The sequence below is a fragment of the Shinella sp. JR1-6 genome (genome assembly GCF_004284735.1).
In the GTDB taxonomy this organism is placed as follows: Bacteria; Pseudomonadota; Alphaproteobacteria; order Rhizobiales; family Rhizobiaceae; genus Shinella.
This window is the reverse complement of sequence record NZ_SHMI01000009.1, coordinates 113363-223471: the sequence shown is the minus strand read 5'-3', so window position 1 is coordinate 223471 and position 110109 is coordinate 113363. Positions and strand designations below refer to the sequence as shown.

Genomic DNA, 110109 nt, shown 5'->3' with positions numbered 1-110109 from the left:
CCAGCGATCCCGCAACCAGCCGCACTGTTCGACCGAACCACCCTCGCGCAGCGCATCCCACAGCCGGTCGAGATCGCCCTGCGTCTCGCATTCGACCATGATGGAAAAGCTGTGGTTGAACGGATCGAGCGGGCCGGCCTCGATCGCCATGTAGCGCTGGTCGCCGAGCGTGAAGCTCGCGATCTTCACGCTGCCCGGCGGGCCGCTCGGCGTCTCGGCCGGAAGCGACGACACCCAATGGACCGAGGAACCGGGAACAAGCGACGTGTAGAAGCCGATGGCGGCCTCCATGTCCGCCGCGAACCAGAGATGCTGGGTAACCTTCATCGGACAGTCCTCCTTGTTTGAACACGCTCAAGGACGAAGGAGACCGGAACGTTCCGACATCGACTTCAAAAAAAGTCAGCCGCTGAAGTCATCGATCACGGCGAGGAAGGCATCGCCGAAGCGGTCGCGCTTGGAAACGCCGATGCCGGGGATGTCGAGCAGCTCCTCCCGGTCACGCGGTCGTTCCTTGGCAAGCGCGATCAGCGTCGTGTCCGGGAAGACGACATAGGGCGGCACGTCGAGGTCCTTGGCGATGGACAACCGCTCGGCGCGCAGCAGCTCGAAGAGCTCGCGATCGGAGCCGGCAAGGTTGGAGCGCTCGCGGGCGGCGGGCGAGCCGCCGGCCTTGCCCTTGCGTCCTCCCGCCTGCGGACGATCCTTGCGCAACAGCACCTGCCGCTCGTGGCGGAAGACCGCACGCGCCTCGGGCTCCAGCTTCAGCGCGCCGAAGGCGGCATGATCGACGCTGATGAGGCCTGCGGCCAGAAGCTGCCGGAAGATCGACTGCCAGACACGCCCGGCAATGTCCTTGCCCGCACCGAAGACCGGCATCTCCGTATGCCCGAAGCGCTCGGTCTTCTCGTTGACAGAGCCCAGCAGGACGTCGATGACATGGGCCGCGCCGAAGCGTTCGCCGGTGCGGTAGACCGCAGCGAGCGCCTTGATCGCCGCTTCCGTGCCGTCCCAGGTCTCGACCGGGTTGCGGCAGGTATCGCAATTGCCGCAATGGCCGGAATATGCCTCGCCGAAATGCGCCAGGATGGCCTTGCGCCGGCAACCGGCCGTCTCGCAGATGGCAAGCAGCGCCATCAGCTTGGCGCGCTCGATGCGCTTGATCTCGTCGGCCGCCCCGCCCTCGTCGATCATCTTGCGGCGCTGCACGACGTCGGCCATGCCGTAGGCCATCCAGACCTCGGAGGGCAGGCCGTCGCGGCCCGCGCGACCCGTCTCCTGATAATAGGCCTCCACCGAGCCCGGCAGGTCGAGATGGGCGACATAGCGCACATCCGGCTTGTCGATGCCCATGCCGAAGGCGACCGTCGCGACCAGGCAGAGGTTTTCTTCCTTCAGGAAGGCATCCTGGTTGGCATCGCGCACCGCACGCTCAAAGCCGGCATGGTAGGGCAGCGCGCGAACGCCTTGCGCGTTCAGCCAGTCGGCCGTGTCCTCCACCTTGGCGCGCGACAGGCAGTAGACGATGCCGCTCTCGCCCTGATGGCGCGACAGGAAGCGCAGCAATTGCTGGCGCGCCTGGTCGCGTTCGGCAATTTCGTAGGAAATGTTCGGCCGGTCGAAGCTGGTGGTGAAGACCGCCGCATCCTGAAGGCCGAGGCGCTCGATGATATCACCACGGGTGTGCGGGTCCGCTGTCGCCGTCAGCGCAATGCGCGGCACGCCGGGATACCGCTCACCGAGAACGCCGAGCGCCCGGTATTCCGGCCGGAAATCATGGCCCCATTGCGAGACGCAATGCGCCTCGTCGATGGCGAAGAGCGCGATGCGCGCATCGGCGACGAGCTCGGCAAAGCCTTCCGTGACGATCCGCTCGGGCGTCACGTAGAGAAGATCGAGCGCGCCCGCGCGCATGGCATCGCGCACGGCGAAGAATTCGTCGCGCGTCAGCGAAGAATTGAGCGCGGCGGCCCGGACGCCAAGCTGCTTCAGCGCCTCCACCTGGTCGCGCATCAGCGCGATCAGCGGCGAGATGACGATGCCGACGCCCTCACGGCAGAGCGCCGGGATCTGGAAGCAGAGCGACTTGCCGGCGCCGGTCGGGAACAGGACGACGGCATCGCCGCCGCCCACCACATGCTCGACGACGGCCTGCTGCTTGCCGCGGAAGGCATCGTAGCCATAGACGCGCTTGAGCACGTCCAGCGGATCGTCCGGCGGCGCATCGAACAGGGCGGCAAGGGAGGCGGAGGGGCGGGCGTCAATCATCATGTGCACTTTCGTTCCCCTCCATTCTGACCAAGCCGGCACGGTTGGGCAACCGCCCGCAGCCAACGTCCACCGCTCAATAATGTTCTTGATTTGTTCTTATTTCAAGATAAGGTTGCAAACAAATCGACACGGGAGACGCAGAATGGATGCCTACACAACCCTCGGCACGCCGAATGCCGCGGCAACCACGCCGTTTTACGACGCCGTCCTCGCGACGATCGGCTGGGCCGTCCGGGCGGACTATCCGGGATTACGCGGCTACACAAAAGGTGGTGGCCCTGATGGCTTCACGCTCTGGCTGTGCACGCCCTTCGACGGCGCGGCGGCAAGCGTCGGCAACGGCACCATGGTCGGCTTTCCCGCCGCCTCCCACGAGGAGGTCGAGGCGTTCCATGCGGCCGCCCTCGCCCATGGCGGAACAGACGAAGGCGCCCCCGGTCCGCGCCCGCACTACGGCCCGCACTGGTACTCCGCCTATGTGCGCGACCCCGTCGGCAACAAGCTCTCCATCGTCTTCGACGAATAGGAAGGATCGGCGGTCTATTTGCCCGCCGGCCCCTTCACACGGCCGGAAAGCACGCCGAAACCCTCGATGATGGCTTCCTGGTTCTCCAGGCGCATGGTTTCCATCTGCACCTCCTGCAGCGCGCGCAGGATCTGGGGGACGCGTTCTCCGTCGCCCTCCTCGGTCGCCACGGCAAGCTCGCGCTCCAGTTCGCGGCGCTGCCAGAGCAGGGCGCGGGTGCGCTTGTGCAGGGCGAGCGCCTGAAGGTAGCCTTCGCGGGCATCTTCGGGCGCGGCCTCCGCCGTCGCGGTCCACAGGCGCGAATTGCGGATCTGCTGGTCGAGCCCGCGCAGCAACGCGTCGAAGCCGGCCGCCTCCAGCTCCTCGATCAGCCGGTCGCGCTCCAGCCTGGTGCCGACGGAACCGGCAATGCCGAGCAGCGCCGACCAGAGCCGCTGCAGGTCGCGGTTCTCGTATTCGATGATGGCGATTTCGTCGTAATCGCTGAAGAGCAGGCCGGGATGGTTGGCGACGGTGAGCGCCAGCACGCTTTCGCGCAGCGCCGGCAGCTCCTGTGCGCCGCGCACCAGCGCCGAGCGCGCCAGCCGGTCGGAAATGCCGGAGGAAACAGGTGTGCCCTGCACAGCGCCGCGCCCGCCGCCCCTCGCCTGCCGGTTGCCGGAAAAGCCGCCGCCTCCCTGCCGCGGCGCCGGGCGGAAGAAAGCGTTCAGCCGGTCGCGCATGTTCTGCTGGTAGTGGCGGCGCACGTCCTCGTCGGCGATCGCGCCGGTGATCTGGCGCAGGCGCGCCTCCAGCGCCGCCCGGCTTTCCGGCGTCTCGAAATTCGCGCCCTGCACCTCGCGGCTCCAGATCATCTCGGCAAGCGGCCGGGCACCGGCCATCACCTTGTCGAAGGGCGCACGACCCTCATGGCGTACGAGGTCGTCAGGGTCCTTGCCGTCGGGCAGCAGGGCGAAGCGCACCGTGCGTTCCGGTTTGATATAGGGCAGCGCGAGATCGGCCGCCCGATTTGCCGCGCGAATGCCCGCGCCGTCGCCGTCGAAGCAGAGCACCGGCTCCGGCGTCATCTTCCAGAGGAGTTCAAGCTGGTTCTCGGTGAGCGCGGTGCCGAGCGGCGCGACGGCATTCTCGATGCCGGCCTGGTGGAGGGCGATCACATCCATATAGCCTTCGACGGCGATGATCGTGCCCGCACCATCCGCACCCTGGGCGGCCTTGCGGGCCCGCGCGTGGTTGTAGAGCACATTGCCCTTGTGGAAGAGCTCGGTCTCGTTGGAGTTCAGATATTTCGCCGGCGCATCCGGCGACATGGCGCGTCCACCGAAAGCGATGACCTTGTCGCGCACCGAAAGGATCGGGAACATGATGCGGTCCCGGAAACGGTCGTAGGAAACCGGGATATCGGGCCCGTACACGACGAGGCCGCAGGCCTCGATCGCCTCCTTCGGAACGCCTTTGCCGGCAAGGAAGCCCTTCAATGCGTTGCGGCTTTCCGGCGCGTAGCCGAGCCGGAAGGTCTCGATGGTGCGGCCCGTCAGCCCGCGGTCGCGCAGGTAGGCGCGCGCCTTCGCACCGGCCGGCGTCTGGAGCTGGTCCTCGAAGAAGCGCGCAGCCATGTCCATGACCTCGACAAGGCCCATGCGTTCCTTCTCGCGCTGCTCGGCCTCGCGGTCCGGCTGCGGCATGGCGACGCCCGCCATGTCGGCGACCTGCTGCACGGCTTCCGGGAAGGACAGGCCGTCGAGATCGGTGAGAAAGCGGAAGTGGTCGCCGGAGACGCCGCAGCCGAAACAATGGTATCGGCCCTTGCGGTCCTCGCAGTGAAAGCTTGGCGACTTTTCGCCGTGGAACGGGCAGCAGGCCCAATAGTCGCCGCGCGACACATTGGTCTTGCGGCGATCCCAGGTCACGCGTTTGCCGATCACCTCCGAAATGGAGACGCGGTCGCGGATCTCGTCTAGGAAGGCATTGGAAAAGCGCATGGGTCCCTCGGTCGGGGTCCATATAACCATGCGCGGCGCTCACCGCCAGCGATAGTCGCCTGCCCACCGCAATTCACAGGCACCGTCAGAACCCCATGTCCGGCGCGTAGAAGCAGCGCGGCGTGTCCTCGGTCGGGTAGAGACAGAGATGGTACTCGCCGTCCTGCGAGCGGCGCGTCGTATCCTGCGGCAGAAGGAAGATGTGAGCACGGGTGGCAAGGCGATGGTCGCCCGGCGCCAGCATCACACGGTAGCCGCCCGCGATGACGCGCACCGACCGCGCGGGGATCATCTGGCAGTCGCCGGTCTCGCTGTTGCCGTTGCAGCAGAAGGCCTCGTATTGCCAGCCGCTCGCCGCATCATGGGCGGAAGCCGGTCCCGCAAGAAGGAGCGGCGCAAGGGAAAGAAGGAACATCACGCGCATCGGCTTGGCCTCCTTGAGACGGCCACCGGGCATCAACGCAAGAACACATCCGGCGGCATCGCATGCACTTCGCCGGGGCGAGCCGATGGACGCTCATCGCCGCATCCTCGGGCTCCTGGCGGCCATCATAACAGGATTCGGCACCTTTGGCTTCCGGAGATTGCACGGAATACGTGCGGTCCGGGATAGTTCCCCAACAAAAAGGGCGGCCGAAGCCGCCCCGCATCCGAAAAATTCGTCACCGGCCTATTTCAGAAGGTCCTTCACCACGCCGGAGGCCTTGGCGAAATCCATCTGGCCGGGATAACGCTCCTTGAGCACGGCCATCACCTTGCCCATGTCGCGCAGGCCCTGCGCGCCGATTTCGGCGATGGCGGCGGCGATGATGTCCTTCATCTTGTCCTCGGAGATCTGCTCGGGCAGGAAGCTCTCGATGACCTTGATTTCCTCGCGTTCCTGCGCGGCAAGCTCCGGGCGGCCGTTCTCGGAAAAGATCTTGGCCGATTCCTCGCGCTGCTTGATCATCTTGGCGAGGATCTGCAGCAGTTCGTCGTTCTCGACCGGCCCCTTGCCGACACCGCGGTTGGCGATGTCGCAGTCCTTCAGCTTGGCCTGGATCAGGCGCAGCGTGGAGACACGGCAGGCATCCTTGGCCTTGAGTGCATCCTTGAGGGCGTTTGCGATCGTATCGCGCATCATTTTCTCCATTGGAAGCCGCCGGCGCCGGATGCGCGGCTTGGGCTTCAATCATCGTTCGATTGTGCATGCTCATAGACCGGCAGAGGGCCTGCCGGCAAACGGATTGCGCAAGCAATTGAATTTCAACGCTTTATAATTCCACGCAATCCACAGGCAACGGTTGACCCCGTCATCCGCTTTGTCTATTTTCCGGCACCTGCACGAAAATCGGCAATCAGGGCGAACCAACGCGGGCTTCCGCGCGCCTTTGCCTGCGATCTTAAATGGTGCCCGGTCCATCGGCTTTCAAGCCCGGGGCCAGACGCCGGAAACGGGATACTCATGACCTCGACCCCCGCATGGACCACTGAAAAGCCGACCGCCCTGCTCGTTCTTGCCGACGGCACCGTCATCGAAGGCAAGGGCATCGGCGCCACCGGCAAGGTAACCGCCGAAGTCTGCTTCAACACGGCGCTGACCGGCTACCAGGAAATCCTCACCGACCCGTCCTATCTCGGCCAGATCGTCACCTTCACCTTCCCGCATATCGGCAATATCGGTGCCAACGACGAGGACATCGAGGACCTGACCCCCGCCGCGCGCCACGGCGCCGTCGGCACGATCTTCAAGGCCGACATCACGGACCCGTCCAACTACCGCGCCGCAAAGCACCTCGACGGCTGGCTGAAGGCCCGCGGCATCATCGGCCTTTCCGGCATCGACACGCGCGCGCTGACCGCCTGGATCCGCGAGAACGGTGCACCGAACGCCGTCATCGCCCACGACCCGAACGGTGTCTTCGACATCGAGACGCTGAAGGCCGAAGCGAAGGCCTGGAGCGGTCTTGTCGGTCTCGACCTCGCCAAGGTCGCCTCCTCCGGCCAGTCCTCGCGCTGGAGCGAGAATCCCTGGGTATGGAACGAAGGCTACGAGGATCTCGCCGAGAGCGACGTGAAGTACCACATCGTCGCGCTCGACTACGGCGTCAAGCGCAACATCCTGCGTCTCTTCACCGGCCTCGGCTGCAAGGTCACCGTCATGCCGGCGACCTCGAGCGCCGACGACGTGCTGGCGCTGAAGCCGGACGGCATCTTCCTCTCCAACGGCCCGGGCGACCCGGCGGCAACCGGCGAATATGCCGTGCCGGTCATCAAGACGCTGATCGACAGCGGCATTCCGATCTTCGGCATCTGCCTCGGCCACCAGATGCTGGGCCTTGCCGTCGGCGCCACGACCGAGAAGATGCACCAGGGTCATCATGGCGCAAACCATCCGGTCAAGGACCACACGACGGGCAAGGTCGAAATCGTCTCGATGAACCACGGCTTCGCAGTCGCCTCCTCCTCCCTGCCGGACGGCGTGGAAGAAACCCACATCTCGCTGTTCGACGGCACGAACTGCGGCCTGCGCCTCGTCGGCAAGCCGGTCTTCTCCGTGCAGCACCATCCGGAAGCCTCCCCCGGCCCGCAGGACAGCCACTACCTCTTCCGTCGCTTCATCAATCTGGTGCGCGAGAAGAAGGGCGAGGCGGCCATCCCGGAACGGGCCTGAACCATTCCGACAGATCAAAGCCCCGGACGATGTCCGGGGCTTTTTTCGTTTTGGCGCTCAGGACAACGAGACCGGCACCACAGTTCCCTGGTGGAAGGCCATCTGCCAGCGCTCCCCCACAAGCTTCCAGATCGAGGCGCGCAGGACGTGGCGCTCCGATCCGTCCGCCGCCCGGCGGCAGGTGCGATAGGTGAGCAGCACGGCGCCTTCGGCAATCGCCGTCAGGGCATAGTCGCTGGCCTCCAGCGTTCCGTCGCTGGGCTCGTCCGCCTCCTCCGACAGGAGGTCGAGCATCTCCGCCCGATGGTAGATGGTACCGGAACTGCCGAATTCGACGAAGCCTTCCGCCAAAAGCGCCTCGACGGCCGGACGTGAACCGCGGACCTCCGGGCGATGCAGCGCCTCCTCCAGCATGCGGATCTCCTCAATGCTGGCGGCGGGGCCGGTCATTGCCGGCCTCTCAAATCGGCCGGGCCGCCGGCACGCCCCGCGTCACCAGGCGGTAGAAACGCCAGTTGAGCAGGATGGAGGCCGCCGAGAGACCGCAAAGGAACCCGAACCAGACCCCGATGCCGCCGAAGCCGGCCGGAAAGGCGAAGAACCATGCGGCGAGGAAGCCTATCGGCCAATAGGAGATCAGCGCGAGGATCATCGGGATGCGCGTGTCCTTCAACCCGCGCAGCAGGCCAGCGGCGATCGCCTGCAGGCCGTCGACGAGCTGGAAGACGCCAGCGATCACCACGAAGGGGCCGGCAATCGCCAGCACAGCCACCGAATCCTTGCCCGCCTTGTTGAGGAAGATCGAGGCGAGCGTGGTGGGGATGAGCGCGAAGAGCACGCCGCCGCCAACGGCGATGACCGCCGCGACCGCCAGCACCGCCCAGGAGGCACGCACCACGCCGAGGTGATCGCCCTGGCCATGCGCCACGCCGACGCGCACCGTGCCGGCCTGGGCAAGGCCGAGCGGCACCATGAAGGCAATGGAAGCGAGCTGCAGGGCGATACCGTGCGCCGCCAGTTCCAGCGTGCCGATATTGCCCATCAGCAGCGAGGCGCCGCTGAAGAGGCTGACCTCTGCCAGCATGGTAAGGCCGATCGGCAGGCCGAGATGGACGACCTCGCGGAAGGCCAGCCAGTCCGGCCGCCAGAACCGCACGAAGAGCTCGTAGCGGCGCATGTCGGCACGCGACTGGATATAGGCCGTCAGCAGCACGAAGCTCAAGAGGTTGACGCCGAACGAGACGATGGCCGCCCCCTCGATGCCCATGGCCGGAAAACCGAAATGGCCAAGCACCAGCGCATAGGCGAAGAACGCGTTGACCGACAGGATGATGATCGTGACATAGAGCACGATGCCGGCCCGGCCATGCGCACTGACGAGACCGCGCAGTGTCATGAAGAGCAGCCCCGGCGCCATGCCCCACTGGGCGATCTTCAGATAGCTGCCGGCGAGCGCCGCCACGTCCGGCTTCTGGCCGGCGAGCAGCAGGAGGTTCTCCGCATTGTAGAAGAGCGGGATCATCAGCACGGAATAGAGCAGCACCACCCACATGCCCATGCGCACGGCGCGCCGCACGGAGACCGGGTCGCCACGGCCATAGGCCTGCGCCACCATCGGCATGACGGCATTGGCAAAACCGGAGCCGAGGATGAAGATGGTGAAGAAAAAGGAGCTCGCCAGCACGATGGCTGCGAGATGCGCAGCGCCGAGGCGGCCGAGAATGACCACGTCCGTCGTGTGAATGCCGAGCTGGGCGAGCTGCGCGCCGATCAACGGTACGCCGAGGGCGAAAGTCGCGCGAAAATGCGCGCCCCAGCCGTTGTTCTCGCGATGCGGTGCCATGTGCATGATAGTTCTCACTTTCGCATCGCTTCGGATCACAACTTCCAGCCGCGATCAATCGAATTGATTTGATGCTTTCATCAAAAATGCCGGAATGCGGTGCCGCGCGATGCCTGCACGCGGAAATTTCGTCAAAATGTCACGTTTGAAAGCGCTTCAGGCGCCTTCCGTCGCCAGATTTCCGCTCGGGCCGGTTCCCGCGCCGCGCAACTTCACCACGAAGATCACAAGGCCAACGAAGAGCATCAGCGCCGCAAGCGCAAATGGTGCCCCGGCGAAGGCCACCGGCGCCGTCGGTCCGGTGAAGTGGCTGAACACCTGGGTGAAGATCAACGGGCCGATGATCGTGGTAATGCTGGAAACGCTGGTCAGCGCGCCCTGCAATTCGCCCTGGGCGGAGGGCGGCACGCGGGCGGAAGCTATCGAGCGCAGCGGCGGATCGGCGAGGCCTTCAAGCGCCGTCAGAAGGATGACCGCATAGACCATCCAGCCCTGGTACGAGGCGGCATAGCCGGACAGGCCGAGCACGGCGAAGGAAAGGCCGATGACCGCCGTGCGGAACTCGCCGATCCTCGGCACCACGCGCGGCAGCACGAACGCCATGACGATGGCGCCGCCGACCCCGAAAATGCCGAGCGACAAGCCGATCTGCCCCTCGCTCCAGCCGTAGCGCAGCGCCGAAACGAAGGACCAGACGGAGGGATAGACGGCGTGCGCCAGCCAGTAACAGAAGAAGACCAGACCGATCCACAGCACGCCCGGATAGTTGCGCATCTGCAGGAGCGCACCGAGCGGATTGGCGCGGGCAAGCTCGAACCGGCGGCGATGGGCCGTCCCCAGGCTTTCCGGCAGGAGGAAATAGGCCGCGGCGAAGTTGAGGAAGGCGAGCACCGCCGCCCCGTAGAACGGGATGCGCGGGCCGAACTCGCCGAGAAGCCCGCCGATGACCGGCCCAAGCGCGAAGCCGGTGCCGAAAGCGATGCCCATCAGCCCGAAGTTCTTCGCCCGCGTCTCGTCCGTCGAGACATCAGCGATATAGGCGGCAGCCGTGCCGAAGCTCGCGCCGCTGATGCCCGCCAGCACGCGACCGACGAACAGCATCCAATAGCTGGTCGCCAGCGCACAGATGAGGTTGTCGATGGCGAAGGTGAGGATGCAGGCGAGCAGCACCGGCCGCCGGCCGAAGCGATCGGAGAGATTGCCGATGAACGGCGCGAAGAGGAACTGCATGCCGGCATAGACCAGCAGCAGCCAGCCGCCGTCAATCGCCGCCTGGCTGATATCGTCGCCCGTCAACTCGCGCAGGTATGTCGGCAGCACCGGCATGATGATGGCGATGCCGATCACGTCGAGAAACATGATCATGAAGACGAGAAAGAGCCCGCGCCGGGTGGACCTGGCATCGATCATGGTTTCACCCCAGGAAGGATAGCGGCCTGCCGATGCAGGCAAAAATGTCAGGCAACGACTTCTATTTCACTTCTTGCCGCGAAACAATCCGTGAACATCGCAAACTTTTTGATGAATTGGTCGCGATCCGCTGATGAAAGGCCTTATTGCGGCGGGGGATGCGCCTTCACGAAATCAACGAAGGCGCGCAGCGGCGCGGGCATCAGGGTACGGCTCGGATAGTAGAGGAAGGGGCCGGAGAAGGTCTGGATCCAGTCGGGCATGACGACCTGCAAAGCGCCGGAGGAAAGGGCCGGCGCCAGGAACTCCTCGAAGGTGCAGACAATGCCGAGGCCGGCCAGGGCGGCGTGCTGCTCCACCTCGTTCGATTCGGAGATCAGGCAGGCCGGCGGCATCAGCGAGATCTTCTCCTCGCCCCGCTCGAAGGCCCAGGGCAGCACGCGACCGCTGGCGAAGCGGTGCAGGATGCAGCGATGCTGCATCAGGTCGCGCGGATGTTCCGGCACCCCGTGCACCTCGGTGTAGGAGGGCGCGGCGGCCACGACGAAACGCTGGCGGCGCGGGCCGATCGGCACCGCGATCATGTCCTGGTGCAGCGCCTCTTCATAGCGAATGCCGGCATCGAAACCTTCCGCCAGCACATCCACCAGCGCGTCGTTGGAGGCAACCTCCAATGTGATGCCGGGATAGGCCTTGAGGAAGGGCGTGGCGATCGGCGGCAGGACGAAGCGGGCGACGATGCCGGGCACGTTCAACCGGAGGCGGCCGACCGGCCGGTCGCGCAGGCTGTTCACCCCGTCAATCGCCGCCTCGACCTCGGCCAGCGCCGGCGCGAGCCGCTCCAGGAGGCGCGCACCCGCATCCGTCAGCGTCACGCTGCGTGTCGTGCGGTTGAAGAGGCGAAGATCAAGCCGCCCCTCCAGCCGCCGCATCGCCTCCGAGAGCGCCGAGGCGGAAACACCGCGCAGCTTGGCGGCCGCGCGAAAGCTCTTCACCCGGGCGATGGCGACGAAGGCATCGAGATCGGCAAGCGGGATCTGGCTCATTGTTCTGAAAACCGCACGACTTGTTCAGAGCAGATCAGATTATCGCACAAGGCCCATCGCGGTAAAAGAGCGTCGATCGAAAGGCACGCACAGGAGAAGCGCCATGAAGACCATCAATCTCGGCAAGGCCGGCCCCGTCGTTTCCACCATCGGCCTCGGCTGCATGGGCATGTCGGGCATGTATGGCCCGGCCGACCGGGCGGAAAGCATCGCCAGCATCCATGCCGCGCTCGACGCCGGCATCACCCTTCTCGACACCGGCGACTTCTACGGCATGGGCCACAACGAGATGCTGATATCAGAGTCACTGAAAGACCGCCGCCGCGAGGATGTGGTGCTCAGCGTGAAGTTCGGCGCGCTGCGCGGGCCGGATGGCGTCTGGAGCGGCTATGATTCCCGCCCCGCGGCGATCCGCAACTTCCTCGCCTATTCCCTGCAACGGCTCGGCACCGACCATATCGACATCTACCGCCCGTCCCGCCTCGATCCGGCGGTGCCGATCGAGGAGACGATGGGGGCGCTCGCCGACCTCGTGAAGGCCGGCTACATCCGCCATATCGGGCTGTCCGAGGTGGGATCCGAAACGATCCGCCGCGCCGCGGCCGTGCATCCGATCGTGGATCTGCAGATCGAGTATTCGCTGATCTCGCGCGGCATCGAGGACGACATCCTGCCGACCTGCCGGGCGCTGGGCATTCCCGTGACCGCCTATGGCGTGCTGTCGCGCGGCCTGATCAGCGGCCATTGGCGAAAAGGTGCGGCGAATGGCGGTGATTTCCGCGCCTTCAGCCCACGCTTCCAGGACGGCAATGTCGACACGAACCTGGCACTCGTCGAAGCCCTGCGCCGCGTCGCGGACGAAAAGGGGGCAACCGTCGCCCAGCTCGCCATTGCCTGGGTCGCCGCACAGGGCGTCGATATCGTCCCCCTCGTCGGTGCCCGCCGGCGCGATCGCCTCGCCGAGGCGCTTGGCGCGCAGAAGATCGTGCTCAGTGCAGCCGACCTTGCCGCAATCGAAGCCGCGCTGCCGAAGGACGCCGCCGCGGGCGAGCGCTATCCGGTCGCCATGCTGGCGCATATGGACAGCGAGAAGCGGACCTGAGATCGCAGGACGGGCCGCACCGCACGGCGCGGCCCGTCTCCCACCGCGGCGGCCGGAGCCGTCAGCGACCTGTCAGCTTGGCCGTGGGAGAAGTGATCGCAAAGAGGCACGATTGTCATTCGCCGGTAACGAAGGGCGGCAAGATGGGCCCTTGCGTATCCGTTTCCGAGGACCGGCAATGTCACGTCGCCCAACCGCAGGCTTTCGCTTCCCCAGACCCGCTTTCGGCAGCCTGACGGTCAGCCTGGTGACCAGCCTCTACCTCTTCCTCGTCACCAGCCGCGATTTCTGGACGGAGAGCTGGGCGCTGCTCGGCGCCCGCCCCGGCACGCTCGCGCTGGTGACGGGCGGGGTCTTCTGCCTTTTCATCGCGACCTGTGTCACCGCGTCCTGGAAACAGGTGATGAAGCCGCTCTTCGTGGCGCTGCTTCTCGTCGCGGCAGCCGCTGCCTGGCTCATGGACGAGGACGGCGTCTTCCGCGCAGAAGCGTCCTTCCAGCCACTGCAACTTGCCGTTCACATGCTGGTCTTCGGTATGCTTCCGGCTGCCCTTCTCGTCTGGGTGAGGGTGGTACACCGGCCGTTCTTCTGGCAGCTGCGCGGCAATCTGGCGATCGCCGTGCCGATGCTTGCGGTCGCGCTCGCCATCGCCCTGACGCACACGACCAAATATGCCCTGATCGTCGAAGAAGACCTGAAGGTCGCCGACAGCGGCAATGCTGCCGGCGCTTCCGTCATACATCGCCCTTGAACGTATCGCAGGCATCGACCCGGCCGGTGTCGAAGCCGCGCTTGAACCAGCGGCGGCGCTGCTCGGACGTGCCATGGTTGAAGCTTTCCGGCACGACATAGCCCTGCATGCGCTTCTGCAGCGTGTCGTCGCCGATCTGCGTGGCGGCGTTCAGCGCCTCTTCCAGGTCGCCCCGCTCCAGCAGGCCCTTCTGCTCGGTATACTTGCCCCAGATGCCGGCATAGCAATCCGCCTGAAGCTCGACACGGATCGACATCTGGTTGGCCTCCACCTCGCTCATGCGCTGGCGCTGCTGGTTGAAGCGCGGCAGCACGCCGGTGAGATTCTGCACGTGGTGGCCGACTTCATGGGCGACGACATAGGCCTGCGCGAAGTCGCCGGACGCGTCGAACTTGCCGGCGAGCTCGTCGAAGAAGCTCATGTCGAGATAGACCTTGCGGTCGCCCGGGCAGTAGAACGGGCCGGAAGCCGCCGAGGCGAAGCCGCAGGCCGACTGCACGGAGCCCGAGAAGAGCACCATCTTCGGCTCCTCATACCGCTCGCCGGCCGCCTGGAAGATGCCGTTCCAGGTGTCTTCCGTCTCGGCGAGAACCGTCGCCATGAAGGCCTTGGTCTCCTCTTCCTGCGGCGAGGCGCGACGGCTGGCGCTTTCCGTCTGCTCGAAGCCCGGCATGCTGACCTGCCCGCCGCCCTGGCCCATCACCTGCAACAGGTCGATGCCCATCGCCTTGAAGACGAAATAGATGACGACGAGGAAGATGATGGTGCCGATGCTCATGCCACCGCCGGCACGGCGCCCGCCACCCATCGGAATGCGAAAACCGCCATTGCCGCGGCCGAACGGATTGCTCCCTCCCGCCGAAGGACCGGCTCCGCGCTGGTCCTCGATATTGCCCGACTGGCGACGACCTTTCCATTCCATGGCGCATTTCCCCGAATTGATTGCCGACGAACGCTCATCGCATGAATTCGTTCCTCAGCAACGACTTATAGGGCCTGCCGCGCCACCATGCAAAACGAAAAGCAGGCCTCAGCGCCGACGGAAAACCGCCTCGAAACGCTCCACCCAGCCGGCCTGGCGCGCCGCAAGAGCCCCCGCCGCAACGAGGAGCGCGCTGACGACCGCAGCCGCGAGCACGCTCGTGAAGCCGGAGGCGCCGTCGAAGATCATCGCGCCCATCACCCGGTCGGGCGCGAGGGTGAACAGCCCGGCGACGACGATGCCGCCGAAATACATGCCGGCGACATGGCCGCGATGCGCGCGGATATCCCGACGGCGGGCGGCACGGATCGCAGGGACGCTGCCGACGATGACATAGACGGAGAGCAGATGGATCGGGCTGAAATCGCCGACCGTCTTAAGGTCGTGGATAAAGAAGGTCGAAAAACTCGTCAGCACCATCAGGAGCAGCCAGACCTTGCCGAGACGGCGATGCAAGGCTGTGCCCTTCGGGCGGGCGAGCAGGACGGCGCCCAGCACCGCAGCAGGCAGGACGGTGGCGACATGAAACTGCACGGCAAGCGGGGCTGCAAGAAGCGGCTCGAGAGGCATAGCGGGCTCCGGAATGGTTGAATTCGCCACCGTCTTCCGCCATTGATCGGGCCGCCTCAAACGCTTTGGCCCGAACGGACGGTAAACTTCGTGGAACGCCCTCTCCTGCAATCCGCGCTTCGTGAACTGCAGGTCTTCCTCAGCGCCCGGCGCTTCTGGGCGACCTTTGGCGCCGTCGTGCTGATCTTCTGGGTGACCGGCCCCTATGGCACGGGCGAGCGGCTGGCGACCGTGCCGAGGCTCGGCTTCTGGCTCGTGCTGCACGCTGTCGCCTGGGGCATTGCGGTGGTCGCCATCGTCGCCGTCAACACGCTTTTCCGGCGGAAGGTGCCAGGCCTCCTGCCCCGCATGGCGCTCGGCACGGTGGTGGCCAGCGCGCCTGTCGGACTGGCCACGGAGGCGATCAGCCTGATGACCTTCGGCGGCACGCTGACCCCGGAAAGGATCGCCGAAAGCATCGCAACGGGGCTTCTCCTCTCGGCGCTGTTCTGCGCGCTCACCTTCATGACGATGAGCAGCAAGCAGACCGAGGCGTTGGCCGCCGCGTCCCCACCGGCGACAGCTCCGGAGGACCGGACCGAAATTCCCCTCATGCGCCGGCTGAAGCCGGAGAGCCGCGGGCCCATCCTGCACATGACCGTCGCCGACCACTATACGCAGGTCACGACAAGTCGCGGCCGCGAGCTGATCCTGCTGCGCTTTTCCGACGCGCTGGCGGAATGCGGCGACACGCCGGGCCTCAAGGTGCATCGCTCGCATTTCGTGGCCGATGCCCATGTCGACAGGCTGCTGCGGACGGAGGGCCGGCTGGCGATCCTTCTGAGGGATGGGCAGGAAATCCCGGTCAGCCGCAGCTGCGCCGAAGCGGTGCGCACCCGCTGGGGCTGAATTTTTGCACGCCTGTCGGATCGATGCTCTTTCCTGCGTCTCTAGATATCGGACCATCAAACCAGCGGGAGAAGATCCATGAGAAAGATTGTTGTCAGCGCCTTCGTCAGCCTCGACGGCGTCATGCAGGCGCCGGGCGGGCCGGAGGAGGACCCGATCGGCGGCTTCCGGTTCGGCGGCTGGGTCGCCCCGTTCTTCGACGAAACGGCGGGCGCGACGATCGGCGAACTCTTCGCAAAACCCTTCGACCTGCTGCTCGGCCGCAAGACCTACGATATCTTTGCCGCACACTGGCCCTATGCCGGCGCCGATGATCCGATCGGCCCGCTGTTCGACCGCATCAACAAGTACGTCGCCACCCGAAATCCGGCCTTCAAGGCCACCTGGCAGAACAGCCATGTGCTTGGCCCGGACGCGCTTGCCGCCGTCAAGGCGTTGAAGAGCGAAGACGGGCCGGACCTCCTGACGCAGGGATCGACCGGCTTTCTCAAGGCCTTGTTCGAGAACGATCTCGTCGACGAGATCAACGTCTTCACCTTCCCGGTCATTCTCGGCAAGGGCAAGCGGCTGTTTGGCGACGCTTCCTTCCCCCGGACCCTGACGCTCGTGAGTTCGCGCAGCAGCGAGAACGGCATCGTCATCAGCAAATATGCCCGCGACGGCGAGGTGACGACAGGCTCCTTCGAGTTCGACACGCCGACGGATGCCGAGCTGGAGCGCCGCCGCAACCTGACGTGAAGACGGAGCGGCCTTGACCGGCCGCGCCGTTGCAGGTCCTATCTCCTTGAGGAAAGCGGGAGGACGGGATGAAAGCGGCGCGGCTGGAAGCGATCGGCGGGTTGTTCGTGCGCAGGGTGGAAAAGCCGGTGCCCGGCCCGGACGATCTTCTCGTCCGCATCGAGGCCGCCGGCATCTGCGGCACGGATCGCCACCTCTTCCACGGCGAGTTCCCCTGCCGGCCGCCGGTGACGCTCGGCCATGAATTCTCCGGCATCGTCGAAGCCACCGGCAAGGACGTCATCGGTTTCCGCCCCGGCATGCGCATCACCGGCGATCCGAACATCCATTGCGGCCGCTGTTCACAATGCCGGCGCGGCCGCGTCAATCTGTGCGAGTCCCTGCAGGCGATCGGCATCCACCGCGACGGCGGCTTTGCCGACTATGTGCTGGTGCCGCAAAAGCAGGCCTATCAACTGCCGCTCTCGCTGCCGCCGGAACACGGCGCGTTCTGCGAGCCACTCGCCTGCTGCCTGCATGGCACCGACATGGCCGACATCAAGCCCGGCAGCACCGTCGTGGTTCTGGGCGGCGGAGTGATCGGCATGCTGGCCGTGCAGCTCGCCCGCCTCGCCGGCGCAACCACGGTCGTCCTCGTCACCCGCCAGGCCGTGCGCCGGAAACTCGCCGGGGAGATCGGCGCCACCCAAACCTTCGACCCGGCTGCGGGAAGCACCATCGAGGGCATAGCCGGCAAGGACGGCCTGCTGCCCGGCGGCGCAGACGTCGTCATCGAATGCGCGGGCGTGGCCGAGACCATCGCCGAAGCGCCGAAGCTTGCCCGCAACGGCGGCACGGTCGTCATCCTCGGCGTGCTGCCGCAGGGCGAAAAGGTGGAGTTCGAGCCCTTCGACCTGCTGTTCCGCGAGGTCAGGATCCTCACCTCCTTCCTCAATCCCTTCACCCATGGCCGCGCCGCGGCCCTGATCGCCTCCGGCACGATAAAGGTCGACTGCCTCGTCTCCCGCCGCATCGGCCTCGATGAGCTGCCGGACGCCATCGCCAACCCGCCGCGGCCGGGCGAGGTGAAGGTGCTGGTCATGCCGGACCTGCAAGCCTAGCTCAGCCCCTCCTCGGCCACCGTCGCGGCCAGCCAGGCGGAAAAGGCGGCCATGGCGGGGCTGAGGCTGCGCGATTGCAGTCGGGTGAGCCAGTAGCTGCCGAGCGCAAGGCTGGTATCGAACGGCTGGACGACGGCGCCGGCCGCCAGAAGGCGCGAGAACATCAGCGGCGGGGCAAGACCGACGCCGGCCCCCTGCAGCACGGCCTCCATCATGGCAAGCGACGTGTCGAAGACGATCGCATTCTGCGGCGGTGGCGTACGCGGCAGGCCGGCAGCCTCGAACCAGCGGGTCCACTCGTCGCGGCGGTAGGAGCGCAGCAGCGTCAGACCGAGAAGATCGGCAGGCTCCCTGAGAGCGCGGGCGACGGCCGGAATGGCAAGCACGGAGAGCGGCGCATCGAAGAGACGCACCGCATCCGTGCCGTGCCAGGCGCCGGCGCCGAAGCGGATGGCGAAGTCGAGCCCTTCGGCGGCAAGGTCGACCCGGTTGTTGTTGGTGGACAGCCGCACCTCCACGAAGGGATGGCGCTCACGGAACGCCGCAAGGCGCGGCAAGAGCCAGCCGACGGCGAAGGTGCCGACGGCCCCGACCGTCAGGATTTCGCGCACATGGCCGCCGCGAAACCGCTCCACCGCATCGGCCATTCGGTCGAAACTGTCGCGCAGCACCGGCAGCAGGCTCTCCCCCTCCGCCGTGATCATCAGCCCGCGCGGAAGGCGCTTGAAGAGCACGACGTTCAGCTGCTCCTCCAGGCTCTTGACCTGGTGGCTGACGGCGGCCTGCGTGACATTCAGCTCGATCGCGGCCCGTGTGAACGAGAGATGGCGGGCAGAAGCCTCGAAGGCGCGGAAGGCGTTCAACGGCAGATATGGCCGAACCATGGCGAAGCCCTAGTTTTCCTAATGGCCAAGACCAGTATTGATCTTTTGCAAGCCCATCAAGACATTGCTATCCAGAATGCACAAGCTCTTCAAAATTCGAGGAAAACGTGATGGACATGCGTCTTTTCGCGGCCGGTATCCTGCTGGCCGCAGGCTTCGGCGCGCCGGCCGAGGCCCGCATTATTTGTACAATCGTCGCCGATGCGATGAATGATGAGGTCATCCTGGAAAAAGGGGACTGCGAGAGTCGCGTGACGCCCGCCTCCACCTTCAAGATACCGCTCGCCGTGATGGGTTACGATTCCGGTTTCCTGGAAGATGCGAACGAGCCGGTCCTGCCCTTCATGAAGGGTTATCCGGACTGGGGCGGCGATGCCTGGCGCCAGCCGGCGACGCCCAAGCGCTGGATGGAATTCTCCATCGTCTGGTTTTCGCAGCGCATCACCGAGTTCCTCGGCCACGAGCAACTGCGCGACTATGCCGATGCCTTCGGCTACGGCAATGCCGACATGACGGGCGACCCGGGCAAGGACAACGGGCTGGAACGCGCCTGGATCGCCTCCTCGCTGAAGATCTCGCCGCGCGAGCAGGTGGCGTTCCTGAAGAAGCTGGTGAACCATGAACTGCCGGTCTCCGCCGATGCCATGGACCAGGCGATGGAGGTCCTGGAGCGGCGCGACCTTGTGGACGGCTGGCGCGCGCAGGGCAAGACGGGCATGGCCTATCCCCGCAAGGCCGACGGCAATCTCGACTATGCCCGGCCGTGGGGCTGGTATGTCGGCTGGGCCCGCCGCGACGACCGCACCGTCGTCTTCGCCCGGCTGATACAGGACGAAAGGAAGCAGGAACCGCGCACGAGCCTACGCGCACGGGACAGCGTCCTCAAGGAGTTGCCGGGACTTCTTGCGACGGACTGAATGGGCAGGTGGGGACAGCACGCCACTCAGCGTGGGGGAACCATCCCGAGCCCCTTGCGGGCGAGGCCGGAGAGGTTGAGCACCAGCTTGCGGCGGAACACCGGCGAGGCACCCACGACGCGCAGCACAAGATTGCGCAGAATACGGCCGGCGAGGCTGCGCACGGTCGCGATCCGCGTCAATCGGCCGGCAAGCTCCAGGACCTCCACCGCGGCCGGGCGGCGCTTTTCTTCATAAAGGTCGAGCGTCGCTTCCGGCGCCTTGCCGAGAAGGACGTCGGCAAGCAGGCGGCCGAGCACGACGGCATCGACAAGCCCCGTGTTCATGCCCTGCCCGCCGGCCGGGCTGTGCACATGGGCGGCATCGCCCATGACGAAGAACGGGCCGGACCGGTACCGCGCGGCGACGCGGTGGTGCACGCGGAAGCGCGAACTCCACAGAACATCCCGCACGCGGCCCGGAACCTTGCGCGGGCCGCGGGCATCGAGCAGCGCCTGCACGAAAGCCGCATCCGGCGCTTCGGGCGCGTCCCCGACAGGCGCCACGATGCGATAACGGTGTCCCGGCAGCGGCACGACCACGCCCATGCCCTCCGGCGAGAAGAACAGCGTCACCTCCGCACTGAGAGGCCAGTCCATATGGACATCGGCAAGCACGAAGGAACCGGCGTGGCTCTCGCCGTCGAAGGCGATGCCCGCAGCTTCGCGCACGACGCTGTGCATACCGTCGCCGCCGACGACATAGCGGGCGCGGATGGTCCGCGGCCCCTCTGGCGTATCGACGTGAGCCACCGCCCCGGTCGCATCGCGCTCGATACGCGTCGCCGCAATGCCACGCAGAACGGTGCCGCCGAGGCTCGCCAGCCGGTCGGCAAGGATCGCCTCGGTCTCGTCCTGCGGGATCATCAGGATCTGGGCGTAACGCGACGGCAATGTGGAGAAGTCTAGTTCCAGCAGCGCCTTGTCGTGGTCGCGCAGGGCGAAGCGGGTGAGCTGCAGGCCACGGCGCTCCAGCGCGTCCGTGACACCGAGCCGCTCCAGAACCTCCAGCGTGTGGGCATGGATGACAGCGGCACGCGAGGTATTCTGACCGGCGGCAAGACGGTCGATGATGACAGGCCGCAGGCCTGCCTGTTGCAGGGTAGCGGCCAGCGCAAGACCGGTCGGCCCTGCCCCGACAATCAGCACATCAGTTTCCTGCGGCACCATGATTTGCGCTCCATAAAAATCAACATACGTTGACTTTTATGTCGGGCGCTTGAATTTGTCAACATGCGTTGGCATTTTCACACCATGACCGATTCTCCCGTGAAGAAAACGAAGTCCGACCGTACGCGCGAGGCCATTCTGGAGGCCGCGCGCCTGCTCTTCGCGCAAAAGGGCTACGACGGCACGACCGTACGCGACATTGCCGCCGCCGCCGCGATCGACCCGGCCATGGTGATCCGCTACTTCGGCGGAAAGGACGCCCTGTTTGCCCGCGCGGCCGATCTCGATCTCCGGCTGCCCGATCTCTCCGTCCTTCCCCGCAACGCGGTGGGCGAGGCGCTGGTCCGACACTTCCTCACCGTATGGGAAGGCGACGGGGGCACCACCGCCCTGCCGATCGCTCTGCGCTCGGCCGCATCGAACGAGCTGGCCGCCGCGCGGCTGCACGAGATTTTCGCAACCCAGGTCGCTCCCGCCATCGCACGGATGGCCGGACCGGACACGCCCGCCGTCGCCGGTCTGGTGGCAACCCAGATCCTCGGCCTCGCCTTCACCCGCTACGTGCTGAAGCTCCCCCCCGTCGTGGCGCTGCCGCACGCGCGGCTGGTCGCGGAGGTTGGCCGCTCGATCCAGGCCTATATCGACGCCGCACGCGCCTGAGGCTGCCCGTGCGGCGGGCCAGCATATTTCCTGTCGATTGCTCCATTTTCGGGGTTCCGCTCGCCCGCGCATTTGCCTATAAGCCGCTTCTAGCCTTGAAAGACCATTTTTGCGCGCCCGGCCCGGTGAACCCATCGCCATGCCGGTTTTTCGCGCACGCGGCCGAAGCGAAGAGAACGGATAAAGAGATGCCCAAGCGCCAAGATTTGAAATCGATCCTCATCATCGGCGCGGGGCCGATCGTCATCGGTCAGGCCTGCGAATTCGACTATTCCGGCACCCAGGCCTGCAAGGCGCTGAAGGAGGAAGGCTACCGCGTCATCCTCGTCAACTCCAATCCGGCGACGATCATGACCGACCCGGGTCTTGCCGACGCCACCTATGTCGAGCCGATCACCCCCGAGGTCGTCGCCAAGATCATCGCCAAGGAGCGTCCGGACGCGCTTCTGCCGACGATGGGCGGCCAGACGGCGCTCAACACCGCCCTCTCGCTCAAGCGCATGGGCGTGCTCGACCGCTATAATGTGGAGATGATCGGCGCCAAACCCGCCGCCATCGACATGGCCGAGGACCGGGCCCTCTTCCGCGAAGCCATGGCCCGCATCGGCCTCGAAACCCCGCGCTCGCTGCTCGCCAACGCCACCGAGATCAAGGATCAGGACCGCAAGGTTCACGAGGCCGAGCGCGCCAAGCTGAAAGCCGAGCTTTCCGGCGACGCCCTCGACAAGGCGCTGGACGAGCTGGAAAACCAGTGGAACCTCGGCGAAACCGACCGCAAGCAGCGCTACATGAGCCACGCCATGGCGATCGGCGCGCAAGCGCTCGACGTCATCGGCCTGCCCGCCATCATCCGCCCGTCCTTCACGCTCGGCGGCACCGGCGGCGGCATCGCCTACAACCGCTCGGAATTCTTCGAGATCGTCAATTCCGGCCTCGACGCCTCGCCGACGACGGAAGTGCTGATCGAAGAGTCCGTTCTCGGCTGGAAGGAATATGAGATGGAGGTCGTCCGCGACAAGGCGGACAACTGCATCATCATCTGCTCCATCGAGAACATCGACCCGATGGGCGTGCATACGGGTGATTCGATTACGGTCGCCCCTGCCCTGACCCTGACGGACAAGGAATACCAGATCATGCGCAACGCCTCGATCGCGGTGCTGCGCGAGATCGGGGTGGAGACCGGCGGCTCGAACGTGCAGTTCGCCGTCAACCCGGCCAATGGCCGCCTCGTCGTCATCGAGATGAACCCGCGCGTCTCGCGCTCTTCCGCCCTGGCATCGAAGGCGACCGGCTTCCCGATCGCGAAAATCGCCGCAAAGCTCGCCATCGGCTACACGCTGGACGAACTGGAGAACGACATTACCGGCGGCGCGACCCCGGCCTCGTTCGAGCCGTCGATCGATTACGTGGTGACGAAGATCCCGCGTTTCGCCTTCGAAAAATTCCCCGGCGCCGAGCCGACGCTGACGACCGCGATGAAGTCGGTCGGTGAAGTCATGGCCATCGGCCGCACCTTCGCCGAATCGCTGCAGAAGGCGCTGCGCGGCCTCGAAACCGGCCTCACCGGCCTCGACGAGATCGAGATCCCCGGCCTTGGCGACGGCAACGACAAGAACGCCATCCGCGCAGCCATCTCCACGCCGACGCCGGACCGCCTGCGCATGGTGGCCCAGGCGCTGCGTCTCGGTCTGACGCTGGAAGAGGTGCACGAAGGCTCGAAGATCGACCCGTGGTTCCTCGAACAGTTCAAGGCCATCGTCGACATGGAGACCCGCATCCGCGAGCACGGCCTGCCTGAGGACGCCGAGAACCTGCGCATGCTCAAAGCCATGGGCTTCTCCGACGCGCGCCTCGCCACGCTCTCCGGCAAGCGCCCGAAGGAAGTCGCGGAACTGCGCAACGGCCTCAATGTGCGCCCGGTCTTCAAGCGCATCGACACCTGCGCAGCCGAATTCGCCTCGCCCACCGCCTACATGTATTCGACCTACGAGACGCCGTTCGCAGGCGCGACGCGCTCGGAGGCCGGCATTTCGGATCGCAAGAAGGTGGTCATCCTCGGCGGCGGCCCGAACCGCATCGGCCAGGGCATCGAGTTCGACTATTGCTGCTGCCACGCCGCCTTCGCGCTGAAGGATGCCGGCTATGAAGCGATCATGGTCAACTGCAACCCGGAAACCGTCTCGACCGACTACGACACGTCCGATCGCCTCTATTTCGAGCCGCTGACGGCCGAAGACGTCATCGAGATCCTCAAGGCCGAGCAGACCAACGGCGAAGTCGTCGGCGTCATAGTGCAATTCGGCGGCCAGACGCCGCTGAAACTTGCCGAGGCCCTGGAAAAGAACGGCATCCCGATCCTCGGCACCGCGCCTGACATGATCGACCTTGCCGAGGACCGCGACCGCTTCCAGAAGCTGCTGCAGAAGCTGGACCTCACCCAGCCGAACAACGGCATCGCCTATTCCGTCGAACAGGCGCGCCTGATCGCCGGCGAGATCGGCTTCCCGCTGGTCGTGCGCCCGTCCTACGTGCTCGGCGGCCGCGCCATGCAGATCATCCATTCGGAATCGATGCTGCAGACCTACCTGCTCGACACGGTGCCGGAACTGGTGCCGGAGGACATCAAGCAGCGCTATCCGAACGACAAGACCGGCCAGATCAACACGCTGCTCGGCAAGAACCCGCTGCTCTTCGACAGCTACCTGTCGAACGCGGTGGAAGTGGATGTGGACGCGCTCTGCGACGGCAAGGACGTCTTCGTCTCCGGCATCATGGAGCATATCGAGGAAGCCGGCATCCATTCGGGCGACTCGGCCTGCTCGCTGCCGGTGCACACGCTCTCCAACGAGATCGTCGACGAGCTGGAGCGCCAGACGAAGGCGCTGGCCAAGGCGCTGAATGTCGGCGGCCTGATGAACGTGCAATACGCCATCAAGGACGGCACGATCTACGTTCTCGAAGTGAACCCGCGTGCCTCGCGCACCGTGCCCTTCGTCGCCAAGACCATCGGCGCGCCGATCGCCAAGATCGCCGCCCGCGTCATGGCCGGCGAAACGCTGGACGCCGCCATCGCCGCCTATGGCGAGAAGCCCGACCCGCGCAACCTGAAGCACATCGCCGTCAAGGAAGCCGTCTTCCCCTTCGCCCGCTTCCCGGGCGTCGACACGCTGCTCGGCCCGGAAATGCGCTCGACCGGCGAGGTCATCGGCCTCGACACGGATTTCGCGCTGGCCTTCGCCAAGTCGCAGCTCGGCGCCGGCGTCGACCTGCCGCGTGAAGGCACGGTCTTCGTATCGGTGCGGGACGGCGACAAGGAGCGCGTGCTCGGCACCGTGCGCCTTCTGACGGAGATCGGCTTCAAGGTGATGGCGACCTCGGGCACCGCCCGCTTCCTCCGCGAAAACGGCATCGAGGCGGTCAAGGTCAACAAGGTGCAGGAAGGCCGTCCGCATGTCGAAGACGCCATCCGCAACCGCCAGGTCCAGCTCGTCATCAACACGACGGACAGCAACAAGGCGATCTCGGATTCGAAGTCGCTGCGCCGCGCCGCGCTGATGCAGAAGGTGCCCTACTACACCACCATGGCCGGCGCCGACGCCGCCGCCAAGGCGATCAAGGCCCTGAAGCAGGGCCAGCTGGAAGTGCGGCCGCTTCAGGCCTATTTCTGAGAAAGACCCTTTCTCCACAGGATCGCAGAAGCCGGGCGCCCGTCGCCCGGCTTTTGTTTTCCGCCTGTCCTCCCTACCTCGGGCCCACACGTCATCCGAGAGATCGACGACACACCTGCAACGGATGTTTGCTCGACCAATTGTGGGCGGAGGCCGGCCGGCGGCGAAAAAACTGGCTTTCGGACGACTCAATCTGTTATAAGGGTCGTTCAATTGCTTTCGACGGTTCCGGAGAATCTTCTCTGGAGACCGTTTTCTTTTTGCGTTCGCGCAGGCGATAGCTTGGGCGGCGCGGGCTGAAGGACAAGATAAAATGGTTGAAAAGGTACCGATGACTCAGGGCGGTTTCGTCAAGCTGCAGGAAGAACTGCGCTGGCGTCAGCAGGAAGAGCGTCCGCGAATCATCGAGGCGATTGCCGAGGCACGCGCCCATGGCGACCTGTCGGAAAATGCCGAGTACCACGCTGCCAAGGAAGCCCAGAGCCACAATGAAGGCCGCATCACGGAGCTCGAAGACTTCGTCGCGCGCGCCGAGGTGATCGACCTCTCCAAGATGTCCGGCTCCAAGATCAAGTTCGGCGCCAAGGTGAAGCTTGTCGACGAGGACACCGAGGAAGAGAAGGTCTACCAGATCGTCGGCGACCAGGAAGCCGACGTGAAGCAGGGCCGCATCTCCATCTCCTCGCCGATCGCCCGTGCGCTGATCGGCAAGGAAGTCGGCGATTCGATCGAGGTGAACGCGCCGGGTGGCTCCAAGGCCTACGAGATCCTCGCCGTCACTTGGGGGTGATGGACAAGGGAGCCCCATGCTTTCCACAGGCAAGAACGGCACCGGCCCGACGGTGGTCAAGGTCATGGACCGGGTCAACCGGACCCATGGCATAAGTCCCCTCGCCCGGCAGGTGCCGTCCGGTTTCTCCGCATCGCGCGGCCTCGTCTTCACCTTCGATCCCGAGGCGCGCAACTACGACTGGCTGGCGGTCTACGAGAACTTGCCATCGGCCGGCAACGAGCGTCGCTCGATGCGGGTGGAAGATCTCGCCTGCGCACCCGAAAACACCATCCTCTTCACCACCGAGCCGTCGGGCATCAAGATCTACGGCCGCGCTTTCACGCGGCAGTTCGGCCATGTGGTAACAAGCCAGGAACCCTTTGCGCTCCGCCATCCCGGCCGCATCTGGAGCCAGGCGGGCCTGCGCTGGTTCTATGGCGAAGGCAGCCGTCATCTGGTGACCGCCGACGAGATTGCCGGTCATTTTCCGGAAAAGACCAAGGTCATCGGCACGGTCTGCTCGACCAAGCGGCAGGGTCATACGCTGCACCGGCTGCGTTATGATTTCACGCAGGCCATGGCCGCCCGCATGCCCGATCTCGACGTCTTCGGCCGCGGCCATAGGCCGGTCGACGACAAGGCGGAATCGATCGATCCCTACAAGTACCACATCGCCATCGAGAACCACCTCGCCCCGCACCATTTCACGGAAAAGCTGGCAGACCCCTTTCTGGGCCTGTCGCTGCCGTTCTATTTCGGTGCACCGAACGCCGCCGACTATTTTCCGGCCGAGAGCTTCATCGCCATCGACATCCGCAAGCCGGACGAGGCCTGGCGCATCATGCGCGAGGCGATCGACAACAACGAATATGAAAAGCGGCTGCCCGCCATCCACGAAGCGCGGCGGCGTGTGCTGGAAGACCACAACCTCGTCGCACTGATCGCCGATGTGGTGGAGAAGAACGGCACCCGTCCGAAGGGCGAAGGCAAGGCCGTACTGAAAAGCCAGCGGGCCGCGCGGCAGGGTCATCCGTTGCTGACGGCCGGCGATTTCGTCTTCCGCGAGGCGCTGCACCTGAAAAATCGCATTGCCGGGCTGCTGGCACGCTAGAGTATCTTCCAGCATTTCCGGACGCATAACCGCTAGACGCTTTTGCCGGAATTGCTTCAAAACCCGCATTCATCCTGGAGAACAGACGTGTCCAAGAAACCGGTGGCTTTGATAACGGGTGTGACGGGCCAGGACGGCGCCTATCTGGCGCAGCTGCTGCTCGACAAGGGCTACATCGTGCATGGCATCAAGCGGCGGTCCTCCTCGTTCAACACGGGCCGCATCGAGCACATCTACGAGGATCCGCACGAGCCGGACCCGCAGCTTTTCCTGCACTACGGCGACATGACGGACGCGACGAATCTCGTGCGCATCGTCCAGCAGACCCAGCCGGACGAGATCTACAACCTTGCCGCCCAGAGCCATGTGCAGGTGAGCTTCGAGACGCCGGAATATACCGCCAATGCCGACGCCATCGGCACGCTGCGCATGCTGGAAGCGATCCGCATCCTCGGCCTCGAGAAGAAGACGCGCTTCTACCAGGCGTCCACGTCGGAACTCTACGGCAAGGTGCAGGAGGTTCCCCAGAGCGAGACGACACCCTTCTATCCCCGCTCGCCCTATGCCGCGGCAAAGCTCTACGCCTACTGGATCGTCGTCAACTATCGCGAAGCCTACGGCATGCATGCCTCGAACGGCATCCTTTTCAACCATGAAAGCCCGCTGCGCGGCGAGACCTTCGTGACACGCAAGATCACCCGCGCCGTCGCCGCCATCACGCTCGGCCAGCAGGACCAGCTCTTCCTCGGCAATCTCGACGCCAAGCGCGACTGGGGGCATGCGAAGGAATATGTGCGCGGCATGTGGTTGATGCTGCAGCAGGCACAGGCCGACGATTATGTGCTGGCGACTGGCGAGACGACCACCGTGCGCCAGTTTGCCGAATGGTCCTTCGCCGAAGCCGGCATCGCCATCCGCTGGGAGGGCGTGGGCGTCGACGAGAAGGGTTATGATGCGGCGACGGGCAAGCAGCTCGTCTCCATCGACCCGCGCTACTTCCGCCCGACAGAAGTCGATCTCCTGCTCGGCGATCCCTCGAAGGCCGAGCGGGTGCTCGGCTGGCGTCATGAAACGGGCGCGCACGAGCTTGCCCGGGAAATGGTGCGGGAAGACCTGAAGCTCATGCAGAGAAACTATGCGGAAAAGGGCCATCTCTGAATGTACGACCTTGCAGGAAAACGCGTCTTCGTCGCCGGTCATCGCGGCATGGTCGGCAGCGCCATCGCCAAGCGGCTGGCGGCGGAGAACTGCACGGTGCTGACCGCGCCGCGCGACACGGTGGACCTCGAGCGGCAGGCGGATGTCGAGCGCTTCTTCGCGGCGGAGCGGCCGCAGGCGGTGGTGATGGCGGCGGCGAAGGTCGGCGGCATCCTTGCCAATGACCGCGAGCCCGTGGAGTTCCTCCAGCGCAATCTCGCGATGGAGATGAACGTCATCAAGTCGGCGCACGAGGCCGGGGTCGAGAAGCTGCTCTTCCTCGGCTCAAGCTGCATCTATCCGAAATTCGCCGACCAGCCGATCACCGAGAGCGCACTTTTGACCGGCGCGCTGGAGCCGACCAACGAATGGTATGCCATCGCCAAGATCGCCGGCATAAAGCTCTGCCAGGCCTATATGAAGCAGCACGGCGCCCGCTTCATCTCGGCCATGCCCACCAACCTCTACGGCCCGAACGACAATTTCGACCTCAAGACCAGCCATGTGCTGCCGGCGCTGATCCGCAAGGCGCATGAGGCGAAACTGGCCGGCCTCGACCATGTGACGATCTGGGGCACCGGATCGCCGCGCCGCGAGTTCCTGTTCAGCGAGGACTGCTCCGATGCGCTGGTCTTCCTGCTCAAGAATTACGAGGACTACGAACACGTTAATGTCGGTTCTGGCGAGGACATCGCCATTCTCGACCTCATGCGGCTCGTCGCCGAGGTCGTCGGCTTCAAGGGGCGGATCGAGACCGATCCCTCCAAACCGGATGGGACGCCGCGCAAGCTGATGTCGAGCGCCAAGCTGGCGGCGATGGGTTGGAAGCCCGCCACGGAACTTCGCGACGGAATTGCCCGCGCCTACCGCTGGTACCTCGATACCCTCAAGCAATAGAAAGGCACGGCATCAGAAATCGGGAACGTCGTGCGTCTCAGCGCCAGTTCTCGTCGATCCAGCGCGTCGGCCGGACATGCTTGTAGGCCTTCTTCCACCAGGCCGAGACCGGCCATTGCCCGATCACGGCCTCGTCGGGATCGGGCTTGCCGGTGAAGGCAACGATGCGCGTGCCTGAGGGAAGCGGCACGTCCTTGAAGAAGTTCAGCGGCCAGCGCGGCAAGAGCGTGTGTTTGAAACTGACGCACCACTCGGCCGGCCAGTAGGTCATGTTTTCGGCGGCGGCGGAAACGTAGCGCTGCGAAATCGTGTGCTTGTTGACCTTGGCGTCGGGGTCGCGGATGAAGTCGTCATACACGTGCGTGTTGGTGCCGACCGTCCAGCGGTAGACCGAAGTGTTGCCGATGCCCTGGCCGAGCTGCGTCCAGTTTTCCGCAATGCAGAATTTGCCGGGCGCATAATCGAAGAAATCGTCGAGCGGCCCGGTGATGACCACGTCGAGATCGACGAACAGCACGTCGCCCTCAAGGTCGGCCAGCGGCGCCTGCCACAGCGAAATCTTGCGCCACGGCTTCCAGGCGACGCGCTCGGGAATGGTGATCGGCGGCAGCGGAAAGACGGAGACCGCGGGATCGATGCCTTCGGCATCTTCCGTGAAGCAGACGAGCCGCGTCTGACGAACCGTATTGCGCTTGATCATGGACCACAGGCGGTTGACGTAATCCGCCGGATAGCGCGTGCCCCATTTCATGCATACGATCGTCTGCATCCGCATCATCTCCACTGGAACGCGCCGATTGCGCGCCGGCGCCTCCATAGACCATATCGGTCGGCGGTGATAGGAGTTCCGCGACCGCGCCGCATTTTCGAGCCCCAGCACCCCATGAACATTCTCATCCTCACGCAATGCTTTCCCCCTGTCGTCGGCGGGATCGAGAATATGATGGGCTCGATGGCGCTTGCCTTGCAGGAGGGCGGCCATGCCGTCACCGTGCTGGCCGACGGCAAGCCCGATGCTTCCGACAAGGAACGTCCCTACGGAATTGCCCGATTCTCCGGATGGAAACCGCTGCGGCGCTGGCGCAAGGCGCGGGAGGCTGCGCGCCTCGTGCGCGCCGGCGCCTATGACCGGATTATCGCCGATACCTGGAAAAGCGTGGAAAACCTGCGTGTGGACACCGTTCCGGTCACCGTGCTCGCCCATGGCATGGAATTTCCTGCCGCCCCCACCCCGCGCAAGGCGCAGCGCATCCAGGCGGCGATGGCCAAGGCGAAGGACGTCATCGCCAATTCCAGCTTCACCGCCGGCCTTGCCGCGCCCTATGTGGCGGCTGGCCGGCTGCGCACCGTCACCCCCACCGTGCCGGCACAGACTCCGGCCGATCCCGACCGGCTGGCGGCACTACGGACAGCCCATGGCGACGGACTGCAGGTCGTGACGCTCTGCCGGCTGGAGCCGCGCAAGGGCGTGGACCGGCTCATCGAGGCCGTCGCGGCGCTGCACCCGGCCTATCCCGGCCTGACCCTGCACGTCGCCGGCGACGGCGCGGACCGCGCCCGGCTCGAAGCCCTCGCCAGGGACGCCGGCATCGCCGGCGCCGTCATCTTCCACGGCCGCGTATCGGATACGGAAAAGGCGGCTCTTCTGGAACTCGCCGACGTCTTCGCCATGCCGGCGCGCCGCGAGGGCAATTCCGTCGAGGGATTCGGCCTCGTCTATCTGGAAGCCGCCTGGTACGGCGCCCCCGGCCTTGCCGGCCGCGAGGGTGGCGCGGCGGATGCCGTGCTCGACGGCAAGACAGGCCTTCTGTGCGACGGCGCCGATACGGCATCCGTGACGGCAACGCTGGACAGGCTCCTCGGTGACCGCGACCTCCGGCTCCGGCTCGGCGAAAGCGCCCGTCGGCACGCCCGTGAGCAGACCTGGCAGCACAAGATCGGGGACTTCCTGACGCCTCCGCAGCAGGGCACGGCGGCCGCCGGACCGCGCATCCTCCAGCTCCTTCCCGCGCTTGGCGACGGTGGCGTGGAACGCAGCGCCGTGGAGATGGCCGGCCATCTCGGCGAACTCGGCCTGCCGAACTGGATCGCCAGCGCGGGCGGCCCGCTCGTCGCCGCGGCAGAAGCCGCAGGCGCCCGGCACGTCGCGCTGCCGGTCGGAAAGAAATCACTCTTTTCCGCTGTTTCCGCCGCACGGGCCGTCGCGCGGCTGGTCGATGCCGAAGGCATCGACATCATCCATGCCCGCAGCCGCGTACCGGCCTGGGTCGGTCTTCTCGCCTGCCGCCTGGCACGGCGGCCGGTGCGTTTCCTGACGACCTTCCACGGTGTCTACAGCCACGGCAACGCCCTCAAGCGTTTCTACAACAGCGCCATGTTGCGCGTGCCGCTGGTCATCGCGAATTCGCAGTTCATCCGCGACCACATCGTCGCTGTCTACGGCTTCCCGCGGGAGCGCGTGATCGTCGCCCCGCGCGGCGTCGAGCCCGATCTCTTCGATCCGGCACGCATTCCGGCCGAAACACGCGGCGCCCTGCGCCGTGAACTCGGCGCCACGGAGCCTGGCCCGCTGGTGGTGATGGTCGGCCGCGTGACGCGGTGGAAGGGCCATGCCGTGCTGCTGGAGGCCGCCGCACGCCTCGACCGTCCCGACCTTCGCCTCGCCTTCGTCGGCGGCGGCTCGGAGGCGCTCGTTGCCGAGCTTCAGCGCGACATGGCACGCCTCGGCCTTGACGGCCGCGTCACCTTCACCGGCAGCCGACGGGATATTCCCGCCATCCTCGCCGCCGCCGATCTCGCGGTTTCGGCTTCGACCGACCCGGAGGCCTTCGGCCGTGCCGCGATCGAGGCGCAGGCGATGGGCACACCCGTCATCGCGACCGATCACGGCGGCAGCCGGGAGACGGTTCTGGCCGGCAGGACCGGCTGGCTGGTGCCGCCCGGCGACGTCGCAGCGCTTGCCGCCGCGCTGGGCGAGGCGCTTGCCGATCCGGATCGCCTGAAAACCATGGGTGCGAACGGCCGGGCACATGTGCTTGCCAACTTCACCACCCGGCAGATGCTCGAAAAGGAATATTCCGCCTATGAGCGGCTGATGGCGGTGGAGCCGCGGCGCTGACATGGCGAAGAGCGCCCCTCCCGTCGTCTGGGTCCTGACGGACGGCAAGGCCGGCGACGAACAGCCGCTGATCGGCCTCGCTGAGGCCATGGAGGCGGAACCTCTCCTGCGGCGGGTGGCACCGCGGCGTGCCTATACCTGGCTGATGCCCTGGGGACCGATCGACCCGAAGGATGCACCGGCCAAGGCCGGCTCGCCGCTCGCTCCGCCCTTTCCGGATATCTGCCTTGCCACGGGCCGGCGGGCGGTGCCTTATCTGCGCCGGCTGAAGGCGCTTTCTCCTTCGACCTTCTGTGTGCTCTTCAAGGATCCCCGGACCCGGCGGCATGGCGCGGACCTGCTCATCGTGCAGCAGCACGACGCGCCACGCGGCAGCAATGTCCTCGTGGTCACCACCGCCCCCAACAGGCTTCTGCCGGAGCGGCTGGCAGAGGCGCATGCCGCCTTTGCGGACATCCTCACCCCCCTGCCCGTGCCACGGATCGCGGTGCTCGTCGGCGGCAACGGCCGGCGTCATCGTTTCACCGATGCCGATATCAACCGCTTCCTTGGTGGCCTTCATGCAAAACTGGAAGACGGCTGTGGACTGATGATAACCACTTCGCGTCGCACGCCAGCCCCGCTCGCTAAGGCCTTGGCGGGACTCGGCAATCGCCCCGGCGTGCATCTCTGGGACGGAACGGGGAAAAACCCGCTGCTCTCCTACCTCGCCTGGGCCGACGAGATCGTCGTCACGGCCGATTCGACCAACATGATCGGGGAAGCAGCCGCGCTCGGCGTGCCCGTACAACTCTTCTACCCGTCCGGCGGCCATCCGAAGATCGACAGCCTGATCGCCGCGTTGTCGCAGGAAACCGTCATCGGCCGGTTTCCGGAGGCGCCCGCCCACGGCCGTGGCAACCCGGTCAATTCGACATCGGGGCTGGCGGAAGAGATCCTGAAACGGTGGAGACTGTCTAAAGCTCGACCAACCCGACCTTCTTGACCTGGCGGATCGTCAGCATGGTGCGCACGGTATCGACCTGCGCATTGGCGGTCAGTTCCTCGATGACGAAGTCCTGGAAGCGCGTGAGGTTTTCGGCAACGCAGTGCAGAAGGAAATCGCTATCGCCGGAGACCATCCAGGCCTGGCGTACCATCGGCCATTCGCCGGTGGCGGCCGCAAAGGCCTTGAGATTCGCCTCCGACTGGTGCTTGAGCCCGACCATGCAGAAGGCGACAAGATCATAACCGAGCGCGGGAGCATTCAGCATCGCGGTGTAACCCTCGATGATGCCCGCCTCCTCCAGCTTGCGCACGCGGCGTAGACAGGGCGGCGCGGAGATGCCGGCACGGGCGGCAAGCTCCACATTGGTCATCCGGCCATCGGCCTGAAGCTCCTTCAGGATACGGATGTCGATGGCGTCGAGTTCTGCACGAAACATGGGAATTATTGAAACCTTTCAGGGAGGCGACCGGAAGTGATCCGAATCGCCGTATCAGCGCAACATTGTTACCGCAAACGGCACAAATATGTCACGCGCCTTCGCTTGTCTGTTGGCAAAGCCCCGCATGCTCTTGAAACTCATGGCGCTCCCTTCATAAATGAAGGTCGAACAACGACACGCCGGCCGGACCCGAGCGCGCCATTCGCGCGGGGAATGGCGCATTGGGGTTAAAACCCCGGAAGGAACGACCATGTCCACCCGCCACGTCAAGGTACTGATCATCGGCTCCGGCCCCGCCGGCTACACCGCCGCCATCTATACCGCCCGCGCCATGCTGGAGCCGGTGCTGATCGCCGGCATGGAACAGGGTGGCCAGCTGATGATCACCACGGATGTGGAAAACTATCCGGGTTATGCCGATCCGGTACAGGGCCCGTGGATGATGGAGCAGATGCTCAAGCAGGCCCAGCATGTCGGCGCCGAGATCGTCAACGACCTCGTCACGAACGTCGATCTCGACGTGCGCCCCTTCCGCATCTCCACCGACAGCGGCACCGAATGGACCGCCGACGCGCTGATCATCGCGACGGGCGCCAAGGCCAAGTGGCTCGGCATCGATACCGAACACAAGTTCATGGGTTTCGGCGTCTCGGCCTGCGCCACCTGCGACGGGTTCTTCTATCGCAACAAGGACGTCATCGTGGTCGGCGGCGGCAATTCGGCCGTGGAGGAAGCACTCTATCTCTCCAACCTCGCCAAGACCGTGACGGTCGTGCACCGCCGCGACAGTTTCCGCGCGGAAAAGATTCTCCAGGAGCGGCTGTTCGCCAAGGAGAACGTCAAGATCGTCTGGGACCACGAGGTCGTCGAATATCTCGGCGCCGATCCGAAGCCGCCGATGCCCGCTTCCGTCAACGGCGTGAAGCTGCGCAACGTCAAGACCGGCGAAACGCGCGACATGGTGACGGACGGCGTGTTCGTGGCGATCGGCCACGCGCCGGCGGTCGAGCTCTTCAAGGGCAAGCTGCGCCAGAAGCCGAACGGCTATCTGTGGACGGCGTCCGATTCCACGGCGACGGACGTGCCGGGCGTTTTTGCCGCAGGCGACGTCACCGACGACATCTATCGCCAGGCGGTTACGGCTGCCGGCATGGGTTGCATGGCAGCCCTCGAAACCGAAAAATACCTTGCAGGTCATATGCCTGTCGCAATTGCGGCCGAGTAGAAGCCGCCAACAAAGGGCGGCGGGATAGCCCGACCGCCCGCGTGGGAACAGTTGAATCAGCGACCGGGCGGGAAGCACGCGCTCCCCGCCACAAAGACATATGGGGGATAGAATGCCACTCGATTGGGACAAGCTGCGGATTTTCCACGCCGCAGCCGAGGCCGGCTCGTTTACGCACGCCGCAGACAAGCTGCACCTTTCTCAATCGGCCATCAGCCGTCAGGTGAGCGCGCTGGAGCAGGATGTCGGCATCAAGCTCTTCCACCGCCACGCTCGCGGCCTTATCCTCACCGAGCAGGGCGAGATCCTCTATCGCACCGCGCACGACGTGCTGATGAAGCTCGAAAGCGTGCGCGTACAGCTGACGGAAAACACGGAAAAGCCAAGCGGCAAGCTGCGCATCACCACCACGGTCGGCCTCGGCCAGGGATGGCTGACCGACAAGGTGCAGGAATTCCTCGCGCTCTATCCCGACATGCAGGTGCAGCTCATCCTCGACAATGAGGAGCTGGACGTGAACATGCGCCATGCCGACTGCGCCATCCGCCTTCGCGAACCGCAGCAGTCCGACCTCATCCGGCGCCGGCTCTTCACCGTGCACATGCACATCTACGCCGCCCCTTCCTACATCAACCGCTATGGCGAACCGCAGTCGATCGACGATCTCGACAACCACAAGATCATCACCTTCGGCGAGCCCGCGCCCAGCTACCTGCTCGACGTCAACTGGCTGGAGATCGCCGGCCGCGATTCCGACAATCCCCGCCCGTCCATCCTGCAGATCAACAGCCAGACCTCGATCAAGCGCGCCTGCCTGCTCGGCATCGGGGTCGCGATGCTGCCGGACTATATTGTCGGGCGCGATCCGGGCCTCATCCAGTTGCCGGTCAGCGCCGACATCCCGTCCTTCGACACTTACTTCTGCTATCCGAGCGAGATGAAGAACTCCGCAAAGCTCAAGGTTTTCAGGGATTTCATCGTCGCGAAGGCACGCAACTGGAACTTCTGAGCGAACGGATTTGCAAGGCCTGCGCCACCTGCATGGCTGGCATGCACATTAAATGATTGATGTATGCCCACAAAACCATCATATCGCACGCAGCTGATGCACTTTGGTGGCTTTTTCCTCCCAGTGCCACCGCACCAGCTGTTCCCCTCTGGAGGTTTTATTACCTTCAAAACTATAAAGGGCCCAAGTTGATCTTGCGGCCCTCTTTTTTTGCCTTCCGATAAGAGACGGCCCGCTGTTCCGGGCAGGACCGCACGCGTCTCCATGCACAGACGCCAGTGACCCGACGGCTCGAAGCAATCGTATCGAGCAGAGCAGGCCCGCCCAAGCCGTCAAAGGGCCCCTGAGCCCTCCCGACATTCCGACGATTACAAAATCTCGCTGCCCCTACCGGCGCCGGTAATTGCGCTGGCTGCGCGCTTAAAAATAGCATGCAATCTGGATTCTGATTGTGTGCGATTATTGCAATCATGTTTTCCCTTTTCGTTGGAAAACTTTCCATCACCCGCAATGAAAGCAATGCTAGACATGGAAGCGGCGCCAAAGGAGCTGGCGCCGCCAATGGTGTTTTTCCGTATATCCCTGGAAATCCTCATGTATTTCCAGATTAAATGGCAGACTTTGGCGAATATACGACAAATCCCAACCGGATTAATCAGAATTCCGGAGGGTAAAATGAGTCCGGAGGAGACAATCGTGGATTCTACACCATCATCTTCAACACAGCGCTTGGGGTCTTCGCCCCTGCCGGTCAGCGATAACCTATTCAATGAAGACATTGCCCCGATAAAGGAGCAGACATGGGGCGTATACAATCTATCCGCAATGTGGATGTCGAACGTCCATAGTGTGGCAGGGTATGTATTTGCAGCAAGCCTCTTCACCCTCGGCCTCGGTGGCTTTCAGGTTTTCGCGGCGCTCATCACCGGCATCTTGCTGATCTACGTCTTTACCAACCTCGCCGGCCGCGCCGGCCAGAAATACGGCATCGCCTTTGCAGCATTCTGCCGCCCCGCATTCGGCGTCTTCGGCGCCAACATACCGAGCATGATCAAGGCATCGACAGCGACATGCTGGTACGGCATCCAGACCTGGGTTGCCTCGACCGCGCTGGTCGTGGTCACGCTGCGGCTGGCCCCCGGTGCCGCCGTGCTCAACAACGATTCCATTCTCGGAATGACCACGCTGGGATGGATCTGCTTCCTCGTCATGTGGTTCTCGCAGCTCGCCGTCTTCTACTACGGCTGGGAAGCCATCCGTAAGTTCACGGACTGGGCCGGCCCCGCGATCTACCTCGTGATGTTCGCCATGGCCGGCTGGGTCGTCTGGAAGGCAGGCGGACTGGAACATATCGACTTCAATCTCGGCTCGGAGAGCCTGAGCGGTGGGGATGCTCTCTCGGCCTGGCTGACCGCCGTCGCCCTGACGGTTGCCTGGTTTGCCGGCACCACGCTGAATTTTGCCGATTTCTCGCGCTTCATGAAATCGCGCGAGGCGATGAATCGCGCCAACTTCCTCGGCCTGCCGATCAATTTTGCCCTCTTCGCCCTCGTCACCGTCGTCACGACATCAGGCGCACTGAAGGTTTTCGGCGAGCTCATCACCGACCCCGTTCACCTGGTCGCCCGGCTCGACAGCGTGACCGCGATCGTGCTTGGCGCCCTCACCTTCATGACCGCAACCATCGCGACAAACATCGTGGCGAACTTCGTCTCGGCCGCCATGGACCTGACGAACCTTGCCCCGAAATACCTGACCTTCCGGCGTGCAGGCGTTCTCGCCTCGCTCATCTCCGTCATGGTCATGCCGTGGAAGCTCTACGCCAACGCGGTCATGGTGCAGTACACGCTCGGCACGCTCGGCGCGTTTATCGGTCCGATCTTCGGCATCATCATCTGCGACTATTTCATCATCCGCAAACAATCGATCGACCTGGACAGCCTTTATACGGAAGATCCACGCGGCAAGTACTGGTACCGGAACGGCTTCAATCCGAATGCCATCCTTGCCCTGGTGCTCGCCGGCATCTTCGCCCTCTCGATCTCCCAGCTCGCCCTCTTCGCGAGCGTGGCCGCCTACTCCTGGTTCTTCGGTGCCTTTGCCGGCGGCATTCTCCACTATGCCTTCTCCGGCCGGAAGGAGCGGACGGCGTGAGCGACGATCCCCATTCCACCCATCGACTGTGGATGGAGGCGGCCCTTGCGGAGGCGCGCGACGGCGTCGCTTCCGGCGGTATGCCCTTCGGTTCGGTCCTGGTCGTCGGCGGACAGATCGTTGCGAGGGGCCACAACCGACAGATCCAGGACCGCAGGTTCCTGGCTCACGCGGAAATGGTCTGCCTGGAGAGCTTTCTCGCCGGCCATGACGGCCCGCTGGACAATGCGACGCTCGTTGCCACCGAGGCGCCCTGCCCGATGTGCGCCGGAGCAGCGATCGTGGCCGGCGTCTCCCGGATCGTGGTTGGTGAAGCACACCACTATCCGGGCGCGTGCGACTGGCTTGCAACACAGGACGTCGAACTCACCGTGCTGAACGAGCCCGGCTGCATCGATCTCGTCTCGGACTTCAAGGCCCGGCATCCGGATCGCTGGAACCGGTTCAGCGCAGGCTGAGGCTTCCCATCACCCGGCGCCGGATATCCCGGCGCCGGGTGACAGTTTTCTCCAGGCGCGCTTCGGCACCAGGGATGGGAAATCACCCGCGCCTTTGGCTGGCGCCCCGCAAGCACAGCGCGGCACCTTGCGGTATTTCGGCACGCCTGCCGTCCTGTCCCGCCAAGCGATCACCACATATTCAAGCAAGGCGTGCTGCGCCGTCGGCATTCCGTGCGGCGGCACCCGGGAAACATCTGTTTCGTTTTGGGCTTTTATTGCTCGCAAAGCGCTGCGCTTTCCACCTGACCTTGCAGCCTTCTCTCTTGCCTTCGGGCAGACGAAACAGATTTTCAACCCTTGTGAAAAACTTGGGATGTGCTTCTCTTGAAGAACCCCGGTCCCTCCCCCATATTCAGGTTAGCCAACGCACTTGCGGTCTTTCTCCTCCCAGTGCCGCGCGTTGGCTGTTCCCCTCTGGAGGTTTTATACCTTCACACCTGCAGGGCCCAAGCTTCGCTTGCGGCCCTCTTTTTTTGCCGTGGCCTCTTGTATCGAACATTCGCGAACCCAATATCGAATATAACCGATATGTACATCGCTGGACCACGATAGATATGACCCCGCTCGACACCGACGAAATCCTCAAGGCTCTCGCGCATCCCAAGCGGCTGGAGATCCTTGCCTGGCTGAAGGAGCCGCAGACCCATTTTTCCGGCCAGGAGCATCCGCTGGAGTTTGGCGTCTGCGCCGGCCAGATCGAAAGGCGCTGCGACCTGTCGCAGTCCACCGTCTCCGCCCATCTTGCCACCCTGCAGCGCGCCGGCCTCGTGACGACGCGCAAGGTCGGCCAATGGGTGTTCTTCAAACGCGACGAAGACAAGATCGCGGCCTTTCTCCACCACATCAACGGCTCGCTTTGAGCATCTGCCCTCCCCCAAGCCAGAAGAAGGACTACCCATGACTTCGCTCTTCGACCCTCTCAAGATCGGTGACATCCAGCTTGCCAACCGCATCGTCATGGCGCCGCTGACGCGCAACCGTTCGCCGGGCGCCGTGCCGAACACGCTGAACGCCGCCTATTACGAGCAGCGCGCCAGCGCCGGCCTGCTGATCACCGAGGCGACCGCCATCAGCCACCAGGGCCAGGGCTACGCCGACGTGCCGGGCCTCTACAAGGCCGAGGCGCTGGACGGCTGGAAGCAGGTCACCGACGGCGTGCACAAGGCGGGCGGCAAGATCGTCGTGCAGATGTGGCATGTCGGCCGCATCTCCCATGACACGCTCCAGCCGAACGGCGGCAAGCCGGTTGCCCCTTCGGCGATCCGTGCCAAGTCGAAGACCTACCTCATCAATGCCGACGGCAGCGGGAGTTTCGCCGAAACCTCAGAGCCCCGCGCGCTGGAGAAGGCCGAGCTTCCCGGCATCGTCGAGGACTACCGCCGCGCCGCCCGTGCCGCGATCGATGCGGGCTTTGACGGCGTCGAGATCCACGCCGCCAACGGGTACCTGATCGACCAGTTCCTGCGCTCGGGCAGCAACGCACGCACGGACGAGTATGGCGGCTCGATCGAAAACCGCGCGCGCCTGCTTTTCGAGGTCGTCGACACCATCACCAAGGAGATCGGCGCCGGTCGTACCGCGATCCGCATCTCGCCGGTGACCCCCGCCAACGACGCATTCGACCCTAACCCGCAGCCGCTCTTCACCTATGTGGTCGAAGGTCTCGCCAAGTATGATCTGGCCTACATCCATATCATCGAAGGCGCGACGGGCGGCTCGCGTGACCACCAACAGGGCGACACGCCCTTCGATTACGCGGCACTGCGCGCCGCCTACAAGGCCGCCGGCGGCAAGGCGGCGTGGATGGTCAACAACGGCTACAACCGCGAACTCGCCATCGATGCCGTCGAAAGCGGCAAGGCCGACCTCGTCGCCTTCGGCAAGCTGTTCATCGCCAACCCGGACCTCGTTGAGCGGCTGAAGGACGAGACCGCGCTGAATGCCCCGGACCAGGGCACCTTCTACGGCGGCGGCGCCAAGGGCTACACGGACTATCCGTCCCTCGACAACGTCGCGTGACACCCTTGCATCGGAGCGTTGCGCAATCCAGCGCTCCGATGCCTCCTCCCCGAGGGAGGACAGAAATGCCCGCGGTCTCCTCCCCGCGGGCGTTTTCTTTTACATGCGATAGGCGCAAGGACATTCCCGGAACAATCCGGTTCACGGCACGGGCTGTTGGCTCGCTCCTCCGGCTGCAGCCCCTCCGAACCGGGAAAGGCCCGTTACGGCCGGTCGTATTCGCGGGTCAGGCCCTTGTAGTACTCGCCGGGATCATAGCGCAGGGTGCGGGACTTGCCCGGATTGTTGAAGAAATAATCGTAGAACGACATGTATTGCGCCCGCTCGCTGACGACGATGCTGCCGCGCGGCGCACGCTCGTCGCCATTCTTGTAACCGTCCGCGGCCATGGCGGGCGCGGCAACGGCAAGGGCTGCCAGGGCGGCAACGGCGAATGACTTCATGTTCATGGTCCTGCTCCGGGATTTGCTTTTTCCAATATCGGCACCGAGAGTGGAAATTTCATGGGGGCGGCAACAAAAAACCCGCCGTTGCCGGCGGGTTTTGCATCACATTGCAAAGAGCCTGTTACTTGCAGGCTGCGCAGAAGCGCTGGATGCGCTTGCAGGCTTCCTCAAGCTGGGCCTCGGACGTCGCATAGGAGATGCGGAAATTCGGGCCGAGGCCGAAGGCCGAGCCATGCACGACGGCGACGCCTTCCGATTCCAGCAGTTCCGAGACGAAGTCCTCGTCCGTCTCGATGACCTTGCCCGACGGCGCGGTCTTGCCGATCAGCCCCTTGCAGGACGGATAGACATAGAAAGCGCCTTCCGGCGACGGGCACTCGATGCCCTTGGCCTGATTGAGCATGGAAACAACGAGGTCGCGGCGACCTTCGAAGATCTTCTTGTTTTCCGGAATGAAGTCCTGCGTGCCGTTCAGCGCCTCGACGGCGGCCCACTGGGCGACCGAGCAGGCGCCCGAGGTCTGCTGGCCCTGGATCATGTCCATCGCCTTGATGAGGGCGAGCGGGCCGGCCGCATAGCCGATACGCCAGCCGGTCATCGCATAGGCCTTGGAAACGCCGTTCATCGTCAGCGTACGATCGTAAAGGCCGGGCTCGACCTCGACCGGGGTCGCGAACTTGAAGTCGCCATAGGTCAGGTGCTCGTACATGTCGTCCGTCAGCACCCAGACATGCGGGTGGCGCATCAGGACGTCCGTCAGCGCCTTCAGCTCGTCATGGCTGTAGGCGGCGCCCGACGGGTTGGACGGGGAGTTGAAGATGAACCACTTGGTCTTCGGCGTGATCGCCTTCTCCAGGTCTTCCGCCTTCAGCTTGAACTTGTTTTCCTGCGTCGTCGCGACGAAGACCGGCGTGCCGCCGCACAGCGACACCATTTCCGGATAGGACACCCAGTAAGGTGTCGGGATAACGACTTCATCGCCCGGATTCATCGTCGCCATGAAGGCGTTGAAAAGAATCTGCTTTCCGCCCGTGCCGACGATCGTCTGCGCGGCGGTGTAGTCGAGGCCGTTCTCACGCTTGAATTTCTTGACGATCGCTTCGCGCAGTTCCGGGATACCGGCAACGGGCGTGTACTTCGTCTCGCCGCGGTTGATCGCGTCGATGGCGGCTTTCTTGATATTGTCAGGCGTGTCGAAATCCGGTTCGCCAGCACCAAGCCCGATGACGTCACGGCCTTTCGCTTTCAGTTCACGCGCTTTCTGGGAAACGGCGATGGTGGCGGAAGGCTTCACACGGGAAAGGGCGTCGGCAAGAAAGGCCATGATGGAGATGTCCTCATCGGGTTCAAAGACGGCTTGACGCCATGGACCCGGAGCGCCGGGCTCCATAGCGGTTAGGTCTATGTCGAATGTGGGCGGGTCTTGCAAGCGCGAAGGACGAAAAAAGCGGGAAATGCAGGCTCTACCGAAAAAATTCATGAGCCCCATCAGCGAACGGAATGGATCGCCGCCCTTGCAAAAACGAGCCACACCAATTGGTTGAGGTCAGCTGCAACATCCAAGATTTTTACGCGAAGGATTAAACCGGCATTAACGGGTGCCCTCTATAATCGCGCCGTCGGGACGTTCCAGCGGATGGTGCGCTGCATGAGCGAAAGAAGCATCTTCTCCAATCTCGTCCGGCAGCCGGGCGGCGCCTTCGGCGCAGCCTACGGCCCCTTCTTCCTGCAATCCGCCCTTCAACCGATCTTTTCCGAGCGCGCGGACGGCCGACCGCAGATCGCCGCATTCAAGGGATTGATCCGCGCCAGCGCGGGCGACATGCCCTGCTCCCCGGCAGAATTCTTCGAACGCGTTCCGGAAGACGAACGCATGGCGGTGGACGGCCTTTGCCGCAGCCTGCACATCCTCAATACCGGTGCGCTCGGCCGGCGCGAGGCCGCGCTCATCATCAATTTCCAGGCCGGGCTCTACACCACGCCTCAGGCCATCCGCCAGGAAGTGGAATGGCTGCGCCTTGCCGCGCACGAGGCAGGCCTGCCGCCGGCGCGCATCGCCTGCGAGATCCGCGAGCACCCGCGGGACGATCTCGACACGCTGGTTTCCTTCGCCGCACGCCTGCATGACAGCGGCTTTGCCATCGCCATCGACAACTACACCGGCGAGGACCACGACCTTGAGCGCCTGGAACGACTGAAGCCGCAATTCGTGACCTTCGATACCGCCTGGCTGCGCAGCTTCGTGGAAAACTCCGCCGGGCTCGCTTTGTTGCGCGTCGTCGTCGGCCAGTTCGCAGCGAAAGGTATACGCGCCATTGTCGGCGGCATCGAGGAACCGGAAATGATCGCGCTGTGCCGCGACATGGGCGGGCCGCTGATGCAGGGCTACCTGCTTGCCCGGCCGGAGACGGCTCCCACGAGCTTCAACATCACCTTCCCGGAAGGCGACGACGAGCCGGCACAGTCACCTGCCGCAACGCTTGCGGCAACAGGTTTCGCGCCCTTGGAAAACCGAGCCGCGCGACCGGTCCGCCAGTTCGGCCGCAGAGGCATGTAAGACGGCGCAGGCGCGCCGTCTATTCGGTCGAACGCACTGGAAATCCAGCTTTTTACCCCGCCTTCTTTTCGCCACAATAAATGTCGGGCCTTGCCGCAATTCGGTCGTTCTCGCGCCGATTTCGGCGAGCTTTTTCGGTGCCAAGGCAAGCGAAGGACAGGAGGGGAAAACGATGTTTCTGGATGAAGACAAGGTCGGCAGGAAGCCGAAGGCACGCGAATCCCGCGCCATGTTCATGATCGCCATGACGGCGCTCGCCGCCTGCGTCGCCATGGTCGTCAGCCTGATGTCGCCACCCGCCGTCGCGCTCGACACGATCAAGACCTCCGGCATCGAAAAGACGACGTCTCACATCGAGCCCACGCAAAAGTGAGCCGCCCGCCCCGGCGCCGCTCTTGAAAGCCGCTCGCCTCTGGGCCAGTTAACGGCAGAAGACAGGAGACGGCGATGCGACAGGATATTCGGCCCTTGAAAGGCATATTGGCGGGCGCCGCCGCGATGCTCCTCCTGACCGCGACGCTTCTGGTCTCTCCCGCATCCGCCGAAACCCGCGAAATCCCCAGCAAGAAAGCCGCCCTGCTCGTCGAGACGCTGGCGACGGGGCTGAACCAGCCGTGGTCCGTCGAGGTCCTGCCCGATGGCGCCTATCTCGTTTCCGAAAAAGGCGGCACGCTCCGCCTGATCCGCGGCGGCAAGGTCTCCGCGCCCCTTCGCGGCGTGCCCGAAGTCTCCACCACCGGCCAGGGCGGCCTGCTCGACATTGCACTCGCCCCCGATTTTGCGACCAGCCGCATACTGTACCTGACCTACAGTGCCCGCGGCGACGGCGGTTCCGGCACGGCCGTGGCCAAGGCAAGGCTTGCCGCGGACGACACGGCGCTGGAGGACACGACCCGCATCTTCCTGATGAACCGTCTCACCTCGCGCGGCCAGCATTTCGGCTCGCGCATCGCCATCGCCAAGGACGGCAGCCTGTTCTTCGGCATCGGCGACCGGGGCGAAGGCCCTCGCGCGCAGGATCCGCGCGACCATGCCGGCGCCATCCTGCACATCAACCCGGACGGCAGCCCGCATGCCGACAATCCCTTCCTCGGCAGCGCCGAGGGGCTGGCGGAGATCTGGTCGAAGGGGCACCGCAATCCGCAGGGCCTCGTCATCGACCCGAAGGACGGCACGCTGCTGACCGTCGAGCACGGCGCACGCGGCGGCGACGAGATCAATGTGCCGCAGCCCGGCCGCAACTACGGCTGGCCCCTCGTCTCCTTCGGCCGCCATTATTCCGGCGCGGAATTCGACCTCGGCTCGGCGGCGAAAGGCTATGAACAGCCACTCTATTATTGGGACCCGTCCATCGCACCCGGCGCCATCGCCGTCTATCACGGCGCCATGTTCCCGGAATGGGAGGGCAACCTGATCGTCGCCGCTCTCAAATATCAGCTCGTCAGCCGACTGGAGCGCGACGAAAGCGGCGCCGTCGTTTCGGAGGAGCGGATGTTCGACGGCGAATTCGGCCGTATCCGCGATGTCATCGTTGCACCAGACGGTGCGTTGCTGCTCTTGACGGACGATCCGAACGGCGCGCTGCTGCGCGTTTCCCGCTCGACCACGACGGATTGATACCACCCGGCCGGCGTGCCGCCGCACAACAAAGTATGATTGTCTTCCGTCTACAGCCCCTTCCTTCGGCAGCGCAATATAGATCGCACGAAGACTGCAAAGCCCCGTAAAACCTGCGGGTTTTTTCGGCAATCGCCCGGAATTTGACCAAAGTGAGGCGCGTCAAACACGCGCTAAAACTTTTGCTTGCCAATTTAACGCAAACGCATCACTCTTGCGCCGTTCGGGCAATTTGCGAACACGGGAAGACCTTGAATAAAAGCGCGCCGGAGACGCGAAATAATTCCGGGCAGCCAAGATCCGGACAGTCCACGAGACTAGCTGGCTGGCTGGCTGCGGTGAAAACAGGACCCTTTCCTCAACCTCGAGAACTGCCTGCCTAACGCCCCTCGGGGCAAAACTGATGTGCTGCCCGCCGCCAATATACGGGCAGAGAGAAAAGGACCTGACGTATGGCCGAGACTGGCATCGTAAAATTCTTCAACACCGAGAAGGGCTTTGGCTTTATCAAGCCCGACAACGGTGGTGCGGATATCTTCGTACACATTTCCGCTGTGCAGGCTTCCGGCCTGAACGGCCTTTCCGAAAACCAGAAGGTAAGCTTCGACACGGAACCCGATCGCCGCGGCAAAGGCCCGAAGGCGGTCAACCTGCAGATCGCCGGCTGAACCGGCGCCTTTCAGGATTTTCAGTTGAAGCCCGGCAGAGATGCCGGGTTTTTTTGTTCAGCCACGGTTCAGCCTCTTTCCTCTAGTTTCCTCGCCATCAGCCGGCGCTGGGCCGGAGCCTAGGGAAAGACGTCATGAACAAGTTCCTCAAGACCCTTGTGTTGTCCGCAGCCGTCGCCGCGACGACCCTCACCGCAACGGCCGGCGTCGTTGAAGCGCGTGACCGCAACCGCGATGGCTACTGGCGCGAAGGCGATACCTACGAGTACCGCAAGCCGCGTCGCCACAACCGCGACCGCGACAATGGCCGCGATGCCGTCGTTGGCGGCGCGCTGGGTCTTGCCACCGGCCTCATCATCGGCGGCGCCATCGCCAACCAGCCGCGCTACGAAGAGCGCCGCGTCTATGTGGAGCCGGACTACTATCCGGAACCCGAGCCGCGCGTGATCTACCGCCAGCCGGTCGTCATGCCGAGCTACGAGCCCTGGACCCAGTCCTGGTACGACTACTGCGCACGGCGCTACCGCTCGTTCAACCCGAACAGCGGCACCTTCGTCGGCTATGATGGCCGTGAACACTTCTGCACCGCCGGCTGAAACCGGACCGGGCCGACATCGAGAGGCGGGCGCCAGGCAGCGCCCGCCTCTTTTGCGTTTACAGGCCGCGCAGGAACGGGTTCGTGCGCCGCTCCTCGCCGATCTTGCCGCCCGGCCCATGGCCGCAGAGGAAGCCGACCTCGTCGCCGAGCGGGAATACCTTGTCGCGGATGGAATCCAAGAGCTGCTGATGGTTGCCGCCCGGCAGGTCCGTTCGGCCGATCGATCCCTGGAAGAGCACGTCGCCGAGATGGGCGAAGCCCTGACCGCGGTGGAAATAGATGACGTGCCCCGGCGCATGGCCGGGCGTGTGGTAGACTTCGAAGGTGTGGTCGCCGAAGGATACCGTATCGCCATCCTCTAGCCAGCGGTCGGGCAGCACATTGCTCACCTTCATCGGCACGCCGAACATCGAGGCCTGCGCTTCCAGCCGCTGCAACAGCGACAGGTCGTCCTTGTGCGGGCCGATGATGTCGATGCCGAGCGCCTCCTTCAGCTCCTTGGCGCCGCCGGCATGATCGATATGGCCATGCGTCAGCCAGATCGCCTTCACCGTGATGCCATTCTCCTCCAGGGTCTTGAGGATCACCTCGACATCGCCGCCGGGATCGACGACGACGCCCTCCTTCGTCTCGCTGTCGAAGAGAATGGTGCAGTTCTGCTGGAAGGGGGTGACGGGAATGATGCCCGCCTGAAGCATGCCCATGGGGTCCTCGCTCAAAGTGCCGCGTTGCGCCTGATATAGCCATTACCGCGCCGCACGCAAAGGACGCTGCAAGACATCAGGTTTTTCGCATAAGCCCTTCAAGAGACTCCCGGATCGGGCAACAGGCGCCAAGAACCCAATGCCGGCTCAGCGCAGGCTGGCGATCTCCTGTGCCGGGCCGGTGGCCAGCGTGGGCGAGACGGTGGAGAAGAGCAGCGCCACGACGGCGATGTTGACGGCGGTATAGAGATAAACGACCGGGCGAAGGCGGCTCGCAACCGGGTTTTCCTGCTTCTGGGTGTTCGTCTGCATGGTCCTGTTTCCTGGCTGTCGGCCGCGTTCGGCTCTGTCTCATCCGTTGTGATCGGTTTCTACAACGGCGGCAGAGTCGAACCTGTTCCTGCGGGAACAGGGCAAGGCGAACGGCTGTTGCCCGTCCGCAACATCGCTCAGAGCGGCAGGGCCATCGTCTCCTTCAGCGTATCGAGCACGATGGCCGTCTTCACATGCGAAACGGATTCGTGCGGCAGCAGCACATCGTTGACGAAGGCCGACAGCGCCTTGAGGTTCGGCACGACGACCTTGATGATGTAGTCCATCTCCCCCGTCAGCGAGAAAGCCTCCAACACCTCCGGCAGATTGGAAATCAGCCGTGCGAACCGTACGGCATTGTCGCGATTGTGCGTCGAAAGCGTCACCGTAACGACGATGACGATGCCGAGATCGAGCTTTTCCCGGTCGAGTTCCGCCCGATAGGCGCGGATGATGCCCTCCTCCTCCAGCCGGATACGCCGGCGGGAACATTGCGAGGGGGAAAGATGGATGCGCTCGGACAGTTCGTTGTTGGTCAGGCGCGCGTCCTGCTGCAGATGCGCGAGCAGTTTACGGTCGAATTCGTCCAGTTGCACGGATTGCCCTCCAAACCTGTATTTTACGCACGAATATCGCGGAGAATTATCAAAACGCAAGCACTATGCACACACATTGCATGGAGTACGCGTCATACTTCCCGTCATAACCATCGAGGAGGACGACGGATGGGCCCTTTCCCGCATGACGCGCCGCCGGCGCTGATCACCGCCGATAACCCGGCCGGGACCGACGGGTTCGAGTTCGTCGAATTCGCCCATCCCGAACCGGAAAAGCTGGAAGAGCTGTTTGCCCGCATGGGATACAGCAAGGTCGCGACCCACCGCACGAAGGCGATCTCCGTCTGGCGCCAGGGCGACATCAACTATGTGATCAATGCCGAGCCCGGCTCGCATGCCATGACATTCGCCGGCTTGCACGGGCCCTGCGCCGCCTCCATGGCCTGGCGCGTGGTCGATGCGAAACACGCCTTCGCCCATGCCGTCTCCAAGGGCGCGACGCCCTATGAAGGGAACGACAAGGCACTCGACGTGCCCGCCATCGTCGGAATCGGCGGCTCACTGCTCTATTTCGTCGAAAAATACGGCGCCAAGGGCTCGGCCTATGACGCGGAATTCGACTGGACCGGCGAACGCGACCCCAAACCGCAGGGCGTCGGCTTCTACTATCTCGATCACCTCACCCACAATGTCTATCGCGGCAACATGGACAAGTGGTGGGACTTCTATCGCGAGCTGTTCGGCTTCAAGCAGATCCATTTCTTCGACATTGACGGCCGCATTACCGGCCTCGTGTCGCGCGCCATCACCTCGCCCTGCGGCAAGATCCGCATTCCCCTGAACGAATCGAAGGACGAGACGAGCCAGATCGTCGAGTACCTGAAGAAGTACAAGGGCGAAGGCATCCAGCACATCGCCGTCGGTACGGACGGAATCTACGACGCCACCGACAGGCTCGCCGACAATGGCGTGAAGTTCATGCCCGGTCCGCCGGACAATTATTACGACCGCTCCTATGTGCGCGTCGTGGGCCATGAAGAGCCGGTCGAGCGTATGAAGACGCACGGCATCCTGATCGACGGCGAGGGTGTCGTCGATGGCGGCATGACGAAGATCCTGCTCCAGATCTTCTCGAAGACCGTGATCGGCCCGATCTTCTTCGAATTCATCCAGCGCAAAGGCGACGAAGGCTTTGGCGAGGGCAATTTCCGGGCGCTCTTCGAATCGATCGAGGAAGATCAGATCCGCCGGGGCGTCATCGCAGCAGAATAACAACCGCGGCAACCAAGCCACTGCGGGGAAGGAAGAGGCGGCCGCCCAGCGGCCGCCTCTTTACATTTCAAAACTCCGGTGCAGGGCGCACACGGACAAATTGACTTATCCCAATTTTATCCGCACGTTGCAGGTGTCGAGTCTTTCGGCAACGGGCGCGCGGGCTCCAGGCCGCGCCCCGGTAGCGAGGCAAGTGTCCGGCGCGGATCACTCTCTATTCCGGGCGGACCTTTCGGAGGGGAAGTCATGGAAGCATTGATGCCCATCATCACGCAGCTCATCGCCGGGGCCGTTGGCGGCAACGTGGCCGGCGCCGCCCTGAAACAGGCGGCCGTGAGCGCGATCGTCCGCACCATCGTCGGCGCCATCGGCGGTGTCGGTGGCGGCTTTCTCCTGCAGATGCTGGGCGGTGAAGCCGGCCTCTCGGGCCTCGTTGCCAACGGCATCGGCGGCCTTGTCGGCGGCGGCGTGCTGACGGCGATCGTCGGTGCGGTGCTCGGCAAGAAGCCAGCCTGAAACGAAGAAAGGCGGCCCGAAAGGGCCGCCCGGTTCTTCATCCCGATTTACCCGAAGCCACCATCGTCATCCTCGCGTTTAACCCGGGGATGGCTCATGGCGGAGCGGTACGAGCGTGCCGCTTACTCCGCCGCAGCGGCGACGGGATACACTTCCTTCATGTAGTCGTTCATCAGCGTTTCGCAGATCGTGCCCGGCGTGAAGCGGTAGGGGCCGATTTCCGAGACCGGCGTCACTTCCGCCGCAGAGCCCGTCAGGAAGCATTCGGAAAAGTCCGACAGCTCTTCCGGCAGGATCGCCCGCTCGATGACCTGGTAGCCGCGGCGCTTGGCAAGCTCGATGACCGTGCGACGCGTGATGCCGTCGAGGAAGCAATCCGGCACCGGAGTGTGAATGACGCCGTCCTTGACGAAGAAGATATTTGCACCCGTGGCTTCCGCCACCTGGCCGCGATAGTCGAGCATCATCGCATCCGCATAGCCCTTGGCTTCGGCGGCGTGCTTGGAGATCGTGCAGATCATGTAGAGGCCGGCGGCCTTCGATTTCGAGGGCGCGGTCTTCGGGTCGGGGCGGCGGTACTCGGCGATGTCGAGGCGGATGCCCTTCAGCTTTTCGGCCGGATTGAAATAGCTGCCCCACTGCCAGATGGCGATGGCAACGTTGATGCGGTTGTTCTGCGCCGAAACGCCCATCATCTCCGAACCGCGCCAGGCGATCGGCCGCGCATAGGCTTCGGAAAAGCCCTGGCGCCTCAGGAGCTCGATCGTCGCCGCATCCAGCTCTTCCACGGAATAGGGAATCTTGAAGCCGAGGATTTCGGCGGACGTATGCAGGCGCTGGTTGTGCTCGGTGAGCTTGAAGATGCGCCCGCCATAGGCGCGCTCGCCTTCGAACACGGCGCTGGCATAGTGCAGGCCGTGGGTCAGCACGTGGATTTTCGCGTCCTTCCAGTCGACGAACTCGCCGTTGAACCAGATTTGCCCATCCAGCTGATCGAAAGGAACTGCCATCGTCTCATCCTCCGGCGCATCCGCGCCATTCTTTCAAGTTGATTGTTTTGCCTGTAACGGTCTAACCAGAAACAGGCCCGGATTACCTGATCATGAGCGTAATCCGGATTGGGGATCGGAAAAACACCGGATTTCTTCGGCGTCCGGGAACCGCAATATAGGCGGGACCCTAACAAGGGCGGCAAAATATGTCAACAAAGCTGACATATTTTGCTATAAATTACGCGGGGACGGCAAGGCATGAAAGGAAATGACAACGTGGCGCGACAGATGCCGGACAAGAACGGCGTGAGCGAGCTGCACCACGACGCCATGACAGGCGACGATCGCATCGATTTCGAGATCATCGAAGGCTTCTTCTTCGCCTATCGCGACTTCATTTCCGATCCCGACGCGATCCTGGAAAAGAGCGGCTTCGGCCGTGCCCATCACCGGGTCGTGCACTTCGTCAACCGCGAGCCGGGCATGACGGTCGCCGACCTGCTCGATACGCTGAAGATCACCAAGCAGAGCCTGGCGCGCGTCTTGAAGCAGCTCATCGATTCCGGCTATATCCAGCAGGTTGCCGGCCCCGAAGACCGCCGCCAGCGGAAGCTTTATCCGACGCGGACAGGACGGGAACTGGCGCTGGCGCTCGCCGAGCCGCAATCCCGCCGCATCGCCCGTGCATTTGAGGCGATGAGCGCGGACGAGCGCCGGGTGGTGATCCAGTTCCTCACCGGCATGCAGAACGCCAAGAGCGAATGAACGGCTGACAAGCAGAAAAGGGAGGACAGACGATGACCGCTGCCGGCACGCCCTCCGACGACGCGTCCCATCTCCTCGTCGTCGACGACGACACGCGCATCCGCGATCTCCTCAATCGCTACCTGATGGGCGAGGGCTTTCGTGTCACCGTCGCTGCAGATGCCGACGAGGCGCGGCGCAAGCTGCGCGGCCTCGATTTCGACCTCATCATCATGGACGTGATGATGCCCGGTGAAAGCGGCCTGTCGCTGACGAAGAGCCTGCGGGAAATCCGCCCGGTGCCGATCCTCATGCTGACGGCGCTTGCCGAATCGAAGGCCCGCATCGAGGGCCTGGAGGCCGGCGCCGACGACTATCTTTCGAAACCCTTCGAGCCGCGCGAGCTGGTGCTGCGCATCAACAACATCCTGAAACGCAACGCCGCGCCGGCGACGCCGAAGATCGAGCAGGTCATGTTCGGTCCCTACACCTTCTCCATCGTGCGCAAGGAACTCAAACGCGGCAGCGACGCCATCCGGCTTACGGATCGCGAACAGGAGATCATGCTGCTCTTCTCGCTGCGCGCGGGCGAAACCATTCCACGCCACGAACTGATCGGCGAAGAAACAGAAGTGGGTGAACGCACAATCGACGTGCAGATCAATCGCTTGAGGCGTAAGATCGAGGACGATCCGTCCAACCCGGTGTGGCTGCAGACCGTGCGCGGCATCGGTTACCGACTGAGCGTGGAGCAAGGCTGATCGTGCGCCGCACAGTGCAATTCAAGCAAAGGTTTAACGCGGTTTTCCGTACGCATCCGCATGAACATCTTGCGGCAAGCTCTTGGCGCGACTCACACAATCGCAGCCGCCCCATCTTGGAAAATCCGGTCCGATGACCACCTTCGAGACCTTCAAACGGGATATCGAGCGCGCACCGGCCGCCGGCTGGAAGCGCCTTGCCCGCTGGCTGCGCCGCCAGATGCCGACGGGCCTTTATGCCCGCTCGCTGCTGATCATCATCATCCCCATGGTGCTGCTCCAGTCGGTCGTCGCCTTCGTCTTCATGGAGCGCCACTGGCAGCTCGTCACGCAGCGCCTCTCCACTGCCGTCACCCGTGACATCGCCGCCATCATCGATCTCATCGACACCTACCCGCAGGATTCCAACTACTCCGAGATCACGCGTATCGCGCGCGAGCGGCTGGAGCTCAACATCGCCATCGAGCCGGGCACGGAACTGCCCGCCCCGCGCACCAAGCCGTTCTTCAATATTCTCGACGAGATCCTGAGCGAGGAGATCGTGCGGCAGATCCGCCGCCCGTTCTGGATCGACACGGTCGGCGAAAGCAATCTCGTCGAAATCCGCATCCTGCTCGACAACAAGATCCTGCGCGTCTATGCGCGGCGCAATCAGGCCTATGCCTCGAACACGCATATCTTCCTGCTCTGGATGGTCGGCACCTCGCTGGTGCTGATCACCATCTCCATCCTCTTCCTGCGCGGTCAGATCCGGCCGATCCTGGCGCTGGCGCAGGCGGCGGAGAGTTTCGGCAAGGGCCAGAAGATGCCAGAGGACTTCGCCCCACGCGGGGCGGACGAGGTACGCCGTGCCGGCCTTGCCTTCATCCTCATGCGCGAGCGCATCGAACGGCAGATGGAACAGCGAACGGCCATGCTGACCGGTGTCAGCCACGACCTGCGCACGATCCTCACGCGCTTCAAGCTGCAACTGGCGCTCGCCGGCGACAATCCCGACCTGCAGGGCCTCAACAAGGACGTCGCGGACATGCAGACCATGCTCGAAGGATACCTTTCCTTCGCGCGTGGCGATGTCGAGGAAGACGTCGGCGAGCTGCGGCTTTCCACCCTCTTCGACAAGTTCGCCATGGAGGCGGAGCTGCACGAGCGCACCTTCTCCAGCGAGATCGACGGCGAGGACGAGGTCATGGTGCGCCCGAACGCCTTCAGCCGCCTCGTGGGCAACCTCGTCTCCAACTCCATGCGCTACGCCAAGACGGTGCATGTCGAGGCGCGGCACCGCTCCAAATGGCTGACCATCACCGTCGACGACGACGGCCCGGGCATTCCCGAACGCTCGCGTGACGACGTCTTCAAGCCATTCTTCAGGCTCGACGAGGCGCGCAATCTCGACGCGTCGGGCACCGGTCTCGGCCTTGCCATCGCCCGCGACATCGCCCGCAGCCACGGCGGCAACGTCACCCTGTCGGATAGCCCGATGGGCGGCCTGCGCGCAACGATCCGTATTCCCGCATAGTGGTCAGGCGGAACCGATGAGCACATCTTCCTTCGACGGCCTGACCTGGCTCAACCCACCGGCGGAAAGCGCGATCCGCGACGGCCGCCTCCATGTCCGCACCGGCCTTAGAAGCGATTTCTGGCAGCGCACCTATTACGGCTTCCAGCCGGACAGCGGCCATTTCCTGCACCGCCCCCGGGCTGGCGACTTCACGCTGGAGACGACCTTTTCCGGCCGCTATGAAACGCTCTACGACCAGGCCGGCCTGATGGTCCGTCACGACGAAACGACCTGGATGAAATGCGGCATCGAATTCACCGACGGTGCGAAACACTTCAGCGTGGTGGTGACGCGCGGCCATTCCGACTGGTCCGCCTTCCGCATCGACCGCGATTTCGAGGCGATATCCGTGCGTGTGACACGCAACGGCGATGCGCTCTTCGTCCAGTACCGGACGGATGCCATGTCCGAATGGCGCATGGCACGCCTCGCCTATTTTCCGCCGGAGCTTCCGGACCTTTTGGTCGGCCTGATGGCCTGCTCGCCCCAGCGTGGGGGTTTCGAGGCGGAGTTCTCGGAGTTCCGGCTGGGGCCGCCCCTGTCGCGGGATATCCACTAGGCCGGAGGCTTTCTGTTCAGCGTCACCGGCTGTCCTACGCCCGGTCTCCGAAGGCCGTGAATCAGCACATCTTCTTGCCGTTCGGCACCGGCCGCTCGACGCCGGCAAGCACGATGGCGCCCGCCTCGTCCTCGAAGCCGAGTGTCAGCACTTCCGAGCGCACCGGGCCGATCTGGCGCGGCGGGAAGTTGACGACGGCGAGCACCTGACGGCCGACGAGATCTTCCAGCGTGTAGTGCACGGTGATCTGCGCCGACGACTTCTTGATGCCGATCTCGGGGCCGAAATCGATCGTCAGCTTGTAGGCGGGCTTGCGTGCTTCCGGGAACGGCAGCGCTTCGATGATGGTGCCGGCGCGAATGTCGACCCGTTCGAAATCGGCATAGGTAATGGTGTCGGTCATGGAAAATCCTTGGTCTGTTCCGGCCCCTCACCCGGCCTGCCGGTTACCTTTTCCCCGCAAGCAGGGGGCGAAGGGGAGATGCCGCCCCGTTTTCCTCAAACAATGACCGGTTCGTGGGCCACGTCCCCTCTCCCCGCTTGCAGGGAAAAGGGTCGGCTGAGGGGAAAACTCGAAAACGGGCGCCCGAAAAATCAGCCCGCCAATTCCTCGGCCCGCGTGCGCGCGGCGGCGATCGCCTTGTCGAAGAGCGGCTGCATGCCATCTTCGGCCATGAGAACGGCGAGCGCCGCAGCGGTGGTGCCGCCGGGCGAGGTAACGTTCTGGCGCAGGCGGGCGGCGTCGTCGGGGGACTGATGAAGCAGTTCACCAGCCCCCGCGACAGTTTCCCGTGCGAGCCGCATGGCGAGGTCCGCCGGCAGACCCGCTTTGCGTCCTGCCTCCGCCATGCACTCGACGAGATAAAAGACATAGGCCGGTCCGCTGCCGGAGACGGCCGTGACGGCGTCGATATCCCCCTCGGATGCGACCCATTCGACCGGGCCGCTCACCTTGAGAAGGGCGTGAACGAAATCGCGCTGGCCCGCAGAGACTCGGGCATTGGCATAGGCACCCGTCACGCCGCGACCGATCATGGCCGGCGTGTTCGGCATGGCGCGCACGGTGGCGGCAGCGCCGAGATGGTTTTCAAGATTGGCGATGGTCTTGCCGGCGGCGACCGAAACGATCACCGTTTCCGGACCGACGAGACCCTTCAGGGGCGGCAGCACCTGGTCCATCACCTGCGGCTTGACCGCAACGAAAAGCACGCCGGCCTTGACACCCTCGGGTGCCGAGGTTTCGTGGCGCACGCCATCGTCGGCAATCAGCTTCGCCATGGCCGGTTGCGGGCCGGGATCGATGACGATGACCGAAGAGCCGGAAATACCGCTCTTCAGCCAACCCGCCAGCATCGCGCCGCCCATATTACCGGCACCGATGAGAACGATAGGCCCCGAACCTGCAACCGCCATCCTCAAGCTTCCCCGACCGTCTCGAACAGGACGGCATCGACGGCGGACTGGGCGTCCATGCCGGACCAGACGACAAACTGGAAGGCCTGGAAATAAGCCTCGCAGGCTTCGAGCGCGCTCGACAGCAGCACCTCGACCTGCTTGTTGGTGGGCTCCGCCCCGCCGGCAAGCAACAGCGACTGGCGGAAGATCACCACGTCCTCGCGGCGCCACAGGTCGAAATGGCCCATCAGCACCTGGCCGTTCACGTGCGAGAGCAGGCAATGCACCTCGTTGACGCGACTTTCGGGAACCTTGATGTCGAAGGCGCAGGCAAGGTGCAGCGCCTCGAACTCTTCCATCCAGGAGAAGGAGACGTGGTAATCCGTCCACTTGCCTTCGACCGTCATCGCGATCTCGTCTTCGCCGGACCGCTCGAACGTCCAGTCATTGTTGGCTGCGACGAACTCGATCATGTCGACCGGGTTGGACTGACGCCCGATATCCAATTCCATAAGGCTCATGCATCACCTTCAAGGCCGGAAGGCATGCGACATCGTGCTCACACACACGACGCGGCAAACCGTACTCCGGATACAACACTGAATGATTGCTCGGCACCCTGCGCAATCTGGACGACTTACCCTGCCCGAAGCTTGCGCTGCCTGTTTCGAATCATCATTTAAAATCAGTGTATAACGGCGGAGTCACGACGCCAGCCCCTGGCCCGCCATTTTCTCCGCCCGGTTGTGGACAGAGGCTGTGAAAAAGATTCAGGTCGGAGGCTTAAGAGACTCTTCGAAAAGGGCTTTTCGCAAGTGTCCACAGGGGTAAAAATTTTATTAAAAAAAACGGTTGGCGCGGGGTGAATCACGCCAACCGAGTCCTGTCGGTGAAAACCTGTGCCGGAACGGCTCAGCTGCCTGCGTTGAGGCGGGCTTCCAGCGCCTCGATGCGCTTCAAAAGCGCGTCGTTTTCATCCCGCGCCTTGATCGCCATTTCACGCACCACCTCGAATTCCTCGCGCTTGACGAGGTCCATGCCGTTGATGAAGCGCTCGGCCTGGGCGCGGAACACCGTCTCGGCCTCCTTGCGCACGCCCTGGGCGGCACCGGCGGCGTCGGTCATCAACTTGGCGAAGTCGTCGAGAATACGGTTTGCGCCTGATGTCGTCATGGTCTGACCTCCCTGAGGTGTCGATGGTCGCTCCGGGCGCCGGCGCCCGCGTGTTGCCCTGAGGTAGGGTCTGATGCCGCTGCTTGCAAGCGGATTCCGGTGGATCGCCGCCGCTTCACGCCGCCGCACCGCCTCCGATCACGATTTATCGCCTTGACCCTGCCCCAAGGCGCCTCCATCTTCCGCCCGAAAACGCAAAAGAGCCTCATCTTGACGAACCTTGCCCAACTCCTCGCCATCATGCCCTATCCCGAGATCGATCCGATCGCCTTCTCCATCGGCCCGGTCGCCGTGCACTGGTACGGCATCGCCTATGTCGTGGGCATCCTCCTGGGTTGGGTCTATGCGCGCCAGCTGATCGAGACACCACGCCTGTGGGCGGGCGAGGCGCCGATAAGCCGCACCCATCTCGACGACTTCCTCGTCTGGGCAGCCGTCGGCATCATTCTCGGCGGTCGCGTCGGCTATATTCTTTTCTACGATTTCCCGAACGTCGTGGCCGATCCGCTGCGCGCCCTCCAGGTGTGGAACGGCGGCATGTCCTTCCACGGCGGCCTTGCCGGCACCACGCTCGCCATGATCCTCTTCGCCCGGCGCAACGCCATCCCGGTCTGGAGCCTCTTCGATATCATCGCCGCCGTCGTGCCGATCGGCCTGTTCTTCGGCCGCATCGCCAACTTCGTCAACGGCGAACTCTGGGGCCGCCTCTCCGACGCGCCCTGGGCCGTGATCTTCCCCGAGGCAGGCCCCTTCGCCCGCCATCCGAGCCAGCTCTACGAAGCGGGGCTCGAAGGCATCGTGCTGGTCATCGTGCTCGCCCTTGCCATCTATCGTTTCGCCGCGCTGAAGCGCCCCGGCCTCGTGACCGGCCTCTTCGTGGCGGGCTATGCCCTCTCGCGCATCACGGTCGAGTTCTTCCGCGAGCCGGACCCGCAGCTCGGCTATCTTCTCGGCGGCTGGCTCACCATGGGCATGCTGCTCTCGCTGCCGATGCTCGCACTCGGCCTCTGGGCGATCGTCCGCGCCCGGCCGGCCGCTGCGGCCAGTGCCTGAGCGAACGCGCCGATGCCGACGCCCCTCGCCCGCAAGATCAAGGCGCTGATCCGAACCAACGGCCCGATCAGCGTCACCGACTATTTCGCCCTGTGCCTTGCCGATCCGGAGCACGGCTACTACCGCACCCGCGACCCCTTCGGCGTCGCCGGCGACTTCGTCACCGCACCGGAGGTCAGCCAGCTCTTCGGCGAGATGCTCGGCATCTTCCTGGTACATGCCTGGCAGAAACACGGCGGACCGGCGGACGTGCGCATTGCCGAGATCGGCCCCGGCCGGGGCACGATGATGGCGGACATGCTGCGCGTGATCGCAAGGATCGCCCCGCAGCTCTATGAGAGCGCGACGATCCACCTGATCGAGACAAGCCCGAAGCTGCGCACCGTCCAGCACGAAACGCTCGGCACCCATGCCGCGCGCGTCACCTGGCACGACAGTTTCGAGGAACTGCCCGACGGTTTCGTGCTGCTTGCCGCCAACGAGCTCTTCGATGCCATCCCGATCCGCCAGTTCATCAAGACACCGTCCGGTTTTCGCGAGCGGCTTGTCGGCCTCGATGCGAACGACGCCCTGACCTTTGCCGCCGGCGTCGCCGGCCTCGATCCCGCACTTCTGCCGGAAAACCACAAGGCGGTGCCAAACGGCACGATCTTCGAGATCGCCCCGGCCCGCGAGGCCGTCTTGGCGACGATCGGCGAGCGCATAGCCCGTTTCGGCGGTACTGCGCTCATCATCGACTACGGCCATTTCGTCACCGGCTTCGGCGATACGCTACAGGCGGTGCTGAAACACGACTTCGACCCGCCGCTCGCCCATCCCGGCGAGGCGGATCTGACGAGCCATGTGGATTTCGAGCGTCTCGCCGGCACGGCGGCAAGCGTGGGCCTTCATGTGCACGGCATGCTGCACCAGGGCGACTTTCTCGTCGGCCTTGGCATCGGTGAGCGGGCCTCTGCCCTCGGCCGAAACCGCGACGCAGCGACGCAGCAATCGATTCTTGCCGATGTCGACCGGCTCGCCGGCGCAGGTGCTGGGAAAATGGGTGATCTTTTCAAGGTGTTGGCCGTCGGCAGCACGCCACTTGCCCTCTTTCCCTTCCGCCAGCCGGATTGACACAGGCCGTCAGGCCGGACAACATCCGGCCCGATTTGCACCCCGCATGCCCCGGCCGAAACCTTGGCCCGACGGGCCGCCCCAAGCCCAGCCGAGAGACCATGAAGGACGACGCGCTCCCCTCCCCGATCGAAAGCCCGCTCCTGACGGAGCGCGCCGGAAAGGCCGCGCAGCACGGCTTCTTCACCCGCGCCGGCGGGGTTTCCGACGGCATCTACCGCGGCCTCAATGTCGGCCTCGGCTCGAAGGACCAGCGTGAAAAGGTCGACGAGAATCGCGCCCGTGTCGCCCGCTGGTTCTCCGCCACGCCAGACCGGCTCGCCACCGTGCATCAGGTCCATTCACCCGATGTCGTCGTGGTCGATGGCGATTATGACGGCGCGCGGCCGCAGGCCGATGCGCTGGTCAGCGCGACACCCGGCATGGTGCTGGGCGTGCTTGCCGCCGATTGCGGGCCGATCCTCTTCTGCGACCCCGAGGCGCGCGTCGTCGGAGCGGCCCATGCCGGCTGGAAGGGCGCCCTCTACGGCGTGCTCGAAAGCACCATCGCGGCGATGGAAAGGCTCGGCGCCCGCAGGCAGACCATCGTCGCCAGTCTCGGCCCCTCGATCAGCCGGAAGAGCTACGAGGTCGGGCCAGAATTCGTGGAACGCTTCCTCGACGTCGACACGGCATATGCGCGCTATTTCACGCCCTCGGAAAAACCCGGCCACGCCATGTTCGACCTGCCGGGTCTGACCACGCAGCGATTGACCGACGCCGGGGTGACGGCGGAAAATCTCGACATCTGCACCTATCCGGACGAAGAGCGCTTCTTCTCCTACCGGCGCACCACGCACCGCCAGGAACCCGACTACGGCCGCCAGATATCGGCGATCATGCTAAGGGGCTGAGGCCCCCAACGACACAGGACGAGGGAGACACCGCCATGGCACTTCACTTCGACAGCGAGGAATACGCCAACCGGCTCCAGCGCCTCACCGCCCGCATGCGGGAGGAGAAGATCGACGCCATGCTGCTCTTCGCGCAGGAGAGCATGTACTGGCTGACCGGCTACGACACCTTCGGCTACTGCTTCTTCCAGACGCTCGTCGTGAAGGCGACCGGCGAGATGGTGCTGCTGACCCGTTCGGCGGACCTGCGCCAGGCGCGCCACACCTCCAACATCGAGAAGATCGAGATCTGGATCGACCGCATCACGGCCGACCCGACGATGGACCTGAAGAACCTGCTCTCCGACCTCGACCTGCTCGGTTGCCGCATCGGCGTCGAATATGACACGCATGGCCTTACCGGCCGCAACGCCCGCCTTCTCGACAACCAGCTCCAGAGTTTCGGCCAGATCGTCGACGCCTCTAGCCTCGTCAGCCGGCTGCGCCTCATCAAGAGCCCGGCCGAGATCGCCTATGTCGAGCGTGCTGCCGCGCTGTCCGACGATGCGCTGGCCGCCGCCCTGCCGCTCATCGTGCCCGGCGGCGACGAGGCGGCGATCCTCGCGGCGCTGCAGAATGCGGTGCTGGCCGCCGGCGGCGACTATGCCGCCAATGAATTCGTCATCGGCTCGGGCGCCGACGCCCTGCTCTGCCGCTCCAAGTCCGGCCGGCGCAAACTCGATGCGGAGGACCAGCTCACGCTGGAATGGTCAGGCGTCAGCGCGCGCTACCATGCGCCGATGATGCGCACGGCCATCATCGGCGAGCCGTCCAACCGCCACCGCGAGCTCTACAGCGCCTGCCGCGAGGCCATGCAGGCGATGGAAATGGTGCTGCGCCCCGGCAATACCTTCGGCACCGTCTTCGAGACCTTCGCCCGCATCATCGACGAGCGCGGCCTTGCCCGCCACAGGCTTAACACCTGCGGCTATTCCGTCGGCGCGCGCTTTGCGCCATCCTGGATGGAGCAGCAGATGTTCCTCGTCGGAAACCCCCAGGAGATCCAGCCGAACATGACGCTTTTCGTGCACACGATCGTGCTCGATTCCGACAGCGGCACGGCCATGACGCTCGGCCAGACCTACCTGACGACGACAGACACGCCGAAGGCGCTTTCGCGCTACGGGCTCGACTTCATCGAGGTCTGAGGGGAGCCACCCGCAGACCCCGCACGATCCCGCGATTGACAGGCCTTGAGGCCGCACCCATAAATCGTTGCGGGGAACGGAGGAGGCGAAAAGCCTTCCGCAGGACACGGACGACAATGATGCAAGAGCTGATGAAGCGGCTGGCACTGATCGGCCTCATTGCCACCCTTGCCGGCTGCAACAGCACGGACGCGCTGACGCCGCAGGTCGATGTCGGCGGCGGCACCTTCAATTCGCCGCCCGTCACCCAGAACGACCTCGACCAGATGAGCGCACAGACGACACCCGTCACGCGCACGACCCAGGAGACGGCCTTCACCCCGTCATCCGGCACCACGACGGGCGCGGACACCGCCGGCACGCTGCAGGGCCAGGCCGACGCGCTTGCCCGCAATGCGGGGGGCCAGCAGGACGCGGAGCTTGCCCGCACCACCGCCCAGCGCTCGCTCGCGGCCGAAACGTCGACCGGCGCGGAAGAAGTCGCCACCGTCCCGCCGGCCGCGGAAGCAGGCGAGACCGTGCGCTTCCTGCCGATCATCGGCGCCCCGGTCGAAGCCGTGACACCGCTCTCCAAGCGGCTCGGCGCGGAAGCCCGTTCCAACGGGCTGACGATCCGCAGCGCCTCCGACAGTTCGAGCAAATACATCCTGAAGGGCTACTTCTCCGCCATGAACGACAACGGCAAGACCACCGTCGTCTATGTCTGGGACGTGCTCGACGGCAGCGGCGCACGGCTGCATCGCATCCAGGGCCAGGAAAGCGTCTCGGGCACAGCCTCCGATCCCTGGGCCGCCGTGCCGGCGCGCACGATGGAGGGCATCGCCCAGAAGACGATCCGCCAGTATCTCGACTGGCGCGGCGCCACACGCGGTTAAGCACGTCGCAGGGTTAATCACAGCGAAATGCGAAGAAACGCTTTTCGGATATCGCAAAGCCCTTGCATTCACGGATTTTGCCGCTTAAAGCCCCCCCATCAGCATAATCCACAGGCGGACCATAGATGAAGGTTTTCGCGGGCAATTCGAACCGGCTCCTGGCCGAAGCGATCTGCAATTATCTGAATGTTCCGCTCGGCCGGGCCACGGTCAGACGCTTCGCAGACCAGGAAATCTTCGTTGAAATCCAGGAGAACGTGCGCGGCGAGGACGTTTTCGTCGTGCAGTCGACCTCGTTCCCGACCAACGATCACCTGATGGAAATGCTCATCATGATCGATGCGATGCGCCGTTCCTCGGCACGCCGCATCACGGCCGTGATCCCCTATTTCGGCTACGCCCGCCAGGACCGCAAACCCGGCCCGCGTACGCCGATCTCGGCAAAGCTTGTCGCCAACCTCATCACCGAGGCCGGTGCCGACCGCGTACTGACGCTGGACCTGCATGCCGGCCAGATCCAGGGTTTCTTCGACATTCCCACGGACAACCTCTACGCCGTGCCGATCCTGGCGCGCGACGTGAAGGAAAACTACAACCTCGAAAACGTCATGGTCGTCTCGCCCGACGTCGGCGGCGTGGTGCGCGCCCGGGCGCTCGCCAAGCGCCTCGACTGTCTGCTCGCCATCGTCGACAAGCGCCGTGACCGTCCGGGTGAATCCGAGGTGATGAACGTCATCGGCGACGTTTCGGGCAAGGACTGCCTGCTGATCGACGATATTGTCGACTCGGGCGGCACGCTCTGCAACGCGGCCGAGGCGCTGCTGAAGAACGGCGCGACCAGTGTCACCGCCTATATCACGCATGGCGTTCTGTCGGGCGGCGCCGTCGCGCGCGTCACCTCGTCCAAGCTCAAGGAGCTTGTCATCACCGACTCGATCCAGCCCACAACGGCCGTCCAGTCGGCGCACAACATCCGCGTCATCTCGACGGCCAACCTGCTCGGCGAAGCGATCAACCGCACCAGCGCCGAGGAATCGGTATCGAGCCTCTTCGACTGACGGATTTTTGCCAGGGCCGATATCGGCCCCGGCATTTCTGCGCTAAGTTCCCCTCAGATTCGTCAGGGGAAAACCATGATCTCACTACCATTTCTATCCCGGCTCGCGGGGCCTGCCGTCCTCCTTCTCGCCGCCGGCACTCTGGCGGCCTGCTCGGTCGAGGTCGATGAAGGCCCCGGCGGCTACAATCCCCGCCCGCCGCAATTCTGCACCCGCGAATATGCGCCGGTCTGCGGCGAGCGCGGCCGCGACCACCAGACCTTCGCCAATGCCTGCGAAGCGCGCTCCAGCGGCTACGGCATCATCGGCCGCGGTGAATGCCAGTTCCGCCGCCCGGATCGCAACCAGACCGGCTGGCAGGACGAGGATCGCGACGGCTGGAACAATGACGGCCGCGACCGTGACAGGGACCGCAATCGCAACGATCGGGACCGCCGGGAGCGTGACCGCAACGACCGGGGCGACCGTGAACGCCCGCGTGACCAGCGCGCCTGCACGATGGACTACAATCCGGTCTGCGGGCGCCGCGGCCCGGATTTCAAGGAGTTCGGCAATGCCTGCTCGGCGGAGGCGGCCGGCTTCACGGTCTATCGGCGCGGCCAGTGCCCGATTGGCTGAGCCCATCCCGATCGGTAGGCTGCACGCTCAACGCCTCCGTCATCATGGCCGGGTTTGACCCGGCCACCTAAGCCCATTGAAAAATATGGATCCTCGGGTCCAGCCCGAGGATGAAGTCGAGCGCGGGCGGATTTTCATAAAAGTCGGGGCGATTGCCTCGAACCTCGTCAGCGCCCCGGCAGTGGACAGGCCTCACCGCCGCCAAAGAGGCGCGAGCGGGTGAGAAACCGTTTCTCCCGGCCATTGTCGAGCGAGAACATGCCGCCCCGACCCGGCACCACGTCGATGATCAGCTGCGTGTGCTTCCACACATCGAACTGGCTCTCGCTGATATAGACCGGCACACCGCCGATCTCGCCGAGCTTTACGTCCCGATCGCCGACAATGTAGTCGTCCGCCGGATAGCACATCGGTGAGGAGCCGTCGCAGCAGCCGCCGGACTGGTGGAACAGGATCTCGGGATGATCGGCCTGGATCTCCCGGATGAGCGACAGCGCGGCGTCTGTCGCCACCACACGCGGCTCGGTCGTGGCTTCGGTCATGGCAGCTCTCCTCCAAACGGTTTTCCCTCTCCCCGGGTGCGGGGAGAGGGATGGAGCGGGGAGCGACGGCGGACAGGGCTCCCACGCCCGTTGCACGCCTTCTCCGGGGGGTGGAGAAGGAGAGCGGTCGCTCAGAAGAAGCCGAGCGCCTTGGGAGAGTAGCTGACCAGCATGTTCTTGGTCTGCTGGTAGTGGTCGAGCATCATCTTGTGGTTCTCGCGGCCGATGCCCGACTGCTTGTAACCGCCGAAGGCCGCATGGGCCGGATAGGCGTGGTAGCAGTTGGTCCAGACACGGCCGGCCTGGATGTCGCGGCCGAAATGGTAGCAACGGTTCGCTTCACGGCTCCACACGCCGGCACCGAGGCCGTAGAGCGTGTCGTTGGCGATGGCGAGCGCTTCCGCATCGTCCTTGAAGGTCGTGACCGAGACCACCGGCCCGAAGATTTCCTCCTGAAAGATGCGCATCTTGTTGTGACCGCGGAAGACGGTCGGCTTGACATAGTAACCGCCCGAGAGATCACCGCCGAGATCGTTGCGCGCACCGCCCGTCAACAGTTCCGCACCCTCCTGCCGGCCGATGTCGATATAGGAGAGGATCTTTTCAAGCTGCTCGGACGACGCCTGCGCGCCGATCATCGTCGCGGTATCGAGCGGGTTGCCCTGCACGATCTTCTCGACGCGCTTGACGGCCTTCTCCATGAAGCGGTCGTAGATCTTCTCATGTACCAGCGCGCGGCTCGGGCAGGTGCAGACCTCGCCCTGGTTCAGCGCGAACATCGCAAAGCCCTCGAGCGCCTTGTCGAGATAGTCGTCATCCTCGCGCATGACGTCTTCGAAGAAGATGTTCGGCGACTTGCCGCCAAGCTCCAGCGTGACCGGAATGAGGTTCTGGCTGGCATATTGCATGATCAGGCGGCCGGTCGTCGTCTCGCCGGTGAAGGCGATCTTGGCGATGCGCGGATTGGAGGCGAGCGGCTTGCCGGCTTCCAGGCCGAAGCCGTTGACGATGTTGAGCACGCCGGCAGGCAAGAGATCGCCGATCAGCTCGGCCCAGACGAGGATCGAGGACGGCGTCTGTTCGGCCGGCTTCAGCACCACGCAGTTGCCGGCGGCGAGAGCAGGCGCCAGCTTCCAGGCAGCCATCAGAATCGGGAAGTTCCAGGGGATGATCTGGCCGACGACACCGAGCGGCTCGTGGAAGTGATAGGCGATCGTATTGTGGTCGACCTCGCTGATGCCGCCCTCCTGTGCACGAACGCAGGATGCAAAATAGCGGAAGTGGTCGATGGCGAGCGGGATGTCGGCGGCCAGCGTCTCGCGCAGCGGCTTGCCGTTGTCCCAGGTTTCCGCACGGGCGAGAAGGTCGAGATTGTCCTCCATGCGCTGGGCGATCTTCATCAGGATGTTGGAGCGCTCGGTGGTCGAGGTGCGGCCCCATTTGTCCTTGGCGGCATGGGCTGCGTCGAGGGCGAGCTCGATATCGGCAGCGTCAGAACGGGCGATCTCGCACAGCTTGCCGCCGGTGACCGGCGTGATGTTGTCGAAGTAGCGGCCGGCGACCGGCTCCTTCCACTCACCGCCGATGAAGTTGCCGTACTTTGCCTTGTACGGGTTTTCGACGATCTTCTGGTGCAGCATGTCATTCCTCCCATGTAGGGCCCGGACGGGCCGTCGGAGAGGATGGTGCTGCGCTTCGGCCGATCGCGGTAGAGGGGGCAGGACGATGGCGGCGGCGACTGTTTCAGAATTGAGACAGGCCGGCGCGACAGCCTGTGCTGCATTGCAACATCAGTTGATCGAGAGCTTCTTCATCTTGCGGTACAGCGTCGCGCGGCTGATGCCGAGCAGGTCAGCCGCCTGGCTGACATTGCCCCCGGCGCGCGTCAGCACGCGGCGCAGCGCCGCGCGTTCCGCATCGTCGAGGTCGCGCCCGTCCTCCGCCCTATCCTCCTGCAGGAGGTCGGAGGCGGCGACGCCCGTGGCAATGCGCCGGTCATCAAGACCGAGCACCTGGCGCGCAGCGCGGGTTGCACCCAGCACCAGGTCGTCGCGATCAACGGCGAGCAGCGCCGGCGCGCTACGCCCCTCGACGGGCACAAGCAGGATGCGCGCGGCGGAGAAGGCGCGGCGGAAAAGCCCCGCCTCGATGCGCGCGGCGGCATCGCGGATCGCCTGCGAGAGGATCGACATGGTCATCTCGCCCGCATCGTCACGGCAGGTGGAAATGTCGATGGCGGCGGCAATGCGCCCCGTATGATCGCGGATCGGCGCAGTGGTGCAGGAAAGGCCGGTGTTCTGCGAGAGGAAATGCTGGTCGCGCAGGATGAGCACGGGCCGCTCGTCGGCCAACGCGGTGCCGATGCCGTTGGTGCCGACGCTCGCCTCGCTCCACACCGTGCCGGACCAGAGCCCGACACCGCGAAAATCGCGGTCGTCGCCCGCCGCCCCGCGCCGTTCGAGCGCAATGCCGTTCTCATCCGTCAGGAGCAGGCAGCAGCCGGCCTTGCCGACCGTGGCGAAGAGCCGGTCGATCTCGCCGCGCGCCTCCTCGATCAGCACGCTGGAGCGCGCCCGCGCCTGCCGGAATTCCGGCTCGGTCAGGCGCCAGGGGTGGCGTGCCTCTTCGGGGGAAAGCCCGTGCAGCGTGAGGCAGCGGCGCCAGGAAGCAGCCACCGGCGAACTGGCCGCGGCCGAGGTGTGGGCCGCAACGCTCTGCACATGATCTGCGTGATCGAAACGCATGGGCATCCGCTCTCCTCCCCGAAAGCTTCGACCGATCGTCGCGCCAGAATACAACGCTCAACGACTATAGCCATGTTTGCGCCTGCCGGTCCAGCAGGACAAAGGTACAAGACTGGGGCGAACAGGGCTCCGTCGAGGCAATGGCCTCCTGTCCGTCCTGCCGGGTCCTGCCCTTGCCGAAACCCTGTTTCCAAGCCGCCCGGCGCCTGTTACCAGTGCACATTCCTGTCCAGCATCGATCCTTGCCATGTTTCGTGATTTTTCCGCCCAAGCCCTGTTCATGGGCCTGCTCACCGCCTTCGTCGGTTTTGCGAGTTCCTTCGCCGTCGTGCTGCACGGGCTGACCGGCGTCGGCGCCACGGAGGCGCAGGCGGCTTCCGGCCTGATGGCGCTGTCCGTGTCGATGGGCGTCTGCGCGATCGTGCTCAGCGCCACAACGCGGCTCCCCGTCTCTATTGCCTGGTCGACACCGGGCGCCGCGCTGCTGGCAAGTTCCGGCGCCGTGGAGGGCGGCTTTGCGACGGCCGTCGGCGGGTTCCTCGTCTGCGCGGTGCTGATCGTCATCGCCGGCCTGTGGAAGCCGCTTGGCCGCATGGTCGCTGCAATCCCGGCGACCCTCGCCAATGCCATGCTGTCGGGCGTCCTTATCGGCCTCTGCTTCGCTCCGGTGAAGGCCATCGCCTTCGATCCGCTGCTCGGCCTGCCGATCGTCCTTGCCTGGGTGGTCGTCGGCAGCATCAACAGGCTTTACGCCGTACCGGCGGCGCTTGCCGCCTTCGTCGCCGTGCTTGCCTTCGGCATCGACATTCCCGAAGGTGCCCTTTCAGGCCTCGCCGACTCGCTGCTGCCGCGGCCGGAGATCGTCGCGCCCGTCTTCACCGTCGCCGGGCTCGTCGGCATCGCGCTGCCACTCTTCATCGTCACCATGGCCTCGCAGAACATTCCGGGCATCGCCGTTCTGAAGGTCAACCACTACGAGCCCAATCCGGGCCCGCTTTTTGCCGTCACCGGTCTCTTCTCGCTGCTGTCGGCGCCCTTCGGCGGCCATGCGGTCAACCTTGCCGCCATCACCGCCGCCATGTGCGCCGGAAGCGACGCGCATCCCGACCCGGCCAAGCGTTACTGGGCGGCGATCAATGCCGGCGTCTTCTACGTGATCTTCGGGCTTGCCGCAGGCGCCGTCACGGCCTTTGTCAGCCTCGCCCCGCCGATCCTCATCCAGGCCGTCGCCGGGCTCGCGCTGATCAGCGCCTTTGCCGGCTCGGCGCTCAACGCCTTCAAGGAGCCGGAGGGCCGCGAGGCTGCGGCGGTGACCTTCCTCGTCACCGCCTCGGGTGTTTCCTTCGCCGGCATTTCCGGCGCCTTCTGGGGGCTGATCGCCGGAGGGCTGATGCTGGCGCTCGCCCGCCTCACGGCAAGACGCCGCGCCAGGTCCTGATCCTTACTGCTGGAAGGGCAGCGGCTGGCCGTTGACCAGCACCTTGCCGTCCTTGTCGACCGTCAGGTCCCAGGCCTGCGCGCCGCCGCCGGCATCGCGGGCGAGGCCCTTCATCATCAGGAGGCCGAAGGCGGCCTGGCCGAATTCCGGCACCGTGGCGGCGTTCTTCTGGAGATAGGCGATCGTCTTGTCGAAGTTGCGCATGGTCACCGTCACCTCCGCGCTATGGCGATCCTGCTGCTCGGGATAGACCAGCATCTTGCCGGCGAGATGCACGTCGTAGATCGGCGAGACGGCGGAAATGTCCTCGAATTCCATGGTCATCGCGCCGTCCGGCAGGATGATGCGGCCGATCTCCTGGTTCTGCGCCTCCGTCAACGGCTCGGGCTTGGTGAAATCGGCATGGTCGATGAGATAGTTGACCGCGCCGGCAAGATCGAGATTGGTCACCGCCGCCTTGAAGGTCGCGCGCTCCGGCAGCGCCTCCGCAAAGGCCGCCGGCAGGATGCCGGCCGGCGGCTTGGGCTTCTCCACGCCGAAACCGAAGCCGACACGGGTGGAATGGGCAATGCCGTTCATGTCGATGACATAGCTGATGCTCTCGGCGCCGAACGTACCCTGCTCCGTACCGACGCTCACATTGGAGGCCTTGATCGTTTCGGTGAGGTTGTCGAAGACCGGCAGGGCGGAGCGCAGCATCTCCTTCAGCCGCGCCGCATCCACCGCCTCCAGCTTGTCCTTGTGCATGTTGTCGAGCACGAAGAAGACGAGGTCCTGCACCACCTTGTTGCGCGCACCATCCATGCTGACATCGATGTCGACCGTGTCGGCGCTGATATCCACCCGGCCGTTCGCACCGCCGGTGATCGTCTCGGCAAAGGCCTTCATCACGCCCGTGCTGGAAATGTCGAGAATGCCTTCGCCCTTCTTCTCCGCGGCAAGACGCATCGCCGTCTCGCCGAAGCTCGCCGTGATACTCTCCTGCGGCGAGGTGCTGGTAAAGGCGATCTTCTCGGCCTTCCAATCGGCGGAGGTAAAGTAGAGGATATCAGGATCGTAGATGCCTTCGAGTTTCATCGAGGCAATGATGTAGGAGAAGGAATTCTTGCCGGGCGCGACGTCGACGGACCCCTTGATGTCGAGATTGTCGTTCGCCTCGATACGATAGGTGCCTTCCGGCATGGGCCTCAGATAGGCCGTCATCGGCTTCAACCCTTCGACCGTCACCGCGCCGGACTTGTGCTTCTCGAGCAGCACGGCCGGATTGAAGCGCAGCTCGTAGAACGAGGTCGCCGCCTTGACGCTGACGAGACCGGCCTCGATCATGTCCTGCGGCAGGTAGCGCGTGAGCTTCTGCTGGATACTTTCGGCCTCGGCTGGCGAAACCTCCTGGGCAAGGACCGGGCTTGCGGATACAAGCGCGAATGCGGCCGAGGCCATCAGGATCTGTCTTCTCATCGTGGTTTCCTTCGCCGAACTGATTTGCAAGCGAACATCCAATCATGACCGCATCGTGTCAATCCGGCTGCGGGCCTTGCATTTCCGGGCGTTCTCGTTTATCGAGCCCCCGTCCGCGTAGACACCCTTGGAGGCAACGTGGATGAGGCTTTCACGAAATCCTCAAGCTTTTTGCGGCGGCAGGGCGATCCCTGCCTGCGAAGGGCTCTCCAGTAACACACGAAAGGTAAAGCCATGAGCCACGACACTTACGAGCTCAAGGCCGAGACGCGCGAACGGGTTGGTAAGGGGTCCTCCCGTGAACTTCGCCGCAACGGCCTTATTCCCGCAGTCATTTACGGCGACAAGCAGGCCCCGCTCTCCATCGCCCTGTCGACCAAGGACGTCACGCAGCGTATCCACGCCGGCGGTTTCAAGACGACCGTTGCGACGATCGACGTCAACGGCGAGAAGATCAAGGTCCTGCCGAAGGACTACCAGCTTGATCCGGTCCGCGACTTCACGATGCATGTCGACTTCCTGCGCGTTTCGGGCAACACCCACGTCGTCGTCGAAGTTCCGGTTCACTTCGTCAACGAAGAGAAGTCCCCGGGCATCAAGGCCGGCGGCGTCCTGAACATCGTTCGCCACGCTGTCGAACTGCATGCTCTGGCCGGCGATATTCCGGAATTCATCACGGCTGACCTGGCCGGCCTGAAGGTCGGCGACGGCATCCACATCTCGCATGTCAAGCTGCCGAAGGGCACGAGCCCGGTCATCGCCGACCGCGACTTCACGATCGCCACGATCGCTGTCCCGGCTGCCGGCGTGAAGGAAGAAGAAGCAACGGAAGCATCCGAGTAATCGGTTCCGTTCTGACGGCTTCGAAAGCCCCGCATCCCGACGGATGCGGGGCTTTTCTTTGCCCGCTTTCCGCCACTACCGTGGCGTGAGGCCTGAATTTTCAGCACTTTTCCGGACGGCGATTTCAGCAACATTTAAGACTTTGATGAAAATCTAAGCCTCACAGATGGCGAAAGCCAAAGAGGGGCGTTATGGGCGGGCTTGGCATCATGGCATGGGGGCAACCGGCATGAAAATGCATTCGGTGGAAAGCCGCTTCATTGCCATCGTCATCGGCGCCCTGTTCATCTTCGTCGCCCCGCTCTTCGCACTTTTCCTGATCCTTTCCTCCGACCGCGTCGCGCGGGAGCGCCTGGAGAACACAGAAGTGCTGCTTGAGGCCAACGTCCAGGCACTTGGCAAGCCATTGTGGGATTTCGACAAGGACAGCATCGACCAGATCGTCAGCGCGTTGCAGGCAGATGCCGACATCTCCTTCGTCCATGTGCGCGACACCTCGGATGTCATCGACATCAGCAAGCCCGCGACGCGTCCCGACCCGGACGACGCCCGCTCGATCGTCAAGACCGACATCCTCTACAAGGCGAACGACGGCATCAAGAAGGTCGGTACGGCGGAAATCTGGATCCGCAAGGAGGGCCTGCTCTCGCGATTCTCGACGGACGAGATGAGCATCTTCGCCATCTTCTTCTTTGCCGTGGCGACACTCTTTACCGCCGCCATCATCGGCAACCGCATCACCGTCATCCGCCCGCTGATGCGGCTGACGGCCGCCATCGAGGCGACACGCCGGCTCGGCTCGCGCCATCATGTCGACTGGACATCGAGCGACGAGATGGGCGCCCTCGCCCACAATTTCAACGAGATGCAGAGCCAGCTGGAGCGCGAGGAGAAGGAGCTGAAGCTCGCTCATGCCCGCGCCACCGACATCTACAATCTCACGCCGGCCATGCTCTTCTCCATCGACGCGGAGAACCGCATCACCGCGGTCAGCGACTACTGGCTGACCGCGACCGGCTATCGCCGCGCCGCGGTGATCGGCCAGGAGTTCACCGACTTCGTTGCCGAGGACTGGCGCGAGACCTATCGCAGGCGCCATGACGAGAACAACGCCAATGGCGGCATCTGCGAGGCGACCGTCCGCTTCCGCTGCGCCGATGACAGCATGATCGACGTGTTGATCCTGGAAACCGGCACCGCTGCCAGCAGCCACCGCCAGGCGCTGTCGCTCTCCGTGATGACCGACGTCACCGACCTCAAGGAGGCGGAGAACCGGAACCATCACCAGGCGATCACCGACCACCTGACGGGCCTGCTTAACCGGCAGGGTTTCGAATCGGTGCTCGACGAGCTGATCGGCACGGCCGACAGGCTCGGCCAGCAGCTCGCCTGCCTCTTCGTCGATCTCGACCGCTTCAAGTGGATCAACGACAATCTCGGCCATGCCGCCGGCGACGACGTGCTTTGCCAGGTGGCGACACGCCTGCGCCGGCAGCTGCGTGCGGGCGACCGCATCGCCCGGCTCGGCGGCGACGAATTCGCCATCCTGCTCGCCGCCCCGAACGCGCGGCAGCTCGCCATGGATGTCAGCGAACGGTTGGTCGCGAGCCTGCGCACGCCCCTCACCATCAACGGCGCGGACCTGCAAGTCAGCGCCAGCATCGGCGTCGCCGTCTATCCTGACCACGCCTCGACGGCGGCCTGCCTGCTGCAGAAGTCGGACATGGCGATGTATGCGCGCAAGCGCAGCGGCAAGAACGGCGTGCAGCTCTTCGACAACAACATGGTGGACATCGCCCGCAAGCGGCTGGAAACCGAGCAGTTCATCGACCAGGGCCTGCGCGACGACTGGTTCGTCGCCCATCTCCAGCCGATCGTTTCGCTCGCCGACGGACGCGTCGCCGGCTTCGAGGCCCTGATGCGTCTCAGCCACCCCGAGCGCGGCCTGCTGCCGCCGGCCGAGATCATCGGCATTGCGGAGGAGAACGGTTCGATCAGCCGCATCGGGGACACCATCCTCTCGAAGTCGATCGCCAGCCTCGCCGTCATTTCAAAGCTCGATGGGCTTGCCGACAGCTATCTTGCCGTGAACTTCTCGCCCCTGCAGTTCGAGCCCGCTTTGCCCGCCCGCCTTGCCGCCCTGCTCCTGGAACACGGCGTCACACCGTCGCGCATCGTGGTGGAAATCACCGAGGCCGTGCTGATGCTCGACAATCCCATCGTGCGCGAGGTGCTCGACGCACTTTCCGATCTCGGTTGCCGCATCGCACTCGACGATTTCGGCACCGGCTATTCCTCGCTGTCCTATCTCAACCGTTTTCCCGTCGATATCGTCAAAGTCGACCAGTCCTTCACCCGCTCGCTCTCTTCCGACCAGCCGGACGTGCGCCGCAAGAGCCGCATGCTGATCGAGGGTATCCGCACGATCTCGCACCAGATGGGCTGTGCGGTCGTGGCGGAGGGCATCGAGACGACGGAACAGTGGGATATCCTCCAGTCCATGCAGATCGAGTTCGGCCAAGGCTATCTCCTGAGCCGTCCTCTTCCGCTTGACGCGCTCCTGGAGAAACTGGACGAATTCACGATGACGGAAAGGCCGGAGCGCCGCGCCGCTGCCTCCTGATGAAAGACTGAGGACGAGACGATGAAGACGCTGCTTTTGACGCTTTGCCTGTCGCTCGCCCCCTTTTCAGCGCCGCTCGCCGAAACGCTGCATTTCGTGACGGAGGAATACGCACCCTTCAACTATTCCAAGGACGGCAAGATCACCGGCATCGCGGTCGAGCAGGTCGAGGCAATGGCAAAGGCCGCCGGCGTCGACTACACGATCGAGATCATGCCCTGGGCTCGTGCCTTCGCGATGGCCGAAAGCCAGCCGATGAACTGCGTCTTCACGACTGGCTACAACCGGGAGCGCGCCGATCGCTTCGCCTGGGTCAATCCGCTACTGAAAGACGAAATGGTGCTGCTGAAGCGCAAGGATGGCAGCAAGGGGCCGGCAAACCTGCAGGACGCGCTTGCCATGAAGGTCGGCTCGCAGCGTGGCGATTTTGCCGTCGAAGCGCTGGAGGGCCTCGGTTTTAAAGAGATCGACCTTGCAGCGGACATCGACATTTCGGTGCGCAAGCTGCTCTCCGGCCGCATCGACCTGATGCCGACCTCGATCAAGACCTATGAGAACCTCATCAACCAGGGCCAGCCGGTTGAAAAGGCCATGCTGATGGCCGGCCAGATTTATGGCCTCGCCTGCCACAAGCAGACCCCACCCGCGCTTATCAAGCGGCTGCAGGCGGCGCTCGACCAGCTCATCGTCAGCGGTGAGCAGGACCGCATCTACACAGCCTACGGCCTGCCGCCGAATCCGCGCACGGCCGATGGCGGCGCGAAGAAATGAATGCGGACGGTTGACTTCCGGTCGCTTTCGCGGTGGTGAAAGCCGGACAGATCCATTTTGCGGACCATTCCATGCAGATCATCGCGGGGCTCGGCAATCCGGGCACAAAATATGCGGGCAACCGCCACAATATCGGGTTCATGGCGCTGGATGCGATCCACCGCAAGAACCCCTTCTCGCCCTGGTCGAAGAAGTTCAAGGCAGAAATCTCCGAAGGCGAGCTTGCCGGCGAGAAGGTGCTGCTCGTCAAGCCGCAGACCTTCATGAACCTGTCGGGCGAATCCGTCGGTGAGGCCATGCGCTTCTACAAGCTGGCGCCGAAGGACATCGTCGCGATCTACGACGAACTGGATCTTGCGCCGGGCAAGGTGCGCATCAAGGTCGGCGGCGGCCATGGCGGGCACAACGGCATCAAGTCGATCGACGCCCATTGCGGCAGGGACTATCGGCGCCTGCGCCTCGGCATCGGTCATCCGGGCGCCAAGGAACTCGTCACCAACCATGTGCTCGGCGATTTCGCCAAGGTCGACCATAGCTGGCTCGACCCGCTGCTCGACGAGCTCGCCCTCAATGCCGACATGCTGGTGCGGGGAGAGGATTCGCAGCTGATGAACAAGCTGGCGCTCGCCACCGGCAGCAAGCCGGAAGCGGAAAAGACGCCCGCACAGAAACCGGCCGGCCAGTCCCATATCCGCCAGGCGCGCAACCACGCCCAGCCGAAGATCCTGCCGACGACCGGGCCGATGGCGGAGATGCTGAAGAAACTGCTCGGCAACAAGGGCGACTAGGATGGCTGCGGACGTGGGCCTGCGCCCCGCAGAACCGGGCGATCTTCCGGGGCTGCTCGCGCTCTATGCCGAACTCAATCCTGCCGATCCGCCGCTGGATGCGGCAACGGCGCATGATCGCTTCGCCGCAATCCTCGCCCAGCCCGGCATGACGATCTTCGTCGCCGCGGACAGGCAAAAGCCGCTCGCCTCCTGCACGCTCGTCATCGTGCCGAACCTCACCCGGGGCGGCGCCCCCTATGCGCTGATCGAGAACGTCGTCACCCACCACACCGCCCGCCGGCGGGGCCTCGGCCGTGCCGTCATCCGGCATGCGATCGATACGGCCTGGGCGGCCGGCTGCTACAAGGTCATGCTGCTGACGGGCCGGGGCGACAGCGAAGCCCATGCCTTCTACACGAGCTGCGGCTTCCGGCAGGACAAGACCGGCTTCCAGATCCGCCGTCCCACACCGAATTGACTACTCCTCCGGCTCGGTCTGGAAGAGCAGCGGGAAGCCTGCCTCCTTGGCAAGGTCCGTCGCTTCCTTCGCCTTGGTCTCGGCAATGTCGCGGGCGCAGACGACCACCACCGCCGTGCCCATCTTGTGTGCGGTCATCATGACGCGATAGCTCGTCTCCTCCGCCATGCGGAAGACGGCCTTCAGCACCAGCGTCACGAATTCGCGCGGCGTGTAGTCGTCGTTGACGAGAATGACCTTGTAGAGCTTCGGGCGCTCCAGCTTCGGCTCCGTCACGGTTTTCGGGGTGAGGGTCGTGTCACCATTGCTCATGGGAAGCTCCTCGTATTCCGGCTCCGAGCGGTGTGAGCCCCATTGTGCACCGCAGGAGAGGCGACTTCAAGGCCCTGCATGGCCGAAGGCCTTGACCCTGCCCCCGCCATCCCCCATAGCGAGGGCAACGATTTTCTTAAGACGAATGGACCACTTCCATGGGTTTCAAATGCGGTATCGTCGGTCTGCCGAATGTCGGCAAGTCGACCCTCTTCAACGCGCTGACCAAGACGGCCGCCGCCCAGGCGGCAAACTACCCCTTCTGCACCATCGAGCCGAACACCGGCGAAGTGGCTGTTCCCGATCCGCGCATGAAGGCGCTCGCCACCATCGCCGGTTCCAAAGAAATCATCCCCACCCGCATCTCCTTCGTCGACATCGCCGGCCTCGTGCGCGGCGCCTCGAAGGGTGAAGGCCTCGGCAACAAGTTTCTCGCCAACATCCGTGAAGTCGATGCCGTCGTGCATGTGCTACGCTGCTTCGAGGATGACGACATCACCCACGTCGAGGGCCGCATCAACCCGGTCGGCGATGCCGACACGATCGAGACCGAGCTGATGCTCGCCGACCTCGAAAGCCTGGAACGCCGCGTCGAACAGACCCGCAAGCGCGCCACCGGCAAGGACAAGGAGTCCCTCGCGCAGCTGCCGATCATGGAAGCCGTGGTGAAGCTGCTCAACGAAGGCAAGCCGGCCCGCCTGCTCCTGAAGACGCTGGCGCCCGAGGAAATCGAGGTTCTGAAGGGCCTCAACCTCCTCACCTCCCACCCGGTTCTCTATGTCTGCAACGTCGCGGAGGCCGATGCCTCGACCGGCAACACGCACACCGAAGCCGTCGCCGCCATGGCGAAGGAACAGGGCGCCGAATGCGTCATCATCTCGGCAGCGATCGAATCCGAGGTCGCCCAGCTTCCGGAAGAGGAAGCCGCCGAATTCCTCTCCGCGCTCGGCCTTGAGGAAGCGGGTCTCGACCGGCTGATCCGCGCCGGCTACCACCTGCTCGACCTTATCACCTATTTCACCGTCGGCCCCAAGGAAACCCGCGCCTGGACCATCGTGCGCGGCACCAAGGCCCCGCAGGCGGCCGGCGTCATCCATACGGATTTCGAACGCGGCTTCATCCGTGCCTTCACCATCTCCTATGACGACTACATCGCCTACAAGGGCGAAGTCGGCGCAAAGGAGGCCGGCAAGGGCCGTGACGAAGGCAAGGAATACGTGGTGCAGGACGGCGACGTCATTCACTTCCGCTTCAACACGTAAGACGACCCGACAGCCTCCATTCGAGACCGCCGTCCCCGGCTGGGGCGGCGGTTTTTCTTTGCGCTTGAAGGACATGGCGTCCCGCCAATTCCGCCGGCGCTTGCAAAAGCCGGACACCCTCGCCATTGTCCCCTCGCAACAGAACGGATCGCGACGTGGCCAACTACACCTTTGAAGACTTCACGCCGGGCCGGCGCTTCGACTTCACGAAGCGCACGCTCACGGCAACCGAGATCGTCGCCTTCGCGACGGAATTCGATCCCCAGCCGATGCACATGGACGAGGCCGCCGGTCGCGCAAGCATTCTCGGCGGCCTTGCCGCCTCCGGCTGGCACACCAGCGCCGTGATGATGCGCATGCTCTTTGAAGCCTATATCGACGGCTCCACCTCGGAAGGCTCGCCCGGCGTCGACCTGATGGAATGGAAGCGCCCGGTGCTGGCAGGCGATACGCTCGGCGGCCACTGCGAAGTGCTCGATGCCCGCACCTCACGCTCGCGCCCCGAAATCGGCATCGTGCGCATGCGCGCCACGGTGACGAACCAGCGCGGCGAAACGGTCACCCTTTGCGAATACATCAACATGATGCGCCTTGCCGGAAAGGAAGCCGACCATGCGCATGGCTGAGCTCTATGCCTTCGGCGAGGCAGTCGAAATCGGCAACCTCACCTTCACGGCGGAAGACATCATCCGCTTCGCAGGGGATTTCGACCCGCAACCCTTCCATCTCGACGCGGAGCTGGCCAAGCAGGCGCTTTTCGGTGGCCTCTGCGCTTCCGGCTGGCATTCCTCCGCCGGCTGGATGAAATGCTTCGTGCCGTTCTGGGCGGACGAATGCAAACGCCTCGCCCGCGAGGGCATCACGCCCCCAAACCTCGGCCCCTCCCCCGGCTTCACGAACCTGCGCTGGCTGAAGCCGGTCTTTGCCGGTGACACGATCACCTACTCGGTGACCCTGACCGCCTCGCGCGAACTCGCCTCACGGCCGGGCCGGCTGATCAATACGATCCTGTGCGCGGGAAGGAACCAGAACGGCGAACCGGTCATTCGCTTCGAGAGCACGGTTCTGGAATTCGTCTGAACCGCCCGTTCGCTTTGCCCTCACCCTGACCCTCTCCCCGCAGCGGGGAGAGGGGATGTGCTCCACAAACAGCGTCAGTTGGGAAACCGGCACGGCCTATCCCTTCGCCCGGCGTGCGGGGAGAAGGTGGCCGGCAGGCCGGATAAGGAGCGACACGCCACCTCAGACAGCCGGCAGCTGCCTTCAATGCCCGTCGAACGCCACCAGCGTGCGCACTTCCACGCCGAGCGCTTCGAGCTTCTTGCGCCCGCCGAGTTCCGGCAGGTCGATGACGAAACAGGCCGCGACGATATCCGCGCCGATCTGGCGCAGCAGCTTCACCGCAGCCTCCGCCGTGCCGCCGGTCGCAATCAGGTCGTCGATGAGGATGACCTTCTCCCCCGGCTTGATGGCGTCCTTGTGCATCTCCATCTCGTCCACGCCATATTCCAGGCTGTAGGCAATGCGCACGGTCTCGTGCGGCAGCTTGCCCTTCTTGCGGATCGGCACGAAGCCCGTCGACAGCTGGTGCGCCATCGCGCCACCGAGGATGAAACCGCGCGCCTCGATGCCGGCGACCTTGGCGACGCCGATGCCCGCATAGGGATGCACCAGCTCATCCACCGCACGGCGGAAGGCGCGCGGATTGCCGAGGAGCGTGGTGATGTCGCGGAACATCACGCCGGGCTTGGGATAGTCCGGGATGTTGCGGATCGCGGCGACGAGTTCGTTTTCGAGTGTAGACATGGGAATTCCGACTGCGGAGGGCTTTCTCCGGTTATTGCAGGTGCCGCAGTCCCTCACAACAAAAAAGGCGGCCCGAAGGCCGCCTTTCGACAGAGCGACGGAGCCGCTCAGCTTTCCTTGTTCGCGTAGACCGACTTCTTCGTCAGGTAGATCAGGCCGGTGAAGATCACCAGGAAAACCATGACCATGAAGCCGGTACGCTTGCGCTCTTCCAGGTGCGGCTCTGCGGCCCACATCAGGAAGGCGGAGACGTCATGCGCATACTGGTCGACCGTCTGCGGCGAACCGTCGTCATAGGTGACCTGGTCGTCGGAGATCGGCTTTGCCATGGCGAGCGCTGCAGCGTTTGCGAAGTACGGGTTGTAGTGCGTGCCTTCGCCGACTTCGATATGCGCCGGCTTCTCTTCATCGTACCCCGTCAGCAGCGAGTAGATGTAGTCCGGGCCACCTTCCTGATACTGGGTGAAGATGTCGAAGACGAACTGCGGGAAGCCGCGGGTGATGCCGCGTGCCTTGGCGATCAGCGAGAAGTCCGGCGGAGCGGCGCCGTTGTTCGAAGCGGCAGCCGCCTCGTGGTTGGCGTAGGGCGACGGGAAGTAGTCGGCCGGCACAGCCTTGCGGGTGAACATCTCACCGTCGCTGTTCGGGCCGTCCTGCACTTCGTAGTTCGCTGCAAAAGCCTTCACCTGGGCTTCCGAGTAGCCGAGGCCTTCCAGCGTGCGGAAGGAGACGAGGCTCATCGAATGGCAGGCAGAACAGACTTCGGTATAGACCTTCAGGCCGCGCTGGAGCTGGCCCTTGTCATACTTGCCGAACGGGCCGGCGAAGGACCATTCCTGCTGCTTGGGCTTGTGGATCGGGTAGTGGGGTGTGGCACTGGCGGCGTGTTCCGCTTCGGCACCACCGGCGGGCGCTGCCTCTTCCGCCGTGGCGAAGGAGACGCCGAGACCGGCGACGAGTGCGAGCGACAGAATGCCTGCAACAAGCTTTTTCATTGTCATGGTTCCTTTCGTCGCTCGCTATCAGGCCTTGGCCGCCTTGGCGTTCTTCTTTTCCAGAACCGCTTCCGTGATCGAATTCGGAATGCGCTTCGGGGTCTCGATCAGGCCGAGGATCGGCATGAGGACGAGGAAGAAGCCAAAGTAGTAGAGCGTACCGAGCTGCGAGAGGATGACGTAGATGCCTTCCGCCGGCATGGCGCCAAGCCAACCGAGCAGGATGGCATTCGCCACGAAGATCCAGAAGAACAGCTTGTACCACGGGCGGTAGACAGCCGAACGGACCTTGGACGTATCGAGCCAGGGCAGGAAGAACAGCACGATGATCGCGCCGAACATCACGAGGACGCCGCCAAGCTTGGAGTCGATCGGGCCGATGTTGAAGGTGATGGCGCGCAGCATCGCGTAGAACGGCAGGTAGTACCATTCCGGAACGATGTGGGGCGGGGTCTTCAGCGGATCGGCCGGGATATAGTTGTCCGGGTGGCCGAGATAGTTCGGCATGTAGAAGATGAACCAGGCGAAGACGATCAGGAAGACCGAAACGCCAAGGGCGTCCTTCAGCGTCGCATAGGGCGTGAAGGCGACCGTGTCGGTCTTGGACTTCACTTCGACACCGGTCGGGTTCGTCTGGCCGGTGACGTGCAGCGCCCAGACGTGCAGGACGACGACGCCGGCGATCATGAACGGCAGCAGGTAGTGCAGCGCGAAGAAGCGGTTCAGCGTCGGATTGTCGACCGCGAAGCCGCCGAGCAGGAACTGCTGGATCCACTCGCCGACCCACGGGAAGGCCGAGAAGAAGCCGGTGATAACGGTCGCGCCCCAGAAGGACATCTGACCCCAGGGCAGAACGTAGCCCATGAAGCCGGTCGCCATCATCAGGAGATAGATGACCACGCCGAGGATCCAGAGGATTTCGCGCGGCGCCTTGTAGGAGCCGTAGTAGAGGCCGCGGGCGATGTGGAGATAGACCGCGATGAAGAAGAAGGACGCGCCGTTGGCGTGCATGTAGCGCAGCAGCCAGCCGTGGTTCACGTCGCGCATGATCTTCTCGACGGAGTTGAACGCGACGGAGGTTTCGGCGGCATAGTGCATGGCCAGCACGATACCGGTCAGGATCTGCACGATGAGCATCACCGACAACATGGCGCCGAAGGTGTAGGCATAGTTCAGGTTGCGCGGAACCGGGTAGGACACGAAGCTGTCATGGATCATGCGCGGCAGAGGCAGGCGCGAATCGACCCATTTTTCGATGCCAGTCGTCGGCTGGTAGGTGGAATGTTCAGCACTCATTATCAGGTGTCCCCTCAACCGATCTTGATGACTGTGTCGGATACGAACGAGAAGGTCGGCACAGCAAGGTTCTCAGGGGCCGGACCCTTACGAATACGACCAGCGGTATCGTAGTGAGAACCATGGCAGGGACAGAACCAGCCGCCGAAATCGCCGGCCTGGCCGAGCGGAATACAGCCGAGGTGGGTACAGACACCAACCATGATGATCCAGTTTTCCTTGCCCACGCCCGCCGAGCGGTCGAGGTCCGTCGCCTGGGCGTCGGCAGCAATGTTGGCGTTACGGGCAACAGCGTCCTTGAGGTCGGAAAGCTGAACGGCCTTGGCCTCTTCGACTTCCTTGTCCGTGCGGTTGCGGATGAAGACCGGCTTGCCGCGCCATTTGACGGTCAAGGACATGCCAGGGGTCACGCTGGAGACATCGACATCGATGGCGCCAAGCGCCAGCGTCGACGCATCCGGACGCATCTGGTCGATAAACGGCCAGGCAACCGCAACGCCGCCCACGACGCCAGCCATCCCGGTGGTCAGGTAAAGGAAATCGCGGCGAGTGGGCTCGCCCAGGGATTCGCTTGATGTCTCGTGTTCGCTCACGGCTAAACCATCCTCTCACGCAAAGTCTGCGGAAACCCGCCACGCCCCTTGGAAACCGGTCAAATCCGGACACAATACGGCCATAGATTCCCCGTCAATCCGGCGCGTTCTATGCTTGATCGCAAATTATGTCCAGCCTTGGCAAGGGGAGGTGGGCACATTGTCGCGGGAAAAACGGAGCATCTTGACAAGGCGCAGGCATCGCCTTGAACCTCCAGCGCTTCCCGGCTCAAAAAGCATGCGAAGGACGACGCCCTGCGGCTCTATTGCGCCGCTTCCTCATGGCCGAGAAAACCGCCCGACTGGCGCGACCAGAGATCCGCATAGAGACCACCGCGCGCGACGAGTTCCGCATGGGTCCCCTCCTCCACGATATGGCCGCGATCCATGACGATCAGCCGGTCGAGCGCGGCGATGGTGGAGAGGCGGTGCGCGATGGCGAGCACGGTCTTGCCGCGCATCAGCCGCTCGAGGTTCGACTGGATCGCCGCCTCGACTTCGCTATCGAGCGCCGAGGTCGCCTCATCGAGCACGAGGATCGGTGCATCCTTCAGCATGACGCGGGCAATGGCGATACGCTGGCGCTGACCACCTGAAAGCTTGACGCCGCGCTCGCCGACATGGGCATCGTACCCCTTGCGCCCACGCTGGTCTTCCAGCGTGAGGATGAAATCATGCGCCTCGGCCTTTCGCGCCGCCTCGATCATCTCGTCCTCGCTGGCGTCGGGATTGCCGAAGAGGATGTTGTCGCGGATCGAGCGGTGCAAGAGCGCGGTATCCTGGCTGACCATGCCGATATTGGCGCGCAGGCTCTCCTGCGTGACGGTGGCGATATCCTGCCCACCGACGAGAATGCGCCCGCCCTCAAGATCGTAGAAGCGCAACAGGAGATTGACCAGCGTCGACTTGCCGGCACCGGACCGGCCGACGATGCCGACCTTCTCGCCGGGCCGGATCGACAGCGTCAGGTCGTCGATGACGCCGGACTTGCGGCCATAGTGGAAGCGGATGGCTTCAAAGCGGATGTCCGGGCGCACGACCTTCATTTCCATCGCATCCGGCTTGTCGACAAGGCCGATCGGCTGGGAGATGAGATCGGCCGAGTTCTGGATCGTGCCGATATTGCGCATGATGCTGTTGAGCTGCGTCATCAGGCGATTGAGCAGGAAATTCAGCCGCAGCACCAGCGCCATGGTAAAGGCGACGGCCCCGGAACTGGCAACGCCGCCAAGCCAAAGATGGATGGAGAGCACGGCCATGGCGACGATCATCAGGCCGGAGACGAAGGCCATCGAGGCACGCACGCCTGTCAGGAAGCGCGTGAAATCAAGCGTCGTCCTCTGGAAAGTATCGAAACCACTGCGCATATAGCGGTCGTTCGCCTCGTCGCGGCCGAACAATTTGAGCGTCTGGATGTTGGAATAGGCATCCACCATACGGCCGCTCAGCATCGACGCGGCCTCGGCGGTCTGGCGCGAATGCTCGCGGATGCGCGGCACGAAATAGCGTGCCAGCACGGAAAACACCACGAGCCACACGCCGAGCACGGCGGCAAGCCGCCAGTCGAGCCCGCCGAGCAGCACCAGCGTCGAGGCCGTGTAGATCGTCACGAACCAGACACTTTCCATGAAGGAGGTGATGACGTCGCCGGTCGCCTGCCCCGCCGACCAGACCTTCGTGACGATGCGCCCGGAAAAATCGTTCTGGAAGAACGACAGCGACTGTCGCGCGACATGCACATAGGACTGCCAGCGCACGAGATTGTAAAAGCCGGGCGTGATGACCTGCTGGTCGACGAGCGCAGTGAGAAAGGTGATCACGAAGCGAACGAGGCCGATGAGGCCGAGCATCAGCAGAAGCTCCGGCCCGTGCGCGGCCATAAGCCCGCCCCACCCGTCTCCCGGCTTCACCGTCGCCAGGATATCGACCAGCCGCCCGACGAACCAGAAGGTCGCCGCCTCGATGCCCGCGGTCACGCCGCCGAGCACCAGCATTGCCGCAAACGGAGCCTTGGCCTGGCCAACATAGAACCAGATGAAGGCGAGAAGCCCCTGCGGCGGACGAAGATCATCCCGCCGCGCGAAGGGCTGAATCCAGTTCTCGAACCAGGAGAAGAGCGGGCGGAAGATCATGCCATCGATATAGGCGGTTTTTGACGGGCGACAAATTAAAGATTGGAAAGGTGGAAAGGCATCGCGTGCGAAGATTGCTCGCTTGAGGAAGGCACCCCTTCTGCTGGAAAGGGGTGCCTTCTGCCCGACTATTCCGCCGCCGCTTCCGCCTCGGCGTCGTCGGCGATGAAGCCGCCGGACTGGCGGGTCCAGAGGTCGGCATAGATGCCGCCCATGGCGACGAGTTCGGCATGGGTGCCGGTCTCGTGGAGACGGCCCTTGTCGAGCACGATGAGGCGGTCCATCTCCGTCAGCGTCGACAAGCGATGGGCGATCGCGATCACCGTCTTGCCCTGCATGAGAGCGAAGAGGTTTTCCTGGATCGCCGCCTCGACTTCCGAATCGAGCGCCGAGGTCGCCTCGTCCAGCACCAGGATCGGCGCGTCCTTCAGGAAGACGCGGGCGATCGCGATACGCTGGCGCTGGCCACCGGAGAGCTTGACACCGCGCTCGCCGACCTGGGCATCGAGGCCCGTGCGCCCCTGCTGGTCGGTGAGGCCTTCGATGAAGTCCCAGGCATTGGCGCGCTTGGCTGCCTCGATGATCTCGGCGTCGTCAGCGTCCGGCTTGCCGTAGGCGATGTTGTCACGGATCGAGCGGTGCAGCAGGGAGGTGTCCTGCGTGACCACGCCGATCTGGGAACGCAGGCTGTCCTGCGTCACCGTGGCGACATCCTTGCCATCGATGGTGATCCTGCCGGATTCGAGGTCGTAGAACCGCAGCAGCACGTTCATCAGCGTCGTCTTGCCTGCGCCGGAGCGGCCGACAAGGCCGACCTTCTCCCCCGCCCCGATCGACAGCGACAGATCCTCGATCACACCCTTGTTCTTGCCGTAGTGGAAGCGGACATGGTCGAAGTTGATCGCGCCCTTGGCGGCAGGCAAAGCGGGCGCCTGCGGCGCATCCTTGATGTCGTGCGGACGCGTCATCATGCCCATGCCATCATAGACCGTGCCGATGTTCTCGAAGAGCGCGGTCACTTCCCACATCACCCACTGCGACATGCCGTTGATGCGCATGACGAGACCGATGGCGACTGCCACCGCGCCGACGGAGACATCGCCCGTCATCCAGAAGTAGATGCCGATGCCCGCCGTAAAGAACATCGTGACGACATTGTTGATGTCGATCAGGATGTTGAACAGGGTGATCAGCCGCATCTGCTTGTGAACGGTCTGCAGGAATTCGTCCATGCCTTCACGGGCATAGCTCTCCTCCCGCCCGGCATGCGAGAACAGCTTGACCGTCGCGATGTTGGTGTAGCTGTCGACGATCCGGCCCGTCATCATCGAACGCGCGTCGGCCTGCTCGCGCGAGATCACCATCAGCTTCGGCACGAAATAGCGCAGGATACTGACATAGGCGACGAACCACACGAGCAGCGGCACGACCAGACGCAGGTCCGCCGCGGCGATGATCGCGATCATCGAGATGAAGTAGCTCACCACGTAGATGAAGACGTCGATGATCTTCATGACGGCTTCACGCACCGCAAGCGCCGTCTGCATCACCTTCGTCGACACGCGGCCGGCGAACTCGTTGGAGAAGAAGGTCATGCTCTGGCGGATCAGGTAGCGATGCATCTGCCAGCGGGCGATCATCGGGAAATTGCCCGCGAGCGCCTGGTGCATGGTCATGGTGTGCAGCGCGCCAAACCCCGGGATGACGACGAGCAGCAGGACCGCCATCCAGACCAGCGTGTCGCCCTCGCGGGCAAGGAACGTCGTCTTGTCACCGGCCGAAAGCCAGTCGACGATACTGCCGAGGAACTGGAACAGCACGACTTCCGCAATGCCGAGCACCATGGAGCAGAAGCCGAGCAGCGCAAGCCACGGCGCAGCCGGGCGCGTATAGTGCCAAAGGAAGGCGAAAAGGCCCTTCGGAGGCAGCGAGGGCGCCTCGGAAGGATAGGGATTCAAACGTCTTTCGAACCAGCCGAACATGGCTTTCTCCGTAATAGAAAGACGGAACCGGCGCGGACGGCGCAAAATGAGCGCGGTCAGGAACGGGGTTCCGGTAGGATTGCCGTGGGGCGACGAAAAGCGTCACACGACGAAGTAAAAAGAAGAAACGAAGGGAATCTTGGTGGCGAAACGCCTACGCGAGAAGAGGCGTGATTCCAGCCGGGAGGCGTGGTCGATACATGGTATCCATAGTGGTCCTCCCTTTTCTCGCGTTGAAGATGGCTCTGGTTAACCCGAAACGCCGCAATTTGCCAGCCACTTTGTCGCAATTTCGTCTTTCCGGCCAATTCTGTTGCCGTGTCGCCACATCCGGGCGCCCCCTCTGCCGCTTTTCGCCGCGAGGCGGGATGGCACGCCCTTCTTGTCTTTTCGCAATTTTGAAGACAAACCGCTTCTCACCCCGGCCGGAATTGCTGTAGGCGAAACCGCATGTCCGCACTCCGCATCGCCCTTTACCAGCCCGACATTGCCGGCAATACCGGCACGATCCTGCGGTTCGCCGCCTGCCTTGGCCTTTCGGTCGACCTCATCGAGCCGGCCGGCTTCGATATTTCCGACCGCAGCCTCAAGCGTGCCGGCATGGATTATCTTGCCGCCGTGACGCTGACACGACATGTCAACTGGGAGCGATACGAGGCGTGGCGGGCAGAGAGCGGCCGCCGCCTGGTGCTCGCCTCCACCAAGGCCGCCGGGCGCTATACGGACTTCGCCTACCAGCCGACGGACATCCTGCTGTTCGGCCGGGAAAGCGCCGGCGTTCCCGATCACGTCCATGACAGGGCGGATGGACGCGTGCTCATTCCCATGGTCGAGGGGCAACGCTCCATCAATATCGCGCTCTCGGCCGCAATGATCTGTGGCGAGGCGCTGCGCCAGACGGGCTTCGCCTGACCGAACGTACCCCCTTTCCAGGGGTCGCCAAAACGCCTTAGCCATCGCCCGGCCACACCCAGCGCAGGGCGAAGGCCACGATGCCGAAGACCAGCACGACGGCACCGACAAGGGCATAGGCGCCAGCGTAACCCGATGCGGCAATCAGCGGCTGCGAGACGATGGGCGACAGGAACTGGCCGGCAAAGATGCTGGAAACCAGGAGACCGGAGACGCGGCCGCGGCGGGCCGGAGGGGCAAGCAGCATCGCCGCGGCCGCGAAGTTCGGCATGATCGTGCCCATGCAGACACCGGAGACGGCCATGGCGACGAGCACGCTGACATAACTTTCCGCCGTCGAGAGCAGGAGGAAGGAAAGACCGGCCGAAACGAAGCCGAGGCCGAAGACGCCCATGATGCCGAGCTGGCGCCGGAGGGGCGCGAAGGCGAGCGCGCTCACCACGCCGACGAGCTGCCCCGCGCCGATCGCCGCACCGGCAAGGCTCGGTGCGGCAAAGCCGAGCGCTTCGAGGTAGAAGGGTAGCTGCGTCGGGACCATGTAGAAGGCGATCATGTTGACGGCCGCCGCCAGGAACAAAAGGGCGAGCAGCGCTATCGCCCGCCCGTCGAGCCGGCCCTCCCCCGCCGCGGCACCCGCCGGCCGTGCACGTCGCGGCTCCGGCAGGAAGGCAAGCGCCGCCGGCACCAGCAGGATCGCCACCGTGTAGATCAGAAACGGCCCGCGCCAGTGGACCTCCGCAAGGAACCCGCCGCCCGTCAGGAAAATCGTGCCACCGACACCGACAAAGGCCTGTTGCAGGCCCATATAGCGATCGCGCGCCGCCCCCTGAAAGAAATCGCCGACCAGCGCCGTCGTCGCCGTCATGATGCCGCCGACGGCGATACCCAGCACGGCGCGTCCGGCGAGGAGCCCCGGCAGCGTATCGAGGAAAAGCCCGGAGGCGCCGGCACCGGCAAACAGCGCAAGCGAGGCGACGAGCAGCGGCTTGCGGCCGAAACGATCCACCAGGAAGCCGGCCGCCGGAGAGAAGAGCGCGATGAACACGGCCGGCAACGTCAGCACCAGCCTGCTGAGCAGCGCGACATTCTCCACATCGGCAAACCGCGCCGCGATGCCCGGCAGCGACGCGGAAATCGTCGCGCCGGACATGATGGTGAGCGTGCCGATGAAGAGAAGCGTCGCATTGCGCCGGGTCTCGGCGGGAGACCGCGCGACCTCCGCTGCCGCATAGTGTTCTGGCTTCATGCGGCCACCTCGTCGTAGCGGGTTGCGATGCGTGCCGCCTTCAGCGCGTTGGCCCACCAGATCAGGCGTTTCATCAGGACGGCGAGCTGGCCGTTGAGCTGGCCGGGGCGGAAGGGATTGCCGACCGGGTCGAATTGCGTCCAGGCATGGGCAAGGCTTACCGTCTCGCGGATCGCCACCGCATGCAGCTCGGCAAAGACCAGCCGAAGCTGCTCGACGGCGCGCAGGCCGCCGGAGACGCCGCCATAAGAGACGAAGGCGATCGGCTTGGCATGCCAGGGGCGGAAGCAGCTGTCGATGATCGCCTTCAGCGCGGCCGGGTAGGCATGGTTGTATTCCGGCGTGACGACCAGGAAAGCGTCCGCCCGCGAGATACGGCTTTCGACCAGCTGGGCCGATGCCTCGTCGAGACCGCCCGGCGTGAAGGTCAGCTCCACCGGATCGATACGGATGATGTCGTGATAGCCAAGCGCGGAGAGCTCAGGCTCCAGCCATCCCGCGATCGTATCGGCAAAGCGCCCTTCGCGGCCGCTGCCATAGATAAGGGCGATGGTCAGTCTTTCAGTCATGCGTCGGCTCCGTCTTGGAAAAGTTAGGAGCCGCTGGTATAAAACCTCAACTTAAGTTGAGGTCAACAGCGATGACGGAAAAATGTCCGAAGAGCGGAATGCCCCGGGAACTCAGCGTCGGCGAGGTCGCCGAGCGCAGCGGGATCGCAGTGTCCACCCTGCATTTTTATGAGGCGAAGGGGCTGATCCACAGCCAGCGCAACCGTGGCAACCAGCGGCGCTATCCACGCGGCATCCTGCGCCGCGTGGCGGTGATCAAGGTGGCGCAGCGCACCGGCATTCCGCTTTCGGAGATTGCCGAGGCCCTGTCGGTGCTGCCGCACGACCGGCCATTGACGGGTCTCGACTGGCGCAGGCTTTCGGAAAACTGGCGTGGCCAACTCGACGAGCGCATCGCCCGCCTCACCAAGCTGCGCAACCAGCTGGACGGCTGCATCGGCTGTGGTTGCCTGTCATTGCAGGAATGCCCGTTGCGCAACCCGCTGGACGAACTGGCGGCCGAAGGCCCGGGCCCGAGACTGCTTGAGCCCTGATCTTCAGCGGGACACAACCGCATTTGTGGTGTCGGATTAATCCAGCCGCGTGGCGAGCAGCTTGTCGACGCGGCGACCATCCATGTCGACGACCTCGAAGCGCCAGCCCTGGGTTTCCGTGATCTCACCGGTCTTCGGCAGCTTCTGCAGCGATTCGATGACGAGGCCGGCCGCGGTCTGATAGCTGCGGCGGGCCGGCAGCTGCAGGCCCAGACGGTCGGCCATCTCGTCGATCGGCATGGAGCCGGAGATCAGCCAGGAGCCATCCTCGCGCTGCACTGCATAATCGTCGTCGCCTTCCTCGATATCGGCGCGGAACACGCCGGCAATCGCCTCCAGCACGTCGGCAGGCGTGATGATGCCTTCGAAGTGGCCGTATTCGTCATGGATGAGCAGGATCGGCACTTCGGAATTGCGCAGCGTTTCGAGCACACGCATGGCATCCATCGTATCGGGCACGATCGGCGCGGGGCGCACGAAGCTGCGGATGTCGAGCGGCTGGCCGTTCAACAGGGCCGAAAGCAACTCACGCTTCTGCACGATGCCGACGATCGTCTCCGGCCCGCCATCGGCGACCGGCAGGCGGGAATGCGGGCTGTCGGTCAGGGTCTTGTGGATCTCCTCCACCGTGTCGCCGAGATCGATCCAGTCGACATCGTTGCGCGGGGTCATGAGACCGCGCGCCTCACGGTCGGAGAAGCGCATGACGCCAGCGATCATCAGCTTTTCGCCGCCCTCGATGACACCGGCAGCTTCCGCCTCGGCGACGATGGTCTTGATTTCCTCGTCGGTGACGATGCTTTCGGCGACCTGATGCTGGCCAAGCAGACGGAAGATCAACCGCGTCGAGGCATCGAGGATCCAGACCGCCGGGGCACCGATCTTCGAGAGCAGCGACATGGCGGGCGCGACGAGCGCGGCAAAACGCTCCGGGTTCTTCAACGCGATCTGCTTGGGCACCAGTTCGCCGACCACCACCGACAGATAGGTGATGATGAAGATGACGATACCGTAGCCGAGCGGATCGGCCAGCCAGTCCGGCACGCCCTCGGCATAGAGGATGTCACGCAGGCGTCCGCCGAGCGCGGCACCCGAGAAGGCACCGGCGAGAATGCCGATGAGGGTGATGCCGATCTGGACGGTGGAGAGGAATTTTCCGGGGTGGTCCGCCAGCTTCAGCGCTGCCGCAGCGCCACGCGAGCCCTGCGCAGCCATGGTCTTCAGGCGCGGCTTTCGGGCAGAAACGATGGAAAGTTCGGAAAGGGCAAAGACCCCATTGAAGAGGATAAGGAAGACGGCAATCGCGAGTTCGAACAAGGACTGTGAGCCGTGCTTCTGAACCGCAACGGCGCCTTTCTGTTGATGACGATGGCCGCAAGATAGGGGCGCGGCGGGTCGCCGTCAATCGAACTTGCCGATCACGGTCGTGTCAGGTGGGGATCACGAGCATTTCGAGGAGGATGTCACGCAGCCGTCCGACCGGCGCGGGCGGCTGTGCTTCGGCCGTGTGCAGCATCAGGTCGATACTGCCGAGCACCGGTAGCCCCGCCTGTTGCGGGTCGAGCACGCGCAGATGGGACGGCATGCCCGTGGTCGTGCGGATTGTCACGCCGAGCCCGGCCGTCACCGCCGCCCAGAGCCCCGCAAGCCCGGGGCTGGAAAAGACCTGGCGCCATTCCCGTCCGGTCGCAGAAAGCGCCTCGACGGCGGCCGCCCGGAACGTACAGGGTGGATCAAACGCAATGAGTGGCACCGGCGCGCCGGCGGAGATGTCATGGTCGACGGCCGCGATCCAGACGACCGGGTGGGTGGCGATGTGCCGGCAATGGGCGCTCTTCTGGCCGCCCCAGGTGACGGCCATGTCGAGATCGCCGCGCTCGACCGCCGCCACCAGCTTGGCCCCGCGATCGACCCGCGCTTCGACGCGCAGCTTCGGGTGCGCCCGCGAAAAGCGGCCGAGCACCGGCGGCAGCGAGGTCTCCGCAAAGTCCTGCGGGATACCGAGCCGCAGCCAGCCGTCGAGCGCCCGGCTGGAGCCCAGCATCATCATCGCCTCGTCGTTCAGGTCGAGAATGCGCACCGCATAGTCGTGCAAGGCTTCGCCGGCATCGGTGAGTACGAGGCCCCGGCCCTGCTTGACGAAAAGCGTCTGACCGCTGAGTTCAGACAGTTTCTTCAGTTGCAGGCTGACGGCCGGCGGCGTCCGCCCCAGCGCCTCCGCGGCTTTCGCAAAGCTGCCGAGGCGCACGCCCGTAACAAACGTGCGCAGCACGTCCATGTCGAAGTTGCGCGGAGAGACCATTCAGTTTTCCAAAACCATATAAGCAATACTTCTCAATTTTAAAAACAATAGTCGCGCAATAGGCTCCTTCCGTCAACACGAGACAGGAGACGACCATGCCCTTCCTCCACATCCGCCTCGCCGGCAAGAACCTGACGGACGGCGAGCGCCTGCACCTTCAAGACGAGGCGACCCGCCTTGCCGTCACGCTGCTCGGCAAGCGCGCCGAAGCGACCGCCGTCCTCGTCGAGGGAACGCCGATCGCCAACTGGACCATCGGCGCGCGACGGCAGAAGGTGGCCGGCCATTTCGAGATCCTGATCAGCGAGGGCACCAATACGGCAGAGGAAAAGGCCCGCTTCATCGCCGCCGCCTATGCCCTGCTTGCGGAGACGCTGGGCGCACACCTCGATCCCGTGACCTATGTGGTCATCCGCGATATCGCGATGGACAGCTGGGGTTACGGTGGCCGGACACAGGAAAGCCGGCGCGTCGCCCTTGCGGCGTGACGCATCAAACGGCGCTCGGCAGGCGGCGCATCGTGAATTCGATGCGGTCCCCCTCCATGGCGCGCCAGCTTTCGACCTCGGTCCAGTAGGCGGCCTTCGGCCAGAGGTCGAACCATTCACGCGCCTTCTCTCGCGCCGCCTGCCGGTCGAGGCAGAAGGTCTCGCGGACGAAATGGCCTTCGCGGGCGGGTTTTTCGCGACGGCGACGCTCGATATGGCGCCGGAGCCCTTCAAGCGGGGGCGGACCGGGAACACGCGCCATGCAGATTTCCTCCTGGCAGCACATTCAACGGAGGAAAGATAAGCCGCCCCCGCGCGTTTTGCGAGTCCCGTCGTCCCCAGCCGATGCCCCGCCCGCGGTTGCCAAATGGCGCAAAGTTTTGGACTGTGGCGAAAATACGATTCGGCGGGCTGCCCGCCAGCGGGAAGCACCATGGAACGACCAGACCTGCCGAAAGGCCTGCCCGAGGACATCGAAGAGAAGAAGACCGCCGCGCAGGCCTGGTTCGGGCAGCTGCGCGACGCGATCTGCGCCAGCTTCGAGGCGCTTGAGGACGACCTGCAAGGGCCGCTCTCCGACATGCAGCCCGGCCGCTTCGTCGCCAAGGACTGGCTGCGCGAGGGCGGCGCAGGTGGCGGCGGACGCATGTCGATGATGGAAGGCCGCGTCTTCGAGAAGGTCGGCGTGCACACCTCGACCGTCTATGGCGAATTCTCGCCGGAGTTTCGCGGCCAGATTCCCGGCGCGAGCGAGGACCCGCGTTTCTGGGCCTCCGGCATCTCGCTCATCGCCCATCCGGTGAACCCCAACGTACCCGCCGTGCACATGAACACGCGTATGGTCGTCACCACCAGCCGCTGGTTCGGCGGGGGTGCGGACCTGACGCCGGTGCTCGACCGCCGCCGCAGGATGGACGATCCGGACACCACGCTCTTCCACAAGGCGATGGAGATCACCTGCAACCGCCATCCCGTCGCCGATCACCAGAAATTCAAGGCCTGGTGCGACGACTACTTCTTCCTGAAGCACCGCAATGAACCGCGCGGCACCGGCGGCATTTTTTACGACTGGCTGCATTCGTCGGAAGAGCTTGGCGGCTGGGATGCCGATTTTGCCTTCACCCAGGATGTCGGGCGCGCCTTCGCCATGGTCTATCCGAAGATCGTGCGGTCGAACTTCAACAAGGGCTGGACGGAAGAAGACCGCGACGAACAGCTCGTGCGGCGCGGCCGCTATGTCGAGTTCAACCTGCTCTACGACCGCGGCACGATCTTCGGCCTCAAGACGGGCGGCAATGTCGAGTCGATCCTCTCCTCGCTTCCCCCGGTGGTGCGCTGGCCCTGAAGGCCGGCCCTCCCTGCCTTGTGATTACAGACCTACGCCTTCCGTGGTATAATGCCTGCTGCATGAGTCCATGGAGGAAGCAGTCATGAAGATTGCAGCACAAGAGGCAATGCAGACGGGTTCCGACCCGAAATCTCCCGAATTTCTCGATCGTTTCGCCGAAACCATACGTGCCGAGAGCGGGCTGGACCTGCCGCACGCCTATTTCGTCGAAGAAGCCCGGCTGCGGCTTGCCAGCGGCGTGGTGCATCATCTCGTCGATCACCACACCACCCCGGCGCAATTCCAGTCGTCCTGCTGCTTCGACGCCTGGGCGAAGGACGACGCGGCCTGACAACAGCCGGCTGGAAATGCAGCAACGAAATCGCGCCCGGGGCGGAACCTCGGGCGGCTTTTGCCGTTTGATGGGACGGCTTCCTGATGCCGCAGGCCCGGCTGCAATTTGGCTGATCGGGCCTCATCTGCTACACTGGTTCCGCTGAAACGACAGGAGATAGGTCATGAGACTTTTTGAATGCGGTTCACTCGTCCCCGGATGCGACTGGCATACGCGGGCCAATGACGACGCCGAAGTCGTCCGCCGTGCGGTCGAGCATATGCGCACCGCCCATGGCGAGGCGATCATCCGGGAAAGCATGGTCGATCACATCAAGGAACGCATCATCGACGAGAAGGCGGCCGACGCCGCCTGACAGGCATTTCCGACAAATTCACACCGCCTGCTCACCTTCTCCCCGCCGGGGAGAAGGTCAAATGGCCCATGGCGCGAAAAGAGCCGTTTGCGGTAGCACCCGGAAAATCAAAGGCCTGACGTCAGACGCGAACCTGAAGGATCATGATGCGCTCAGGGCGTGGAAAGCTCCTCCTTTGCCATCGCCGCCAGACGGGCAAGCAGATTTGCGCGGCCGTCATGGAAGTTGCCCGCCACCCATGCCTCTTCGATCGCCCCCAGAACCGCACCGACCTTCGGGCCGGCGGGAACACCCGCGGCAAGCACGTCCGCGCCGTTCAGCGGGAAGGTCGGCCGGTGCCATTTCTCGGCCCGAGCAAGAAGCCGCTGGCAAAGGCCGGCAAAGGCCAGCGCCTCCGGGTCACCAAGGCCCCGCGCCCGGGCGGACGCCAGTGCCAGCTTCAGCCGCATCGTCAGCCCCTGCACACCGCTGCGATAAAGCAGCCGCTCGAATGCCGTCTCGGCAAGTTTCGGCGCGATTTCCGGCGCGGCCGCCCAATGGTCGAGAACGGCCGCCTCCGCCTTGGAAAGGCGCAGGCGCTCGGCGAGCGCCTTCAGCCGGTCGCGATCCGCCGGCACCATGGCGGCAAGGCGCAGCATCGGGTCGGGCTTCCAGTCGAACGCCTTTTCGGCATGGATCAGGCCGGGGATTGCATCGATGCCCCACTTTTCCGTCTCGGGCAGGATTTCGGTGAGCACGCCCGCCTGCCGCATCCACAGCAGCGCGCGGCCGGGATCGGGCGCTACGAGCAATTTCTTCGTCTCGGACCAGACGCGCTCGGCTGAAAGTTTTCCAAGGCTGCCCTTCGCCCGTGCGCAGGCCTTCAGCCCGTCCGCATCGGGCCGGCCGCTGCCGTAGAGCGCAAAGAAGCGGAAAAAGCGCAGGATGCGCAGGTGATCCTCCGCAATGCGCGTTCCCGCATCGCCGATGAAACGCACGGTGCGGCTCTCGATATCCGGCAGGCCGCCCACGAGATCGATGACTGCACCGCCGGCATCGGCATAGAGCGCGTTGATCGTCAGGTCGCGCCGTTCGGCGTCCGCCCGCCAGTCCGTGCCGAAGGCGACTTCGGCATGGCGGCCGTCGGTGGAAATGTCGCGGCGCAACGTCGTCACCTCGAAGGGTTTGCCCTCGATGACGAGCGTCACCGTGCCATGCTCGATGCCCGTCGGCACCGCCTTGATGCCGGCTTCCTTCGCTCGCTCGACAACCACCTCGGGCCGCAGCGTCGTCGCGATATCGACATCGGCGACCGGCAGGCCCATCAGGCTGTTGCGCACGGCCCCGCCGGCGACGCGCGCCTCCCCGCCGTCACTGTTCAAGAGCGCCAGCACGCGAACGAGCGCCGGATCGGCAAACCACGCCTCGCCCGAAACAGACGTCATGCATAAAGCCTTTCATAGATCACCCGCACGATGCCGGCGGTGATGCCCCAGATATTATGCCCCTCATAGGGCATGCGATAATAATGCCGCTCGCCGCCAAGCCAGATGCCGCTGCCCCGCTCGTGGTTGCGCGGGTCCATCAGGAAGGAGAGCGGCACGTCGAAAACCGTCTCGACTTCCGCCGGATTGGGCGTGAGTTCGAACCCCGGCTGCACCACCGCCAAAACCGGCGTGATGGAGAAACCCGACAATGCCTTGTATTGCGGCAGCCGACCGACCGGCTCGACGAAACGGCGGTCGAGGCTGATCTCCTCCTCCGCCTCGCGCATCGCCGCCGTCTCGACATCGGCGTCCTCGTCATCGACCGCGCCGCCGGGAAAGGCGACCTGACCGGAATGTTTGCGCATCGTCGCGGTGCGCTGCGTGAAGATGACGCGCGCCTCCTCGCCTTCGTCGACGACGGGGATCAGCACCGCGGCATCGCGCAGCTTCATGCCTTCGATATGGGGGATGACGCCGGGATTGAGCAGGCTGTCACCATGCTCGCGCCAACTCTCCTCGCCGAGCGTCAGCATCTGCTCCATCGCCCGGCGACGAAATTCCGCAGCACTAAAAGGGGGAAAACTCATCGCGACAGTGCATCCAGCTCGGCTGCCGGCATGACCGGGAAGACCGTGCCGCCCGAACGCACGGCGAACATTTTTACACCGTCAATCTCGATCGTCTCGCCAAGGCCGACAAGCTCGTACATCATCGCCCGCGAGACCAGCGCCTCCAGCCGCCCGCGCACGAGGAGATAGGGCTTCAGCTCGCTGTTTTCGCCCTCGATGACGAAACGCAGCGGGTGCTCCCGCCCGGCCTCGACGACATCGCCGACATTGGTGCGGAAGGTGAGCTTTTGCCCCGCGCCCTCGCCCGACGCATTCATTTCCACCGCCAGGAACGGCGCATCCACGACGCGGATGCCGACCTTCTCGACCGGCGTCACCAGATAGATCTTACCGTCCTCGTCCTTGCGCAGCACGGTGGAAAACAGCCGCACCAGCGGCGCGCGGCCGATCGGCGTTCCCAGATAGAACCAGGTACCGTCGGCGCGGATCTCCATATCGATATCGCCGCAGAACGGCGGGTTCCAGCGCTCGACCGGCGGCAGGCCGCGCCCGCCGGTTTCCGCGCCCGCGCGGGAAATCAGCGCGGCCAGTCCCGCCGCATCGCCGCTTTCGCGAATTTCGCCCGTTGCCATTGTTCCGTCCCGGTTGAACCCTATCTCCGCGAGAGGCCCTTCCTCCCCAGAGGAAAGGGTGGATACACTCACGAGATAGTCATTTCGTGGCCGCTTGTCAGCCACGGGTGAGCTAATAAGCTTTCTATGTATGAAGCGAACGCGGCAAGACCACGATTCGCCTCAAAATTTGAGATCGGTAGCGGAGACGACCATGGGCGTTCAGAATTCCCCCGAGGCTGGCCTGGACGAAAAAACGGTGATCGCCGCCGCGGAACGGGCGCTCTCCGACATCGCCGCCATCAAGCAGGAGGTCGGCAAGGTCATCTTCGGCCAGGAAAGCGTGGTCGAACAGACCATGCTCGCCGTACTGTCAGGCGGCCACGCCCTGCTCGTCGGCGTACCGGGCCTTGCCAAGACCAAGCTGGTCGCAACGCTCGGCACCGTACTCGGCCTCTCCTCCAGCCGCATCCAGTTCACACCCGATCTGATGCCCTCCGATATCCTCGGCTCCGAAGTGATGGATCAGGACGAGAACGGCAAGCGCTCCTTCCGCTTCGTGCCCGGCCCGATCTTCACGCAATTGCTGATGGCCGACGAGATCAACCGCGCCTCGCCGCGCACCCAGTCCGCCCTGCTCCAGGCGATGCAGGAATACCATGTGACGGTCGCCGGCCGGGCGAACGACCTGCCAAAACCCTTCCATGTGCTGGCGACGCAGAACCCGCTGGAGCAGGAAGGCACCTATCCGCTGCCCGAAGCCCAGCTCGACCGCTTCCTCTTGCAGGTGGACGTGCACTATCCGGAGCTCGCCGCTGAACGGCAGATCCTGCTCGAAACGACCGGCGTGCACGAGGCGCAAGCGAGCGCCGCCATCGCCGCCGACCGCCTCATCGAAATCCAGACCCTCATCCGCCAGATGCCGGTGAGCGAGAAGGTGCTCGACGCGATCCTTTCGCTGGTACGCTCCGCCCGCCCGGGCAACGGCGTCGCTTCGACCGACAAACACGTCGCCTGGGGCCCGGGCCCGCGCGCCGGCCAGGCGATGATGCTCTGCGCCCGCGCTCGCGCGCTCTACGAAGGCCGCCTCGCGCCCTCCGTTGACGACGTGCTGGCGCTCGCCGAACCGATCCTCCAGCACCGCATGGCGCTGACCTTCGGCGCCCGCGCGGAAGGCATGTCGGTGCGGGACGTCATCGCGGGCCTCGTCCGGCAGGCCGGCGGCTGAGCGGGGAGAGCGCATGGCGTCCGTCGGCCAGATCGTCGAGCCAACACCGACCCGCGAGGTGCTTTCGCGGGCGCAGGCGCGCGCTGCCCTCATCCCCGATTGCATGGTGGAAGCCCAACGCCTTGCCAACACCGTGATTGCCGGCTGGCACGGCCGCCGCAAGCGCGGCATCGGTGAAAATTTCTGGCAGTTCCGCCCCTATGTCGACGGCGAGAGCCTGTCACGCATCGACTGGCGGCGCTCGGCCCGCGACGACCACACCTATGTGCGCGACCGCGAATGGGAAGCCGCCCACACCGTCTGGATCTGGGCCGATCTTTCGCCCTCGATGATGTACAAGTCCACCTTCGGCAGTGTCTCGAAGGAGAGCCGCGCGCTGGTTCTCATGCTGGCGCTCGCCGAAATCCTCGCGCGCTCCGGCGAGCGCATCGGCTGCCCCGGCGTCATGGAGCCGATCGCGGCGCGCAACGCCGCCGAACGGCTCGCCACCGCCCTGATGCACAATACCTCCGTCAGCGGCCTGCCGGACACGGGCATGATCCGCGGCAACAGCGATATCGTGCTGATCGGCGATTTTCTCGATCCCGTCGAGGACGTCATGGAGCGCCTCGGCCCGCTTGCGCGCCGGGGCCTTAGAGGCCATGTGGTGGAGATCGCCGACCCCGCGGAAGAAACCTTCCCCTATGTCGGTCGCACCGAATTCACCGATCCCGAAAGCGGCCAAAAACTTACCGCCGGCCGCGCCGAGACGCTGAAGGAAGACTACGCCCGCGCCTATAGCGCGCGCCGCGACACGCTCGCCGACAATCTGCGCCATCTCGGCTGGAGTTTCGTGCCCCATCGCACCGATCGGCTTGCCTCCGAGGCACTGGTCGCCGTGCACATGTATCTCTCCGGCATGCCGGCCATGAAAACGGAGGGCCGCGGCCGATGACCGCCTTTGCCTTCGCGTTCCCCGCCGTGCTGACAACGCTGGTGCTGCTGCCGGTCATCTGGTGGCTGCTGCGCCTGACCCCGCCAAAACCGCTCACCGAGGTCTTTCCGCCCTTCGCCATCCTCGCCTCGATCATGAAGCGCGAGGAGACGCCGGCGCAAAGTCCCTGGTGGCTGACGCTGCTGCGCATGCTCATGGCCGCCGCGATCATTTTTGCGATCGCCGACCCGGTCTTCAACCCGCGGACCAACACGCTCGCGTCGAGCGGCCCCCTCGCCCTCGTCGTCGACAATAGCTGGGCCACCGCCACCGACTGGCAACAGCGCATCGACACGGCATCGACGCTGATCGACGACGCCGAAAGCCGCGACGTGCCGATCTCGCTGGTGCTGACCGCCGACCGACAGCACGACGCCGTGCCCGTCGATGCCGCAACCGCGCGCACCCGCCTTGCCGCGGCGGAGGTCCGTCCGCTGCCGGCCGACCGCGCCGGCGCCGTCGCCTCGCTGCGCACCGCGCTCGACGGCACCGCGCCGGGCACCATCGCCTTCATCAGCGACGGCATGGCCGGCGGCGAGACCGACGAGACGGTCTCCGCGCTGCAGTCTCTCTCGCCCGCCGATTTCCGCCTGATCGCCGGCGACGGATTGCCGGCCGTCGCCATCACGGCGGCGAACAACGGTTCGGATGCGCTCTCCGTCACCCTCACCCGCCTCGACGGCGGCGCAGCGCGCAGCCTGCCGCTGACGGCACATGATTCCCGCGGTCGCCCCATCGCAACGGGCACGGCCGATTTCGCCGCGGGCAGCACGACGACGACGGGCACGATCACCGCCCCCTTCGAACTGCGCAACGATTTTGCCCGCATCGCCATCGACGGGCTGGCAAACGCCGGCGGCACATACCTCCTCGACGACGGTTTCCGCCGCCGCCGCGTCGCCTTCCTCTCCGGCGAGGTGGTCGATGCCAGCCAGCCGCTGCTCTCGCCGCTGCATTACATCAACCGCGCGCTCGCCCCCTATGCCGACCTGATCGAGCCGAGCGTCGCCGACCTCTCGGTCGCCATTCCCGAGCTTCTGGAGCAAAACCCCTCCGTGCTGATCATGGCCGATATCGGCCGCCTGCCGGAGGATGTACAGGGCGCGGTGCAGCGCTGGATTGAGGCCGGCGGCATGCTCATCCGCTTCGCCGGCCCACGCCTTGCCGCCGCTCCCGCGGACGATCCGCTGGTGCCGGTCATGCTGCGCAAGGGCGAACGCGCACTCGGCGGCGCTCTGTCGTGGTCCGAGCCGCAACCGCTGTCCGCCTATCCGCAAAACAGCCCGTTCTTCGGCATGCGCGCACCGGAAGGCATCCTCATCAAGCGCCAGGTGCTCGCCGAACCGACGCCCGACCTTGCCGAGCGTACCTGGGCAAACCTTGCCGACGGCACGCCGCTGGTGACGACCGGCCCGCTCGGCTCCGGCCGCATCGTGCTTTTCCACATCAGCGCGGAAACCGGCTGGTCCAACCTGCCGCTGTCAGGCGATTTCGTCGAAATGCTCCGCCGCACCGTGCAGCTTTCGCGCGGCGGCGGCGTTTCGACCGGCGACGCCGCAGAAACCCAAGGCCTGCCGCCCTACCGGCTGATGACCGCCAACGGCACGCTTGCCGCCGCAACCGGCGAGGCAAAACCGCTCGCCACGGGCAATGCCACGAAGGCGATCGCGAGCTTCGACAACCCGCCCGGCCTCTACGGCACGGAGGACGGCTATGTCGCCCACAACCTCTTCCCGCCCGGCCACGAGATCCGCCCGCTCGCCATCGCTGACGGGGCGAGCGTCACGCGCGAGCCGCTTGCCGGCAAGGAGACCTGGTCGCTGAAACCGCACCTCTTCACCCTCGCCGCCCTCCTGCTGCTTGCCGATTGCGCCATCGTGCTCTTCATGGGCGGCGCCTTCGCTGCCGCCGCCCGCAGCGTGCCGAAACGCGGCGCGACCGCCGCCGTGCTTCTGGCACTCGTCGCCGGCGCGCTGATCGTCGCGCCGTCGGAAAGCCACGCGGCCGACAACAAACCGGGCGACGAGACGATCATGTCGCGGCTCGACACGACGCATATCGCTTATGTCGTCACCGGCGAGGGCGAAGTGGACCGCATCTCCGAACGCGGCCTTGCCGGCCTCACGGAATTCCTCACCTACCGCACCACGCTGGAGCCCGGCGAACCTGTCGGCGTCGATATTTCCAGGGACGAGCTGTCGCTCTACCCGATCATCTACTGGCCGGTGAGCGCCAGCGCAGAAATGCCCTCCAGCGCCGCGATCAGCCGCATCGACGCCTATATGCGCAATGGCGGTACGGTGCTGTTCGACACCCGCGATCAGTATGTCTCGCTCGACGGCAACTCGACGAGCCCGAACACCGAACGCCTTCAGGCAATCCTCGCCAATCTCGACATTCCCCCGCTCGAACCCGTTCCGGCCGACCACGTCCTGACCAAGGCGTTCTACCTGCTCGCGAACTTCCCCGGCCGCTATGCCGGCAGCCCGCTCTGGATCGAGGCCGAGCTTGACCGCGCAGAGGACCCGAGCCGCCCGGCCCGCGCAGGCGACGGCGTCTCACCGATCATGATCACCGGCAACGATTTCGCCGGCGCCTGGGCGGTCGATGCCAACGGCATGGCGCTGCTGCCGACCGTGCCGCCGGATGAAGTCCAGCGCGACCACGCCTTCCGCGCCGGCGTCAACATCATGATGTACATGCTGACCGGCAACTACAAGGCGGACCAGGTGCACGTTCCCGCCCTCCTCGAACGGCTGGGACAATGACATGACCCTCCAGTTCTCCCCCTTCCTGCCTTGGCTCGCCATCGGCGCAATCGCCCTCGCCGGCATCGCGCTTGCCGCCCTCGGCTTCTGGCGTGGCCTGCGCGGCGCCTTCATCCGCGCGCTGGCGCTCGCTCTTCTCGTCTTCGCCCTCGCCAACCCGGTGTTTTTGCAGGAGGATCGCGAGGCGCTGTCGACCGTCGTGCCCGTCATCGTCGACCGCAGCCAGAGCCAGGACAACGAACAGCGCACCGCGCAGACCAACGCCGCGCTCGAAGGCCTCAAGGAACGCTTTTCCCGCTATCCCCGCATCGAGCCGCGCATCGTGGAGGCCGGCGACGACGGCACGTCGGACACGCCCTCCACCCGCCTCTTCGACGCGCTCAACGCCGCGATCGCCGATGTGCCGCGCTCGCGCGTCGGCGGCGCGATCCTCATCACCGACGGCCAGGTGCACGACATTCCGGAGGCATCGGCCTTCTCCAGTTTCGAAGCGCCGGTACATGCCCTCGTCACCGGCCGGCCGGATGAATTCGACCGCCGCATCGAGATCGTCAGCGCGCCGCGCTTCGGCATCGTCGGCGAGCCGCAGGAGCTGAAATTCCGCGTGGTGGACGACGGCGCCGGCCCCGGCGGCACCGCCCGCGTGACTGTGCGTCTCAACGGCAACGAGATCGCCTCGGAAATCGCCCAGCCGGGCACAGAACACCCGCTCGGCTTCACCGTCCCGCGCGGCGGCAACAATATCCTGGAGTTCGAGGTCGAGCCGGTCGCGGGCGAGATCACCACGGCGAACAACCGCGCCGTCCATGTCATCGAGGGCATCCGCGAGAACCTGCGCGTGCTGCTGGTCTCCGGCGAGCCGCATGCCGGCGAGCGCGCCTGGCGCAACCTCCTGAAGTCCGACACGGCCATCGATCTCGTGCACTTCACCATCCTGCGTCCGCCGGAAAAGCAGGACGGCACGCCGATCAACGAACTGTCGCTGATCGCCTTCCCGACCCGCGAACTCTTCGTCGACAAGATCAACGAGTTCGATCTCATCATTTTCGACCGCTACCAGCACCGCGGCGTGCTGCCGATCCTCTACTACGACAACATCGCCCAGTACGTGGAAAACGGCGGCGCGCTGCTGATCGCAGCCGGGCCGGAGCATGCAGGCAACGATTCCATCGCCGGCACCCCGCTCTCGGTTGTGCTGCCGGCGAACCCGACGGGCGCGATGAACGAGGCACCCTTCTATCCGCGTCTTTCGGACCAGGGCAAAAAGCACCCCGTCACGCGCGGCCTCGAAGGCGCGGGCGAGGAGCCCCCGCGCTGGGGCCGCTGGTTCCGCACCGTCGACGTCCAGCGCCCGGACGGCAATGTCGTGATGGAGGCCAATGACGGCAAGCCGCTCCTGGTGCTGAACCGCGCCGGCAAGGGCCGCGTCGCCATGCTGCTTTCCGACCAGGGGTGGCTCTGGGCGCGCGGTTTCGAAGGGGGCGGCCCGCATGTCTCGCTCTACCGTCGCACGGCGCACTGGCTGATGCAGGAGCCTGCGCTGGAGGAGGAGGCGCTGACCGCCCGCACCTTCGGCCGCACGCTCCAGATCAACCGCCAGACGATCGGCGACGCGCCGGGCGAGGCGACGCTGAAACTGCCCTCCGGCGCAACGCAGCAGGTGGTACTCACCGAGGCCGAACCCGGCCTCTACCGCGCCGAAGTGCCGACGGCGGAGACCGGCCTCTACGAGATCACCAACGACAACCTTTCCGCCCTCGTCCATGTCGGTGCTGTCGATGCGCCGGAGTTCAAGGCGACGATCTCGACCACCGAGAGCCTGAAGCCGCTCGCCGAGGCCACGAGGGGGACGGTGCGCCGGCTGGTCGATGCGGAGGGCGAGGCCGTGTCCTTGCCGCCGCTGCTGCCGGTGTCGGGTCAGGTCCGCACCATCGACGAGAACCGCCTGTCGCTGCGCATGACGGACGAGACGGTGCTGAAGGGCATCAACTCGCTGCCGCTCTTTGCCGGTTTTGCCGGAGTCGGCCTGCTGCTGCTCGCCTTCTCGGCCATGTGGTATCGCGAAGGGCGGTAATCGCCTCTGGCGCCACGCCAAACGTTCGGCTAGTGTCGCGGCACGGCCGGAGGCGGCCGGCAGACCCGCGCCTTTCCAACGGCATGGCGAACGCCTCCCGAAAAACCTTTCTCCACCGTTCATCGTGGCGAAGGCGTCGGCAATGCGGGCACTGACGAAGACTTCGCCTGATATGAGGAACGGACATGCGCGACTTTCGCGACGCAAAAACCATGGCGAAAACCCTGCGGGAGGCGCTTGCCGCCCGCGACATCGACATCCCCCACAGCCAGGCCCTCGAAATCGTCGCCCGCCAGTTCGGCGCCGAGACGTGGAACATCCTGTCCGCCAAGATCGAAGCCAGGCCGCCGGCCGGCATCGAATTCGAGCAGGCGGTGCCGATCGTCCGCATCTTCGATGTGGCGAAGGCGCACGAATTCTATCTCGGCTTCCTCGGCTTCTCCATCGATTGGGAACACCGCTACGGCGAGAATTTTCCGCTCTATACCCAGGTCTCGCGCGGCGGCCTCCGGCTGCACCTGTCCGAACATGCGGGCGACGCGACGCCAGGCGGCAACATGGTCGTCTACATGACGGGCATCCGCGCCTTCCAGAAGGAGCTGATCGGCAAGGACTACCGCTACATGAAGCCGGGGCTGGAGGATGAGGGCTCGCGGCTGGAGGTGACGGTGACGGATCCGTTCAACAACCACATCCGCTTCATGGAGTTGAAGGACTGAGATTACCCCTCAGCCGGCTGCCGACCCCTTCTCCCCGCATGCGGGGGGAAGCGCTATGTCGCGTTGTTCTCCCAACAACACAGTCCGATGGGTAGGAAGCCCTAGCAAATTTCACCATCTTCCCGCTTGCGGGGAGATGGTGGCGGCAGCAAGATGAGGGGGCCTCAAACGCCGGGGTTAGCCCCCTCGCCGCACCGCCACGCAATCACACCCTTCAGCCGCGCATGCGTATCCTCGGCAAAGGGCATGACGAGCACCCGGGCCGGATCGACCGGACCGGGGAAGGCGAGCGCATTCCACGCGACCTTTTCGAAACCGAGCGGGCCGTAGTAGGGCGGATCACCGACGAGGACCACCGCTTCCGAACCCTTGCGCTTGGCCGCCGCGCAGGCGATCCGCAGCAGTTCCCGGCCGATACCCTTGTTCATGTGCGACGGCCGCACGGCGAGCGGGCCGAGCAGGTGTGCCTTCACGCCGCCCGCCAGCACCGGCGTCATGCGCACGGAGGCGATCGTCTCGCCGTCATCGGTACAGACGAAGGAGAGCGACAGGTCGTGCGGCCCCTGCTCGCGGATGCGCGCAGCCGCACGCACATGCCGGCCGGGACCGAAGGCCTCTTCGTTGATGTGTTCGATGGCCGCGTCGTGGGAGACATCTTCCGTGAGGTAGACGAGGTCGTGCTTGAGCATGTTCATGGATCAGGGAACCGGATACGAAACGAGGGATGCGGGTGATCGCGCCGCCGCCAGGGGGCGCAGCAGGAGCATCAGCGTCGTCGTGGGGTTCCGGTGTAGAACATGCGGGGTTCGTCTTCCTTGCCGGCTTGAGCGCCGGTACTGACCTGCGCCGATAGCAGAAATTTCGCGTCTGTCAAAGAGCAAAACGCACTGTTCATCAAAATGCCCCTATCCACGCTTCGTCCACATGCGCACTATGGCTGCACATTTTGGCCGCGAAAGGCGGCAGAAGGAGAATATCATGGGCATGCTCGTGGACGGCGTCTGGCACGACGTCTGGTATGACACGGAATCGACGAAGGGCCATTTCAAGCGCGCCGCCTCGCAGTTCCGCAACTGGATCATGCCGGACGGCGCGCCGGGACCGACCGGCGAAGGCGGCTTTGCCGCGGAGGCCGGACGCTACCATCTCTATGTCTCCTATGCCTGTCCCTGGGCGCACCGCACGCTGATCTTCCGCAAGCTGAAGAAGCTGGAAGAACTCATCACGGTCTCCGTCGTCGATCCGCTGATGCTGACCCGAGGCTGGGAGTTCAAGGGCGAGAACGGCGGCACGCTCGATCCGCTGTTCGGTGCCACCGCACTCTACGAAATCTACCAGAAGGCCGATCCGCACTATTCCGGCCGCGTCACCGTGCCGGTTCTCTGGGACAAGAAACAGAACCGCCTGGTCTCGAACGAATCGGCTGAGATCATCCGCATGTTCAACGCGGCTTTCGACGGTATCACCGGTTCGCGCGAGGACTATTATCCCGAACCGCTGCGTGCGGAGATCGACGTGCTCAACGAGGCGATCTACGACACCGTCAACAACGGCGTCTACAAGGCCGGTTTCGCGACGGCACAGGACGCCTACGAAGGCGCCGTGCAAAAGCTCTTCGAGATGCTGGACCGTCTCGATGACCGGCTTTCCACGAAACGCTATCTCACCGGCGACCGGTTGACGGAGGCCGATTGGCGGCTCTTCACCACGCTAGTGCGCTTCGATCCGGTCTATGTCGGCCACTTCAAGTGCAACATCCGCCGCATCGCCGATTACCCCAATCTTTCCGGCTATCTGCGCGAACTCTACCAGGTGCCGGGTATCGCCGGAACGGTGAACATGCGCCACATCAAGGAGCACTACTACCGCAGCCACACGACGATCAATCCGACGGGGATCGTGCCCGTCGGCCCCGAACTCGACCTGACCCTGCCCCATGGCCGCGAGCGGCTGAAGGCGGCCTGAACCTACCACACATCAGCAAACGGCGCCCGGCCGGCAAGCTCCTCCAGTCGCCGCCGGGTGGCGGCGGTCGTTGCGGCCGGCAGGGCGTCGAGCCCGAAGAAGCCGGCCTCGACAATCTCCCGGTCCTTCAGGCGCGGTGTGGACTGGGTGACGCCTTCGCAGCAGTAGAGGAGAACGTGGTCGCGCTTGCTGGTCTGCCGGTTGAAATAGACGTGCACGAGCCGGGGCGCCGCACCCACAACGAGATTGCCCTCCTCGCGCATCTCCTTGGCCAGCGCCTCCAGCGCCGTCTCGCCGCGCTCGATGCCGCCGCCCGGCAGGTGCCAGCCGGGCACATAGCTGTGACGCACCAGGAAGAGCCGGCCGGCCTCGTCGAAGCAGGCGGCGCGCACGCCCATCGTCATGCCGCGGGAAAGCGCGAAGTAGCCGTGCAGCACACGCGTCGCAAGCCGCCTGAGGCGGCTGCGGGTCGGTGGTGCGGCGGCGGGCTTGTCCTGGTCCATGGCGGCACTTCGCCGGAAGCTTTTGGCCAAATCAAGTCTCACCGCGCCAAAGACCGAGGAATATCCACGCCTTGCGTTCCCCTTGCGCATCTTATGCACTAAGGAAGGATATGTTCAGACTTGCCCATATATCGGACGTCCATCTCGGGCCGCTCCCTGCCCTCACCTTCCTGGAGCTTTTTTCCAAGCGCATCACCGGCTTCGTCAACTGGCACCGCAACCGGCGCCGACACCTCTTCGCCAACACGCTGGACATCGTTCTGGACGATCTCGAGCGGCGCGACCCGGATCATCTGGCGATCACCGGCGACCTCGTGAACCTTGCCTCCTCGCTCGAGATCGCCGCCGTCAAAAGCTGGCTGACGGAGGCTGGCACGCCGGAGAACGTCTCGGTCGTGCCGGGCAACCACGACGCCTATGTGCGGGGCGCCTACGAAAAATCGACCAGGGCCTGGTATCCCTACATGCGTGGCGACAACGCACCGGCCGAATGGGACGAGGACTTTCACGTCTTTCCCTACATGCGGGTTCGCGGCCAGGTGGCGATCATCGGCTGCTCGACGGCGGTCGCAACGCCGCCCTTCGCCGCCTCGGGCTATTTCGGCAGGCGGCAGGCGCGCGAAACCGTCAATCTCCTGCGGGCGGCAGAGAAGCACGGCCTCTTCCGTGTCGTGCTGATCCACCACCCGCCGATCCGCGGCGCAACCTCGCTCCACAAGCGCATGATCGGCATCCGCCGCTTCGCCGCCACGGTCTCGACGGGTGGCGCCGACCTCGTGCTGCACGGCCACACCCACCTCAATACGGTGCATTGGCTGCCCGGGCAGACGAAGCAGATTCCCGTCGTCGGCATTGCCTCGGCCTCGCAGGGGCCGGGCGGCCACAAGCCGCCGGCGGGCTACAACCTGTTCTCCATTTCCGGCGCCCCCGGGAACTGGAACGTCATGCGCGAGCGCTACGCGCTGACGACGGACGGCCTTGCGCTGGCACTGGCGGAAACCACGCGTTTCTAGCATCCCCGGCCGAATAAAACCCTCTATTCCCCCGTCATATCCTCTCAGAACGGTCGGCCCGCAAGAGCACCGAAAGAGCCGGCCGCTCGAACGGCCAGCGCCGGGCAGACGACAAGAACGAGAGGGAACCCATGACCATGCTCCGCCACACCATGCTGCTTTCATTCTGCGCCGCCGTTTCGCTGACGGCGCTGTCGGCCGCGCGCGCAGCCGATTCCGATACCACCACCCCGCCGGTCGCGACCGAAACGACGACGACCTGCACGGACGGCAAGATCTGGAACGAGGAAAAGAAGGAATGCGTCGCGCCCGAGGACCTGAAGCCGGCCGAAGGCACGCCCGCCGAGGGCACGACGCCCGAGGACAAGGCGAAGACGGAGGAGCAGAAGAAGACCGAACGCAAGATCGACGACAAGCTCTATGAGGCCGCACGCGAATTCGCCTATGCCGGCCAGCATGAGAATGCGCTTCGGGCGCTGCGCGCCGCCTACGACCAGGAGGATCCGCGCATCCTCAACTACATGGGCTACAATACCCGCAAGCTCGGCGACATGGCGCGAGGCATGGCCTATTACAAGCGGGCGCTGCAGAAGGACGAGAACTATATCCTCGCCCGCTCCTATATGGGCCAGGCGCTGATCGAGCAGGGCGATATCGAAGGCGCCCGTGTCCAGCTCGTCGAAATCCGCGATCGCGGCGGCGAGAACACCTGGGCCTATCGCGCGCTGCTCCAGTCGCTCGGCGGCGAGCGCACCACTTACTGACAGAATGCCGGCGGCGCCGTCCGGAAACGGCACGGCGCCGGCCGACAAGGGATCAATCGTTGAGGGAACGCGGGAAACTGCGCTCCGGGTTGCCGTTCATGCTTGCAGACCCTAGGAAGAATGTTTCATATCAGACGGTCGCTGCCCGCCCGGCAGCGAATAGAGTTTTGATCCCGAACGTTTCCTTGGAAAAGCAATGCGTCCGACGGCAGAATCGAATGAGTTCCGGCGAGAATTGGTCAATTTGCTGCCGAAGTTGCGCCGTTTTGCGATGACGCTGACGCGCAACGGCAGCGATGCCGACGACCTCGTGCAGGAGGCATGCGAGCGGGCCATCACGCGGAGCCATCTATGGAACGGGGAAGGCCGGCTGGAAAGCTGGGTTTATGCCATGACGCGCAATCTCTGGGTGGATGAGATCCGCAAGCGAAAGGTCCGCACAGGGTCCGGCACGGTAGATGTCGCCGAGCAGGATAGCCTGCATATCGAAGCGTCGGCCGACAAGGCGGTCTATGCCAAGCAGTTGCACAAGTTGATCATGACCATGCCGGAAGGTCTCTCGAGTGTCTTTCTCCTCGTCAATGTCGAAGGTCACAGCTATCGGGAGGCGGCGGATATTCTGGGCATACCGATCGGCACCGTGATGAGCCGGCTTTCTGCGGCCCGCATCCGGCTTGCGGCCATGATCTCGGAACAGATGGAAAGGAGGGCCTGATGGTGGAGAGCACACAGGGTCTTCCGCTCGAAGTACGCTTGTCGGCCTATCTCGATGGCCAGCTGCCGGAAGCGGAAATGGACGAGATCAACGCGATCCTCGCCGAGGACGACGACGCGCGCATTGTCTTCGAGAAGTTGAAGCTCGGCAGCGATTTCGGCGCCCGCGCCTTCGACAAGCTGCTGCAGGAGCCCATTCCGCTCGATCTGGTGCGCAACATCAAGGAGGCGGGCAAAAAGGACGAAGAGCCGCCGAAGGCGGGCTTTGCCGCCATCCCCGTCGCCGTGGCCGCGCCGCGCCGCCCGTCCGCCGTCTGGCCAAAGGCGCTTGCCGCCTCGCTCGTGCTGTTCCTCGCCGGCGGCGCCGCCGGTTATCTCGTCGGCGAACGGCAGGACGGCACGTCTGAGCTTGCCTCTACCCAGTTCGCCCCCGCCCGCACCTGGCTGGACGATATCGCCGACTATCACCGCATCTACGCCCGCCAGACGCGCCATCTCGTGGAAGTGCCTGCGAGTGACAAGGAACATATCGTCGAATGGCTGTCCGCCAGCACGGGCGTGCCCTTCAAGCTGCCTGACCTTTCCGACCAGAACCTGACCTTCGAAGGCGCGCGCCTGCTGGTCGCCGGCGGCAAGCCGGCCGCACAGCTGCTCTATCGCAATGCCCAGAACGAGGTCTTCGCCATCTGTTTCGTCCAGAGCGACCCGGTCGAAACCGTCACGGCCCTCACCGAAAGCATGCGCAACGATATC

The 110109-nt window shown here is 64.5% G+C and carries 113 protein-coding genes (2 of these 113 only partly in view); 66 read left to right on the top strand and 47 right to left on the bottom strand.

Features of this window, described 5'->3' with window-relative positions; all coding sequences use genetic code 11:
* On the bottom strand, positions 1–327 hold the 5' portion of the coding sequence (locus tag EXZ48_RS18015) for a VOC family protein (protein WP_023514173.1). It extends 144 nt beyond the left edge of the window; only the first 327 of its 471 coding nucleotides appear in the window; it begins with the start codon at positions 325–327; its stop codon lies beyond the left edge, outside the window.
* Between the two features lie 75 nt (positions 328–402).
* Positions 403–2271 carry a DNA helicase RecQ gene (gene recQ, locus EXZ48_RS18010; protein WP_130517420.1) on the bottom strand — a complete coding sequence of 623 codons (1869 nt, stop codon included), beginning with the start codon at positions 2269–2271 and terminating at the stop codon, positions 403–405.
* A 142-nt stretch (positions 2272–2413) separates the two neighbouring features.
* On the opposite strand from recQ, the gene EXZ48_RS18005 reads away from it, so the two are divergent.
* Positions 2414–2797 (top strand): VOC family protein, encoded by a 384-nt coding sequence (locus EXZ48_RS18005; RefSeq protein WP_050744218.1) that lies wholly within the window; start codon positions 2414–2416, stop codon positions 2795–2797.
* A gap of 14 nt (positions 2798–2811) precedes the next feature.
* On the opposite strand, the gene dnaG is transcribed toward EXZ48_RS18005, so the two are convergent.
* The 3 genes from dnaG to EXZ48_RS17990 form a co-directional block, all read right to left on the bottom strand.
* Positions 2812–4779, bottom strand: coding sequence for a DNA primase (gene dnaG / locus EXZ48_RS18000; RefSeq protein ID WP_130517418.1), 1968 nt, complete (start codon positions 4777–4779; stop codon positions 2812–2814).
* Positions 4780–4864: 85 nt separating this feature from the next.
* Positions 4865–5194: a hypothetical protein gene (locus EXZ48_RS17995; protein ID WP_082342425.1), complete on the bottom strand. Its 330-nt coding sequence runs from the start codon at positions 5192–5194 to the stop codon at positions 4865–4867.
* A 255-nt stretch (positions 5195–5449) separates the two neighbouring features.
* Positions 5450–5899, bottom strand: coding sequence for a GatB/YqeY domain-containing protein (locus tag EXZ48_RS17990; protein ID WP_023515714.1), 450 nt, complete (start codon positions 5897–5899; stop codon positions 5450–5452).
* A gap of 324 nt (positions 5900–6223) precedes the next feature.
* Between EXZ48_RS17990 and carA the strand changes: the two genes are divergently transcribed.
* Positions 6224–7432 (top strand): glutamine-hydrolyzing carbamoyl-phosphate synthase small subunit, encoded by a 1209-nt coding sequence (gene carA, locus EXZ48_RS17985; protein WP_130517416.1) that lies wholly within the window; start codon positions 6224–6226, stop codon positions 7430–7432.
* Between the two features lie 57 nt (positions 7433–7489).
* Here carA and EXZ48_RS17980 read toward each other — a convergent pair whose 3' ends face one another.
* From EXZ48_RS17980 to EXZ48_RS17965, 4 genes are all read right to left on the bottom strand, one after another.
* Positions 7490–7882, bottom strand: coding sequence for a DUF4440 domain-containing protein (locus EXZ48_RS17980; RefSeq protein WP_050744217.1), 393 nt, complete (start codon positions 7880–7882; stop codon positions 7490–7492).
* Between the two features lie 10 nt (positions 7883–7892).
* Positions 7893–9281: an MATE family efflux transporter gene (locus tag EXZ48_RS17975; protein WP_023515717.1), complete on the bottom strand. Its 1389-nt coding sequence runs from the start codon at positions 9279–9281 to the stop codon at positions 7893–7895.
* Positions 9282–9431: 150 nt separating this feature from the next.
* Entirely contained in the window at positions 9432–10685 is a 1254-nt protein-coding gene (locus EXZ48_RS17970) for a TCR/Tet family MFS transporter (RefSeq protein WP_130517414.1), read from the bottom strand.
* A 143-nt stretch (positions 10686–10828) separates the two neighbouring features.
* On the bottom strand, positions 10829–11731 hold the full coding sequence (locus EXZ48_RS17965) for a LysR family transcriptional regulator (protein ID WP_130517412.1): 903 nt from the start codon (positions 11729–11731) through the stop codon (positions 10829–10831).
* A gap of 103 nt (positions 11732–11834) precedes the next feature.
* On the opposite strand from EXZ48_RS17965, the gene EXZ48_RS17960 reads away from it, so the two are divergent.
* Together EXZ48_RS17960 and EXZ48_RS17955 are read left to right on the top strand one after the other, a co-directional pair.
* Positions 11835–12833, top strand: coding sequence for an aldo/keto reductase (locus tag EXZ48_RS17960; protein ID WP_130517411.1), 999 nt, complete (start codon positions 11835–11837; stop codon positions 12831–12833).
* A 178-nt stretch (positions 12834–13011) separates the two neighbouring features.
* Entirely contained in the window at positions 13012–13584 is a 573-nt protein-coding gene (locus EXZ48_RS17955) for a phosphoethanolamine transferase domain-containing protein (protein ID WP_130517409.1), read from the top strand.
* On the opposite strand, the gene EXZ48_RS17950 is transcribed toward EXZ48_RS17955, so the two are convergent.
* Positions 13568–14506, bottom strand: a complete 939-nt coding sequence (locus EXZ48_RS17950; RefSeq protein WP_023515722.1) for a neutral zinc metallopeptidase — start codon at positions 14504–14506, stop codon at positions 13568–13570. The genes EXZ48_RS17955 and EXZ48_RS17950 overlap by 17 nt on opposite strands.
* 108 nt (positions 14507–14614) lie before the next feature.
* Positions 14615–15136: a DUF2306 domain-containing protein gene (locus EXZ48_RS17945; protein ID WP_130517407.1), complete on the bottom strand. Its 522-nt coding sequence runs from the start codon at positions 15134–15136 to the stop codon at positions 14615–14617.
* Positions 15137–15226: 90 nt separating this feature from the next.
* Between EXZ48_RS17945 and EXZ48_RS17940 the strand changes: the two genes are divergently transcribed.
* The 3 genes from EXZ48_RS17940 to EXZ48_RS17930 all read left to right on the top strand — a co-directional run bounded on the left by EXZ48_RS17940 (position 15227) and on the right by EXZ48_RS17930 (position 17862).
* Complete coding sequence (locus EXZ48_RS17940; protein ID WP_130517405.1) at positions 15227–16024, top strand: LytTR family DNA-binding domain-containing protein; 798 nt, start codon at positions 15227–15229, stop codon at positions 16022–16024.
* 78 nt (positions 16025–16102) lie between these two features.
* Positions 16103–16762 (top strand): dihydrofolate reductase family protein, encoded by a 660-nt coding sequence (locus EXZ48_RS17935; RefSeq protein ID WP_130517403.1) that lies wholly within the window; start codon positions 16103–16105, stop codon positions 16760–16762.
* Between the two features lie 68 nt (positions 16763–16830).
* Positions 16831–17862, top strand: a complete 1032-nt coding sequence (locus tag EXZ48_RS17930) for a zinc-dependent alcohol dehydrogenase family protein (protein ID WP_130517401.1) — start codon at positions 16831–16833, stop codon at positions 17860–17862.
* Here the strand turns inward: EXZ48_RS17930 and EXZ48_RS17925 are convergent.
* Positions 17859–18746, bottom strand: a complete 888-nt coding sequence (locus tag EXZ48_RS17925; RefSeq protein WP_130517399.1) for a LysR family transcriptional regulator — start codon at positions 18744–18746, stop codon at positions 17859–17861. The two genes, EXZ48_RS17930 and EXZ48_RS17925, sit on opposite strands and share 4 nt — an antisense overlap.
* A gap of 110 nt (positions 18747–18856) precedes the next feature.
* Between EXZ48_RS17925 and blaOXA the strand changes: the two genes are divergently transcribed.
* Entirely contained in the window at positions 18857–19663 is an 807-nt protein-coding gene (blaOXA, locus tag EXZ48_RS17920; RefSeq protein ID WP_130517397.1) for a class D beta-lactamase, read from the top strand.
* 26 nt (positions 19664–19689) lie between these two features.
* Here blaOXA and EXZ48_RS17915 read toward each other — a convergent pair whose 3' ends face one another.
* Entirely contained in the window at positions 19690–20871 is a 1182-nt protein-coding gene (locus EXZ48_RS17915) for an FAD-dependent oxidoreductase (RefSeq protein ID WP_130517394.1), read from the bottom strand.
* A gap of 84 nt (positions 20872–20955) precedes the next feature.
* On the opposite strand from EXZ48_RS17915, the gene EXZ48_RS17910 reads away from it, so the two are divergent.
* From EXZ48_RS17910 to EXZ48_RS17885, 6 genes are all read left to right on the top strand, one after another.
* Positions 20956–21531 (top strand): TetR/AcrR family transcriptional regulator, encoded by a 576-nt coding sequence (locus tag EXZ48_RS17910; RefSeq protein WP_130517392.1) that lies wholly within the window; start codon positions 20956–20958, stop codon positions 21529–21531.
* Between the two features lie 188 nt (positions 21532–21719).
* Positions 21720–25202: a carbamoyl-phosphate synthase large subunit gene (carB, locus tag EXZ48_RS17905; protein WP_023515099.1), complete on the top strand. Its 3483-nt coding sequence runs from the start codon at positions 21720–21722 to the stop codon at positions 25200–25202.
* A 313-nt stretch (positions 25203–25515) separates the two neighbouring features.
* Positions 25516–25992 (top strand): transcription elongation factor GreA, encoded by a 477-nt coding sequence (gene greA, locus EXZ48_RS17900; protein WP_024271251.1) that lies wholly within the window; start codon positions 25516–25518, stop codon positions 25990–25992.
* Positions 25993–26008: 16 nt separating this feature from the next.
* Positions 26009–27085 carry a glycosyltransferase family 10 domain-containing protein gene (locus tag EXZ48_RS17895; RefSeq protein WP_245462170.1) on the top strand — a complete coding sequence of 359 codons (1077 nt, stop codon included), beginning with the start codon at positions 26009–26011 and terminating at the stop codon, positions 27083–27085.
* An 87-nt stretch (positions 27086–27172) separates the two neighbouring features.
* Positions 27173–28243: a GDP-mannose 4,6-dehydratase gene (gmd, locus tag EXZ48_RS17890; protein ID WP_130517390.1), complete on the top strand. Its 1071-nt coding sequence runs from the start codon at positions 27173–27175 to the stop codon at positions 28241–28243.
* Positions 28244–29179 carry a GDP-L-fucose synthase gene (locus EXZ48_RS17885; RefSeq protein WP_130517388.1) on the top strand — a complete coding sequence of 312 codons (936 nt, stop codon included), beginning with the start codon at positions 28244–28246 and terminating at the stop codon, positions 29177–29179.
* Positions 29180–29216: 37 nt separating this feature from the next.
* Here the strand turns inward: EXZ48_RS17885 and EXZ48_RS17880 are convergent, their stop codons facing one another.
* Positions 29217–29948, bottom strand: a complete 732-nt coding sequence (locus EXZ48_RS17880) for a hypothetical protein (protein ID WP_130517386.1) — start codon at positions 29946–29948, stop codon at positions 29217–29219.
* Between the two features lie 114 nt (positions 29949–30062).
* Between EXZ48_RS17880 and EXZ48_RS17875 the strand changes: the two genes are divergently transcribed.
* On the top strand, positions 30063–32297 hold the full coding sequence (locus tag EXZ48_RS17875; RefSeq protein ID WP_130517384.1) for a glycosyltransferase: 2235 nt from the start codon (positions 30063–30065) through the stop codon (positions 32295–32297).
* Between the two features lies 1 nt (position 32298).
* Positions 32299–33282 carry a mitochondrial fission ELM1 family protein gene (locus EXZ48_RS17870; protein ID WP_130517382.1) on the top strand — a complete coding sequence of 328 codons (984 nt, stop codon included), beginning with the start codon at positions 32299–32301 and terminating at the stop codon, positions 33280–33282.
* Here EXZ48_RS17870 and EXZ48_RS17865 read toward each other — a convergent pair.
* Positions 33254–33721 carry an Lrp/AsnC family transcriptional regulator gene (locus tag EXZ48_RS17865; protein ID WP_023516337.1) on the bottom strand — a complete coding sequence of 156 codons (468 nt, stop codon included), beginning with the start codon at positions 33719–33721 and terminating at the stop codon, positions 33254–33256. The genes EXZ48_RS17870 and EXZ48_RS17865 overlap by 29 nt on opposite strands.
* Positions 33722–33974: 253 nt before the next feature.
* Here EXZ48_RS17865 and trxB point away from each other — a divergent pair, with 253 nt between their 5' ends.
* Positions 33975–34949, top strand: coding sequence for a thioredoxin-disulfide reductase (gene trxB / locus EXZ48_RS17860; RefSeq protein ID WP_023515044.1), 975 nt, complete (start codon positions 33975–33977; stop codon positions 34947–34949).
* A 112-nt stretch (positions 34950–35061) separates the two neighbouring features.
* Positions 35062–35958 (top strand): LysR family transcriptional regulator VtlR, encoded by an 897-nt coding sequence (locus EXZ48_RS17855; RefSeq protein ID WP_023515043.1) that lies wholly within the window; start codon positions 35062–35064, stop codon positions 35956–35958.
* 368 nt (positions 35959–36326) lie between these two features.
* Here EXZ48_RS17855 and EXZ48_RS35270 read toward each other — a convergent pair whose 3' ends face one another.
* Positions 36327–36773, bottom strand: a complete 447-nt coding sequence (locus EXZ48_RS35270) for a hypothetical protein (RefSeq protein WP_207900438.1) — start codon at positions 36771–36773, stop codon at positions 36327–36329.
* 16 nt (positions 36774–36789) lie between these two features.
* Here EXZ48_RS35270 and EXZ48_RS17850 point away from each other — a divergent pair, with 16 nt between their 5' ends.
* The 5 genes from EXZ48_RS17850 (at position 36790) to EXZ48_RS17830 (ending at position 40631) form a co-directional block, all read left to right on the top strand.
* A complete protein-coding gene (locus tag EXZ48_RS17850) occupies positions 36790–38112 on the top strand; it encodes an NCS1 family nucleobase:cation symporter-1 (protein ID WP_245290437.1) in 1323 nt (440 codons plus the stop codon).
* Entirely contained in the window at positions 38109–38570 is a 462-nt protein-coding gene (locus EXZ48_RS17845) for a nucleoside deaminase (RefSeq protein WP_023513587.1), read from the top strand. The genes EXZ48_RS17850 and EXZ48_RS17845 overlap by 4 nt, the downstream gene beginning before the upstream one ends.
* A 94-nt stretch (positions 38571–38664) precedes the next feature.
* Entirely contained in the window at positions 38665–38940 is a 276-nt protein-coding gene (locus EXZ48_RS17840; RefSeq protein WP_130517380.1) for a hypothetical protein, read from the top strand.
* Between the two features lie 226 nt (positions 38941–39166).
* The gene (locus EXZ48_RS17835; RefSeq protein WP_130517378.1) at positions 39167–39472 is read left to right on the top strand and encodes a helix-turn-helix transcriptional regulator; all 306 of its coding nucleotides are present in this window, start codon (positions 39167–39169) and stop codon (positions 39470–39472) included.
* A gap of 37 nt (positions 39473–39509) precedes the next feature.
* Positions 39510–40631, top strand: coding sequence for an alkene reductase (locus tag EXZ48_RS17830; protein ID WP_130517376.1), 1122 nt, complete (start codon positions 39510–39512; stop codon positions 40629–40631).
* Between the two features lie 203 nt (positions 40632–40834).
* On the opposite strand, the gene EXZ48_RS17825 is transcribed toward EXZ48_RS17830, so the two are convergent.
* Positions 40835–41080 carry a hypothetical protein gene (locus EXZ48_RS17825; protein WP_050744201.1) on the bottom strand — a complete coding sequence of 82 codons (246 nt, stop codon included), beginning with the start codon at positions 41078–41080 and terminating at the stop codon, positions 40835–40837.
* Positions 41081–41198: 118 nt separating this feature from the next.
* Positions 41199–42401, bottom strand: coding sequence for a pyridoxal phosphate-dependent aminotransferase (locus tag EXZ48_RS17820; protein ID WP_024271248.1), 1203 nt, complete (start codon positions 42399–42401; stop codon positions 41199–41201).
* A 324-nt stretch (positions 42402–42725) separates the two neighbouring features.
* On the opposite strand from EXZ48_RS17820, the gene EXZ48_RS17815 reads away from it, so the two are divergent.
* The 5 genes from EXZ48_RS17815 (at position 42726) to EXZ48_RS17795 (ending at position 46515) form a co-directional block, all read left to right on the top strand.
* Complete coding sequence (locus EXZ48_RS17815) at positions 42726–43634, top strand: EAL domain-containing protein (protein ID WP_037408721.1); 909 nt, start codon at positions 42726–42728, stop codon at positions 43632–43634.
* Positions 43635–43806: 172 nt separating this feature from the next.
* Positions 43807–44007 (top strand): hypothetical protein, encoded by a 201-nt coding sequence (locus EXZ48_RS17810; RefSeq protein ID WP_023517239.1) that lies wholly within the window; start codon positions 43807–43809, stop codon positions 44005–44007.
* Positions 44008–44081: 74 nt separating this feature from the next.
* Positions 44082–45251, top strand: coding sequence for a PQQ-dependent sugar dehydrogenase (locus tag EXZ48_RS17805; protein ID WP_130517374.1), 1170 nt, complete (start codon positions 44082–44084; stop codon positions 45249–45251).
* A gap of 452 nt (positions 45252–45703) precedes the next feature.
* Positions 45704–45919, top strand: coding sequence for a cold-shock protein (locus tag EXZ48_RS17800; RefSeq protein ID WP_023515606.1), 216 nt, complete (start codon positions 45704–45706; stop codon positions 45917–45919).
* 134 nt (positions 45920–46053) lie between these two features.
* Positions 46054–46515: a BA14K family protein gene (locus EXZ48_RS17795; protein ID WP_130517372.1), complete on the top strand. Its 462-nt coding sequence runs from the start codon at positions 46054–46056 to the stop codon at positions 46513–46515.
* 58 nt (positions 46516–46573) lie between these two features.
* Here EXZ48_RS17795 and EXZ48_RS17790 read toward each other — a convergent pair whose 3' ends face one another.
* From EXZ48_RS17790 to EXZ48_RS17785, 3 genes are all read right to left on the bottom strand, one after another.
* Positions 46574–47215: an MBL fold metallo-hydrolase gene (locus tag EXZ48_RS17790; protein WP_023515604.1), complete on the bottom strand. Its 642-nt coding sequence runs from the start codon at positions 47213–47215 to the stop codon at positions 46574–46576.
* 153 nt (positions 47216–47368) lie between these two features.
* The gene (locus EXZ48_RS34920) at positions 47369–47533 is read right to left on the bottom strand and encodes a hypothetical protein (RefSeq protein WP_165909371.1); all 165 of its coding nucleotides are present in this window, start codon (positions 47531–47533) and stop codon (positions 47369–47371) included.
* 137 nt (positions 47534–47670) lie between these two features.
* A complete protein-coding gene (locus EXZ48_RS17785) occupies positions 47671–48129 on the bottom strand; it encodes an Lrp/AsnC family transcriptional regulator (protein ID WP_024271246.1) in 459 nt (152 codons plus the stop codon).
* A 129-nt stretch (positions 48130–48258) separates the two neighbouring features.
* On the opposite strand from EXZ48_RS17785, the gene hppD reads away from it, so the two are divergent.
* Complete coding sequence (gene hppD / locus EXZ48_RS17780) at positions 48259–49362, top strand: 4-hydroxyphenylpyruvate dioxygenase (protein WP_024271245.1); 1104 nt, start codon at positions 48259–48261, stop codon at positions 49360–49362.
* 246 nt (positions 49363–49608) lie between these two features.
* Positions 49609–49878 (top strand): hypothetical protein, encoded by a 270-nt coding sequence (locus EXZ48_RS17775; protein ID WP_023515615.1) that lies wholly within the window; start codon positions 49609–49611, stop codon positions 49876–49878.
* Positions 49879–50000: 122 nt separating this feature from the next.
* Here the strand turns inward: EXZ48_RS17775 and EXZ48_RS17770 are convergent, their stop codons facing one another.
* On the bottom strand, positions 50001–50888 hold the full coding sequence (locus EXZ48_RS17770) for a branched-chain amino acid aminotransferase (RefSeq protein ID WP_023515614.1): 888 nt from the start codon (positions 50886–50888) through the stop codon (positions 50001–50003).
* Positions 50889–51158: 270 nt separating this feature from the next.
* Between EXZ48_RS17770 and EXZ48_RS17765 the strand changes: the two genes are divergently transcribed.
* From EXZ48_RS17765 to EXZ48_RS17750, 4 genes are all read left to right on the top strand, one after another.
* Entirely contained in the window at positions 51159–51635 is a 477-nt protein-coding gene (locus EXZ48_RS17765) for a MarR family winged helix-turn-helix transcriptional regulator (protein WP_088016405.1), read from the top strand.
* Between the two features lie 32 nt (positions 51636–51667).
* Positions 51668–52375, top strand: coding sequence for a response regulator (locus tag EXZ48_RS17760; protein ID WP_024271244.1), 708 nt, complete (start codon positions 51668–51670; stop codon positions 52373–52375).
* Positions 52376–52508: 133 nt separating this feature from the next.
* Positions 52509–53891, top strand: coding sequence for an ATP-binding protein (locus tag EXZ48_RS17755; RefSeq protein ID WP_023515646.1), 1383 nt, complete (start codon positions 52509–52511; stop codon positions 53889–53891).
* Positions 53892–53907: 16 nt separating this feature from the next.
* Positions 53908–54492, top strand: a complete 585-nt coding sequence (locus EXZ48_RS17750; protein WP_130517370.1) for a DUF1349 domain-containing protein — start codon at positions 53908–53910, stop codon at positions 54490–54492.
* Positions 54493–54553: 61 nt separating this feature from the next.
* Here the strand turns inward: EXZ48_RS17750 and EXZ48_RS17745 are convergent, their stop codons facing one another.
* The 4 genes from EXZ48_RS17745 to EXZ48_RS17730 all read right to left on the bottom strand — a co-directional run bounded on the left by EXZ48_RS17745 (position 54554) and on the right by EXZ48_RS17730 (position 57060).
* Positions 54554–54895 carry a tRNA-binding protein gene (locus EXZ48_RS17745; RefSeq protein WP_023515648.1) on the bottom strand — a complete coding sequence of 114 codons (342 nt, stop codon included), beginning with the start codon at positions 54893–54895 and terminating at the stop codon, positions 54554–54556.
* A gap of 191 nt (positions 54896–55086) precedes the next feature.
* Positions 55087–55905 carry a pyrroline-5-carboxylate reductase gene (proC, locus tag EXZ48_RS17740; protein WP_023515649.1) on the bottom strand — a complete coding sequence of 273 codons (819 nt, stop codon included), beginning with the start codon at positions 55903–55905 and terminating at the stop codon, positions 55087–55089.
* Positions 55906–55907: 2 nt separating this feature from the next.
* A complete protein-coding gene (locus EXZ48_RS17735) occupies positions 55908–56408 on the bottom strand; it encodes a YbjN domain-containing protein (protein ID WP_024271243.1) in 501 nt (166 codons plus the stop codon).
* Positions 56409–56799: 391 nt separating this feature from the next.
* Positions 56800–57060 (bottom strand): accessory factor UbiK family protein, encoded by a 261-nt coding sequence (locus tag EXZ48_RS17730; RefSeq protein WP_023513263.1) that lies wholly within the window; start codon positions 57058–57060, stop codon positions 56800–56802.
* A 240-nt stretch (positions 57061–57300) separates the two neighbouring features.
* Between EXZ48_RS17730 and lgt the strand changes: the two genes are divergently transcribed.
* The 7 genes from lgt to EXZ48_RS17695 all read left to right on the top strand — a co-directional run bounded on the left by lgt (position 57301) and on the right by EXZ48_RS17695 (position 63857).
* Positions 57301–58113 carry a prolipoprotein diacylglyceryl transferase gene (gene lgt, locus EXZ48_RS17725; RefSeq protein WP_130517433.1) on the top strand — a complete coding sequence of 271 codons (813 nt, stop codon included), beginning with the start codon at positions 57301–57303 and terminating at the stop codon, positions 58111–58113.
* 12 nt (positions 58114–58125) lie between these two features.
* Positions 58126–59226 (top strand): class I SAM-dependent methyltransferase, encoded by a 1101-nt coding sequence (locus EXZ48_RS17720; RefSeq protein ID WP_130517368.1) that lies wholly within the window; start codon positions 58126–58128, stop codon positions 59224–59226.
* Between the two features lie 101 nt (positions 59227–59327).
* The gene (gene pgeF, locus EXZ48_RS17715; RefSeq protein WP_130517366.1) at positions 59328–60119 is read left to right on the top strand and encodes a peptidoglycan editing factor PgeF; all 792 of its coding nucleotides are present in this window, start codon (positions 59328–59330) and stop codon (positions 60117–60119) included.
* 35 nt (positions 60120–60154) lie between these two features.
* Positions 60155–61306, top strand: a complete 1152-nt coding sequence (locus tag EXZ48_RS17710; protein ID WP_130517364.1) for a Xaa-Pro peptidase family protein — start codon at positions 60155–60157, stop codon at positions 61304–61306.
* 119 nt (positions 61307–61425) lie between these two features.
* Positions 61426–62181, top strand: coding sequence for a hypothetical protein (locus EXZ48_RS17705; RefSeq protein ID WP_037408730.1), 756 nt, complete (start codon positions 61426–61428; stop codon positions 62179–62181).
* A 125-nt stretch (positions 62182–62306) separates the two neighbouring features.
* Entirely contained in the window at positions 62307–63239 is a 933-nt protein-coding gene (locus EXZ48_RS17700; RefSeq protein WP_023514571.1) for a ribose-phosphate pyrophosphokinase, read from the top strand.
* A 75-nt stretch (positions 63240–63314) separates the two neighbouring features.
* Positions 63315–63857: a Kazal-type serine protease inhibitor domain-containing protein gene (locus tag EXZ48_RS17695; protein WP_130517362.1), complete on the top strand. Its 543-nt coding sequence runs from the start codon at positions 63315–63317 to the stop codon at positions 63855–63857.
* 167 nt (positions 63858–64024) lie between these two features.
* On the opposite strand, the gene EXZ48_RS17690 is transcribed toward EXZ48_RS17695, so the two are convergent.
* The 3 genes from EXZ48_RS17690 to EXZ48_RS17680 all read right to left on the bottom strand — a co-directional run bounded on the left by EXZ48_RS17690 (position 64025) and on the right by EXZ48_RS17680 (position 67149).
* A complete protein-coding gene (locus tag EXZ48_RS17690; RefSeq protein ID WP_130517361.1) occupies positions 64025–64399 on the bottom strand; it encodes a DUF779 domain-containing protein in 375 nt (124 codons plus the stop codon).
* Between the two features lie 131 nt (positions 64400–64530).
* Complete coding sequence (adh, locus tag EXZ48_RS17685; protein WP_023514574.1) at positions 64531–66039, bottom strand: aldehyde dehydrogenase; 1509 nt, start codon at positions 66037–66039, stop codon at positions 64531–64533.
* A 150-nt stretch (positions 66040–66189) separates the two neighbouring features.
* Positions 66190–67149: a helix-turn-helix domain-containing protein gene (locus tag EXZ48_RS17680; RefSeq protein ID WP_050744193.1), complete on the bottom strand. Its 960-nt coding sequence runs from the start codon at positions 67147–67149 to the stop codon at positions 66190–66192.
* 241 nt (positions 67150–67390) lie between these two features.
* On the opposite strand from EXZ48_RS17680, the gene EXZ48_RS17675 reads away from it, so the two are divergent.
* On the top strand, positions 67391–68581 hold the full coding sequence (locus tag EXZ48_RS17675) for a benzoate/H(+) symporter BenE family transporter (protein ID WP_130517358.1): 1191 nt from the start codon (positions 67391–67393) through the stop codon (positions 68579–68581).
* 3 nt (positions 68582–68584) lie between these two features.
* On the opposite strand, the gene EXZ48_RS17670 is transcribed toward EXZ48_RS17675, so the two are convergent.
* On the bottom strand, positions 68585–70039 hold the full coding sequence (locus EXZ48_RS17670; protein ID WP_130517356.1) for a hypothetical protein: 1455 nt from the start codon (positions 70037–70039) through the stop codon (positions 68585–68587).
* A gap of 234 nt (positions 70040–70273) precedes the next feature.
* On the opposite strand from EXZ48_RS17670, the gene EXZ48_RS17665 reads away from it, so the two are divergent.
* From EXZ48_RS17665 to EXZ48_RS17645, 5 genes are all read left to right on the top strand, one after another.
* A complete protein-coding gene (locus tag EXZ48_RS17665; protein ID WP_023513613.1) occupies positions 70274–70882 on the top strand; it encodes a 50S ribosomal protein L25/general stress protein Ctc in 609 nt (202 codons plus the stop codon).
* A 229-nt stretch (positions 70883–71111) separates the two neighbouring features.
* The gene (locus tag EXZ48_RS17660; protein ID WP_371687665.1) at positions 71112–73505 is read left to right on the top strand and encodes an EAL domain-containing protein; all 2394 of its coding nucleotides are present in this window, start codon (positions 71112–71114) and stop codon (positions 73503–73505) included.
* Positions 73506–73526: 21 nt separating this feature from the next.
* Complete coding sequence (locus EXZ48_RS17655; RefSeq protein WP_130517354.1) at positions 73527–74276, top strand: ABC transporter substrate-binding protein; 750 nt, start codon at positions 73527–73529, stop codon at positions 74274–74276.
* 71 nt (positions 74277–74347) lie between these two features.
* On the top strand, positions 74348–75064 hold the full coding sequence (pth, locus tag EXZ48_RS17650; protein WP_130517352.1) for an aminoacyl-tRNA hydrolase: 717 nt from the start codon (positions 74348–74350) through the stop codon (positions 75062–75064).
* A 1-nt stretch (position 75065) separates the two neighbouring features.
* Positions 75066–75524: a GNAT family N-acetyltransferase gene (locus tag EXZ48_RS17645; protein WP_130517350.1), complete on the top strand. Its 459-nt coding sequence runs from the start codon at positions 75066–75068 to the stop codon at positions 75522–75524.
* Here EXZ48_RS17645 and clpS read toward each other — a convergent pair whose 3' ends face one another.
* Positions 75525–75836, bottom strand: coding sequence for an ATP-dependent Clp protease adapter ClpS (gene clpS / locus EXZ48_RS17640; RefSeq protein ID WP_023513608.1), 312 nt, complete (start codon positions 75834–75836; stop codon positions 75525–75527).
* A gap of 158 nt (positions 75837–75994) precedes the next feature.
* On the opposite strand from clpS, the gene ychF reads away from it, so the two are divergent.
* The 3 genes from ychF to EXZ48_RS17625 all read left to right on the top strand — a co-directional run bounded on the left by ychF (position 75995) and on the right by EXZ48_RS17625 (position 78178).
* On the top strand, positions 75995–77098 hold the full coding sequence (ychF, locus tag EXZ48_RS17635; protein WP_023513607.1) for a redox-regulated ATPase YchF: 1104 nt from the start codon (positions 75995–75997) through the stop codon (positions 77096–77098).
* Positions 77099–77253: 155 nt separating this feature from the next.
* Complete coding sequence (locus EXZ48_RS17630; protein ID WP_130517348.1) at positions 77254–77724, top strand: MaoC family dehydratase; 471 nt, start codon at positions 77254–77256, stop codon at positions 77722–77724.
* On the top strand, positions 77711–78178 hold the full coding sequence (locus EXZ48_RS17625) for a MaoC family dehydratase (RefSeq protein WP_130517346.1): 468 nt from the start codon (positions 77711–77713) through the stop codon (positions 78176–78178). The genes EXZ48_RS17630 and EXZ48_RS17625 overlap by 14 nt, the downstream gene beginning before the upstream one ends.
* A gap of 183 nt (positions 78179–78361) precedes the next feature.
* On the opposite strand, the gene EXZ48_RS17620 is transcribed toward EXZ48_RS17625, so the two are convergent.
* From EXZ48_RS17620 to EXZ48_RS17595, 6 genes are all read right to left on the bottom strand, one after another.
* A complete protein-coding gene (locus EXZ48_RS17620; RefSeq protein WP_023513604.1) occupies positions 78362–78904 on the bottom strand; it encodes an adenine phosphoribosyltransferase in 543 nt (180 codons plus the stop codon).
* Between the two features lie 107 nt (positions 78905–79011).
* The gene (locus EXZ48_RS17615) at positions 79012–79899 is read right to left on the bottom strand and encodes a cytochrome c1 (protein WP_050744235.1); all 888 of its coding nucleotides are present in this window, start codon (positions 79897–79899) and stop codon (positions 79012–79014) included.
* Positions 79900–79926: 27 nt separating this feature from the next.
* Complete coding sequence (locus EXZ48_RS17610; RefSeq protein ID WP_024271239.1) at positions 79927–81195, bottom strand: cytochrome b N-terminal domain-containing protein; 1269 nt, start codon at positions 81193–81195, stop codon at positions 79927–79929.
* Between the two features lie 14 nt (positions 81196–81209).
* Positions 81210–81788 carry a ubiquinol-cytochrome c reductase iron-sulfur subunit gene (petA, locus tag EXZ48_RS17605; RefSeq protein ID WP_023515767.1) on the bottom strand — a complete coding sequence of 193 codons (579 nt, stop codon included), beginning with the start codon at positions 81786–81788 and terminating at the stop codon, positions 81210–81212.
* A gap of 263 nt (positions 81789–82051) precedes the next feature.
* Complete coding sequence (locus tag EXZ48_RS17600; protein WP_130517344.1) at positions 82052–83920, bottom strand: ABC transporter ATP-binding protein; 1869 nt, start codon at positions 83918–83920, stop codon at positions 82052–82054.
* A 128-nt stretch (positions 83921–84048) separates the two neighbouring features.
* Entirely contained in the window at positions 84049–85902 is a 1854-nt protein-coding gene (locus EXZ48_RS17595) for an ABC transporter ATP-binding protein (RefSeq protein WP_024271238.1), read from the bottom strand.
* Between the two features lie 450 nt (positions 85903–86352).
* On the opposite strand from EXZ48_RS17595, the gene EXZ48_RS17590 reads away from it, so the two are divergent.
* Positions 86353–86814, top strand: a complete 462-nt coding sequence (locus EXZ48_RS17590; RefSeq protein WP_130517342.1) for a tRNA (cytidine(34)-2'-O)-methyltransferase — start codon at positions 86353–86355, stop codon at positions 86812–86814.
* A gap of 37 nt (positions 86815–86851) precedes the next feature.
* Here the strand turns inward: EXZ48_RS17590 and EXZ48_RS17585 are convergent, their stop codons facing one another.
* Positions 86852–88060, bottom strand: coding sequence for an MFS transporter (locus tag EXZ48_RS17585; RefSeq protein WP_130517340.1), 1209 nt, complete (start codon positions 88058–88060; stop codon positions 86852–86854).
* On the bottom strand, positions 88057–88629 hold the full coding sequence (locus tag EXZ48_RS17580) for an NADPH-dependent FMN reductase (protein ID WP_130517338.1): 573 nt from the start codon (positions 88627–88629) through the stop codon (positions 88057–88059). Before EXZ48_RS17580 ends, EXZ48_RS17585 begins: the two co-directional genes overlap by 4 nt.
* Positions 88630–88727: 98 nt before the next feature.
* Between EXZ48_RS17580 and soxR the strand changes: the two genes are divergently transcribed.
* Positions 88728–89162 (top strand): redox-sensitive transcriptional activator SoxR, encoded by a 435-nt coding sequence (gene soxR, locus EXZ48_RS17575; RefSeq protein ID WP_272789817.1) that lies wholly within the window; start codon positions 88728–88730, stop codon positions 89160–89162.
* A gap of 36 nt (positions 89163–89198) precedes the next feature.
* Here soxR and EXZ48_RS17570 read toward each other — a convergent pair whose 3' ends face one another.
* Together EXZ48_RS17570 and EXZ48_RS17565 are read right to left on the bottom strand one after the other, a co-directional pair.
* Positions 89199–90479 carry a hemolysin family protein gene (locus EXZ48_RS17570; RefSeq protein WP_023516297.1) on the bottom strand — a complete coding sequence of 427 codons (1281 nt, stop codon included), beginning with the start codon at positions 90477–90479 and terminating at the stop codon, positions 89199–89201.
* 112 nt (positions 90480–90591) lie between these two features.
* Positions 90592–91464: a LysR substrate-binding domain-containing protein gene (locus EXZ48_RS17565; RefSeq protein WP_050744186.1), complete on the bottom strand. Its 873-nt coding sequence runs from the start codon at positions 91462–91464 to the stop codon at positions 90592–90594.
* Positions 91465–91559: 95 nt separating this feature from the next.
* Here EXZ48_RS17565 and EXZ48_RS17560 point away from each other — a divergent pair, with 95 nt between their 5' ends.
* Positions 91560–91952, top strand: a complete 393-nt coding sequence (locus EXZ48_RS17560; protein ID WP_023516295.1) for a tautomerase family protein — start codon at positions 91560–91562, stop codon at positions 91950–91952.
* Positions 91953–91956: 4 nt separating this feature from the next.
* Here the strand turns inward: EXZ48_RS17560 and EXZ48_RS17555 are convergent, their stop codons facing one another.
* Positions 91957–92214 carry a hypothetical protein gene (locus EXZ48_RS17555; protein ID WP_130517336.1) on the bottom strand — a complete coding sequence of 86 codons (258 nt, stop codon included), beginning with the start codon at positions 92212–92214 and terminating at the stop codon, positions 91957–91959.
* A gap of 171 nt (positions 92215–92385) precedes the next feature.
* Here EXZ48_RS17555 and hemF point away from each other — a divergent pair, with 171 nt between their 5' ends.
* The 3 genes from hemF (at position 92386) to EXZ48_RS17540 (ending at position 93989) form a co-directional block, all read left to right on the top strand.
* On the top strand, positions 92386–93297 hold the full coding sequence (gene hemF / locus EXZ48_RS17550; RefSeq protein WP_130517334.1) for an oxygen-dependent coproporphyrinogen oxidase: 912 nt from the start codon (positions 92386–92388) through the stop codon (positions 93295–93297).
* A gap of 85 nt (positions 93298–93382) precedes the next feature.
* The gene (locus EXZ48_RS17545; RefSeq protein ID WP_024271235.1) at positions 93383–93631 is read left to right on the top strand and encodes a hypothetical protein; all 249 of its coding nucleotides are present in this window, start codon (positions 93383–93385) and stop codon (positions 93629–93631) included.
* Positions 93632–93797: 166 nt separating this feature from the next.
* Positions 93798–93989 (top strand): DUF1059 domain-containing protein, encoded by a 192-nt coding sequence (locus EXZ48_RS17540; RefSeq protein WP_130517332.1) that lies wholly within the window; start codon positions 93798–93800, stop codon positions 93987–93989.
* 152 nt (positions 93990–94141) lie between these two features.
* On the opposite strand, the gene EXZ48_RS17535 is transcribed toward EXZ48_RS17540, so the two are convergent.
* The 3 genes from EXZ48_RS17535 to EXZ48_RS17525 are packed head-to-tail and all read right to left on the bottom strand — an operon-like array spanning position 94142 to position 96656.
* Positions 94142–95413, bottom strand: coding sequence for a CCA tRNA nucleotidyltransferase (locus EXZ48_RS17535; protein WP_130517330.1), 1272 nt, complete (start codon positions 95411–95413; stop codon positions 94142–94144).
* Entirely contained in the window at positions 95410–96042 is a 633-nt protein-coding gene (locus tag EXZ48_RS17530) for a CoA pyrophosphatase (protein WP_130517328.1), read from the bottom strand. Before EXZ48_RS17530 ends, EXZ48_RS17535 begins: the two co-directional genes overlap by 4 nt.
* The gene (locus EXZ48_RS17525; protein WP_130517326.1) at positions 96039–96656 is read right to left on the bottom strand and encodes a DUF1285 domain-containing protein; all 618 of its coding nucleotides are present in this window, start codon (positions 96654–96656) and stop codon (positions 96039–96041) included. Before EXZ48_RS17525 ends, EXZ48_RS17530 begins: the two co-directional genes overlap by 4 nt.
* Before the next feature lie 193 nt (positions 96657–96849).
* Between EXZ48_RS17525 and EXZ48_RS17520 the strand changes: the two genes are divergently transcribed.
* The 5 genes from EXZ48_RS17520 (at position 96850) to EXZ48_RS17500 (ending at position 104397) form a co-directional block, all read left to right on the top strand.
* Positions 96850–97863, top strand: a complete 1014-nt coding sequence (locus EXZ48_RS17520; RefSeq protein ID WP_130517324.1) for a MoxR family ATPase — start codon at positions 96850–96852, stop codon at positions 97861–97863.
* Positions 97864–97876: 13 nt separating this feature from the next.
* Positions 97877–98797 carry a DUF58 domain-containing protein gene (locus tag EXZ48_RS17515; protein ID WP_130517322.1) on the top strand — a complete coding sequence of 307 codons (921 nt, stop codon included), beginning with the start codon at positions 97877–97879 and terminating at the stop codon, positions 98795–98797.
* Positions 98794–101604, top strand: a complete 2811-nt coding sequence (locus EXZ48_RS17510) for a DUF4159 domain-containing protein (protein ID WP_130517321.1) — start codon at positions 98794–98796, stop codon at positions 101602–101604. Before EXZ48_RS17515 ends, EXZ48_RS17510 begins: the two co-directional genes overlap by 4 nt.
* Position 101605: 1 nt before the next feature.
* Complete coding sequence (locus EXZ48_RS17505; protein WP_130517319.1) at positions 101606–103678, top strand: hypothetical protein; 2073 nt, start codon at positions 101606–101608, stop codon at positions 103676–103678.
* A 185-nt stretch (positions 103679–103863) separates the two neighbouring features.
* Positions 103864–104397 carry a glyoxalase superfamily protein gene (locus EXZ48_RS17500; protein ID WP_130517317.1) on the top strand — a complete coding sequence of 178 codons (534 nt, stop codon included), beginning with the start codon at positions 103864–103866 and terminating at the stop codon, positions 104395–104397.
* Between the two features lie 164 nt (positions 104398–104561).
* Here EXZ48_RS17500 and EXZ48_RS17495 read toward each other — a convergent pair whose 3' ends face one another.
* Positions 104562–105092: a GNAT family N-acetyltransferase gene (locus tag EXZ48_RS17495; RefSeq protein ID WP_130517315.1), complete on the bottom strand. Its 531-nt coding sequence runs from the start codon at positions 105090–105092 to the stop codon at positions 104562–104564.
* 283 nt (positions 105093–105375) lie between these two features.
* Here EXZ48_RS17495 and EXZ48_RS17490 point away from each other — a divergent pair, with 283 nt between their 5' ends.
* Positions 105376–106362, top strand: coding sequence for a glutathione S-transferase family protein (locus EXZ48_RS17490; protein ID WP_024270473.1), 987 nt, complete (start codon positions 105376–105378; stop codon positions 106360–106362).
* Positions 106363–106364: 2 nt separating this feature from the next.
* On the opposite strand, the gene EXZ48_RS17485 is transcribed toward EXZ48_RS17490, so the two are convergent.
* Positions 106365–106865, bottom strand: coding sequence for an NUDIX domain-containing protein (locus EXZ48_RS17485; protein WP_130517313.1), 501 nt, complete (start codon positions 106863–106865; stop codon positions 106365–106367).
* A gap of 110 nt (positions 106866–106975) precedes the next feature.
* Between EXZ48_RS17485 and EXZ48_RS17480 the strand changes: the two genes are divergently transcribed.
* From EXZ48_RS17480 to EXZ48_RS17465, 4 genes are all read left to right on the top strand, one after another.
* The gene (locus EXZ48_RS17480) at positions 106976–107878 is read left to right on the top strand and encodes a metallophosphoesterase (RefSeq protein ID WP_130517311.1); all 903 of its coding nucleotides are present in this window, start codon (positions 106976–106978) and stop codon (positions 107876–107878) included.
* Positions 107879–108009: 131 nt separating this feature from the next.
* Complete coding sequence (locus tag EXZ48_RS17475; RefSeq protein ID WP_024270475.1) at positions 108010–108642, top strand: tetratricopeptide repeat protein; 633 nt, start codon at positions 108010–108012, stop codon at positions 108640–108642.
* Positions 108643–108838: 196 nt separating this feature from the next.
* Positions 108839–109357, top strand: coding sequence for an RNA polymerase sigma factor (locus EXZ48_RS17470; RefSeq protein ID WP_024270476.1), 519 nt, complete (start codon positions 108839–108841; stop codon positions 109355–109357).
* Positions 109357–110109, top strand: partial view of an anti-sigma factor gene (locus tag EXZ48_RS17465; protein WP_023517262.1) — the 5' portion only. 105 nt of this gene lie beyond the right edge of the window; 753 of the gene's 858 nt are visible here — the first part of the coding sequence; it begins with the start codon at positions 109357–109359; its stop codon lies beyond the right edge, outside the window. The genes EXZ48_RS17470 and EXZ48_RS17465 overlap by 1 nt, the downstream gene beginning before the upstream one ends.

Bases quoted from the DNA above. Each gene is read 5' to 3' on its own strand.
- EXZ48_RS17540 (WP_130517332.1), top strand. From the start codon at position 93,798: ATGAGACTTTTTGAATGCGGTTCACTCGTCCCCGGATGCGACTGGCAT.
- EXZ48_RS17770 (WP_023515614.1), bottom strand. From the start codon at position 50,888: ATGGCAGTTCCTTTCGATCAGCTGGATGGGCAAATCTGGTTCAACGGC.
- recQ (WP_130517420.1), bottom strand. From the start codon at position 2,271: ATGATGATTGACGCCCGCCCCTCCGCCTCCCTTGCCGCCCTGTTCGAT.
- EXZ48_RS17525 (WP_130517326.1), bottom strand. From the start codon at position 96,656: ATGGCAACGGGCGAAATTCGCGAAAGCGGCGATGCGGCGGGACTGGCC.
- EXZ48_RS17500 (WP_130517317.1), top strand. From the start codon at position 103,864: ATGCGCGACTTTCGCGACGCAAAAACCATGGCGAAAACCCTGCGGGAG.
- EXZ48_RS17560 (WP_023516295.1), top strand. From the start codon at position 91,560: ATGCCCTTCCTCCACATCCGCCTCGCCGGCAAGAACCTGACGGACGGC.
- EXZ48_RS17660 (WP_371687665.1), top strand. From the start codon at position 71,112: ATGAAAATGCATTCGGTGGAAAGCCGCTTCATTGCCATCGTCATCGGC.
- EXZ48_RS17480 (WP_130517311.1), top strand. From the start codon at position 106,976: ATGTTCAGACTTGCCCATATATCGGACGTCCATCTCGGGCCGCTCCCT.
- EXZ48_RS17965 (WP_130517412.1), bottom strand. From the start codon at position 11,731: ATGAGCCAGATCCCGCTTGCCGATCTCGATGCCTTCGTCGCCATCGCC.
- EXZ48_RS17810 (WP_023517239.1), top strand. From the start codon at position 43,807: ATGTTTCTGGATGAAGACAAGGTCGGCAGGAAGCCGAAGGCACGCGAA.
- EXZ48_RS17975 (WP_023515717.1), bottom strand. From the start codon at position 9,281: ATGCACATGGCACCGCATCGCGAGAACAACGGCTGGGGCGCGCATTTT.
- EXZ48_RS18005 (WP_050744218.1), top strand. From the start codon at position 2,414: ATGGATGCCTACACAACCCTCGGCACGCCGAATGCCGCGGCAACCACG.
- EXZ48_RS17755 (WP_023515646.1), top strand. From the start codon at position 52,509: ATGACCACCTTCGAGACCTTCAAACGGGATATCGAGCGCGCACCGGCC.
- EXZ48_RS17990 (WP_023515714.1), bottom strand. From the start codon at position 5,899: ATGCGCGATACGATCGCAAACGCCCTCAAGGATGCACTCAAGGCCAAG.
- greA (WP_024271251.1), top strand. From the start codon at position 25,516: ATGGTTGAAAAGGTACCGATGACTCAGGGCGGTTTCGTCAAGCTGCAG.
- EXZ48_RS17590 (WP_130517342.1), top strand. From the start codon at position 86,353: ATGTCCGCACTCCGCATCGCCCTTTACCAGCCCGACATTGCCGGCAAT.
- EXZ48_RS17960 (WP_130517411.1), top strand. From the start codon at position 11,835: ATGAAGACCATCAATCTCGGCAAGGCCGGCCCCGTCGTTTCCACCATC.
- clpS (WP_023513608.1), bottom strand. From the start codon at position 75,836: ATGAGCAATGGTGACACGACCCTCACCCCGAAAACCGTGACGGAGCCG.
- EXZ48_RS17750 (WP_130517370.1), top strand. From the start codon at position 53,908: ATGAGCACATCTTCCTTCGACGGCCTGACCTGGCTCAACCCACCGGCG.
- EXZ48_RS17475 (WP_024270475.1), top strand. From the start codon at position 108,010: ATGACCATGCTCCGCCACACCATGCTGCTTTCATTCTGCGCCGCCGTT.
- EXZ48_RS17520 (WP_130517324.1), top strand. From the start codon at position 96,850: ATGGGCGTTCAGAATTCCCCCGAGGCTGGCCTGGACGAAAAAACGGTG.
- trxB (WP_023515044.1), top strand. From the start codon at position 33,975: ATGTCCACCCGCCACGTCAAGGTACTGATCATCGGCTCCGGCCCCGCC.
- EXZ48_RS17690 (WP_130517361.1), bottom strand. From the start codon at position 64,399: ATGACCGAAGCCACGACCGAGCCGCGTGTGGTGGCGACAGACGCCGCG.
- EXZ48_RS17930 (WP_130517401.1), top strand. From the start codon at position 16,831: ATGAAAGCGGCGCGGCTGGAAGCGATCGGCGGGTTGTTCGTGCGCAGG.
- EXZ48_RS17995 (WP_082342425.1), bottom strand. From the start codon at position 5,194: ATGTTCCTTCTTTCCCTTGCGCCGCTCCTTCTTGCGGGACCGGCTTCC.
- EXZ48_RS17625 (WP_130517346.1), top strand. From the start codon at position 77,711: ATGCGCATGGCTGAGCTCTATGCCTTCGGCGAGGCAGTCGAAATCGGC.
- EXZ48_RS17925 (WP_130517399.1), bottom strand. From the start codon at position 18,746: ATGGTTCGGCCATATCTGCCGTTGAACGCCTTCCGCGCCTTCGAGGCT.
- EXZ48_RS17805 (WP_130517374.1), top strand. From the start codon at position 44,082: ATGCGACAGGATATTCGGCCCTTGAAAGGCATATTGGCGGGCGCCGCC.
- EXZ48_RS34920 (WP_165909371.1), bottom strand. From the start codon at position 47,533: ATGCAGACGAACACCCAGAAGCAGGAAAACCCGGTTGCGAGCCGCCTT.
- EXZ48_RS17875 (WP_130517384.1), top strand. From the start codon at position 30,063: ATGAACATTCTCATCCTCACGCAATGCTTTCCCCCTGTCGTCGGCGGG.
- EXZ48_RS17675 (WP_130517358.1), top strand. From the start codon at position 67,391: ATGTTTCGTGATTTTTCCGCCCAAGCCCTGTTCATGGGCCTGCTCACC.
- EXZ48_RS17955 (WP_130517409.1), top strand. From the start codon at position 13,012: ATGTCACGTCGCCCAACCGCAGGCTTTCGCTTCCCCAGACCCGCTTTC.
- EXZ48_RS17790 (WP_023515604.1), bottom strand. From the start codon at position 47,215: ATGCTTCAGGCGGGCATCATTCCCGTCACCCCCTTCCAGCAGAACTGC.
- ychF (WP_023513607.1), top strand. From the start codon at position 75,995: ATGGGTTTCAAATGCGGTATCGTCGGTCTGCCGAATGTCGGCAAGTCG.
- EXZ48_RS17730 (WP_023513263.1), bottom strand. From the start codon at position 57,060: ATGACGACATCAGGCGCAAACCGTATTCTCGACGACTTCGCCAAGTTG.
- EXZ48_RS17745 (WP_023515648.1), bottom strand. From the start codon at position 54,895: ATGACCGACACCATTACCTATGCCGATTTCGAACGGGTCGACATTCGC.
- EXZ48_RS17835 (WP_130517378.1), top strand. From the start codon at position 39,167: ATGACCCCGCTCGACACCGACGAAATCCTCAAGGCTCTCGCGCATCCC.
- carA (WP_130517416.1), top strand. From the start codon at position 6,224: ATGACCTCGACCCCCGCATGGACCACTGAAAAGCCGACCGCCCTGCTC.
- EXZ48_RS17705 (WP_037408730.1), top strand. From the start codon at position 61,426: ATGCAAGAGCTGATGAAGCGGCTGGCACTGATCGGCCTCATTGCCACC.
- EXZ48_RS17825 (WP_050744201.1), bottom strand. From the start codon at position 41,080: ATGAACATGAAGTCATTCGCCGTTGCCGCCCTGGCAGCCCTTGCCGTT.
- EXZ48_RS17970 (WP_130517414.1), bottom strand. From the start codon at position 10,685: ATGATCGATGCCAGGTCCACCCGGCGCGGGCTCTTTCTCGTCTTCATG.
- EXZ48_RS17655 (WP_130517354.1), top strand. From the start codon at position 73,527: ATGAAGACGCTGCTTTTGACGCTTTGCCTGTCGCTCGCCCCCTTTTCA.
- EXZ48_RS17760 (WP_024271244.1), top strand. From the start codon at position 51,668: ATGACCGCTGCCGGCACGCCCTCCGACGACGCGTCCCATCTCCTCGTC.
- EXZ48_RS17665 (WP_023513613.1), top strand. From the start codon at position 70,274: ATGAGCCACGACACTTACGAGCTCAAGGCCGAGACGCGCGAACGGGTT.
- EXZ48_RS17775 (WP_023515615.1), top strand. From the start codon at position 49,609: ATGGAAGCATTGATGCCCATCATCACGCAGCTCATCGCCGGGGCCGTT.
- hemF (WP_130517334.1), top strand. From the start codon at position 92,386: ATGGAACGACCAGACCTGCCGAAAGGCCTGCCCGAGGACATCGAAGAG.
- EXZ48_RS17510 (WP_130517321.1), top strand. From the start codon at position 98,794: ATGACCGCCTTTGCCTTCGCGTTCCCCGCCGTGCTGACAACGCTGGTG.
- EXZ48_RS17935 (WP_130517403.1), top strand. From the start codon at position 16,103: ATGAGAAAGATTGTTGTCAGCGCCTTCGTCAGCCTCGACGGCGTCATG.
- EXZ48_RS17595 (WP_024271238.1), bottom strand. From the start codon at position 85,902: ATGTTCGGCTGGTTCGAAAGACGTTTGAATCCCTATCCTTCCGAGGCG.
- EXZ48_RS17600 (WP_130517344.1), bottom strand. From the start codon at position 83,920: ATGATCTTCCGCCCGCTCTTCTCCTGGTTCGAGAACTGGATTCAGCCC.
- EXZ48_RS17545 (WP_024271235.1), top strand. From the start codon at position 93,383: ATGAAGATTGCAGCACAAGAGGCAATGCAGACGGGTTCCGACCCGAAA.
- EXZ48_RS17870 (WP_130517382.1), top strand. From the start codon at position 32,299: ATGGCGAAGAGCGCCCCTCCCGTCGTCTGGGTCCTGACGGACGGCAAG.
- EXZ48_RS17855 (WP_023515043.1), top strand. From the start codon at position 35,062: ATGCCACTCGATTGGGACAAGCTGCGGATTTTCCACGCCGCAGCCGAG.
- EXZ48_RS17505 (WP_130517319.1), top strand. From the start codon at position 101,606: ATGACCCTCCAGTTCTCCCCCTTCCTGCCTTGGCTCGCCATCGGCGCA.
- EXZ48_RS17800 (WP_023515606.1), top strand. From the start codon at position 45,704: ATGGCCGAGACTGGCATCGTAAAATTCTTCAACACCGAGAAGGGCTTT.
- blaOXA (WP_130517397.1), top strand. From the start codon at position 18,857: ATGGACATGCGTCTTTTCGCGGCCGGTATCCTGCTGGCCGCAGGCTTC.
- EXZ48_RS17915 (WP_130517394.1), bottom strand. From the start codon at position 20,871: ATGGTGCCGCAGGAAACTGATGTGCTGATTGTCGGGGCAGGGCCGACC.
- EXZ48_RS17485 (WP_130517313.1), bottom strand. From the start codon at position 106,865: ATGGACCAGGACAAGCCCGCCGCCGCACCACCGACCCGCAGCCGCCTC.
- EXZ48_RS17885 (WP_130517388.1), top strand. From the start codon at position 28,244: ATGTACGACCTTGCAGGAAAACGCGTCTTCGTCGCCGGTCATCGCGGC.
- dnaG (WP_130517418.1), bottom strand. From the start codon at position 4,779: ATGCGCTTTTCCAATGCCTTCCTAGACGAGATCCGCGACCGCGTCTCC.
- EXZ48_RS17820 (WP_024271248.1), bottom strand. From the start codon at position 42,401: ATGGCCTTTCTTGCCGACGCCCTTTCCCGTGTGAAGCCTTCCGCCACC.
- EXZ48_RS17515 (WP_130517322.1), top strand. From the start codon at position 97,877: ATGGCGTCCGTCGGCCAGATCGTCGAGCCAACACCGACCCGCGAGGTG.
- EXZ48_RS17530 (WP_130517328.1), bottom strand. From the start codon at position 96,042: ATGAGTTTTCCCCCTTTTAGTGCTGCGGAATTTCGTCGCCGGGCGATG.
- EXZ48_RS17830 (WP_130517376.1), top strand. From the start codon at position 39,510: ATGACTTCGCTCTTCGACCCTCTCAAGATCGGTGACATCCAGCTTGCC.
- EXZ48_RS17735 (WP_024271243.1), bottom strand. From the start codon at position 56,408: ATGAGCCTTATGGAATTGGATATCGGGCGTCAGTCCAACCCGGTCGAC.
- EXZ48_RS17670 (WP_130517356.1), bottom strand. From the start codon at position 70,039: ATGAGAAGACAGATCCTGATGGCCTCGGCCGCATTCGCGCTTGTATCC.
- EXZ48_RS17490 (WP_024270473.1), top strand. From the start codon at position 105,376: ATGGGCATGCTCGTGGACGGCGTCTGGCACGACGTCTGGTATGACACG.
- EXZ48_RS17695 (WP_130517362.1), top strand. From the start codon at position 63,315: ATGATCTCACTACCATTTCTATCCCGGCTCGCGGGGCCTGCCGTCCTC.
- EXZ48_RS17580 (WP_130517338.1), bottom strand. From the start codon at position 88,629: ATGACTGAAAGACTGACCATCGCCCTTATCTATGGCAGCGGCCGCGAA.
- EXZ48_RS17910 (WP_130517392.1), top strand. From the start codon at position 20,956: ATGACCGATTCTCCCGTGAAGAAAACGAAGTCCGACCGTACGCGCGAG.
- pth (WP_130517352.1), top strand. From the start codon at position 74,348: ATGCAGATCATCGCGGGGCTCGGCAATCCGGGCACAAAATATGCGGGC.
- EXZ48_RS17620 (WP_023513604.1), bottom strand. From the start codon at position 78,904: ATGTCTACACTCGAAAACGAACTCGTCGCCGCGATCCGCAACATCCCG.
- soxR (WP_272789817.1), top strand. From the start codon at position 88,728: ATGCCCCGGGAACTCAGCGTCGGCGAGGTCGCCGAGCGCAGCGGGATC.
- proC (WP_023515649.1), bottom strand. From the start codon at position 55,905: ATGGCGGTTGCAGGTTCGGGGCCTATCGTTCTCATCGGTGCCGGTAAT.
- EXZ48_RS17945 (WP_130517407.1), bottom strand. From the start codon at position 15,136: ATGCCTCTCGAGCCGCTTCTTGCAGCCCCGCTTGCCGTGCAGTTTCAT.
- EXZ48_RS17495 (WP_130517315.1), bottom strand. From the start codon at position 105,092: ATGAACATGCTCAAGCACGACCTCGTCTACCTCACGGAAGATGTCTCC.
- EXZ48_RS17535 (WP_130517330.1), bottom strand. From the start codon at position 95,413: ATGACGTCTGTTTCGGGCGAGGCGTGGTTTGCCGATCCGGCGCTCGTT.
- pgeF (WP_130517366.1), top strand. From the start codon at position 59,328: ATGAAGGACGACGCGCTCCCCTCCCCGATCGAAAGCCCGCTCCTGACG.
- EXZ48_RS17880 (WP_130517386.1), bottom strand. From the start codon at position 29,948: ATGCAGACGATCGTATGCATGAAATGGGGCACGCGCTATCCGGCGGAT.
- lgt (WP_130517433.1), top strand. From the start codon at position 57,301: ATGCCCTATCCCGAGATCGATCCGATCGCCTTCTCCATCGGCCCGGTC.
- carB (WP_023515099.1), top strand. From the start codon at position 21,720: ATGCCCAAGCGCCAAGATTTGAAATCGATCCTCATCATCGGCGCGGGG.
- hppD (WP_024271245.1), top strand. From the start codon at position 48,259: ATGGGCCCTTTCCCGCATGACGCGCCGCCGGCGCTGATCACCGCCGAT.
- adh (WP_023514574.1), bottom strand. From the start codon at position 66,039: ATGCTGCACCAGAAGATCGTCGAAAACCCGTACAAGGCAAAGTACGGC.
- EXZ48_RS17680 (WP_050744193.1), bottom strand. From the start codon at position 67,149: ATGCCCATGCGTTTCGATCACGCAGATCATGTGCAGAGCGTTGCGGCC.
- EXZ48_RS17815 (WP_037408721.1), top strand. From the start codon at position 42,726: ATGAGCGAAAGAAGCATCTTCTCCAATCTCGTCCGGCAGCCGGGCGGC.
- EXZ48_RS17585 (WP_130517340.1), bottom strand. From the start codon at position 88,060: ATGAAGCCAGAACACTATGCGGCAGCGGAGGTCGCGCGGTCTCCCGCC.
- EXZ48_RS17615 (WP_050744235.1), bottom strand. From the start codon at position 79,899: ATGAAAAAGCTTGTTGCAGGCATTCTGTCGCTCGCACTCGTCGCCGGT.
- EXZ48_RS17645 (WP_130517350.1), top strand. From the start codon at position 75,066: ATGGCTGCGGACGTGGGCCTGCGCCCCGCAGAACCGGGCGATCTTCCG.
- EXZ48_RS17950 (WP_023515722.1), bottom strand. From the start codon at position 14,506: ATGGAATGGAAAGGTCGTCGCCAGTCGGGCAATATCGAGGACCAGCGC.
- EXZ48_RS17895 (WP_245462170.1), top strand. From the start codon at position 26,009: ATGCTTTCCACAGGCAAGAACGGCACCGGCCCGACGGTGGTCAAGGTC.
- EXZ48_RS17565 (WP_050744186.1), bottom strand. From the start codon at position 91,464: ATGGTCTCTCCGCGCAACTTCGACATGGACGTGCTGCGCACGTTTGTT.
- EXZ48_RS17610 (WP_024271239.1), bottom strand. From the start codon at position 81,195: ATGAGTGCTGAACATTCCACCTACCAGCCGACGACTGGCATCGAAAAA.
- EXZ48_RS17710 (WP_130517364.1), top strand. From the start codon at position 60,155: ATGGCACTTCACTTCGACAGCGAGGAATACGCCAACCGGCTCCAGCGC.
- EXZ48_RS17980 (WP_050744217.1), bottom strand. From the start codon at position 7,882: ATGACCGGCCCCGCCGCCAGCATTGAGGAGATCCGCATGCTGGAGGAG.
- EXZ48_RS17700 (WP_023514571.1), top strand. From the start codon at position 62,307: ATGAAGGTTTTCGCGGGCAATTCGAACCGGCTCCTGGCCGAAGCGATC.
- EXZ48_RS17470 (WP_024270476.1), top strand. From the start codon at position 108,839: ATGCGTCCGACGGCAGAATCGAATGAGTTCCGGCGAGAATTGGTCAAT.
- EXZ48_RS17865 (WP_023516337.1), bottom strand. From the start codon at position 33,721: ATGTTTCGTGCAGAACTCGACGCCATCGACATCCGTATCCTGAAGGAG.
- EXZ48_RS17850 (WP_245290437.1), top strand. From the start codon at position 36,790: ATGTCGAACGTCCATAGTGTGGCAGGGTATGTATTTGCAGCAAGCCTC.
- EXZ48_RS17720 (WP_130517368.1), top strand. From the start codon at position 58,126: ATGCCGACGCCCCTCGCCCGCAAGATCAAGGCGCTGATCCGAACCAAC.
- EXZ48_RS17765 (WP_088016405.1), top strand. From the start codon at position 51,159: ATGCCGGACAAGAACGGCGTGAGCGAGCTGCACCACGACGCCATGACA.
- EXZ48_RS17555 (WP_130517336.1), bottom strand. From the start codon at position 92,214: ATGGCGCGTGTTCCCGGTCCGCCCCCGCTTGAAGGGCTCCGGCGCCAT.
- EXZ48_RS17795 (WP_130517372.1), top strand. From the start codon at position 46,054: ATGAACAAGTTCCTCAAGACCCTTGTGTTGTCCGCAGCCGTCGCCGCG.